The sequence below is a fragment of the Mesorhizobium sp. WSM4841 genome (genome assembly GCF_055811515.1).
Genome location: NZ_JBVVQC010000028.1, coordinates 1 through 95,652, shown reverse-complemented (window position 1 = coordinate 95,652; position 95,652 = coordinate 1). Strand labels below are relative to the sequence as shown.

The following is a 95,652-nucleotide window of genomic DNA, read 5'->3' as shown; positions in this document are numbered from 1 at the left end:
CGGTTGGGCCGGGGCTGGTTGGGCAGGCGCGGTGTCCTGGGCCATCAGTGGCGACAGCGACAAAGCCGACAGCCCGAATGCCAGGCCGAGGCTGGCGAGCGACGCGCGGCGGAACAATAAGGACATACGATTAACTCCAATAGGGGATAGCTAGAGCGGGATGGCTTCCAGACCAGCCAGATTGTGGCGGAATTTGGCACGGTCGTCAGGACGAGGGCGCCGTTGACATCGATTGAGCCCCCTCTTATCTGTCCAACGACTTTGCGTCCAGAACCGTTTTCCGGGCGCTTTTTGCGTTTGTCCGCGTTTCACGTGGATTTGATGGGGCCGCCGGCACCCGTCGCAACGACTTGGAATGCTATCGAAAGGACCATTGAATGGTCAGTTTTGGCGGTCTCGCCCGTAAGGTTTTCGGCTCCTCCAACGATCGCCGGGTCAAGTCGACCCGACCGCGCGTCGAAGCGATCAACGCCATGGAAAACGAGATGCGGGCGCTCTCCGACGCCGAGCTGACCGCCCGCACGGAAAAATTCCGCCAGGACGTGGCCAACGGCGCCAGCCTCGATGATCTCTTGGTGCCGGCCTTCGCCACCGTGCGCGAAGCGGCGCGCCGCGTGCTCGGCATGCGCCCGTTCGATGTGCAGCTGATCGGCGGCATGGTGCTGCACAATGGCGGCATCGCCGAAATGCGCACCGGCGAGGGCAAGACGCTGGTCGCCACGCTGCCCGTCTATCTCAACGCGCTCGCCGGCAAAGGCGTCCATGTCGTCACCGTCAACGACTATCTTGCCACGCGCGACTCCGAATGGATGGGCCGCGTCTATAAATTCCTCGGCCTTACCGTCGGCGTCATCGTCCATGGCCTGTCCGACGAGGAACGCCACGCCGCCTACGCCGCCGACGTAACCTACGCCACCAACAACGAGCTCGGCTTCGACTATCTGCGCGACAACATGAAATACGAGCGCAGTCAGATGGTGCAGCGCGGCCACAGCTACGCGATCGTCGACGAGGTCGATTCTATCCTGGTCGACGAGGCGCGCACGCCGCTGATCATTTCCGGTCCGCTCGAGGACCGCTCGGAAATGTACAACACCATCGATGCCTTCATGCTGAAGCTCGAGCCGGCCGACTACGAGATCGACGAGAAGCAGAAGACCTCGATCTTCACCGAGGAGGGCACCGAGAAGCTGGAAAACCTTTTGCGCGACGCCGACCTGCTCAAGGGCGAGTCGCTCTACGACGTCGAGAACGTCGCCATCGTCCACCACGTCAACAATGCGCTGAAGGCGCACCAGCTGTTCCAGAAGGACAAGGACTATATCGTGCGCAACGGCGAGATCGTCATCATCGACGAATTCACCGGCCGCATGATGCCGGGCCGCCGCTATTCGGAAGGCCTGCACCAGGCGCTCGAAGCCAAGGAGCATGTGGCGATCCAGCCGGAGAACCAGACGCTCGCCTCCGTCACCTTCCAGAACTATTTCCGCCTCTACAAGAAGCTTGCCGGCATGACCGGCACGGCGCTGACCGAGGCCGAGGAATTCGGCAACATCTACAATCTCGACGTCACCGAGATCCCGACCAATCTGCCGGTGATCCGCACTGACGAAGACGACGAGGTCTATCGGACCGTCGAGGAGAAATACAAGGCGATCGTCAAGGAGATCAAGGAAGCCCGCACCAAGGGCCAGCCGACCTTGGTCGGCACCACCTCGATCGAGAAATCCGAGTTGCTGGCCGCGCGCCTGCGCAAGGAAGGCTTCACCGATTTCGAGGTGCTGAACGCCCGTCACCACGAGCGTGAGGCGGCGATCGTCGCCCAGGCGGGAAAACCCGGCGCCATCACCATTGCCACCAACATGGCCGGCCGCGGCACTGACATCCAGCTCGGCGGCAATGCCGACATGCGCATCGCCGAGGAGCTTGGCGACATGCCGGCTGGTCCCGAGCGCGAAGCCAGGGAAAGGGAAATCCGCGACGACGTCGCCCGGTTGAAGGAAAAGGCGCTGGCCGCCGGCGGCCTCTACGTGCTCGCCACCGAGCGCCACGAGTCGCGCCGCATCGACAACCAGTTGCGCGGCCGCTCGGGCCGCCAGGGCGATCCCGGGCGGTCAAAGTTCTTCCTGTCGCTGCAGGACGATCTGATGCGCATCTTCGGCTCCGAGCGCATGGACGGCATGCTGCAGAAGCTCGGCCTCAAGGAAGACGAGGCGATCATCCACCCCTGGATCAACAAGGCGCTGGAAAAGGCGCAGAAGAAGGTCGAGGCGCGCAACTTCGACATCCGCAAGAACCTGCTGAAATATGACGACGTCTCGAACGACCAGCGCAAGGTGGTGTTCGAGCAGCGCCTTGAGCTGATGGACGGTGAAGGCCTGTCGGAGACCATTGCCGAAATGCGCGAGGGCGTCATCGACGAGATCGTCGCCAAGGCCATTCCCGAAAACGCCTATGCCGAGCAGTGGAACGTCGCCGGCCTCAAGGCCGAGGTCGCCGAATTCCTCAATCTCGACCTGCCGATCGAGGACTGGGTCAAGGAAGAGGGCATTGCCGAGGACGACATCCGCGAGCGCATCACCGAGGCCGCCGACGCCGCCGCGAGGGACCGCGCCGAGCGCTTCGGCCCCGATGTGATGACCTATGTCGAGCGCTCGGTGGTGCTGCAGACGCTCGACCATCTGTGGCGCGAGCACATCGTCAACCTCGACCATCTGCGCTCGGTCGTCGGCTTCCGCGGTTATGCCCAGCGTGACCCGCTGCAGGAATACAAGGGCGAGGCTTTCGAGCTGTTCCAGGCGATGCTCGGCAATCTGCGCCAGGCCGTCACCGCACAATTGATGCGCGTCGAGCTGGTCCGCCAGGCAGCCGAAGCGCCGCCGCCCGAGACGCCCGACATGTTCGGCAGCCATCTCGACGGCACCACCGGCGAGGACGATTTCGGCGAGACCGGACTTCTGGTCCGCCAGGAGGCCCACGCAACCGTCGCCCCCGAAAACCGCGATCCGCAAAACCCCGCCACCTGGGGCAAGGTCGGCCGCAACGAGGCCTGCCCGTGTGGGTCGGGGAAAAAGTACAAGCATTGCCACGGAGCGTTCGCGTAAGGCGCCGCTTTTCCTTCTCCCCGTTCACGGGGAGAAGGTGCTCGGAGGGCGGATGAGGGGCGGCGTTGACGTCGGCGATTAGCCAATCTCTCCACCTGTGGGGGAGATATCAGGCGACCAGAGGCGGCGCTGTCCCGCCGACACCGGAAATGGGCCTTCAGCTCTTATTTTCTTTCCATCAGCTGGCCTGTCGTTTCGTCGCGCTCTGCCGCGAACGGTGAACATGGCACAAAGCCATGGCGCCGCCCCTCATCCGCCTGCCGGCACCTTCTCCCCGTGAACGGGGCGAAGGAGAGCTCACCCAACCGTTTCTTAATGTGTTCTCGCTAGACCCAGACCCGAAAAAGAGGCGGAAAACGGAGAGTATTGGGTGCGCTTTTCCGCGGCGACGACAGCCGGGCGGTTCCTGCCGCAGCGCCTTGCGCTGCGCGTAAAGCCGCTGCTTGGCCGTATCGACGCCGTGCTGTTCACCGCCGACGAGCGCGGCGAAGCCGGCCGCATGTCGCTGATCGCCTTTTCCATCCGCATCGTCAGCGCCGTCATCGCCTTCGCCAGCCAGGTGCTGATGGCCCGCTGGATGGGCTCGTTCGAATACGGCATTTTCGTCCTCGTCTGGGTGACGATGGTCATCGTCGGCAATCTCGCCTGCCTCGGCTTCCACACCTCGGTCATCCGCTTCATTCCCGAATACCGCGAGCGCAACATGCTGGCCGAACTGCGCGGCATCGTGCTGACCAGCCGCCTGTTCGTGCTGGTTGCCTCGACCGCAATCGCCGGTCTCGGCGCGCTCGGCGTCTGGCTGCTGTCGCCGTTTATCGAAAACTACTATGTCGTGCCGTTCATCCTCGGCCTCATCTGCATGCCGATGATCGCCATGTCGGACCTGCTGCAGGGGCTGGCGCGGGCCAACTCATGGGCGCTGTTTGCGCTGGCGCCGACCTATCTGGTGCGGCCGGTGCTGATCCTGGCGCTCATGGCGCTGATGCTTGTGGTCGGCTTTGCGCCCGACGCCAGGACAGCGATCTTCGCCTCTATCGCCGCCGCCTATGCCACCACGCTCGGCCAACTCATCGGCATCACCACGCGCATCGACAAAAAAATCCCGGCCGGGCCGATGAAGGTGCATTTCGCGCAGTGGTTCGTGGTGTCGCTGCCGATCTTCCTGGTCGAAGGCTTCTTCTTCCTGCTCACCAATGCCGACGTGCTGATGGCCGGCGCCTACATGAGCCCCAACGACGTCGCCGTCTATTTCGCCACGGTGAAAACGCTGGCGCTGGTGCATTTCGTCTATTTCGCGGTCAAGGCAGGCGTCGCCCAGCGCTACGCGCAATTCACCCATGGCGAGCCGGAAAAACTCGCCGCCTTCGCCCGCGAAACGGTGTCGTGGACGTTCTGGCCGTCGCTGTTGATGGCGCTGCTGGTGCTGGTGCTGGGCGAGCCGATGCTGAGCTTGTTCGGCCCCGAATTCGTTGCCGGCTATCCGCTGTTGTTCCTGCTGGTCTTCGGCGTTGTCGCCCGCGCCGCCGTCGGCCCCTGCGAAAGCCTGCTCACCATGAGCGGCAACCAGAACATCTGCGCCGCCGTTTACGCCATGACGCTGGTCTTCAACATCGGCCTCAATTTGGTGCTGATCCCGCTTTTTGGCTTGTGGGGCGCGGCAATGGCCACCGCCTTCGCGATGATCTTCGAGGCCGGCGCGCTGTCGTTCACGGTCTGGCGCAGGCTCGGCATCGTCATGGCCATTTTCGCAGCCGCCGAAGGGGCCGCGTGATGGCCGCCATCCCGTTGCTCGAGGAAACCAGCGGCGGCCCGGCCGGCGCCATGGTGTCCGGCCTCGCAGGGCTGGCCCGCGAAGCCGATCCCGCCCATATCGAACTCTTGGCCAACGACCGGCCCGAGCGCAAGCTGGCGATCTACCCGGCTTCCGCCGGCTTCGACCTGGTCGAGGAACTCGACTATCTCTGCACCCGCACGATCGAGCCCAACGTCTTCTTCAACCCGCGCTTCCTGGCGCCCGCCATGCCGCGGCTGGAAGACCGCGAGGTGCGGCTGGCGGTCATCCGCGACGGCGACGAATACCGCAACCGGCTGCGCCTGCTGGTGCCGTTCTCGGTGGAGCGGCCGGCGATGCCGCTCGGTGTACGGGTCATGCGCACATGGTCGAGCCCGTTCGGCCCGATCGGCACGCCACTGGTCGACCGTGACGATCCCGTCGGCGTCATCGAGGATTTCTTCTCGATGCTGTCGCGGCCGCATCTCAAGCTGCCTAAAGTCTTCATGCTGCCCGACATCCGGCTCAACGGCCCGGTGGCCAGCCTGCTGGCCACCGTCGCCGAGACGCGTGGCCTGACGCTGGTCACCACCGGCAAGGCCGAACGCCCGATGCTCGAAAGCGAGATCGACGGCGATGACTATCTGAAGGCCTCGCTGCGCTCGCACCACTATCGTGAGTTCCGCCGCCTGAAGCGCCGCCTTGCCGACCTCGGCAGGCTGGAGCATCTGGTGGCGCGCGGACCGGAGAATATCCGCCATGCCATCGAACGCTTCCTGACGCTGGAAGCAGCAGGCTGGAAAGGCCGCGAGCGCACCGCCATGGCCATCGACCGCTACCGCGCCGCCTTCGCCCGCGAGGCCGTGCACCGGCTGGCCGAACAGGATCTGTGCCGCATCCATTCGCTGACGCTCGACGATCGCACCATCGCCAGCCTGATCGTCTTCGTCGAGGCCGGCGTCGCCTACACCTGGAAGACGGCCTATGACGAGACGCTCGCCGCCTATTCGCCGGGCACGCTGCTGATGATCGAGGTGACCAGGCAGCATCTCGACGACCCCAACATCATGATCACCGATTCCTGCGCCGTGCCCGACCATCCGGTGATGAGCCGGCTATGGACGGAGCGCAGGCCGATCGGCACGCTGGTCATCGGCCTGACGCCGGACGCCGACCGCCTCGCCCGCCAGGCGGCGTCGCAGCTTCACCTCTACCGCGAAACCCGCAACATGGCGCGCCTGCTGCGCAACCGGATGAAGAGCTTGCTGGGACGGCGGTAGCGTTGGCGGTCCTGCTAGGGACCTGGTTTGACAGGTCGGGCCAATAGCCGAAGCATCCCTCCACTTCGTCATCCCAGGGCGGAGCAAGGAGCGCAGCGAAGCGGAGCGCAGACCCTGGGATGACGAAGGCGCGGTGGGACTTAGCTAATCACCAGACGTTGGAGATTGGCAGATGGAGGCCGGTCGGCAGCGACCGTCGACAGCCCCCTTCAGGCTCAGTCGAAGACCAGAGCCTAGGTCGTGAGGATTAATTCTCACAAGCAGCGGAAAGGATTAGCATCGGCGATCGGCCGCGCAACCAGCATCATTGCCGCCTCGGTCCTGCACGGCAGAACGGCAGAACAAAAAACTGGGAGGAATGCATGACGAAAACCACTTACCTCAGGCGTCGCAGTATTCTCGCTTTGACCGGCCTCATCGGCGCCTGCCTGACTGCGGCCGCAGGTCAGGCCGCCGAGCCCGGCAAGGTCGAGATCGATGCCCTGAAACAATCGCTATCAAAGTACGAAGACTATAAGGCCGCCATTCGCGACCTCTATCTGTCGACGGTCGGATGCGTTTATTACAGCGGCGAAAAAGTGGCTGGAGCTATGGATTACCCGAAGGGCGCGATGGGCATTCATTTCGTCAACGTCGCGAGCGTCAGCCCGACACCAGATCCAGCGCGCCCCAATGTCCTTATCTATGAGCCGGTCGATGGCGGCTTGCGCCTGGTGGCCGTGGAATGGCTTGTTCCGCTGACGCCCGACACCAAGGAGCCGCCGAAACTCTTTGGACAGACGTTCCAGGGGCCGATGGAGGGGCATTATCCGCTTATTCCGGTGGAGTTCTACCATTACGATCTTCACGTCTGGCTGTTCAAGGACAACCCGCTTGGAATGTTCAGCCCGACGAACCCCGACGTGAAATGCGACAATTACGCGTTTCCGATGCCGGAGCAGCCGACCAAGATGGTGCCGGGGCCGATGTGATGGCGACCTGAGCTACGGAGCCCGATCTAATCAGGAAGGACCGGCCTGGGCCTGAATTATGGTTATCCCAGGATGTTCCTGGGATAACCCTCAACCGAGCTTTCAAGGCGTCTCGGGTGGAAAATGGTGCCCCTAGCCGGGATCGAACCAGCACTCCTTGCGGAACTCGATTTTGAGTCGAGCGCGTCTACCAATTCCGCCATAGGGGCTCAGGCCGGGCGGCCTGGATGGGCGCGGACTATACGGTTGGAGGCCTGTTCGTCAACTGGCCAATTCCCGACATGCGGCCTTCGCTCGGCCACGACCTTTCGATTTCGTGAAGCGGCGGCCATTGTGCGGCGCCAAAAATCTTTCTAGACAGGCAGCGCATTGAAGCGCGTCGCGTCTGGAGAGATTCATATGGCGCGCTTTTGGTCTTTGTTTTTATGCATTGTCATACCAAAACCGCTGCGCATTTTGGGTGAGTGCATCAGGAGTGCCAATGCTTCGCGGACTTTATGACTGGACCTTGTCGCTGGCGGCAAAGAAATCCGCCGAATGGTGGCTGGCCATCATCGCTTTCGTCGAAAGCTCGGTGTTCCTGGTGCCGGCCGACGTGCTGTATCTGCCGATGGCGCTGTCGCGGCCGGATCGCGCCTATCGCTACGCGCTGGTCGCCACTCTGGCTTCCGTTCTGGGCGGCATCGCCGGCTGGTACATCGGCCACTATGCCTACGACACGGTGGCGCGGCCGATCCTCGAATTCTACGGCAAATATGACGACTTCGAGACACTGCGCGTCTCGTCGGGCGTCGGCTTCATCATCCTGATGCTCATCACCTCCGGCCTCGCCCATCTGCCGCCGATCAAGGTGGTGACGATCCTGTCCGGCGTCATCGGCGTCAATCTCCTGCTGTTCATCGCGCTGGCGATCGTGGCGCGCGGCGCCCGCTTCCTGTTCCTGGCCTGGCTGCTGCGCCGCTATGGCGAACCGATCCGCGAGTTCATCGAAAAGCGCCTTGGCATGATCGCGGGCGCCGGCGCCGCTGCCCTGATTTCGCTCTATATCGTCGTCAAATACGCGTTTTAGAGCAAGGATATTCAAGTTGAACCATCCTTTGCTCTGACGGGAATGGACGGTAGATCAATGACAGCGACCGTGAATGCCGACACTGGACGCCAGCGCTTGCGAACGGCGGTGTTTCTCGCCGTCGCCATGGCCGCCACCGTCGGCTCGGCGCTGGCCTTCCAGCACCTCGGCGGCTACATCCCCTGCAAGCTCTGCCTGGAGCAACGCACCCCCTACTACATCGGCGTGCCGCTGATGCTGCTGGCGGCGCTTGCGTCGACACTGCGTGCCCCCGCATGGGTGACCCGCGGCCTGCTGGCCGTCGGCGGCCTGCTGATGGCCTACGGCGTCTATCTCGGCGTCTATCATTCCGGCGTCGAATGGGCGTGGTGGCCGGGGCCGACCGATTGTGCGGCGGCGGCAGGACCGGTGGATACCGGCGGCAAGGGCGTGCTCGACGCGCTCGACAGATTCGTCCCGCCCTCCTGCGACAAGGCCGCCGTGCGCATCCTCGGCCTGTCACTGGCCGGCTGGAACGCCATCGCCAGTTTTGTCCTGGCGGTCATCGCCTTCCGCGGCGCCTTTGCCCGCGACTGAGCTGCACAGCGCAGAGTTCGCCCAGAAATTCGTCAGGCCGGAGCGCATGACGTGGGTTTCGAGAACCGGAGCGGAGCGTACTTACAGTACGTGAGCACCGGAAGCGCAGAAAGCTGCGTCAGGCGACCGGCATGGCGGATTTCTGCCGAACTCTATGGTTCGAGTTCGACATCCCAGTACAGATAATCCATCCAGCTTTCATGCAAATGGTTGGGCGGGAACAGGCGGCCATTGTTGTGCAGGTCATGCACCGTCGGCTGATAGGGCTTCTGCAGCGGCCACATCTTGGCGTGAGCCGGCATCATGCCGCCCTTCCTCAGATTGCAGGGCGAGCAGGCGGCGACGACATTCTCCCACGTCGTCGCGCCGCCGCGATGCCGGGGAACGACATGGTCGAAGGTCAGATCCTCGGGTGTGCCGCAATACTGGCACTGGAAACGATCGCGCAGGAACACGTTGAAGCGGGTGAAGGCCGGATGCCGCGATGGCTTCACATAGGCCTTCAGGCTGACGACGCTCGGCAGCTTCATCGAGAAGGTCGGCGACGATACGGCGTGCTCATATTCGGCGACGATATTCACGCGCTCGAGGAACACCGCCTTGATGGCGTCCTGCCACGACCAGAGCGACAGGGGGTAATAGCTGAGCGGACGGTAATCCGCGTTCAGCACCAGTGCTGGAAGCCCATCCGGAGATACGGCAACCGTCACGTCATTGACCTCCTTGGCTCTCGAACCTGTCGGCGCGGATACTGTAAGCCCGACATGACAGGGATGTGAAGCGGCTTGTCGATCAAACGCAGCGCTAAAAATGCAGGATTTTCATGCTTTTTTGCGGATTCAGGCAGGAGGCGAGGCGTCCCTGCCCCGGGTTTCACGATAATAGGCCCAAAAAAGCCTTGATGCGACACCTCGCCACGGGCTCCATGATTCGGCGAGCTGGATCAGTGTTTTCTCGGGCGGACGCGGGTCGATGCCGAGCGCGTGGCCGACCGCGCTCTGCAGGGCAACGTCGCGTGCCGGGAAGACATCGGGGTGGCCGGCGGCGAACAAAAGATAGACTTCCGCCGTCCACGGGCCGATGCCCGACACCTTGGTCATCGCCGCGATCGCCTCAGTGGCGTCGAGCAAGCAGAGATGATCGAGGTCGAGGCCATCGACCACCGCCTGGGCGACGGCGATCAGGCCGCGCTGCTTCGGCCGCGACAGTCCGGCCTCGCGAAAAATGGCTTTGTCGGCGGCAAGAATGGCTTGCGGCGTCAGCGGATCGACGAGTTTTGTCAGCCGCCCGAAGATGGCGTCGGCGCTGGCGCGGGAAACCTGCTGCGAGACGATGATCGAGGCAAGGCTTCTGAACCCCGGCTCGGAAAGCCGAAGCGGCACCTCGCCGGCCATGCCGCGCACCTTTGCAAGACGCGGGTCGAGCAGGCAGAGCGCGTCGAGCCCTTGCGCGATGTCGTCGAGCGTGGCGATGCGTTGCATGCTTGCTTGTTCCCAGCGCAAAATAGCAATTCGTAATCAGGCGCAAAGTAGCAACTGGCGAAAGCGCCGCACAACCCGATTGCCGCTCAAGGATGACACTCCTGACATTCCGCTTCGCGCCGAGCCCAAATGGCGAACTGCATCTCGGCCATGCCTATTCGGCGTTGCTCAATCAAAAATTGGCGAGGGCAACCGGCGGGCGCCTGTTGCTGCGCATCGAGGACATCGACACGACGCGCTGCACGCCGGAATTCGAGGCCGGCATTTTACGCGACCTGAGATGGCTCGGGTTTGGCTGGGAAGAACCGGTGCGCCGTCAATCCGAGCATTTTTCGGACTATCAGGCGGTGCTCGACCGGCTGATCAGGGAAGAACTCGTCTACCCAGCCTTCATGAGCCGCGGCGAAATCCGCGCCTTCATTGCCGACAGCGAAAAGCGCGGCCGCGACTGGCCGCGCGACCCGGACGGGGTGCCGCTCTATCCCGCCGTCGACAAGGCATTGCCGATGAGGGAACGCCAGCGACGGATTGCCGAGAATGCGCCCTTCGCCTGGCGGCTGGACGTCGGCGCTGCGATGGCGCGCGCCGGCACAGACCTGTCATGGCTGGAATTTTCGGATGAGAGGCTTTCCGCGACACGCACGGTCCGTGCTCGGCCGCAGGACTGGGGCGACGTGATCGTGGCGCGCCGTGAAATCCCGACAAGCTATCATCTCGCCGTCGTCGTCGACGACGCGCTGCAAGGCATCAGCCATGTGGTGCGCGGCCAGGACCTCTATTCCGCCACCGGCGTGCAGCGCTTGCTCCAGGAGATCCTCGGCCTGCCGCAACCAAGCTACTTCCACCATCGTCTCGTCCTCGGCCCAGACGGGCGAAAGCTGTCGAAGAGTTTTGCGGATACCGGCCTTGCCGCCTTGCGCGGGGCTGGCGCGTCACCAGCCGATGTCAGGCGGCTGATCGGGATTTAGGGCCAAGCGCATAGTCGCTTCGTCATTCCCAGGGCGGAGCAAGGAGCGAAGCGACGCGGCGTCACGGCGGTGCAGAACCTTTAATGGCGGAAGCCGGACATCTCCCCCACTTGGGGGGAGATCGGCCGTACCACCGCCTTCGCGAACCGCCACTGTCGCAGGAGTGAGCGGTACGCCAAAGCTGCCGATCTCCCCCCTTGTGGGGGAGATGTCCGGCAGGACAGAGGGGGGCGCGAAGGATCACTACAGATGAGCATTTATCCTGAGCCGCTGCATTGTTCGGCTGATGTCACGGCATGGATCCAAGGGTCTGCGCCGCGTCGCTTCGCTCCTTGCTCCGCCCTAGGATGACGAAGGCGCGGGGGCTTACGGCTAATCGCCAGCGTCAGGGATGGCGGCTGGAGGCCGGCCGACAGCGACCGTCGACAGGGGCTCGGTCGAAGAACCAAATCCTCTGTGCAGAGGAACTGGATCATGTTTTGAACCTCCCTGCCCCAGAGCGCCTCCTTCAATTCGGGTGAGCCTATGGATCAACCGTTTGGTTTTGCTTGCCGGGTTGAACCGCATTAGAGCAGTCGCGACAGTCAACCCTCACCGACCACGCGGCAGCCTCCGGAAAATGCATAGCATCAAGCGGTTCATCCCCGCCTCTTTCGTCGTCCTGTGGGCGACCGGCTTCATTGGCGCGCGTTATGCCATGCCGTGGGCCGAGCCTTTCACCTTCCTGGCCGCGCGCTTCATTCTGGCCGCCGTCCTGTTGGCCGCCTTGATGGCAGCACTCGGTTCCAGGCGGGCGACCCGCGCGGAAGCGCTGCACGCGACCGGCGCCGGCATCCTGATGCATGGCGTCTATCTCGGCGGCGTGTTCTGGGCCATCCATCGAGGCATGCCGGCCGGGCTTTCGGCCTTGATCGTCGGGCTGCAGCCGCTGATCACGGCGGTGATGGCCGGCAGGTTTCTCGGCGAGGCCATCCTGCCGCGCCATTGGGCCGGTCTCGGCATCGGTCTGGTCGGTGTGGTCATTGTGCTCTGGCCGAAGCTCGGTGCGCTCGGCGGCGGCGTGACGGCCGAGACGCTGGCCGCCTCGCTTGTCTCGGTGCTCGGCATGAGCGCCGGCACAATCTGGCAGAAGCGCTTCGCCTCCGGCGGCGATCTCGTGGCGACCACCAAATGGCAATATGTCGGCGGCGCGTCGCTGATGCTTCTTGCCTCGCTCGCTTTCGAGACGCGAACGGTCGTCGTCAACGGCGAGCTGATCTTCGCCATGGCATGGCTGGTGCTGGTGCTGTCGATCGGCGCTATCTTCCTGTTGATGGTGATGATCCGCGACGGCGAGATGTCGAAGGTCGCTTCGCTGTTCTATCTGGTCCCGGCCGTCACCGCGGTCATCGCCTGGATATTGTTCGGCGAACAGTTGAACCTGGTCCAGATCGTCGGCATGGCGATCGCGACGCTCGGCGTCGGGCTGGCAACCGCTCAGCCGACCAAGAATCAGCCGACGCGGGCGCGTGCCTCCAGATAGCGGCTGATCGCGGCATTGAGCTCACCGCCGAGGATGAAGATCGCCGAGACGATATAGAGGAAGACGACCGCGACCATGATCGAGGCAAGGCCGGCATAGGTCGTCACATAGGACGAGAAACGGTCGAGATAGGCGGCGAAGATGGTGGACCCGATGAGCCAGGCAATCAGCGTGAAGATGATGCCCGGTATGATCGAGACGAAGCGGCGCTTGCCCGCAGGCAGCCAGTAATGCACCGCGAACAGCCCGCCGACGATAACGGCGGAGGCGATGATGTAACGCCACAGCGTGATCGTGCCCATATAGGGCTTTATCCATTCGAAATTGGCCTCGGCCAGCCGCCCCAGTAAGGGCGCGAAAACCACGAGCACGCTGATCACCAGAAAACCTGCCGTGGCGATCAGCACGAAGACGATGCTCTGCACCCGGCGATAGATGATGCCGCGCGTTTCGGAAACGCGGTAGGCGCGGTTGAGCGAGGTGCGCAGCGCCTCGATGCCGTTCGAGGCGAAGAAGGCGGCAAGCAGCACGCCATAGGTCAACAGGTCGGTGCGCTGGACGGTGAGCACGTTGAGCACTTCGCGCGCGATCGGCTTGGCGATTTGCTCGGGCCAGGTGTCGAAGACGAGATGCACGGCGGTGTCGGCAAAAGCCTGCGCGCCGAGAAAGCTGGCCAGTGTCGTGGCGAATATCAAAAACGGGAAAAGCGCCATCAGCGCCGTGATCGCCAGATGACTGGCCATCGCCCAGCCATCGTCTGCATCGAAATGGCCGAACGCGTCATAGAGCACGCGTTTGACGGCTACGATCTTCCGCAACACGAACCGCGTTCCCTTCGATTGTCTCGACGCCGCGAATATGGGAAGGGATTGCGGCAAATGGCAAGCCTAGGTCAAAGCACGCCTCCTCCTGGAGAAGAGTTGCGCACCATCATCGTCACCGGAGCTTCTTCCGGGATAGGCGCCTATTGCACCCGGGCGCTGAAGGCGGAAGGCTGGCGGGTGTTCGCGACGGCACGCAAGCCGGAGGATATCGCCGCCCTCGAGGCCGATGGTATCGAGGCTTTCTATCTGGATTATCGTGAACCTGGATCCATCGAGACGCTGGTGGCGTCGGTGCTGGAGCGGACGAGCGGACGGCTCGATGCCCTGTTCAACAACGGCGCTTATGCACAGCCCGGCGCCGTCGAGGACCTGCCGGTGGCAGCACTCAGGGAGCAATTCGAGGCGAATGTCTTCGGCTGGCATGACCTCACCCGCCGTGTCGTGCCGGTAATGCGGCGCCAGGGCCATGGCCGTCTCGTCCATTGCTCCTCGATCCTCGGCCTCGCGCCGCTGCCCTTTCGCGGCGCCTATTCGGCGTCGAAGCACGCGATCGAAGGGCTGATGCTGTGCATGCATCAGGAACTTCAGGGCAGCGGCATCCATGTCTCGCTGATCGAGCCGGGGCCGGTCACATCGAAGATCGCCAGCAACGGCCTTGTGTGGTTTCTCAGGAATATCGACCGTGAGAATTCCGTCCACCGCCGCGCCTACGAGGCGCAGCTGCAACGGCTGCAGGCCGGCGGCACCACGTCACGGCTGAAGCCTGGGCCGGAAGTGGTTCATACGGCCTTGCGCCATGCGCTTCTGTCGCGGCGCCCGCGTCCGCATTATGTGGTAACGGTGCCGGCCAGGATCGGCGTTATCTTCAAACGCATCCTGCCGGCATCAATGCTCTACCGCCTGCTTGCCAAACGCGCCTGAACGCAATCGACTGGAAACACACTATGGCAACCGTCTTCAATATCCTCGCTGTCCTCGTCATGGTCGCCGTGGTGATCGTGCTGATCCGCGGCCTCATCAACATGATGCGCGGCGGCTCCGGCATGACCTCCAACAAGCTGATGCAGACGCGCGTGCTGCTGCAGTTCGTGGCATTGGTGCTGATCATGCTGGCGGTGTATTTCACCCGCAAGTGACGAGGTGGCGAGTTCGGGAGGCAGAGCGTGGTCAAGCTCAACAAGATCTACACCCGCACCGGCGACGACGGCACCACCGGCCTCGGCACCGGTGAACGGCGGCTGAAGTCCGATCTGCGCATCGACGCCTATGGCACGATCGACGAAGCCAATGCCTGCATCGGCATGGCCCGCATCCACACCGCAGCAAAATATCCGGCGATCGATGCGATGCTCGGCCGCATCCAGAACGACCTTTTCGACCTCGGCGCCGATCTGGCCGTGCCGGATGACGGCAAGCCGCTCGGCTGTGAGCCGCTGCGCATCACCGCCGTGCAGACCGACCGTGTCGAAAAGGACATCGACCTGCTCAACAAGGATCTGCAACCGCTCAAATCCTTCGTGCTCAATGGCGGCACGCCGGCGGCGGCGGCCCTTCACCTCGCCCGCACGGTAGCACGGCGGGCAGAGCGCATCATGGTGGCTCTGACGCAGGATCCAGGCGAGCATGTCAACCGCGAGGCCATAAGATACATCAACCGCGTGTCGGACTTTCTGTTCGTCGCCGCACGCGCGGTCAATGACAATGGAAACGCCGACGTGCTATGGGTTCCCGGCAAGAACCGCTGAATCTGCCGAGGCGGGAGGGGGTCCGATGTTCATCCCGCTTTATGACACCAACCGGCTGCGCCACATCAAGCTGCAATATGTGACGATTGGCCTGATCGCGTTCAACACGCTCATCTACTTCGCCACCGCGCTTGGCGGCGAGCAGTTCACCAACGCCGCCGTGCTGGGCCTCGGCTTCATCCCGTCGGTCGTCCACGACAGCGTCGAACTGGCTCCGCAGTTTGTCGTCATCCCGGAGAGCCTGAGCTACGTCACCTATTCCTTCCTGCACGCCGATATTTTCCACCTCGGCGGCAACATGCTGTTCCTCTGGGTGTTCGGCGACAATGTCGAGGACGCGCTCGGTCATGTCCGCTTTCTCATCTTCTACCTGCTATGCGCCATCGCCGGCGCCTTCTTCCAAGGCCTGATCGCGTGGGACTCGCAGGTTCCGCTGATCGGCGCCTCAGGCGCCATCGCCGGCGTGGTCGCCGCCTATCTGATCCTCTACCCCAGGGTGAAGGTATGGGTGCTGGCCTTCGCCCGCATCCCGTTGCGCATCCCGGCCTTCATCCCGCTCATCCTGTGGATCCTGTTCCAGATCGTGATGTTCGCCGCCGGTGGCGAGGATCAGATTTCCTGGGCCTGCCATGTCGGCGGCATCATCGCCGGGGCCGTGCTGGTGCTCATCTTGCGCAATCGCGCCGTACCACTGCTTGCCGGTGCTGAGGAAGAGACCGCGCTGGTCGTCGGCCCGGCACCCGCTGCTGCAGAACCCACGGCAAGCGACCCGCTAGCGCAGCCGGCGCCGCGCTGGGGACGGGGAAGCGCCTCCAGTCCGGACTGAACCGATTTGAGTGCGTCGCGGATGATTTGGGCGCGCTCCGGATATTGACGTGCGGGGTCGCCGCAACTACGGAAGCTTTCCCACAATGCATGTCGCGCAAAAGTGTGCAGCGGTTTTGCGATAACGACATGCATAAAACAACAACCTAAAGCGCGTCGCGTGTGGCCGGTCAAACGCGACGCGCTTTAGGCGGTCGGAGACTAGAATTCCGTCCGGAATGTCGGCTTTCGACAACTCTGAAGAGGCGCACACTGCTATAGCGCGCCCGACTATCTTGAAAGAGGTGGCTATCGTGAAAGAGGTGACAGGCAAATGAAGATCCTTGTGCCCGTGAAGCGGGTTGTGGATGCGAATGTGAAGGTTCGTGTGAAGGCTGACGGTTCGGCGGTGGAACTCGCCAACGTCAAGATGGCGATGAACCCGTTCGACGAGATCGCGGTCGAAGAGGCGATCCGGCTGAAGGAGGCCGGCAAGGCGGAAGAGATCATCGTTGTCTCGATCGGGCCGCAGCAGGCGCAGGAGACCTTGCGCACCGCGCTCGCCATGGGTGCCGATCGCGCCATCCTGGTCAAGACCGACGAGCAGACGGAGCCGCTGGGTGTCGCCAAGGTGCTGAAGGGCGTGGTCGAGGCGGAAAAGCCCGGTCTTGTCATTCTCGGCAAGCAGGCGATCGACGACGATTCGAACCAGACCGGCCAGATGCTGGCCGCACTTCTGGGCTGGGCGCAAGGCACTTTTGCTTCCAAGGTGGTTATCGATGGCGACAAGGCCAAGGTGACGCGCGAGGTCGACGGCGGCCTGCAGACGGTGGAGCTGAAGATGCCGGCAATTGTAACCGCGGATCTTCGCCTCAACCAACCGCGCTATGCCTCGCTGCCCAACATCATGAAGGCCAAGAAGAAGCCGCTCGACGAGAAGAGCCCGGCCGACTACGGCGCCGACGTCAAGCCGCGGCTGAAGGTGATCAAGACCGAGGAGCCGGGCGGCCGCAAGGCGGGCGTCAAGGTCAAGAGCGTCGCCGAATTGATCGACAAGCTCAAGAACGAAGCCGGCGTGCTATAAGCGATCGGAAACGGAGACAAGAACATGACAATTCTTCTGATTGCCGAACACGACAATGCGACGCTTTCCGACCAGACCGCCAAGGCGCTTTCGGCGGCACTGCAGATCGGCTCGGACGTGCATGTGCTGGTCGCCGGCAAGGGCGCCAAGCCGGCAGCCGACGCCGCCGCCAAGCTCAAGGGCGTGAGCAAGGTGCTGCTCGCCGAAGCCGACGAACTCACCGAGCGCCTCGCCGAGCCGCTGGCGGCGCTCGTCGTCGGCATAGCCGGTGCCTATGACACGATCATCGCGCCGGCGACCTCATCAGGCAAGAATGTCGCGCCGCGCGTGGCAGCCCTGCTCGACATCGCGCAGGTGTCGGAGATCATCGAAGTGGTGTCATCAGACACCTTCAAGCGGCCGATCTATGCCGGCAATGCCATCCAGACGGTGCAGTCGAGCGACGCCAAGAAGGTCATCACCGTGCGCACCGCCTCATTTCAGGCCGCCCCCGAGGGCGGTTCCGCCCCGGTCGAGACGGTTCAGGCGGCGACCAATCCCGGCCTGTCGAGCTTCGTCGAGAACAAGCTTTCCGAGACCGACCGTCCGGAGCTGACATCGGCCAAGATCATCATCTCGGGCGGCCGCGCGCTGGGCTCCTCGGAGAAATTCCAGGAAGTCATCCTGCCGATCGCCGACAAGCTCGGTGCGGCCGTCGGCGCCTCGCGCGCCGCCGTCGATGCCGGCTATGCGCCGAACGACTGGCAGGTCGGCCAGACCGGCAAGGTGGTGGCACCCGATCTCTACATCGCCGTCGGCATCTCCGGTGCCATCCAGCATCTTGCCGGCATGAAGGATTCGAAGGTCATCGTCGCCATCAACAAGGACGAGGAGGCGCCGATCTTCCAGGTCGCCGACTACGGCCTCGTCGGCGACCTTTTCGTCATTCTGCCGGAACTGCAAAAGGCGCTTTGACGCCTTCTGCCAAAGCGTATTAAATTGTGAAGGGCGGGGTAGACGAAGTCGCCCCGCCCTTTTAGTTTGCACCGCACAAAAAGCAGGCCGCAAAGGCCTTTTGACGGGATCGGTGTAATGAACAAGATCGAGACGATCGGCATCATCGGCGCGGGCCAGATGGGCGGCGGCATCGCCCATGTGTCCGCGCTTGCGGGCTACAAGGTGCTGGTCTACGACATCTCACCCGACCGCATCGAAAAGGGCATCGCCACGATCAGCGGCAACATGGCCCGCCAGGTCGGCTCCGGCAAACTCGAGGAAAAACTGCGCAACGAGGCGATGGCGCGCATTTCGGCAGCGCCCACAATGGCCGACCTTGCCGGTGCCGATCTGGTGATCGAAGCGGCGACCGAGGACGAGACGGTCAAGCGCAAGATCTACGCCCAGCTCTGCCCGCAGCTCAATCCCGAAGCCATCCTGGCGACGAACACCTCGTCGATCTCGATCACCCGTCTCGCCGCGCAGACCGACAGGCCGGAGCGTTTCATCGGCATCCATTTCATGAATCCGGTTCCGGTGATGAAGCTGGTCGAACTGGTGCGCGGCATCGCCACCGAAGACCAGACCTTCGAAGCGGCAAAGGCCTATGTGAACCATCTCGACAAGACGATCACCGTCTCGGAGGATTTTCCGGCCTTCATCGTCAACCGCATCCTGCTGCCGATGATCAACGAGGCGATCTACACGCTCTATGAGGGGGTCGGCTCGGTCGACGCGATCGACACCGCCATGCGGCTCGGCGCCAACCATCCGATGGGACCGCTGCAGCTTGCCGATTTCATCGGCCTCGACACCTGCCTGTCGATCATGCAGGTGCTGCATGACGGCCTGTCGGATTCGAAATACCGCCCCTGCCCGCTGCTGGTGAAATATGTCGAGGCCGGCTGGCTCGGCCGCAAAACCGGACGCGGCTTCTACGACTATCGCGGCGAGCATCCCGTTCCGACGCGCTGACCGGCGATACGAGCCAACCGACATCGCGCGCGGTCGCGCTGACCATGCGGCTGTTCTGTCCTGTCGACACCTTCTTGGCCGCGGATCGAAGACCGCATCAGGCCGATCCTTGCCCGTTTGCTCGCGACCGCCGAAGCCCGATGGATTTGGCTTAGACCAGCCCGGCAGAGCGTTTCACGTCGAGCATTTTGCAGCCAAGTGGAATCACTTGGCGTCGCACAAATGCGGGTAAAACAAAGAGATAGAGCGGAATGCCGGTTCAATCCAAACGCATTCCGCTCTAGGGTCAAAACTCAATCAGCGGGCTGCCGCCAATGGCCGAGATGGGTGGTTTCCTGTCGTACGTCTCGTTCATTGGAACGCGCAACGAGCGCCATAATCAGACTTACGCGGCCATCGCTATGGAGGTCGCGTCTCGGACACGTTCCGGATTCCGGACCGTATGGTGCCACGGTAGGTCAGCACCCCAGAGATGAACTGTGTCGCGATAGCTCTGGCGTTATTCTCGACCATCACAGATGGATGAACTTCCGCTTGGAGATGCGGCGGAAGCATAGAATACCCGTCTCGACATAGGCCTCCAGTCTCGCCAGCAACCCATAACTAAATTCGAAATGGATGGGACAGGTGATCGTAGCCAAGTCCGCCGAGCCTAACCCAATCATGCTGATGATGACACGGACGCTGGTTAATCTGCCCTTCGATTCGCGATTGCTATGGTAGTAATAGCCTCTCAACGCCGGTGCCGTACGCTACTCGCTTACGCGTCGCTTTGCGGAATATCCTGAGGGAATCAGACATCAGTGTCGAACGAGATAGGTTTCCATCGTGCCGACGCCTCTCAGTTCCACAGTGCAGCGCGGTTCTAGCTCCCAAGAGGCGTGCAGAGCGCGTCTGGTTGCCTCCGAGATTTGCATGCGGTCGGCTACGCCCTGGGACTCGAGCCGGCTTGCGATGTTCACGGTTTCGCCCCAGACATCATAGACGAACCGATGTCGGCCGATCAGACCGGCGATCACCGGTCCGGTGTGTACGCCGATTCGGACGCGAAAACTATCGCTGCCCGACGCCAAGAGCCTCAACGAGTCCAGCATGGATTTTCCCAGCGCCACGGTCCTGTCGGCGTGATCGGCCGCCGGCTCCGGAAGACCACAAGCGGCCATATACGCGTCTCCGATTGTCTTGATCTTCTCCACGGAATGCTTCTCCGCCAGCGCGTCGAACATGCTGAACATCCGGTCGAGGCGCTTGATAAGGTCGGATGCCGGCAATTTCGCTGCGATAGGCGAGAATCCGACAATATCGGCAAAAAGGATGGTCACTTCCTCGAACCGGTCCGCAATGATCTCCTCGCCCCCTTGCAGCCGCGCAACGATTTGACCGGGCAGGACGGCATGTAGAAGCGAGTCGGCCCGCCGCTTTTCCGCCTCGATCCGCTGAAGATACTGGTGCTCGCGGTCGCGCCAACGCTTCTTCTCCAGACTGGAGTTGATCCGGGCGCGCAGCAGGACCGGATTGAACGGTTTAAGCAAGTAGTCGTCGGCTCCCGCCTCGATGCAGCGGACCACGGCGTCGACTTCGTTCAGCCCCGATATCATAATGACCGGGATGTGCCGCCACCGGCGCTCAGCTTTCAATCGCGAGAGCACCTCGATGCCGTTCATGTCCGGCATCAGTATGTCCAACAGAACAAGGTCGAATTCATATTCCGCAAGGCGGGTCAGCGCGGACAGGCCTGACTCGGCAGCGACTACCTGATGACCGTCGTGCAGCAAGCGGCGCGAGAGAAGATCGCGGTTACTGCCGATGTCGTCGACGACAAGTATTCTACCGTTGCGTCCTGAGAATGCATCGCGCTCCGTCTTGCCCAGCGCCCTTTCGAGCCCTGCTGCATCGATCTCTGCCTGATCCGTCGTCCACAGCCCTTCGTTGTCGCTGGCGCGCGATAGGCCGGCAATTGCATCGACATGCGCCAACAGCTCGGCCGCAGCCGCGAGCATCACCCTGACATCTTCGTCCAATGCGTGTTCGTGCAATTCTTCGGCTTCTTCAAGGATCATTTCGGAGTAGCCGATAATCGCGTTGAGTGGTGTTCGCAAATCGTGGCGCAGTTTCGCCTCGATCTCGCGCCCTGCATGGTCCGGATAGTCGGCTTTGCCATGGATCAAGCTGTCGATGAGGCTGTTCAATTGCCGGGCAGCGGCGCCGACCCTCTCAATATCTGGAGTGATGTGCACCAGACCGTGGTTCTGCACCTGTTCTAGCAGCAGTTCCTGAAATCCCGAGATTGCCCGTGCTGGTCCAGCAAGCGTCTGCGCCAGATGGGCGGCTATTGCGTGGCGTTGGAACTCGTTGGCAGTCATGTCTCCAATCCGCCGACTCGGCGGCTCACGGATTTGCGGCAAGCAATTGTTCGATTTTCTGGACAAGCCTCGGCAGGTCCACCGGCTTGCTGTCGTAGTCATCGCAGCCGGCCTCAAGCGCCAATTCCCGATCGCTGGTCATAGCATGCGCAGAAAGCGCGATTATAGGGATCCCCGAGGTGGCCGGATCAGCCTTGATCCGCCGTGTCGCCTCCCATCCGTCCATCACGGGCAGGCTCATATCCATAAGGATCAGATCCGGTCTTTCCGAAATGGTTAGTTCCACGCCGGATTGTCCGTTTTCCGCAATAAGCACTTCGAACCCACGCCGCGACAACCGCCGCGAGAGCATGTCGCGATTCATTTCGTTGTCTTCCACCAGAAGGATTCTCGTCATCTTCGGCCTCTTCTAACGATGGGTCAACGAACTGAGATGCCGGGCCAACCTACTCGGCCGCGGAAATCTGGCGTTCGAGCGCCTTGACCAATTGAGACCTGCTGTTCGCGCCCTTGGTCACAACGGCAACCGCCCTATCGCGGAGCCATTCGAGCTCGTTCATCGACAGATCTTTCGAGGTAACTACGACCACCGGAATGTTCTGCAGTTGGGGCGTCTGCTGCATCTCACTCAATGTCTGAAACCCGTCCATTTCGGGCATCAGCAGATCAAGCACCACCAGGCGCGGCAACAACCGTTTCATCAGGCCAAGGCCGCGCACGCCGTCGCTTGCCTCGTGAACCCGCCAATCCTTCTTGATCAGGATACGCCGAAGGAAATCGCGGGAGGCTTGGTCGTCATCAATTACAAGCACATCGCGGTTGCCACCGCCGCAAGCCTCAATTGTTTGAATCAGCTTCTCGGTGTCGATCGGCTTCGTCAGGTATTCAACCGCCCCGAGTGAGAGGCCGAGTTCGCGATCTGCAAGTATCGTCGCAAGGATCACAGGAATCTCGCAAAGCTCCCTATCGTTCTTAAGAGATCGCAGCACTGACCAGCCGTCCTGATGCGGCATGATGATGTCGAGAATGATCGCCGCGGGGCGATGCGCTCGAGCAGCGGCTATTCCTTCCTCGCCGCTTGCTGCTTCGAACGATGCCAGTCCCGCCTCCGCCAAGGCGCTGGCGATGACGGTTCGGGCGGCTGGTTCATCATCTATGATCAGAACCGCCTTGTCTCGTGGCGGCAACGGCACAGCTTCGGAGGGGTGTTGCTCGCTAGATTCTTTTTTGAACTCGGCTGGAATCTCCATTGTGAAGGTCGAGCCTTTTCCGAGTTCGCTCTCGACCTTTACAACGCCTCCGATCATTCGGCTAAAACTCCGGGTTATGCTGAGGCCAAGCCCCGTTCCGCCATAGTTGCGAGTGGTGGATGCGTCCGCCTGCGTGAAAGCGTCGAAGAGCCGTTCCTGCTGCTCCGGCGTCATCCCGATCCCGGTGTCGGACACTTTGAATATCAGCCAATCGCCCTTTGGTCGCCTGTCGCGACGCACCGAGAGTGTTACACGACCCCCTTCGGTAAACTTGGCGGCGTTGCTGAGCAGGTTAAACAGGTTCTGACGCAACTTCGTCTGGTCCGAATGCATTTTCCCGAGGTCGTCCTGGAGGTCCAGTACGAAACCGTTTCGGTTTTTCGCCATCAGAGGCGCGACTGTGGCCTGGACGTCGCGCATCAAATCGGCGACGTCGAACGTTTCCAAGAAAATTTCCATCTTGTTCGCCTCGATCTTCGACAAGTCGAGGATGTCGTTGATGAGCGCCAGGAGATGGCGACCAGCCGCGGCGATCTTCTCCAGTTCCGGAACGAATTCCACCATGTGCTGGTCGCTCGCATCTTCGATCAGCATCTCGCTGTAGCCAATAATCGCGTTCAGTGGCGTACGCAGTTCGTGGCTGACGGATGCGACGAAGCGGCTCTTGGCTTCATTCGTCGATTCAGCACGGCTCTTGGCGCGCTCGAGTTCGTCTTGTCTCTGTTTCAATTCCGTGATGTCGGTGTAAACGGCGACCGCGCCGCCGTCAGGCGTTTTTCGCCTGCTTACGCGAACCCATCTGTCGCCGAAGCGATCCTCACCGACGAAGCCCGCCGGGTCCTTGTGGATGTGTAACCGCTGGGCAATCCACTCCTCCGGCGACGCGCCCGCAAGGTCGACTTGCCCGCCCGCCAGGCGTTGCTCCAAGATTTCTTGGAAGCTTTGCCCAGGAAGAGAAGCTCGCGCATGGTCAGGGAAGAATTCGCAAAATTTGCTGTTGGCCAGGATGACCCTGTCCTGCGGATCGAATAGGACAAATCCGTCAGAAATTGCCTCAAGCGCCGCTGCGATCGTCCGTCTTTGCTGCTCCGCCTCGTCTTCCAGTCGTTTCTTTTCAATCGCGCCCGCGCGAAAAAGTCGAAGCGTCCGCGACATTGCGCCGAGTTCGTCGCCTCCCTCAATCGGTATTTCAATATCGTAGCGTCCTTGCGTCAGTTCGCCGATGACCCGGTTCAGCCGCCGTAACGGGCCAACGATCGAGCGAAGAACAAGTATTGTAAGAAGCGACCCAATCAGCAGCACGATGACCACCAGAATGGCAGCGGTAGTCGCGGTTTTCTGGGCTAGCCTTACAGCCTCGTTGCGAGCAGCTTCTGCCTCGGCGCTCACTTGCTCGACAAGTTTGTTAAGGGCGGCATCGACATTCGTGCTGTGGGTTCGCGCATCGGCCAGGAGAGCGTTTCCAATGATGCGGTTATCCTGAGTATAGCTGTCCGCCGCCTCTAGTGCCCTTTTGACGTAGTCATCGATCTCGACACGGATTTCCCTCACTGCATCGGGGGATGATTTCGAAAGGCCGTCCAGTTGGTCCAGCAGTCGCTCACGCGCCTGCTCGGCATTCCGCTGGGAGTTCATTAGCAAGCTGACCGACAAATCGGTGAGCCAGTATCGCAATTCGCCAAAGGTCACGTGCGCCGCAGCCGCAGTCGCCGCGAGATCGAACAATGCCTTAGTGTCTGCGGTGCGGTCGGCACTGCGATAAAGCGCCTGCGTGAGAAGGATGGAAGATACGATGAGACTAATGAGGCCGGCCGCTGTCAGTGCAGCTACGCGGGCCGCGATCGGCAGACTGGCAAGGCGACGTCCCAGGGATTTCGACGGCGCCGGTATGGCTTCCACCTCGTGGGGTGTCTGTTCCAGGACGCTCATTTGAACAAGACGATGCTGATTGCGCCCCCCAGATCGCCGGCTTTTCCGCCCTCCTTGGGATATCCAGTTATGTCGATCTCGCCCTTCGGCTCGCCGTGGCAGGAAAGGCACGACTCCGTATAGTATTCGGGCAGGAGCATTCGAAATGCCGGGCGTCCCTCCACCTCGGTCACATCCGTGTAGGCTTCGCCTTTTGCTCTCTTCGGATCTGAAAAGACGCTTACGATGATGCTGGCTTCCCAAGCGTCCGGAAGAGATTTGCGGTTGCGCACGAGTTGCTCGGGCGCAGTCACGCGCACCAGAGCTTCGTTGCCAACCTTGGCGGCGAATTTCTCATTCAACAGACGCGCGAAAACGGCCGGCACGAAGCCCTTGAACCCGATCCCAGCGCGGTTGATGTCATCTTGGCGCTCGTCCACCACCTCCCGCATAGCCCCAATCTGGGCCTCAAGCAGACGCCGGTCGCGATTGGTCAATTCGCCGGAAAACGGGTCCTGGCCGGTGTTTTTTGAGTAAACGGCGATGGCCTCGCTCGCAAACCGCTCGCTGTCGAGGTGCTTGTCGCCAAGTGCGGGATCGTTGATTAGTGTCTGATAGTTGGAGACAACGCTTCGCCCAGCGCGAAGCAATTCCGCAAGGCGGATTCCCATCGCGACATCTTCAGTATCTCCCGCTCCCATGGCAGCCGGCGCGAGGAACGCGCAACCGACAAGAGCAACGCCAATGCTTCTCCGCGTCAAGGTTGACAGGGCGAACATCTCCATCCCGTCGAAAGAAGCCAAAAAAAAAGTATAGCACAACGCAGGCCGATAGCGTAGCGACAAACGCCCATGCGCAAGTCCCTTTAAGGCCGCGACGGGCTATCCAAGCGTTGACGGCGGCGCGGGTCTGCTCCGTGATCTCGAACTGCACCGGGCGCCCCGTCTCCCTCTGAACGATCACCGCGATCGCGGACGCACCGGAGAGCGCGACATCGCCAACCGTCACGGTGACCAGGTCGCAACCTCGAAGCTTGCTGTCGATGGCGAGATTGAATAGTGCCAGATCCCGTTCTGCGCCTGACAACTGCAGTCGTGTTCGGATGCTCCAGACTTCGCGCGGCTTGAGGGGTGGCTTCTGACCAACAAGGTGGCCTCTATTCCAGCTGGACATGGTTCTTCTCCCATGCCGCCCTCCGCAGCCACAGCGCTCGACGCGAGCAGACAATCCTAGAACGAACATAGAGCCTCGCGCACGTTCGCTCGAGGGATTATAGGATTGTCAGACGCAGGCAGCAGCTTGGTCAATGGACGCGGTCGCGCCATGAACGGACGTTTAGCATACCCGTCCGCTACGGCCGTTTTTGGCCCATTGCTGTCGCCTGCTGGGCGGCTGCCGAACACTCCTATCGCCTTCTCGTGCGGAGCCACTGGCTATCTGCAACGTGCCTTGCATGTTAGCATTGGGAGTTTCGTCTGGGAGAGCCGGACGCAGGGAGCAACGGTCATGGGAGCTAGGGCCATCCGTTTTCTGGTCGGTTTAGCTGCTGGCTTCCTCGTATTGTCCCATCCAGTCGGTGCGCAGGAGGTGATTTATATCGTTCGGCACAGTGATCCGCCATCGACACTGAACCTGGATGAGATTCTCGACGAAACCCCGCTGTCGGAGTCCGGACGACAAAGGGCAAAGATGCTGGCTGAGCGACTAAAAGACGCCGGCGTTACCGCTATCTATGCCACGCAAGCCACGCGTACCGTTGAGACGGCAGAGCCACTCGCGAAAACCCGTGGACTTGAAATTCGTGTTCATTCGTATGAGGACAGCGACGGCTTGGTCCGTCTACTTCGCTCACAGAACGGCAGAGACAGGGTGCTTGTCGTTGGGCATTGGAGTACCATTCCAGAGATTCTCAAGGCGCTCGGATATCCTGAGAAAGTAAAGATCGAACGAAGTGCATATGACAATTTGTTCGTGGTCGTCCCGAAGGAAGAGGAGGCGCCGATCGTGCTGCACCTCCACTACTGACACTACTGAGAATTGAAGCTGAGCGTTTCAACCCATCAAGCGAGCGACCTAACGGGAGGTTGTGTCCCGGACTACAGCCCGCCCTTTCTCTTGCTCGCGGCTCGCTGATCGCCGGATGCCCATTGTCGGTCCGAAATTGCGAATGGTTCTGGCCGGGAAGTTGTTTCCCGGGACGAGATCGGCAGGCGTCACAAGGGCTCGATCCAATAGCGGCGAGGAAGCATCGTCGTTGCATCCGCGCCGCGTCTCGATACGCGCTGCGCTGGCTTTCACGTTTGGTGTCATCATCGCAGTGACCGCAGCCGCGCTCATCCTCGCATTGGAAAGCGGCCGCCAGAACACTATCGCTCTCGTCCGCGACCGCAGTGAGCGAATTATCGACACGATTGTGGAACGGACTCGATTGCACCTCGATCCAGCCCGCGACCAGTCCGAATTCCTGGCCAGGCTTTTCCGCGATGGCGATCTCGACCCGCAAGATGAAGCTGCCTCACTGGGCCAACTTCGGGCGGCACTCGCAGGTATTCCACAGGTCGCCGCGCTAGCCGTCATTCGCACCGATTTGAAGCAATTGCGCGCCGAACGCCATGGCGACGATGTCGTTTTGCGAAAGATTGACATGCAAACCGTGCCCGGCCTGGACGAAGCGTTCGAGATGGCGCGACGCGCAGGTCACCCTGTCTGGGAAGAGCTTCTGTGGAGTGAACGGTTGAACCAGCCTCTCGTCAACGTTCGTACCCCTCTGTGGCATGAGGGTTCCTTTCTCGGGATTTTATTAACCGCGGTTACGGTTTCGGAGCTGTCACGTTTTCTCGCCGAATCGCCCGCCGGGTCAGACGTCGGCGCGTTCATTCTTCTCGGCCGCAACCACGTCCTCGCTCATGCAGCACTTGCGCACAATCCTCAGCTGTTCAAGCGCGATAAACTCCTTCCGGAAGTGACCGAGATCGGGGATCCGGTGTTGGCCTCGATCTGGAGTCCAAATCCCGATTTGGGCGCAGCCGCCTTCGTAGGTTCTTCGAAAAGCCACGTCGTGACCGTTGATCGCGCCCCCTATGTCTTCATTTACCGCGACATCACAGGATACAGCGACCAGCCATGGGTGGTAGGCCGCTACCTGCCGCTCGACGAGATTGGCAGCGAAGTCCGCAGACTTGAACACGCGGCCTGGCTAGGGCTCGGGGCGGTCCTTGTGGCGGTCGCTGGCGCTTGGCTGGTCGGCTATGCGATTGGAAAGCCGATATTGCGTCTGGCACGCGCAACGTCTGCAATTCGTACGCTCGATCTCACTTCTGCCCGCCCGCTCGCTGGCAGTCATCTTCGCGAACTGGACGAGGCGATCCGAGCCTACAACGCGCTCATCGCGACCTTGCACTGGTTCGAGACCTATGTGCCGCGACGCCTAGTCAAGCAGCTGATGGCGCAGGGCGAACAGGCGTCAGCACTTGTAGAGCGGGAAGTCACGGTGCTGTTCACCGACATTGTCGACTTCACGAGCTTTGCCGAACGGCTATCGGCGTCCGATGCGGCGACGTTCCTCAATGACCATTTCCAGCAGCTTGCCGCCTGCGTTGAGGCGGAAGGTGGCACTATCGACAAGTACATTGGCGACTCGCTGATGGCATTTTGGGGGGCGCCAGAAATCCAGCTCGATCATTCCGCCCGGGCCTGTCGTGCAGCGATCGCGATCGCGGCGGCGATAGTTGGGGACAATCGGCGTCGACGCGGGCTTGGCCTGCCGCCCGTGCGAATCCGGATAGGCATCCACGCCGGCCCGGCGATGGTGGGAAATATCGGGGCTTCAGGGCGCATCAACTATACGCTGGTCGGAGATATCGTGAACACCGCGCAACGCATCGAGGATGTCGCCAAAAAAGGCATGGCCGACGAAGACGAAGCGGTCATTCTGGTCAGCGACGCCGTACTGCGATCTGCTGGACCCGAATGCTCGGCGCAGCCTGTCGGCGAGCATATATTGCGCGGCCGGCACGAGGCGACAAAGGTTTTCAGATTGGAGGCGAGTTGATTCCTGTGCAGACCTTCCGGCCCGACGCCGCGAAGGTCGCCTTCGGGTCGAACTAGGTCGTTCAGAATGAATGACTTTTGACGTTAGAGCATCACGGTCTCCGCTCGCGGGCCGTCGCTACCAGCGCACGAAAAGCCGCCCACCGAGCGCGCCGAGCGCGGCGAGGATGGCAATAGCGATCGTATACCAGGTGGCGACGAAAAGCGGCGAGTCGTCGAAGCAGTGTGCGGCATAGAAAGTTGCCGCCAGCCCACCGGCGAGCAGGCCCGCCACCGTTCCGGCAAGCACCGGCCGCGTCGGCGCGCCATAGCGCAGCACCGCTAGGAAGACGGCAAGCGGACCGATGCCGATCAGCGGAATAAATGTCAGGCAGATGACCAGATTGCTGCCGATCAGCCGCCTGCCCCAGTCGGCTGCAGGCACGGAAAGGAGCTCCAGAACCACCGCCACGGCCACCAGCAGTGGTGCGGCAATCATCCAGGCCGCCGTCCCGCCCGTCGATGCACCGGGAGTCGACAGCGCGCGGATCAAGGCGAAGGCGCTGACGGCCAGAGCCATCGTGAAGACAAACTTGGCGAGGAAGCGCATCGTATGCATGGCGGTGGAGATGTCGGTGCGTGGGCCGATCGCCAGCCAGAAAACCACCGCCGCGATCACCGTAGCCGCACCGGCTCCTATCCACCAGGCCGAGCCAAGCGGCATCGCCGTGCTGTGGGCATCGGCGTCGAGCGCCTTGATGAGATCGTCGGTCCTCATGTCATTCCCGCCCGAATTGTTTGGCCCCGAACCGTTTGGCAATGGCTGCGAGCCCACGATGCAGCGACACGCGCACCGCCGTCTCGCTGATGCCGAACCTCGCTGCCGTCTCGCCAATGGAACGGCCTTCGACCGACACCGACGAAACCACGGAACGTTGCGCCGGCGGCAGGCCGTCCAACGCCCGATTGATGTCGCGCTCGCTGACCGTCTCGGCCTCCGGTTCGGCGAAGGTCTCGGCGATCTCGTCGATCTCGATCTCGATGCGCCGCCCGCGCCGCCGAAAGGCGTCGATCAGCTTGAAACGCGCTATGGCGTAGACCCAGGGCAGCACAGCCAAATCCTGGCGCCAGGTATGCCGTTTCACATGAATGGCCAGCAAGGTTTCCTGCACGACATCCTCGGGATCGACCCCGCCCTGAACGATCTTGCGCCTGATAAAGCCTCGAACGAGAGCAGCCGTCCGGCGCAGAAAGTCGGCGTAAGCCTTTTCATCTCCCGCGATCGCGGCCCGCATCAGCCGGGAAAGCTCGGCTTCGTCCTTGCCGGTCACAAGAGTTCACTCCCGATATTCGCGCCTCGGCGCTGATTTGTTACGTGGCCGGCGAAATAATGTCCAAGCCAAAATATGGGAATATCACGAAGGTTTCACCTCCGGCGCCCGATTACGCAGCTCATCAATGTTGACTACACCGGTCAGGAATTGATAGGTGCAGCCGTGCTAAATCAAAGACCATCGAGATCGAGAGGGATGACGTCCATGAAATATGCTCTTTCCGCCCTTGCCGGTGCCACAGCACTTGCAATCAGCCTGGTCGCCGGCCCGGCGATGGCCCAGGACGGCGGCATCGTCGTCTACAATGCCCAGCACGAAAGCCTGACCAATGCCTGGGTTGAAGGTTTCACCAAGGAAACCGGCATCAAGGTCACCGTTCGCCACGGCGGGGACAGCGATTTCTCCAACCAGATCGTCGCCGAAGGCGCCGCCTCGCCTGCCGACGTGTTCCTGACTGAAAACTCGCCCGCCATGGTGCTGGTCGAGTCAGCCGGCCTGTTCGCGCCGGTCGATGCCGATACGCAGGCACAGGTTCCCAAGGAGTACCAGCCGGCCAGCGGCAAGTGGGTGGGCATCGCCGCGCGCAGCACCGTCTTTGTCTACGACAAGACCAAGCTGACCGCCGAGCAGTTGCCCAAGTCGCTGCTTGATCTCGCCGATCCGAGCTGGAAGGGACGCTGGGCCGCTTCGCCCTCCGGCGCCGATTTCCAGGCGATCGTCAGCGCCCTTGTGCAGCTCAAGGGTGAGGCCGCAACGGCCGACTGGCTGAAGGCAATGAAAGAGAACTTCACCGCCTACAAAGGCAACAGCACGGTGATGAAGGCGGTCAATGCCGGCGAGGTCGAAGGCGGCGTGATCTATCACTATTACTACTACGGCGACCAGGCCAAGACCGGCGAGAACAGCAAGAACGTCGGGCTCCACTATTTCAAGAACCAGGATCCGGGCGCGTTCGTCTCGGTTTCCGGCGGTGGCGTGCTGGCCTCCAGCAAGCACCCGAAGGAGGCCCAGGCCTTCCTGAAATGGGTAACCGGCAAGGGTGGTCAGGACGTGCTGAAGACCGGCAATTCCTTCGAATACGCCGTCGGCAAGGGCGCGGATTCGAATCCGGCGCTGGTGCCGCTGGCCGATCTGCAGGCGCCGAAGGTCGACGCGACGACGCTGAACTCCAAGAAGGTGACCGATCTGATGACGGCAGCCGGCTTGCTTTAGTCGGCGTTCGTCCTAAAAGGGCAACCGACTGCGCTCCTGCGGGAAATCGCTTTCCGCAGGAGCGCTCTGTTTTTCGAGGTGGCATTCGTCCATGACGACAAGCTGCGTTTTTGGCCATTTTTGCGGCCCTTCGACCGTTTCCGCCACCGGGCGGCAGCGGCGCGGCGTCTGAGCTGATGCAGTCTGCGGCCGACCTTGCACGTTCAGGCTTGCCGACCGGCATGGTCGCTGGGCAATGGACGCGCCGGTGGCCCATATCCTGGATTTCGCTAGCCGCCATCCTGGTCTCACTTTTCTCCCTGCTGCCGCTCGCCTTCATCATCTGGATTGCCGTGCAGACTGGCTGGGAAACTGTATCGGCACTGGTGTTCCGGCCGCGCGTCGGCGACCTGCTGGTCAACACCCTGCTTTTGGTGGTGCTGGCCGTACCGATCTGCATCGTGCTCTCGGTGGCGCTGGCCTGGCTGACCGAACGCAGCAGTCTTCCCGGCGCCCGCCTGTGGGCCTGGCTGTCGGTGGCGCCGCTCGCCATCCCCGCCTTCGTCCACAGCTACGCCTGGATAACCCTGGTGCCGGGACTGCACGGCCTGTGGGCCGGCGTTCTGGTCTCCGTTGTCGCCTATTTCCCGTTCCTCTATCTGCCGGTGGCGGCAGCTTTACGCCGGCTCGATCCTGCTCTCGAAGACGCCGCGGCAGCCGTCGGGCTCGGGCCGTGGCGCGTGTTCCGGCGAGTGGTGCTGCCGCAGCTCAGGCTCGCCATCTGCGGCGGCTCGCTGCTGGTCGGCCTGCATCTCCTGGCGGAATACGGCCTCTACGTGTTCATCCGCTTCGACACCTTCACCACGGCGATCGTCGACCAGTTCCAATCGACCTTCAACGGCCCCGCCGCCAATATGCTGGCTGCGGTGCTTGTGACATGCTGTTTCGTGCTGCTCGGGATCGAAGTGCTGGTGCGCGGCGAGGAGCGCTATGCCCGCGTCGGCTCGGGCGCTGCGCGGCAGCAGCAACGCACAAGGCTCGGCCGCGCCACGATCCCGTGCCTGCTGCTGCCGGTCGTCATCACCCTGCTGGCGCTGGGCGTGCCGTTCGTCACCATCAGCCGCTGGCTTGTGGCCGGCGGTGCCGATGTCTGGCGCCTCGATGAGATTGGCCTGGCGCTCGGCCAGACCCTGTTCCTGGCGCTCGCCGGCGCCCTGCTCGCCACGGTCGCCGCCATGCCGATGGCCTGGATCTCGATCCGCGCGCCTGGACCGCTGCAGCGTCTCCTGGAGGGTTGCAACTACATCGTCGGCTCGCTGCCCGGCGTCGTCGTGGCGCTGGCGCTGGTCACCATCACCGTGCGCATCGCTCTGCCGCTCTACCAGACCCTGTTCACGATCCTCGTTGCCTATGCGCTGATGTTCCTGCCGCGCGCCCTGATCAGCCTGCGGGCGTCGATCGCGCAGGCGCCGGTCGAGCTCGAACGCGCCGCCGCCAGTCTCGGCCGATCACCGCTCAAGGCGCTGTGGTCGACGACGATCCGCCTGTCGGCGCCGGGTGCCGCGGCAGGCATGGCGCTGGTGGCGCTCGGCATCATGAACGAATTGACCGCCACGCAGATGCTGGCGCCCAACGGCACCCGGACGCTGGCGATGGCGTTCTGGGCGCACAGCGGCGAGATCGACTATGCCTCCGCCGCACCTTACGCCCTTATCATGGTGGCGATGTCGCTGCCGCTGACCTGGCTGCTCTATGTCCAGTCGAAGCGGATGGCCGGACGATGAGCTTCCTCGAACTCACCGATGTGCACAAGCACTACGGCCCGGTGGCCGCACTGGCCGGCGTCGATCTCAGCGTGACCAGCGGCAGCCGCACCGCGATCGTCGGACCGTCCGGCTGCGGCAAGACGACCTTGCTGCGGCTGATCGCCGGCTTCGAGGCGCCGGACCAGGGCCGCATCGTGCTCGACGGCGAGGTGCTGGCCAATGGCGGCGCCGCCGTGCCCGCATATCGGCGGGGCATCGGCGTGGTGGCGCAGGACGGCGCCCTGTTCCCGCATCTGAGCATCGCCGCCAATATCGGCTTCGGCATGGAACGCCACGAGGACAAGCGCACCGAGCGCATCGTCGAGCTCGCCTATATCGTCGGGTTGGACAAGGCGATCCTGAAACGCCGGCCGCACGAGCTCTCCGGCGGCCAGCAGCAGCGTGTGGCGCTGGCCCGCGCCATGGCCATGAAGCCGCGGCTGATGCTTCTCGACGAACCGTTCTCGGCGCTCGACACCGGTCTGCGCGCCTCGATGCGCAAGGCTGTGGCCGAACTTCTGGAGACCGCAGGCATCACCACGATCCTGGTCACGCACGACCAGGCCGAGGCGCTGTCCTTTGCCAGCCAGGTCGCGGTGATGCGCGACGGCATATTTTCGCAGGTCGGCACGCCGCGCGAACTCTATCTCAAACCGAAGGACAGGATGGTCGCCGAATTCCTCGGCGATGCCATCATCCTGCCGGCAAAGATCGCGGACGGTTTCGCCAGCTCGCCGCTCGGCCGCATCGCTGTCGACAGCACCGAGCGGCGCGATATCGTCCGCATCATGCTGCGGCCGGAACAGGTGCTGCTGAAACGGACCTCGCGTGAAGGCATGTCGGGCACGCCGGACATGCTGTTCGGCGAAGTGACGGAGTCCGAATTCGCCGGCTCGATGTGCACCATCGCGGTACGGCTCTTGAACAGTCCCGATCCGCCGGACGCAGCCGCGATCGGCAACACGCCATTGATCCTGCGCAAGCCGGGCATGGACACGCCGGTGGTTGGCGAGATCGTCCGGCTGACGGTGTCGGGAAAGGCGCATGTATTTGCCTGAGCGGTCTTGCGTCTCGCGCAGTTCGCCAGTCAGGCCGACAGGCTGGCTTCAATCGACCCGCTTTCCAGCCTGATCGAACCAGTGCAGCTTTTCGGCCCTGGCCACGACGCGCAACTGGTCACCGGGCTTGGCGGTAGCTCGGCCTGAGACGCGCACGACGATACGGCTGCCGCCCGCCGTGCAGTGAAGAAAGCTTTCGGCACCGACCGGCTCGACTGCCTCGACCGTCGCCGGCAGGACGAGCGCACCGGGCATCGCCTCCGCGTTGAAGGTGACGTCGGCATCTTCGGGGCGAAACCCCAGCGTCACGGCTGGTGTTTCGGGGGCCGCAAAGTCGATCGCCGTGCCGTCGGCCAGCATCGGGCCTGAGGAACTTCCGGTCAGCGCCAGCAGATTCATCGGCGGCGCACCGATGAAGGAAGCGACGAAGATCGAGGCCGGCTTCTCGTAGATGTCGAGCGGTGCGCCCGTTTGCTCGACCAGTCCGGCGTTCATGACAACAAGGACGTCGGCCAGCGTCATCGCCTCGAGCTGGTCGTGGGTGACATAGACCGAGGTGACGCCGAGCGCGCGCTGCAAATTCTTGATCTCGACCCGCATCTGGCCGCGCAATTTGGCATCGAGATTGCTCAGCGGCTCGTCGAACAGGAAGACTTTCGGATTGCGCACGATGGCGCGGCCCATGGCGACACGCTGGCGCTGCCCGCCAGAAAGCTCGCGCGGCCGCCGGTCGAGCAACGCCGAGAGCTCCAGCACCTTGGCGGTCGAGCGCACCCTGCTGTCGATCTCGTCCTTCGGCGTGCCGCGATTGCGCAGGCCATAGGCCATGTTGTCATAGACCTTCATATGCGGGTAGAGCGCATAGTTCTGGAACACCATGGCGATGTCGCGCTCGGTCGGGCCGATAGCGTTGACCACCTTGCCGTCGATGGCGACCGTACCGGCAGAAATGGTCTCCAACCCGGCGATCATCCTCAGCAGGGTGGACTTGCCGCAGCCGGATGGACCGACCAGCACGCAAAGCTCCTTGTCGGGAATGGCGATGGAGACGCCCTTCACGGCTTCGACGCCGCCGGGATAGACCTTCTTCACGTCCTTCAGATCGACGGTCGCCATCGGCTTCTCACTTTTCGGATTCGACCAGGCCGCGCACGAACCAGCGTTGCATCAGCACGACCACCAGGATCGGCGGCACGATGGCCAGCATCGCCGTGACCATGACCAGGTGCCATTCGGTGTCGGCATCGGCGAAGGAAACCATCTTTCTCAGCGCGATGACGATGGTGTTCATATCGTTGCTGTTGGTGACGAGCAGCGGCCAGAGATACTGCGTCCAGCCATAGATGAAGAGGATCACGAACAGCGCCGCGATGTTGGTGCGCGACAGTGGCAAGAGGATATCGAAGAAGAAGCGCCATGGCCCGGCACCGTCGACACGCGCCGCCTCGACCAATTCGCCCGGTATGGTCATGAAGAACTGGCGGAACAGCAGCGTCGCGGTGGCCGAGGCGATCAGCGGGATGATCAGGCCGGCATAGGTGTCGATCATGCCGAGATCGACCATCACCTTGTAGGTCGGCAGGATGCGCACCTCCACGGGAAGCATCAAGGTGATGAAGATCAGCCAGAAGAAGGTCATGCGCAGCGGAAAGCGGAAGAACACGATCGCATAGGCCGACAGGATCGAGATGAAGATCTTTCCCACCGCAACGCCAAGCGCCATGATCGTGGTGTTGAGGAGCAGTTGGCCGACGCTGACGCCGCCGATGCGGCCAATGCCGCCGAACAGCGCCTCGCTGTAATTGTTCCATAGCTGGCCGCCGGGCAAGAGCGGCAGCGGCGGCCTGAGTATCGTTTGCAGCGTGTGTGTCGAGGCAACGAAGGTGTAGTAGATCGGAAAAGCCACGATCAATATGCCAAGGATGAGCACGGCATGGGCGATGAAGGTGCGGAGCGGGGATTGGCCGATCATCGCTGCCCTCAACCGTAATGGACCTTGCGTTCCACGTAGCGGAACTGGATGGCTGTGAGCGCAATGACGATGGCCATCAGGATGACCGACTGCGCCGCCGAGTCACCCAGGATCAGATTGACGAAGCCGTCATTGTAGACCTTGTAGACAAGCGTCTCGGTCGTCTTGCCCGGGCCGCCGCCGGTGACGGCATGAACGATGCCGAAAGTGTCGAACAGGGCATAGACCGTGTTGACGACCAGCAGGAAAAAGGTCGTCGGCGCGAGCAGCGGGAAGACGATGGTCCAGAAGCGCTTGGTCTCACCGGCGCCATCCATGGCCGCCGCCTCGATCAGCGTTTTCGGCACCGCCTGCAGGCCGGCGACGAAGAACAGGAAATTGTAGCTGATCTGTTTCCAGGCAGCCGCCGATACCAGCAGGATCATGGCGTGGGTGCCGTTGAGCAGCGGATCCCAGGCGATGCCGAGGCTTCTCAGCAAATAGGCCAACGAGCCGATCGAAGGATTGAACAGAAAAAGCCACAGCATGCCGGCAATCGCCGGCGCCACGGCATAAGGCCATATCAACAGTGTGCGGTAGGGGCCTTTGCCGCGCACTGCCTTCTCGGCCATGACCGCAAGCAAGAGGGCCACACCCATGGCAACGATCGCGGTCGCAAGCGAAAACACCACCGTGACCTTGATCGAGTTGAGGTAGGCCGGATCGGCCAGCACCTTGCGGAAATTGGCGAACCAGACGAACTTGGTCCTCAGCCCGAACGGGTCTTGCCTGAGCATCGACTGGTAAAGCGCCTGACCGGCCGGCCAGTAGAAGAAAACCAGTGTTATGGCGAGTTGTGGCGCCACCAGCAGGAAGGGCAGGATCTTGTTGGGAAAGACGATGCGTGGAGACAGGCTGATTTTCCCTCGCTATCCAGGGGTCGCCCACGCGAGCTCGCGTGGGCGATATTCCAATCGACCAACCGAGATAATCTCGTCAGTTCTCCAGCGCTTCCTTGATCGCGGCGTTGCCGCGCGTGACCGCATTGTCGAGCGCCTGCTGAGCGGTTTGCTGGCCGGCCAGCATCTTCTCGAACTCCTCGTTCTGGATATCGCGCACCTGCGGCAGATTCGGCAGGCGCACGCCCTTCGAATTGTCGGTCGGCGCCTTGCCCGTCATCTGCAGAACGGGTGTCTCGCGGCCGGGGTTCTTTTCATAGAAGCCTGATTTCTTGGTCGCCTCGTAGGCGGCGAGCGTCACCGGCAGGTATCCCGACTTCTGGTGCAGATATTCCTGCACATCGGTCTTGGACAAGTAGGCGAAGAAGGCCGCGACGCCCCTGTATTGCTCGTCGGACTTGTTGCCGAATACCCACAGGCTGGCACCGCCCGGCGTGGTGTTCTGCGGCGCGCCCTTGGCGTCGCTGTCGTAGGGAAGCTGGCCGATGCCATAGTTCATGCCGGATTTGACGATGTCGCCGAGACCGCCTGACGATTCGGTGAAGATGCCGCATTCGCCGGCAAGGAAGATCTGCTTGGCTTCGGAGGTGCGCCCGCCATATTTGAAGGTGCCATCCTTGGCGAGGTCTGCGAGCGCCTGGAAGTGGTTGACGAAGATCGGCGCATTGATCTTGAGTTCGACATCACCGCCGGCCAGACCGTTCTGCTGGGTGGCCCAGGACACATCATTCCACGCCGCGAAATTCTCCAGATGGATCCAGGTCAGCCAGGTCGAGGTATAGCCGCATGAGGCGGCGCCGCTCGTCTTGATCTTCTTGGCAGCTTCCCACACCTCGTTCCAGGTCTTGGGCGGGCTGTTCACGTCGAGGCCCGCTTTCTGGAAGATGTCCTTGTTGTAATAGAGGATCGGCGAGGAGGAGTTGTAGGGGAAGGACAGCATGGTGCCGTCCGGCTTCGAATAATAGCCGACGATGCCGGGCAGATACTGGCTCTTGTCGAAGGTCAACCCGGCACCGGTCATCACCTCGGTCACCGGCTTGATCGCACCCTCGGCCGCCATCATCACGCCGGTGCCGACATCGAACACCTGGAGAATATCGGGCGCCTGTCCGGCGCGGAAGGCGGCGATGCCGGCATTCAGCGTCTCGGGATAGGTGCCCTTGAACACCGGAACCAGCTCATAGTCGCTCTGACTGGCGTTGAAATCCTTTGAGATCTTGTCGACGACCTCGGCGTTGGCGCCGGTCATGGCGTGCCACCAGCTGATCTGCGTGACGGCGAAGGCGGAGGTGGTGGAAAGCAGGGTCATGGTGGCGGCGACACCGGCCGCGAAGCCGAAGAACTTCATGTTTCATCTCCCGTTTTGTCATTGGCGAAAGGGCACTCTCGCAAAGGCAATATGTGCCGCTCGTGACAATTGGACAACGGTTTTGTTGCGGATCGATGAACTCGATCTCGGCCTCAAAATGGTGCACGTTTCGAAATGAGAGCTGATGGAAAGCAATTTGCCAAGCCGGCTTACGGATCGAACAAGGCGACCGAGATCGGCACGATCGCCGGCGCCTAAAGCGCGTCGCGTTTGAATGGATTCCTGCGACGCGCTTTAGGTTCTTGTTTTGATGCATGTCGTTATCGCAAAACCGCTGCGCACCTTTGCGCGACATGCATTAGTCCGACTTGCCGAGCGCCGTCTCGACCAGCCGCTTGGCGTCCGGGCTCGACCATTCGGCCGGGCCGTTCATGTGAGCGATCAGGCAGCCTTCACCGTCGATCAGCATGGTCACCGGCAGGCCGAGCGCCAGGCCGCGTGTCTTGAGATCGTTGAACAGCGCCATCGTCGAATCGCGGTAGTAGCCGAGCGCCTCGACGCCGGTTTCCTCGAGGAACTTTTTTGGCTTGGTGTCGTCACCGGCATCGACATTGACCGCGACGACCTCGAAGGCGTCGCTGCCCATTTCTTTCTGCAGCGCGTCGAGCGCCGGCATTTCGGCGCGGCACGGCGCGCACCATGTCGCCCACAGATTGAGCAGCACCGTCTTGCCGGCATGGTCGGCGAGCGTCATCGGCTTGCCGCCAGGGTCGTTGAAGGCAAGGCTTTTCAGCGATTGCGGCGGATCGGCCGGCAAGAGTGCGGCAACCTGCCCGGTAGCAGCCGCCGCGACCGTCTTGGCGCGATCAGCCTTGGCGGCGCAGGCGGCATCGTCCTTGCTGTCGTCAACGGCGACTTGAGCGGGCGCGTTGTTGCCAGAACCGCTCTCGCTGACATATACCGCGACCGCGCCGGCCAGCACGCCCGCCACCAAAGCGGCGAGGATGAGGCGCGGGGCCGGGAAAAATCGATTGCCGTTTGCCATTTTCTAAAAACTGCTCCGGAGCACGGGTTATAGCGATGAGCGACAAGAAGGCCAGCAACCAGATGTGGGGCGGACGTTTTGCCTCGGGTCCGGCCGCGATCATGGAAGCCATCAACGCGTCGATCTCGTTCGACCGCAAGCTCTATGCGCAGGATATCAGAGGCTCGATCGCCCATAGCGAGATGCTGGCGCAAACGGGCATTATTTCGGCGGCCGATCAAGAAAAAATCGCTCACGGGCTGAACACGATCCTGGCAGAGATCGAAGCCGGCACGTTCGAGTTCTCGACCAGGCTGGAAGACATCCACATGAATGTCGAGGCTCGCCTTGCCGAGCTGATCGGGCCGGCCGCCGGCCGCCTGCACACCGCCCGTTCGCGCAACGACCAGGTGGCGGTCGACCTCAGGCTGTGGGTCAAGGACGAATGCTTTCGCGTCGCCGAGGCGCTGAAGGGCCTGATCACGGCGTTCCTGGAACGGGCCGAGGAGCATGTGGCAACGGTGATGCCTGGCTTCACCCACATGCAGGCGGCGCAGCCGGTGACCTTCGGCCACCACTGCATGGCCTATGTCGAGATGTTTTCGCGCGACCTGTTGCGCGTTCGCGATGCCATCGAACGGATGGACGAAAGCCCGCTCGGTGCGGCCGCCCTTGCCGGCACCAGCTTTCCGATCGACAGGCACCAGACGGCCAAGGCACTCGGCTTCCGCGAGCCGATGCGCAACTCCCTGGACAGCGTTTCGGACCGCGATTTCGCCCTCGAGTTTTTGGGGCTGGCGGCGATCTGCGCGACGCATCTGTCGCGGCTGGCCGAAGAGATCATCATCTGGTCGACGCCGCAATTCGGCTTCGTCAGGTTGTCCGACAGTTTCTCCACCGGCTCCTCGATCATGCCGCAGAAGAAGAACCCCGACGCTGCCGAGCTGGTGCGCGGCAAGACCGGCCGCGTCACCGGCCATCTTCTCGGCCTGCTGACGGTGATGAAGGGCATGCCGCTGACCTACGGCAAGGACATGCAGGAGGACAAGGAATCCGTGTTCGACGCCGCCGAGACGCTCGACCTGATGCTGGCGGCGATGACCGGCATGGTGCGCGACATGACGGTGAACGCCGCCGCCATGAAGAAGGCCGCCAGGTCAGGCTATTCGACCGCAACCGATCTTGCCGACTGGCTGGTACGCACGCTCGGCCTGCCGTTCCGTGAGGCGCACCATGTCACCGGCCGCGCAGTGGCGCTGGCCGAAGAGAAGAAGATCGGGCTCGACAGGCTGCCGCTGGAAGACTTGCAGTCCATTCACGCAGGGATCACGGCGGACGTGTTTTCCGTGCTTGCCGTGCAGAACTCGGTGAAGAGCCGCACAAGCTTCGGTGGCACCGCGCCGTCGGAAGTGAAGAAGCAGATCCGATACTGGAAAAAGCACATCGCCAAGGCGTGATGCTCGTGCGGCGAATCCGAAATTCGCATCACGTTGGAGCACCGCGGCGAGCGAGTTTCGGATTCAAAAGCCGCACGAGTTAATTAATGAATTCTAGTGTGGTTTTGGATTTGAAGCTCCTTAACGCGAATGCCATCAATGACAGGAACTTCAAATCCACCACACTAGGTGCAATGCCAGAAAAACTCGGCTAAAAGCGGCGGGCAAAAGTTTCGGACGGATGGATCGATGACCGCAAGCAGGATTTTGGTGACGCTCGCGCTGCTGGCGGCGCTGGCAACCGTAACGGCCTGCGGCAGGAAAGCCGGGCTCGAGACGCCCTATGAGGCGGCCGTGCAGGCGCGCAAGGACGCACAAAAGGCCGAGCAGCCCGTGCCGCCCGAGCCGGAAAAACCGGTCAAGGACAAGAAGTTCATTCTCGACCCGTTGATCTAGAGCCGATGAGATCGGCCGATCTCATCGTGCTCCAACTTCCGGAATCTCTGTTGTGAACCATTTCGACTACCGCGACGGCGTGCTGCATGCCGAGGACGTGGCGATATCAGATATCGCCACAAGCGTCGGCACACCGTTCTATTGTTATTCGACGGCGACGCTGACCAGGCATTTCCACGTGTTTGCGCAGGCCTTTGCCGGGCTCGACGCGCTGGTCTGCTATGCCATGAAGGCGAATTCCAACCAGGCGGTGCTGAAGATCCTGGCAAAACTCGGCGCCGGCGCCGACGTGGTCTCGGAAGGCGAACTGCGCCGCGCGCTGGCCGCCGGCATTCCGGCCAACAAGATCCTGTTTTCGGGCGTCGGCAAGACCGCGCGCGAAATGGATTTTGCGCTCTCGGCCGGCATTCTCTGTTTCAACGTCGAATCCGAGCCGGAACTGGAACTGCTGTCGACCCGCGCCACGGCCCTGGGCAAGGTGGCGTCGATCTCGCTGCGCATCAACCCGGATGTCGATGCCAAGACCCACAAGAAGATCTCCACCGGCAGGGCCGAGAACAAGTTCGGCATTCCCTGGCAGAAGGCGCGCCAGGTCTATGCCCGCGCGGCTGAACTGCCTGGCATCAAGGTCACCGGTATCGACACCCATATCGGCAGCCAGATCACCGAATTGCAGCCCTTCGACGACGCCTTCGCGCTGCTGGTGGAACTGGTCGGCGTGCTTCGTGCCGACGGGCACGCCATCGAGCATATCGATCTCGGCGGCGGCCTCGGCATTCCCTACCGCGTCGACAACAGCCCGCCTCCCTTGCCGGACGCTTATGCCCAGATCGTCAGGAAGCACGTCGCCAAGCTCGGGCTGAAGGTGATGTTCGAGCCGGGCCGGCTGATCGTCGGCAATGCCGGTGTCCTCGTCTCGCAAGTGATCTTCGTGAAGGAGGGCGACGCCAAGAACTTCCTGGTCGTCGACGCCGCGATGAACGATCTGATCCGGCCGACACTCTATGACGCCTTCCATGACATCAAGCCGGTGGTGCAGCAGCCGGCCGCGGCGCCGCGCATGACGGTCGACGTCGTCGGCCCGGTCTGCGAGACCGGCGATTATCTCGGCCTCGACCGCGACCTGCCGCGGCTCAAGGCCGGCGACCTGATCGCCGTCGCCACCGCCGGCGCCTATGGCGCGGTGCAGGCCGGCACTTACAACACCAGGCCGCTGGTGCCCGAAGTGCTGGTCGACGGCGACCGTTTCCATGTCGTGCGCCCGCGCCAGACCTATGACGAGCTGATCGGGCTGGATTCGCTGCCTGATTGGCTGAGGTAGACGCGTCGTCCCCTATCGCCGTTTAGTTGCGGTCGCGCGCGATCAAGCGACCTCGGCTTCCTTGGCGGCGTGTCGTTCGAGTTTGCCGAGATTTTCGATTTCGACAACGCAATGATCTTTGAAGATGCGACTGAAGATTATGGCGAGGAAAGGTTCGTAGGAATCGGCTTCATCGGCAACAAGATACACCAGATCGCTTAGGCACCGCGCAACGGAAATATCCGGGTCATTTCGCTCCGGCGCGCCACCAAAGAGGAGATCAGGAGCTATGTCGAATACATCGAAACCGGCTACTAAAAGTGGTGGCGCCCATGTCAGAGCGAAGCGGGCGCCCTCCCCCATCAGGAAGGCTACATTGATCGGTACAAGCGAGCCGTCAAAAGTAAGTTTATTGAAGCGGGCTAAGGCCGCTCTTGATGAAATGACGGCTGAAGAAGACGCCGCAATCACCGCCGCGGCTAGAACTGATCCTGACGCGCAACCAAACTTAGTAGCAAAGCACGGGAGCGCCTCGATCAGAGCACGCCAAGGTCGCAATATTGTTGAGGCTGGACCCTGACATCGTTGAGAGCTTCAAGAAAAGCGGGTCGGGCTGGCAGACGCGCATGAATGCGGCATTGCGCAAAGCTGCCGATCTCGACTGAGCACGGCGGCGGGGTGAGCGATCATTCCGCCGTCAGCGCTACCTCGACCGGCTACAGCCGGTGCTGAATCAGCGCCCTGGTCTCGGCGATCCTGCCCTCGTCGCGGCGATAGAATGTCCACTGCTTGATGCGTTTGCTGCGCAGAAGGCCCGCCTGGGTCAGCACCCGCATATGCTCGCTGAGCGTCGCCTGGGTGATGCCGAGCTTTTCGGCGATCAGCAGCGCGCAGACGCCGTCCTCGACCAGATCGCCATCGGCCTGCGGCGAAAAATGCACGCGCGGGTCCTTCAGCCAATCGAGGATTTGCAGCCTGCGCTCGTTGGCAATCGCCTTGAAGACATCAACCTCTTGCATTTAGCCATTTTGCTAAGTTACTAAGTGATGTCAACCTCGGGAGCAGACCATGCTGAACGGCAATATAATCACCCGCGAACGCATCGCCGCAATGGAGCCGCGCATCCGGCCATTCGTGCGCCACACGCCGGTGCTGCGCGTCGACATGGCCGATTTCGGCCGTCCGCCTCTTGCCGTCGACCTGAAGCTCGAATGTCTACAGCATTCCGGCTCGTTCAAGGCGCGCGGCGCGTTCACCAATCTTCTCGAACGGCCGGTTCCCGCGGCCGGCGTCGTCGCCGCATCCGGCGGCAATCATGGTGCCGCGGTCGCCTATGCCGCCATGCGGCTCGGCCACAAGGCGACGATCTTCGTTCCCGAAGTGAGTGCGCCGGCCAAGCTGGAACGCATCCGCGGCTACGGCGCCGAGCTGGTCGTCGGCGGCGCGCGCTATGCCGAGGCGCTGGCCGCCAGCGAAAGTTTCGCGGAAAAGTCCGGTGCGCTGCAGATCCACGCCTTCAACCAGGAGGAAACGCTTGTCGGGCAAGGCACGCTCGGCCTCGAGATCGAGGCTGACCGGCCGGAGCTCGACACGCTGCTGGTCGCCGTCGGTGGCGGCGGCCTGATCGGCGGCATCGCCGCCTGGTTTGCCGGCCGCATCAGGATCATCGCCGTCGAGCCCGAGGGTGCACCGACGCTCTATCGCGCCTTCGAGGCCGGCCAGCCCGTCGATGCGCCGACTGAGGGCATCGCCGCCGATTCGCTGGCGCCGAAGCGCGTCGGCGAAATGATGTTTCCAATCGCCGAGGCCTTCGTCGAGCGTTCCATATTGGTCAGCGACGACGAGATCATCGCCGCCCAGGCGGCGCTTTGGGACCGGGTGCGAATCATATCCGAGCCGGGCGGCGCAGCGGCGTTCGCAGCGCTCCTGTCCGGCCGCTACGCGCCGGCTGCGGGCGAGCGTGTCGCCGTGCTGGTCTGCGGTGCAAACGCCAATCCGGCTAAATTCTGACGATAATGGAGGCAGTATCGTTCACGTTTTCGGGAACCGCCTCGCCTTCGCCGTGTTTGTTGATATGCTTCGAGTGACGTGCATCTAAAACTTTGAGTCCTTCGCATCCGATTTTCGGGCCGGTGCGATAGATTTGTGAGGTTCGGGTTATCCCGCCCGAGCAGGAAGGGCCGATGACGCAACGACCCACCTTCACCAGCGATCGCAGCCTGGCCGGGCGCCTTGCCCTGAGCAGACTGGCGACGCGGGTCTCGATGACGGTCGAGCGTGGCTGGCCGTTGCTGCTTCCGCTGCTCATTGTCGCCAGCCTGTTCCTCAGCGCCTCGTGGCTCGGCCTCTTCCTTCTGCTGCCCGACGCGGCGCGCATGGGCCTCATGGCAGTGTTCGGCATCGCAGCCCTTGCCGCGCTCTATCCCCTACGTTTCTTCCGGGTGCCGACCAGCGCCGAGATCGACCGGCGCATCGAGGCGGCCAACCAGTTGCTGCACAGCCCGGTGCTGGTGCAGACCGACCGGCCGAGCGGCAGGGAAAGCATATTTTCGCAAGCGCTGTGGCGCGAGCACCAGAAACGCATGGCCGAAAAACTCGGCAACCTCGGTGGCGACCTGCCGCGCACCCGGGTGCCGGAGCGCGACCCGTGGGGGCTGCGCGCCGTGGCGGCGCTTTTGTTGGTCACCGCCTTTGCCTTCTCCTTCGGACCGTCGGGCGGCCGCATCGCAGACGGGTTCAGTGCCCACGCGGCGCGGGACGCCGTGCCGCCGCGCATCGACGCCTGGGTGACGCCGCCTGCCTACACCGGCAGGCCGCCGGTCTTCCTCACGTCCCCAGCCCTCGCCAACCCAGCCCTCGCCGACAATGGCAATCAGGCTGCGCCCACCTTCACTGTTCCGGAAGGCAGCGATGTGTCGCTGCGCGTCACCGGCGGTTCCGGCGAGGAAACGCTGAGCTACGCGGACGCCGACGGCAACGCCCGCACCATCGAGCCGGCCGGGCAGCAGGCCGACGCGGCCAAGCCGGCGGCGGCAACGCCCTCTACGGCAACGCCATCTACGGTGCGCCAGTTTACCGGAAAGCTGACCGCCAACGGCACGCTGACGCTGAACTCGGGCAGTGACGAACTCGGCAACTGGGCCTTCGCAGTGATCCCTGACAAGCCGCCGCAGATCCGCTTCGTCGGCGAGCCGAAACGCGCCGTCAACGGCTCCTTCGAACTCAACTACCAGATCGACGACGACTATGGCGCGGCCTCCGCCAAGGCGGATTTCGTATTGGCCGACCCGCCGGCGCCGAATGCGCATCCGCTCTATGGCCCGCCCGAAATGCCGCTGACGCTGCCGCGCCGCGGCGCCAAGGGGAATGCCGCCAAGACCACGAAGGACCTGACCGAGCATGTCTGGGCCGGCGGCAACATCAAGCTCAGGCTTGTCGCCACCGACGATGCCGGCCATACGGCAACCAGCGAAACCAAGACGCTGGTGATGCCGGAGCGGCCTTTCTCCAACCCGCTGGCGAGGGCCGTGATCGAGCAGCGCCGCGTGCTGGCGCTCGACGCCAACGCCAAGAGCCGCGTGCTCGACCTGATGGACGCGATCACGCTCAGGCCCGAAGACACGTTCGACAACATGGCGCACTACCTCGCCATCATGAGCGCTCGCACCCGGTTGAAGATGGCCGACAATGACGACAAGTTGCGCGACGAGGTCGCCTATCTGTGGGAGATCGCGCTCGGCATTGAGGAAGGCAATCTTTCGGAAGCCGAGAGGCGGCTGCGCCAGGCGCAGCAGGCGCTGCAGGACGCGATCAAGAACGGCGCCAGCGACGAGGAAATCGACAAGGCGATGAAGGAACTGCGCGAGGCGATGAACCAGTTCCTGCAGGAATTTGCCCAGCGCGCACAACAGAATCCAAACGCGCCGCAGATGCAGCAGAACGGCCAGGAACTGCGCCAGAGCGACATCGAACGCATGATGGACCAGATCGAAAACCTGGCGAAATCAGGCGACCGCGACAGCGCGCAGCAATTGCTTTCGCAACTGCAGGACATGATGAACAATCTGCAGGCCGGACGTCAGCAGCAGGGCGGCCAGCAGAACAGCGAAATGCGCCAGCAGATGGACAAGCTCGGCGAGATCATGCGGCGCCAGCAGGAGATGATGAACGAGACCTTCCGCTTGGACCAGATGCAGCGCGGCCAGCAACAGCGCGGGCAGAATCGCGATGAGCAGCTCGGCGAGAACGGTGAGCAGGGCCAAATGGGCGAACAGGGCGAGCAGCCCGGCCCAGGTGAAGACCGCGATCCGCTCGGCCGGCCGAAGCCGATGACGCCGCAGGAATTCGCCGACGCGCTGAAGCGGTTGCAGGAAGGCCAGGGCAAGCTGCAAGGCGACCTCGAGCAGCTGAGAAAAGGCCTCGAAGGCATGGGTCTCGAGCCCAATGAAGGGTTTGGCGAGGCCGGCAAATCCATGGGCAACGCCGAACAGGCGCTTGGCGACAGCGATGGCGACCAGGCCGTCGGTCACCAGGGCCGCGCGCTGGAAGCGTTGCGCAAGGGCGCCAAGGACATGATGAAGCAATTGCAGGCCATGCAGGGCGACGAGGGCGAAGGCGAGCGGGGCGGCCGCCAGCAGAACGCCGACCGCGATCCGCTCGGCCGGCCGCGCGCCACCGAAGGTCCCGATTTCGGCGATTCGGTGAAGGTGCCGGACGAGATCGATGTGCAGCGCGCCCGCCAGATCCTCGAAGCGATCCGCAAGCGGCTCGGCAACGCGCTCAGCCCCGACATCGAGCGCAGCTATCTGGAGCGGCTGCTGGAGCTGAAGTAAAGCTGCCCTCTATATCAGGAAGATCGGCGTGCACGGTCATGGCGGCCGACATCGCCGGGCTGCGCAATTAGGCGACATGCTCTCGAGCGGCGGACTATCACGTCGAACCGTGACGCCGCTCTATCTTTTTGTTTGAGCATCGGATTTTCCCAAACCGGTACCCACCCTCGGGTCAGGCCCGGGTCAGGCCCGAGGGCAGGCTTTTGGGTCCGATGCTCTAGTGGTCAAAATCCAACGCTTGGTACCCGACCCGAAATACCGCTCTCGACCCTTCTCTGCCCTTCCCTCAGAGAATTTGAACGGGAAGTCGTGACCCGTTGCAGCTTACGCGAAGCAATGAAGCTATGACCGCCCCCAGGGGCGGAAGCCAACGTTCACGATGGTGGTCATTGCAGGCGATAATTTCTCAATCCAATGACATTGTCGCTCGCAGCTTGTCGCCCTCTGCGGGACGTGGCCTATCACGCCGCAGCGAAGAACAGTTGCTGGCCCGGGGTCGAAGGTAAATCCTTGAAAATCCCGGGCCGTGCGTCGAAGACCGGCTTCAGCTCACCTTCTTGACCGGTGGCAGAACCCACGAGCCATCGATGATCGAAGGGGCGCTTTCATTCGGCCAGTAGAGCCGCATCATCAGGACGAACTTGTCCTTCGGAGCCGGCAGCCAGTTCGACTCTTTATCAGCGCCCGGGGACTCGTTCTGGATCAAGAGATCGACCGAGCCGTCAGCGTTCGCCTGCAGCGGTTGGCGGGCGCTGATGGAATAGCGATTGAGCGGGTTGTCGACGAAGAAATACTTCTCGTTGTACATAGTCAGCGACCAGAAGCCCGAGACCGGAGGCAGCTTCCCCTTCTTGAACTTCAGGACGTATTTCTCCGTGCCCGAATAGGCGCGGCTGATAAGGCCGCTGTGGGACTTCATCGAAGTCGGATACACGGCGTCTTGGGGACGATTTGCACCGAGCCCGATTGCCGTGACCAGGGCGCGCTGAATATAGTTCGTACCATAGATGCCCGTCTTGGTCGTGTAACCCCACCCGTTGATATCCTTCACGTCGCCGTCACTGAACTTGAAGTGCAGCATGATGCGATCGAAAGCGACCTGAGGGATACGCTTCGCAAACGACGGATCGAATTTGCTCTTGTCGAAATCCTGACCGGGCACAATGCCGATCTGGGCCATTTTCTCGACCATCGGCGCATCCGCCTCCGTTGGAGGATTGGTCTTCATCAGCTCACACAGGAGCGTGAAGTACTCGACAGCATCCATCGCATTGACCTGCTCACGAACAGCGGTCTTCATGTCGATCGACGAATCGACCTTGCCGGCCGGCGCAGTCCAGTCGGTGCCGTAGGCGCTCAGAGGAACGAGCTTCACCTCATCCTGCAGCTTATGCACTTCGGCATAGTCCTCCTTGGTGCCGGTGCAATAGATGCGACCCAGCAGCCAGACCAAACTGGTTGGCGACTTGTATTCCTTGACGCCGTCGGGGAGCTTGCCCTCCCAGCCGGGTCCGGTGATTGCGTAGGTTTGCGCGCCCGTCCCTGTCGTGCGTTTGCCAGGAACGTCGAACACTGTCGTCCAACCGTCAAGCATTGGGAACAGAGCGTAACGATCCGCCATATCCGGAAGGCTGACGACCCATGGCTCCTTCCCCACGTCCACGAATGCGGTGGTGTAAAGGGTGTCCGCATTGGGAGCGGTCACGTCGGTGAAACTAGCGTCCGGATACGCGCGAAGCTTGATGACGTGGCCCATTGGGCCCTTGGTGCCCTTGGGTTTCGCGACGTTGGTGACGACGCGGCGGGTCATCTCCATGGTGATCAGCGGGTAGCCATAGGTGTAGGCTTCGACCGCTAAGCCGAATTCGTCTGAACCCCCGATCAGATCTGCAACGAAACCTTCGGCATTGCCCGCCGTCGGTCTTAGCGACGTAGCGGCAAGCAGGCCTAAGCCGCCGAGCGAAACTGTGCGACGTGACACGTTCATTTCATCCTCCAGACTTTCCCAGGCCCAGTGATCTGTCCGACGACTGATAGTTGCTAAAAAGGCCTTCGAACTGCCCGCTCGGTTTTCAGGATCAATAGAGCACCGCCCGCCTGAACGATCGCCTTGCCACCCCAGCATACGATAGCGGCGTCAGCGGCATGCCGATGATGTCGATGAAGACCGACACCTCGGAGCCCTTGTCGGGCATCTCTCCGTCGACGAGTTGGACCGTATAAGTGAGGTCGCTGCCGTTCAGTTGTGGGTCCTTGAGGACGACCACGACCTGCCTGAGTTCCTCGCCCTCAATGATCGACAGGTCTGCGTTCGGCGGGTCGGACAGGAAGCTGTCCTTACCTGTGCTCCAGAACGGGACGAAGGCCGCCGTTTTCATATTGCCGGCGACGCGCTCCGGCCGATCCGTGAAGAACAGCGTCGAGGTCGCAATATCCACGAGCGTCAGCTTGTTCGTTGCCTTGTCGTAGGTCATCGCATCGGCGGTCTGGACGAACAGGAAGTCGGCAATGTCGTCGGCCGCCTCGGCAGGCCGCAACTTCAGCGACGCCGCTGTCGCGGCGAGAGCCGAGGCGGCTAGGAGAAGGTTTCGTCGGGTGGTCATTTTGCAATCCCCTCTTTGCCAAATTTGTCCACGAAATCCGATCCCCGCAGTGACGTTGGCGCTTTGCCTGACCTTTGGCAACGTAAATAACCGTATACTACATAGAAAAAACAAGACGCCCGGGATCAGGCTGAGGCAAGGTATCCGGCCCTCCTTAGTCAGTTAATGAAAAACTCGATATCTTTTGAACGAGCAAAATCGCATCGACATTTCTTTGATGAGCGTTCTTTCGCCAACGCCAGTACATTTTTCGGGAGCCAGGCACTTTCACGCTCGGCACCGTCCTTGTAGCCTCCCGCGTCGAAGATTGCTGCCGCGATTCGCGTGATAGTTCGAATCGTTCGGGGCGGTCGTTTTCTTGATCAACTGACAGAGTGATCTCGGCGCGCCAGACGTGCTTCTGGGGCGCATTGCGATCCTTGATCAGCGCTGCCAGGCGCTGGCGATCGGTCGGCGAAACGGTGAGGGATATTCCTGTACGCATGCCGACGACTCGCATGCGCACGCGACAAAGGGAATCCCAAGCTGGACTCTTATGTTAGGCGCATACCACTAGCGGTTGGTGAACGCCTCTCGGATCGCCTCTTGCATGCCGTCGATGGCCTCGCCGGAGGCGTTCGGATTGCGCCGCAGCACCACGTTCGAGGAATCAATGTCGCCGAACCCATCGGCTGCCGTAAGTTCGCGGCAGCCGGCCGGGATGTTGCTGCGCGAGATCGGCGCGATCGCCAGTCCGGAGGTGACAGCGAGCCGCAGGCCGCCATTGGTATCGCTGGTATAGGCGACACGATAGGCGAGACCGCGCTGTTCCAGCGACTTGATGGCGAAATCCTTGCACCAGCCGGCACGGTTGTAGAGTGCGATCGGCACCGGCCGCTCCTCATGCATGTGATGCAGCTCTGACGTCACCCACACGGTCGGGTCATGCATCAGCACCTCACCGCCGGACAGATCCTGCCATTCGAACACCACCGCCAGATCGAGCTCGCCGGCGGCGAGCGCCGCGATCTGCGCACCGGAATGCGCGTAGCGGACGGTGATGTCGACCTGAGGATGGCGCTTGGCAAAGGCGCCGAGCGCGCGCGACAGAATCGCGTGGCCATATTCCTCGGGAATGCCGATGCGCACCGGCCCGCCAAGCGGCGCCGCGACCATCGATGCCGCCGTCTCGTCCAGCAGCGATACGATCCGTCGGGCGTTGACGATGAGCTCGCCGCCGCGGCGCGTCAGCGCCACACCACGCGAGCCGCGCTCGAACAGGCTGTCGCCGACCACATCTTCGAGCTTCTTCATCTGCATCGAAACCGCCGATTGGGTACGGCCGGCCTGCTCCGCTGCCTTGGTGAAATTGCCGGTGTCGGCAACCGCGACGAAGGTGCGCAGCAGATCGCTGTCAAGCGTGGGCTTCATTTGTCCGCCATAAGAAAATCTGATTGCTGGTATCATTCCAATTCGTTTGCAACATGTCAAACGGCGGATAATAGTCGCTTCACCCATTGGATATGCGGCTGCGAAATCGGCCGCGGACCAATCTAGAGTCCTCACTCGTACCCGCTGCCCGAAACGGTGGCGGGTTCTTTTTGATGCATGTCGACCAAAAGTGCGCAGCGGTTTTGGGGCAACGACATGCATAAACCAAAAATTTCCAGGCCCAGCTCTCGGGCCGCACACGCAAGGAGCCGTCGAACGACATGCAGAACCGGATCGTTTTCGGCATGGCAAGCCTTTGCCTCGGCGTTCTGGTGTTCTCGCTCCAGGACCCGCTGATCAAGGCCGTATCGAGCACCTATCCGGTGACCGAGGTGATGGCGATCCGCTCGATCGTCGCCCTGCCCATTCTTCTCGTGCTTGTTCATGCCGATGTCGGGCTCAGCGCGATCTTTTCGAAGCGGTTTCGCATGCTGACGATGCGCGCCTTCATCCTGTTCACCTCCTACACGGTCTACTACCTGGCGATCGCCGCCCTGCCGCTTGCCGACGCGGTGGCGCTCTATTTCATGGCGCCGCTGTTCATCATGGCGCTTGCCGGCCCTTATCTCGGCGAACGGGTGGCGTGGCAGACACTCGTCACCGTCATGGTCGGAATGCTGGGCGTGCTGGTGATGCTGCGGCCCGGTGCCGGGCTGTTCGACTGGGCGGCGCTGCTGTCGCTGGCCTCGGCGGTTCTGTACGGTTTTTCGCAGTTGATGGCCCGCAAGATCGGTGACACCGAATCATCCACGGTCATGGCGTTCTATCAAAACGGCGTCTATCTCCTGGGCGCTGCAGCGGTCGCCGGGCTGTTCTGGCTGGCAGGAATAGCTCACCCCACGCATCCGAGCCTCGAATTCCTGGTCAGGCCATGGATCTGGCCGACGCCGATCGATTTTCTGACGATGGCCGCCTGCGGCTTCGTCGCTTCGGCCGGGATGATCCTGTTGTCGCAAGCCTACCGGCTGGCGCCCGCCAACAGCGTCGCCACCTTCGAATACACCGGCATCATCTGGTCGCCGCTGTGGGGTTTCCTGTTCTTTGCCGAAGTGCCGCGATCGACCACCGTCGTCGGCGCCGTCCTCATCATCGGCGCCGGTATGTTCGCGCTCCATGCCAGCCGGCGCCGGAGCAGCGGGCCGGCAATCGCGGCGACCTGCGATCCCGCCTGACCGCGATTAGGCTTGGGATTCTAATGCATGTCGCCCAAAAGTGCGCAGCGGTTTTGGGACGACGACATGCATAAAAACAAGAACTTAAAGCGTCGCATGAATCCCTTCAGACGCGACGCGCTTTAGGCAAAACAGGCGAGCGCCTGTTCGACACGCGCGCGGATTTCGGCCAGCGTGAACGGCTTCTGCACGACATCCACAATGACGCCGTTCAATTCCTCGGCGCGTTCGCGCTGGTCGGCATAGCCGGTCATCAGCAAGATCTTCATCGCCGGGAAAAGCGACGCCGCCGCCTTGGCCATTTGGATGCCGTCCATCTCCGGCATGCGGATATCGGAGACGATAAGGTCGTAGCCGCCACGTGCTGCGCGGATCAGGGCAAGCCCTTGCGCGCCGTCGGCGGCGATGTCGATCATATGCCCGGCGCGTTCGAGCGCGCGGGCGGCGAGGGTGCGGACGGATTCATCGTCCTCGACGATCAGGAGCTTTGCCATAGCGGAATGTTGCCGTGGAAAAGTTGACTTTTTCTGAACCGCAACCGCAGTCAGGGAGAAAATCCGGAGCGCGCCGCATCGAAGAATTGCATACAGCGATTTCAAGCCCAGCGCACGGATCGAGCACCAAGGTGTGTTGAGATTCAGGTCAGGCCGAGTCGAAAACAGGGGCTTCCGAGAACCGGAGCGGAGCGTACTTTTGGTACGTGAGCCCGCGCATGATTTCGAAATCGAATTTGATTTCGGAAGGTCATGCGCAAAATCAGAGTTCTACAGCGTCCTTTGCGCGCCCAAGAAGGCGCGCGGCGCTGTAGTAAGCGCAGGAAGCCGCTGTTTGCAGGCTGGCCTCACCTGAATATCAGCACACCCTAGGCGTCGCCCTTGACGACGCCTACAAACGGCAGTTCGCGAAAGGCGTGGGCGACATCCATGCCGTAGCCGACGACGAAATAGTCGGGGCAGTCGAAGCCGACATAGTCGGCGATGAGCGCGGTCTGGCGCCGCATGCGCTTGTCGAGCAGCACGGCGATGGCGCAGCTTTTGGCGCCACGCGACAGCATCAGGTCGCGGGTGAAGGACAGCGTCTTGCCGGATTCGAGGATGTCGTCGATCAACAGCACGTCGCGGCCGGCGACCTCATTGTCGATGTCGCGCAGCACCCTAACCTCGCCGCTGGTGGTGCCGGCGCCGTAGCTGGAGATGAAGATGAATTCGACCTCGGGCGACAGGCCGACATCGTGCATGGCGCGGATGAGATCGGCAGCGAAAATGAACGATCCTTTCAGCACCGAAATCACCAGAAGGTCCTGATAGTCGTGTCCGGCAATCTCCTTGGCGAGCTCCAAATTGCGGCGGGCAATCGCCGACGCCGAAAACAGAACCTCGATATCCTTGCCGCGCACGACTGGCATTGGCAGCCTTTCCAGAAATGATCGCCCTAGTTGGCGAAGGTGACCAAGACGGTCCTGACCCCGTTTCTAGGCATGTCGAGCCGGCTCGAAAAGCCAAATCTTTCGCCGGGCGCCAGCAAACGGTTGAATGTCTCCAGCGTATAGCGGGTTGTGCGCCTGTCATTGCCGGTGACCGGATTTCCAGCGGCGGCAACGGCGACGGACTGGCGCCGTCATTCGCGGCCTCGCCACCGACGAACAGGACAGGTTTCGGCCCGGACGCATCGACGCGCGACGTAACGCCTGAAATGGTGAGTGCAGCGCCCGCTTCCTGTGCCGCAAGAAGAAGCGGCGCCTGGCGCACCAGCGCGTGCCCGCCCGAGACCCAGAAGGCTGCAAACACGGCACTGAGGCCGGCGATCCAGAAGATCGGGCCGCCGCGCGCCCGCAGCCGTTCCATCGCGGCTTTCGGCTTGCGCAGCATGTCCATGCCTTCGAGCGATGGCGTGGCGATCACGCGCGAAAGCGGCGGTGAAGGGTCCATGCTGGCGGTGCGGCGCGGCAGCACCTCGTAGTCGGCATCGACGATGTCGTCGCCCGGATCACGCATGATGCGTTCCGGCGCGGCCGTGTCGGCCATGATTTCGCCGGAAACCGGGCGCGCGGTTCGATCCTCAGCCATCATGGCCCCAGCACTACGGAACTTGTTCGCTCTTCGTTTCTTTTGCGTAAACGGAAATGGTTAACGCTTCCCCATCGGTACCCCTGTGACGCGCCCAAAAAACCTCAGAATTAACCGCCGGTTAACCATGCCGGCCGATGGTCTTTTCTCAGAGAAGGCTGGCTCGTCGCCGCCGCAAGTTTCAGGTCGTCGAACGTGATCCGCTTCGAAAATGTCGGCCTCCGCTATGGCATGGGTCCGGAAATCCTCCGCGACATTTCCTTGCACATACCGGAGCGCTCCTTCCAGTTCCTGAGCGGCCCTTCGGGCGCCGGCAAGACGACGCTGCTGCGGCTTTTGTTCATGTCGCTCAAGCCGACGCGCGGACTGATCACCATCTTCGGCAAGGACCGCTCGCGCATCTCGCGCACCGAGCTGCCGCATCTGCGGCGGCGCATCGGCGTCGTGTTCCAGGACTTTCGCCTGCTCGACCACATGACGACCTACGAGAACGTGGCCTTACCGCTGCGCGTGCGCGGTCGCGAGGAGGCGAGCTACCGCACCGACGTGACCGAGCTCTTGAAATGGGTCGGCCTTGGCGAGCGTATGCATGTGCTGCCGCCGGTGCTGTCGGGTGGCGAGAAACAGCGTGCCGCAATTGCCAGGGCGCTGATCGAGCAGCCCGAGATCCTGCTTGCCGACGAGCCGACCGGCAATGTCGATCCGCCGCTGGCGCGGCGCCTGTTGCGGCTGTTCATCGAACTCAACCGACTGGGCACCGCGGTGGTGATCGCAACCCACGACCTCGGCCTGATGGAACAGGTCGACGCACGGCGCATGATCCTGGCCGGCGGAAGGCTGGATATCTATGACTGACCATTCCGTTCAGCATGTCGAAGACCAGCACGCCGTGAAGGCTGCGACGACGCAGCGCGTTCAGCGCAAGATGGCGCCGATCGTGCCGGCGCAAAACATCGCCGGCCGGGCTCTGGTCCTGGTCATCGCCATCATGACGTTCCTCTCCTGCCTGACCTTCGGCGCGGTGACGCTGGTGCGCGACACCGCCTCGGTCTGGGAGAACCAGATCTCACGCGAGGCGACGATCCAGATCAAGCCGGTAGACGGCCTCGACATGGAGGCAGCACTTGCCCAGGCCTCGCAGATCGCTGGCGAATTTCCTGGCGTGAAGAGCGCCAGGATCGTCGACCGCGATGCCACGGCGCGGCTACTGGAGCCGTGGCTCGGCTCGGGTCTCAACATCGACGACCTGCCGGTGCCGCGTCTGATCATCGTCACCATAGACGAGAACAACCCGCCCGACTTCGCCGCAATGCGCGCCGCGATCACGCCGAAACTGCCCAGTGCAGCGCTTGACGACCATCGCACCTGGGTCGACCGGCTGGTGGCTATGGCCCGCACCACGGTGACCATCGGCATCGCCGTGCTGGCGCTGATGCTGTCGGCAACCGTGCTGACCGTGGTGTTCGCGACGCGCGGCGCCATGGCCGGCAACGGCCACATCATCGAGGTGCTGCATTTCGTCGGCGCCGAAGCGCGCTTCATCGCGCGCGAATTCCGCCACCACTTTCTGGTCACCGGCATGAAGGGTGCAGCCGCCGGGGGTGCGGCGGCGGTGCTCGTCTTCATCGTCTTCTCATGGTGGTCGTCGCGCAACATGGCAACGCCTGAGGCAGATCAGGCGACCGCCTTGTTCGGCAATTTCGCCATCGGTTCGGCGGGCTATCTCGGCGTTGTCCTCATGGTGCTGGTCATCGGTGCGCTGACGGCGGCAACCTCCCATGCCACCGTCGTCACCTATCTCAGCGACATCGATGTCCGCCAATCGGACGCGGGGTGATCACGAATAGAGAATTAACGTAACGTAATGTGTGCTTTTTCACCTACTAAACGCCGCATTTCGGGGTTAACGATAAAGATGATGGACGCGCGCGACTCGACCGGAATGGCTGGACAGTTGCCCTTGGTGATTACGCGTTCCCGCGAGCGCGCCAAGCCTAGCCGATTGGCAGGCGCGTTGCGCATCTCCGCGTTCTTTCTGCTCGTGCTGGCAACGCTGTTTGCCGGCGGCTTCGGCTGGTTCGCCAACACCGTCAGCCGTCTCGCGACGCCTACCAATCCGGCAAAAGCCGATGCCATCATCGTGCTGACCGGCGGCCATTCACGTCTTGACGCCGCTATGGGTTTGCTGGCATCCGGCAAGGGCGAGCGGCTGCTGATCAGCGGCGTGCATCCTTCCGCCAGCCGCCGCCAGCTTCAGGTCGCGACCCGCGGCGACAAGAAATTGTTTTCCTGCTGCGTCGATATCGACCGCGCCGCGCTCGATACGATCGGCAATGCCGAGGAAAGTGCCAAGTGGGTGGAAGACCACGCCTATGGCACCGTGATCCTTGTCACCAACAACTATCACATGCCGCGCAGCCTGCTCGAAATGGGCCGGCTGCTGCGCAAAGCCAGGCTCGAGCCCTATCCAGTGGTCAACAGCAATCTCGGCAATGGCGGCTGGCTGACCAAGCCGAGGGCGCTGCGCGTGCTGTTCACCGAATACAACAAATATCTGCTGGCGCTGGCGCGCGGCATCGTGCCGGTAAAGCCAACGCCAACCGGCGTCGCGCTGGCCGAGGCTGCTGCGCCGAACTGAGCCGCTCTGGAACCGGCAGCGGCATCATTCCTTGACCGTGGCGCTTGAGGCGCCACGTAGGTGCTCGATCTCCTGTTCGAGACGTTCGATACGCTTGTCCCTCTCGGCCAGCGCCGCCGCCACATCGGCCGCTTCGAAACGTTGTGGAATGTGCTGCGGGCAATTGGAATCCCAGGCCGAAACCGTGAACAGGATGATTTGCTCTGGGCGCGCCTTATAACCTTCCGGCAACAGCTTCGCCATCAGTTCGGCGTCGTCCTCGACGACTCGCGCGCTGCCCCAGATCTTGATGCGCTGCCGGTGCGCATAGTCGATCAGGAACAGGAATGCGCGGGGATTGTCGTCCAGATTGCCCTGGGTGATGAATTGCCTGTTGCCGGAGAAATCCGTGAAGCCGATCATCCGCTCGTCGAGCACCTTGAGGAAGCCGGCCGGCCCGCCGCGATGCTGGATATAAGGCTGGCCCTCACCATTGGCCGTCGACAGGAAGACGCTGGTCTGCGCCTCGATAAAGGCGGCGAGATCGGGCGTGATATCGGCTTGCCAGCCGCCACGCTCCTCGACACGGGCATAGGCATCACGTGAGCCTTTGCGGGCCTGGATCGCCTTGACGGTTGGCGTAAAGGCGACATCGCTGGTGAAGACGTGAGCATTCATGGAAAGCCTCCTTCAAAGGCCGAGTTCCGTCAGAGAGGGATGGTCGTCCGGCCGGCGGCCAAGCGGCCAATGATATTTGCGGTCGGCCTCGAGGATCGGCAGGTCGTTGATGCTGGCGATGCGCAAGCGCATCAATCCAAGCTCATCGAACTCCCAGTTCTCGTTGCCGTGGCTGCGAAACCACGAGCCGCTGTGGTCGTGCCATTCATAAGCGAAACGCACGGCGATACGGTTGTCGCGGAACGCCCAGACCTCCTTGATGAGCCGGTAGTCGCGTTCGCGATCCCATTTGCGTGTGAGGAAGGTCTGGATGGCGTCGCGCCCTTGCAGGAACTCGGCCCGGTTGCGCCAGCGGCTGTCGATTGTGTAGGCAAGCGCGACCCGTGCCGGATCACGGGAGTTCCAGGCATCCTCCGCCATGCGTGCCTTTTGTGCGGCGGTCTCGGCGGTGAATGGCGGTAGCGGTGGGCGGCTTTCAGACATGGGAACTCCTTGCGATGGGCTAGAGCGGCGGACTTTCAAGTCGAACCGTACCGCCGCTCTATCTCTTTTGTTTGAGCATCGGATTTTCCAAAAAGCCGACACAGTGGTCGCTGAATTCAGGCTGCCTTGCGGGCAGAAACGACAGGAAAGTCGATCTCCGTCCTGGCAACCTCATTGACATAGTTGGTCCAGACATTGAGAGCGACATGCTGGACGATCTCGATGATCTGCGCATCGTCGTAGCCTGCGAGCCTGACGGCGCTGAGATCCTCGTCACCGATATGGCCGCGGTCGCGCGCAATCTTGGCGGCGAAACGCACCGCTGCGGCGGCCTTGGGGTCGTTGGACCCGCCGCCGCGATTGGCGACCATCTCGGCATCGTCAAGCTTGGCGAGGTTCTTGCCGAGATAGGTGTGGGCGGAAAGGCAGTAGCTGCAGCCATTGATCTCGGCGACCGCCAGAGCGATGCGCTCGCGCGTCGGCGCGGGCAGGCGGCCTTTGGCAAGCGCTCCGGACAGACTGAGATAGCCTTCAAGCGCAGCCGGGCTATTGGAAACAAGCCTGAAGAGGTTTGGCACGACGCCGAGTTGCTTCTCGACGGCATGTAACATCGGCTGCGACACAGCAGGCGCGGCCTCTATGGACGCGGGCGCAGGGATACGGGGCATCGGCATTCCTTCTCATTGATCAGCTTCGCCGCCAAAACATGGCCCCTTCCATCATTCGGATGTAGCTGTCATATTTGCAATTGATCCTTCCAATTTCCGGGAGAAGTATGGATCGCCTCGAGGCCATGTCGCTTTTCGTCGCCGCGGTGGAGGCCGGCAGCCTTTCGGCCGCCGGACGCCGTTTTAGCATCCCGCTTGCAACGGTCAGCCGCAAAGTCTCCGACCTGGAGCGGCATCTGAAGACGCGTCTCCTGAACCGCTCGACGCGGCAGCTGACGCTGACCGACGCGGGTCACGCCTACCTCGCTGCCTGCCATCGTATTCTCGACGAGGTCGGCGAGGCCGAGCGTGCCGCCGCCGGCGAATACAGCGCCCCGACGGGCGATCTGATCATCACCGCGCCGATCGTCTTTGGCCGCCTGCATGTGCTGCCGGTCGTCACCGGCTTCCTTGCCGCCTACCCCGACGTGGCTATCCGCCTGATGCTCGCCGACCGGATAACCCAGTTGACCGAGGAGCACATCGATCTCGCCGTCCGCATCGGCGAGCTTCCCGACTCGAGCCTGGTGGCCACCCGCATCGGCTCGATCCGGCGCGTTGTTTGCGCGAGCCCGGCCTATCTGGCCGAGCACGGCATGCCAAAGACGCCGAAAGACCTCGCGGCACACAGCTGCGTCACCTTCGAAGGGCTCACCGCTCCTGCCGCATGGACTTTTTCCACCGGCAAGAGCGACCTCACTGTTCCGATCCGCTCACGGCTTCGGGTCAACACCGCGGAAGCGGCGATCGATGCCGCGATTGCCGGCGCCGGGATGACGAGGGTGCTTTCCTACCAGATCACTGCTGCGGTGCGGTCCGGCACGCTCCGCACCGTGCTGGAGGCATTCGAGCCGCAGCCATGGTCGGTCAGTCTCGTGCATGCCGGCCAGGGTCTACTGCCGGTGAAACTGCGCGCGTTCCTCGATTTCGCCGCCCCACGCCTGAAGAAGCGGCTGGTGCAAGCGACGTGGCAGGCCTGACGAACGGATAGCGGGTTCATCAAGTCGGATCGATCTCGCATCGTTTCCTTTTTGCTCGCGCTTGGTGTAACCAACGCACACCTCCTCACCGGGCACTTCCCACATGCTCCTTATTCGCTCGCTGGCGTTCAACCTCGTCTTCTACGTCAATCTGATCGTCCAGATGGTCCTCTGGACCCCGTACTATTTTCTGTCGCCGCGCCACCGCGCCTGGTTTGTGCCGAAATTCTGGTCGCGCACCAGCATGTGGCTCTATGACAAGATCGCCGGCACCAAAAGCGAGATCACCGGCCAGGAAAACCTGCCCGAGGGTTCCTTCATCCTGGCGCCGAAGCACCAATCCTTCTGGGACGCGATCGCCTTCTTCCCCCTCCTGCAAGATCCGATCTACATCCTGAAGCGGGAACTGACCTGGATCCCGTTCTTCGGCTGGTACATTTTGAAAATGCGGATGATCCCGGTCGACCGCGGCAGCCGCTCGAAGGCGCTGAAAGCGGTGGTCGCCGCGACTAGGCAGGAGCTGGCGCGCAATCCCCGCCAGCTGATCATCTATCCCGAGGGCACGCGCCGGGCGCCGGGCGACGAGCCGGCCTATAAATACGGCATCGTCGAGCTCTATACCCAGCTTGGCATTCCCGTGGTGCCGGTCGCCCATGTTGCCGGCCTCTACTGGCCGCGCCGGAAATTCCTGCGCTATCCCGGCACGATCAAGGCGCGCTTCCTGCCGCCGATCCCGGCGGGGTTGGGCAAGGAGGAATTCATGGAACGGCTGATCGGCGAGACGGAAGCCGCCTGTGACCAGCTGCTCATCGAGGCGTCCCAGGCGCCAAACCCGCCGCCAATGCCGCCGACGGCGGTAAAGCGGCTGAGGGAACTTGGCTCCGATACCCCGGCCTGAACCATCTGCTTGGTCGGCAGTATCCCCTAGGGAATCACAGCCAGCGCCGTTGTCAAAACCAGTGTCGCCGCGAACGTCAGATTGATGATCCGTGAGGCCAGCGGTTTGCGCAGGAAGCGCGCAAACGCTGCTCCGGCGAGAAGCCACAGGACATGGATGGCGACGATCATCGAAGCGAGGACCGCCAGCTTGAGCCCTGCATCGAGCTCACCGGCGGACGACGTGCCGGCAAATACGGCGGCAATCGCCACATAGGCTTTCGGGTTGGCGACGGCCAGAAGAAACCCGCCGAGGAATGTGGGACGTGCCGCCCCGCCGGTACGCGCTGCCAGAGGCGGAGCCGTTGCTATCTTGAAGGCGAGGTAGAGGATGTAGGCTGCGGATGCCAGCGCCAGGAGCGGTGTAAGCTTCGGCACAGAGGCAAGGATGGCCGTAATGCCCGTCGCCACGACCAAAAGCACGGCGACCGTCCCAAGAATGATGCCCGAGGCGTAGCGGAGCGAATCGCGCAGACCGAAGGCGGCGCCAACGGCGGTGACGCTTATCGTCGCCGGCCCCGGACTACCCATCACGACCGCCGATGCCAGCACAAGTGCGAGCAATTGCTGCCATAGTTCCGGATGGGAAAAGACCAGTTCGGACATCTGTATACCAGTATCCAGGCGCGATGCGGGCAATGGTATGGCAGGACAGACCAGGGCGTCTTGAACGATCGTGCAGGGAGCCTTCCGGCGCAGGCCGCGCACGGTCCTTGGCTGCTGTTGATCAAGCCGCCGCTTCGCGCTGGCGTCTATGCGCTCGCGCTGTCGAGCTCAGCGATATCGTCCGGACTGAGCTTCAATGATGCGGCGCGGGCGAGGCTATCGACCTGGTCCAGCGTCGTGGCGCTGGCGATCGGCGCCGTTACGCCGGGCCGCGCGATCACCCAGGCGAGCGCCACTTCCGCCTGCTTGGCCGCGTGACGCGTCGACACGGCGTCGAGTGCTGCCAGGATGCGCATGCCGCGCCCGTTGAGATAGCCCTTCACGCCGTCGCCACGCGCGCTTTTGCCGAGATCGGCTTCGCTGCGGTATTTGCCGCTCAAAAACCCTTTGGCGAGGCTGAAATAGCCGATGACGCCGATATCCTCGGCCATGCACAGATCGCGCAGCGGCCCATCGAAGGAGGCGCGATCATAGAGATTGTATTCCGGCTGCAGCACCGCATAGCGCGGCAGGCCCCGCAGGCTTGCCACGTCGAGCGCGGCGCGCAACTGGCCGCCGTCGAGATTGGAAGCGCCGACATGGCGGATCTTGCCCTTGGCGAGCAGTTTTTGGTAGGCGCCGAGCGTTTCCTCGTAGGGGGTGGTCGAGTCCGGCCAGTGCGACAGATAGAGATCGACGACATCGGTCTGTAGCCGCTGCAGCGACGCATCGATGGCCTTTTCGATATAGGCGGCGGAGAGATCTTTCCTGCCCTGCCCCATATCCGACCCGACCTTGGTGATCACCACGACCTTGTCGCGATTGCCGCGGCTCTTCATCCATTTGCCGATGATGGTTTCGGATTCGCCGCCCTTGTTGCCGGGAACCCAGCGCGAGTAGGAATCGGCGGTGTCGATGGCGTTGAGACCGGCGCCGACGAAGCGGTCGAGCAGGTCGAAAGAGGTTTTCTCGTCGGCGGTCCAGCCGAAGACGTTGCCGCCCAGAACCAGCGGCGCGATGGACAGGTCGGTTTGACCGAGACGACGTTTCTGCAAGACTGATCTCCGTGGGGAATGGAAAGGAGCGGGCGAAAAGCCCTCGCTTACCTAGGTCTCACCGCGCCGAGGTCAAAGGCCTGGCCATTCTTTCCGACGGACCACTGCTTCACAAGGGCGCGATCCGGGGGCGCGATCCGCCGCGTTCGAGGTTCCAGCCGATGTCTACTGGCTCTGGCGCCGGTATTCACCAGGCGGCAGTCCGACCACGCGGTTGAAAAGTCGGCTGAATGAGGCCGTGTCCCGGTATCCGACCTGGTAACATATTTCCGAAATACCGAGTTTGGTGCTTTCAAGAAGTGTTTTCGCGGCCTCAAGGCGCCGGTCTTGGATCCATCGGCCGGGAGTGGTATGCAATTCATCGGAAAACCGGCGCGCAAGCGTTCGCGGCGACAGACCGAGTTGCGCACCAAGGAAGGCAAGGTCGAGCGCTCCGAGCTGTTTTCTGGACAAAGTTTCGAGCCGGCCGCGGAACGGCTCTTGCGAAGGCAGCAGATCGGTAAGCGGAAACTCGTAGGGTGTCTGGATCTGCCGCGACGGCGGCAGCACCAGCAATTTGCGAACCAGGCGCTCCTCCCTGGCGAAGCCAAGATCCCGCAGAAGCGCCTTGCCGAGCTCCAGGCCTGAAAAACCGCCGCCGCAAGTGTAGATCCGTCCGTCCCCGATCAGCACACGTGAAGCGTCCCAACGCACCTTCGGAAAGCGACGCTGGGCATCGGTCTTCAGCCACCAGGAGATCGTCGCGCGCTTTCGGTCGAGAAGACCGGCGTCTGCCAGGAAGTAACCAGCCCCGCAATGCGCGGCGATGATGGCGCCGTCTCGTTGCGCACTTGCGATAAGCGGCGCGGCGTGGCGGCTCTCTTCCTCCAGCGCGGCAACAAGCTCCGGGATTTGCATACCGGGCATGGCCAGCAGGACCAGCAGGTCCATACGCTGCGAGGGTTCGCGTCGGGTGTGAAAGGAAATGCCAGGCGTCGTCGTGGCGTCGGCCTGCCGTGCCACGAATTCGAAGGAAATCGCCGGCGCGCCGCGAATGGTATTCACCAACTCGAACATTTCGACAAGCGTCGCGGCGACGGCCGAATAGAAGGTCGACGGCAGCCAGATCACGGCGTGGACGGGACGACTGTCCAAGATGGCTCCTTTGAACAACTATGGCAAGTTTAGCACATAGATTGTCAAATCTGCCAATTCCGATTTTTGCCAGCGGCCTTAGGTTCCGCGACGCCGATGCAAACACCGGTGCCTGCGATCTGGCCGCGTCCAGATTGCATGGCCAGATCGCCCGTTATTGGAGACCACCATGAAAGCAGTTGTATTCGACGCAATCGGCTCGCCGCAGGACGTGCTCTATCTCGGCGACGTGCCCATGCCGCGAATCGGCGACGGTGAGGTGCTGCTCAGGATGGTCTCCGCCTCGATCAACCCTGGCGACTTTCTGTTCATCCAGAACCTCTATCCCGAACCGAAGAAGCCGCATTTCCCCCACCAGATCGCCGGAAATCATGGCGCCGGTATCGTTGAGGCCGTGGGTGCGAACGTCGCCTTGAAACCGGGCACGCTTGTCGCATTCAGCTACTACAACAGCTGGGCAGAATATGCGGCCGTCCCGGTCGCTTGGCTGATCCCGCTGCCCGCCGGCTATCCGGTCGAACGCGCCGGGCAGATGGTGAACCCCATCACCGCCTGGGACCTGCTGGCGGATTCCCGTGTGCAGCCTGGACAGTGGCTGGCCGTCACGGCCGGCTATTCATCGGTTTCGACGATGGTGATGCAGTTCGCCCAACGGCGCGGCATCAACGTGATTGCGCTCGTGCGACGATCGCGCGACAGGCTGGACCTGAAGCGGCTTGGTGCCACCGCCATCCTCGATCTGTCGGGTTTGAAGGTCGGCATCAGGGAAGCAGTCATGGACATGACCGACGGCGCCAAGCTGAACGGGATCATCGATAATGTCGGCGGACCCGTCACTGGCGAGTTGATCCGCACCCTGGCGATGGGCGGGCAGATGGTTATCAATGGCGGCATGAGCACCGAGCGTTTCGAACTGCACAATTTCGACGTGCTGCTGAGCGGCCTCGAGATCAGGGCAAATATCTACCGCTACTTCTTTTCGCCGCCTGTCGAAGCCGACCGGCCAGTGTTGCGCGAAATTGTCGACATCTTCGGCCAACCCGATTTCCATGTTCCTGTCGGCGGCATCCATCCGCTGGCGGAGTTCGAGCTCGCCGTGACAAACAGCCTGGATCGCGCCGATCTCGGAAAGCAGATTTTCAGGATGTAACCCGGACCATCATCCCGAACCGAAGGGTTGCGACGCAAAAAGTGGGAACCGGTTTTCGAGATCATGGTCAAACAACGAAAGAAGATCACGACCCGATCCGTTTCGCCACCTCTTCCAGCCAGTGGTCGCGGATGCCCAGCGCTTCGAGGTGCTCCAGCGTGCTGAGCACGTAGTCCTCGTTCCTTCCCGACTGGCCGACCGCACCGCGAACGACTGTCGCCGCATCGGTGGCATCGAGCGCGCCGGCATATTGCTCGTGGGCACGATCGACGACATAGGCGACCGCCGAGACCGTCTCGCCCCCATCCGTCTCGCCGTTCGTAGCGTCATTGTCGAGGCGAATGCTAAGCATGCGCTCGCGATAGACATTGGTGACCAACTCGCGCTCGCGCAGATAGGTGATGACCTCGTTGCGCAGATCGCCGGGGACGCGGAAAGCCAGCCCAATGCAGGAGCCGCCACGGTCGAGGCCGAGCACCAGGCCGGGCCGTTCGCGCGTGCCGCGATGCACGAAGGAGTAGACGCACAGCGAGCGGCGGTAGCCGTGGAGGCGCGCGCGCCGCGTCTCGACATGCGCAAATCCCGGCCGCCAGATCAGCGAACCGTAGCCAAAAACCCAAAAATCGCCCATATCGCCAAGCCTGGTTGCAGCACCGCACTGGAATCGGTGTTTTTTCAATCCGTCTCCGTCTACCTGATGTTGCCGGAAACGACAGTCCCCTGTGCAACACGCGCTAGCGAGAGCCGTAGCATGACGTCAAGTGACGAGCGTCCGCCGAATTTTCGCCGCCGCCTCTTCTGGCTTGGCGCTTTCATTCTTGTGCTGTTCGGCCTCTACAGCGCCGGCTGGTTCTACCTGGCGGACAAGGCCAAGAGCGAAGCCGACAAAGCGGTGGCCGAGCTCAACGGCAACGGCATCGAGGCCGACTGCGCCAATCTCACGGTCAGCGGCTATCCGCTGAGCTTCGCGGTTTCCTGCGACAGCCTGGCTTATCAGGACGACAACAGGAACGTCGCAGCCTCGCTCGGCAGCCTCAACGCCGTCACGCACATCACCCAGATCCTGTCGCCTGGCGCCGACCTGCGGGGGCCGCTCAGAACCTCCGTGCCGGGGATGGCGCCGCTGTGGATCGACTGGGATGATCTGCGAGCGAACGTCAAACTATCCTGGCCCCTGCCCCGGCGCGTTTCACTGGAGGCCGAGGGCCTGTCAGCCCAGACCGATCCGGCGGATGGCACAGACTCGGTCGAGTTGTTCAGCGCCGGGACAGCGGCCGGACAACTGCGTCCGAACGGCCAGGACATCGACTATTCCGGGAGTTTCACCAATCTCGAAATCGAACCGGATGCCATCGATGGCCGCGTGCTGCCGCCACTCGACGGCAGTGGCGACGTGACGCTGAAGAACGGCGTGGCGCTGATCAAGACACAAACAGAGAGCCTGCGCGGCCAGGCGATGGATATCGGCAAGCTCGATCTGTCGTCGGGGACCGCGCGCGTCACCGTTTCCGGACCGGTGTCGGTCGATGCCGACGGGCTGATCGACGCCGACCTGATGATCAAGCTCAGCGATCCGAAGGCGGTGGCGGCAATCCTCGGCAAGGCCATTCCCGAGCAGAAGAGCCAGATCAAAACCGGCTTTGCCGGGCTGGCGCTGCTTGGCAACGAACCGTCGATGCCCCTCAAGGTCGTCAAGGGCAAGGCCTCGCTGGGTTTTATCCCGCTGGGCAGGATCAAGCCGGTCGATTAGACCACGATTGCGAACCTCCAGTTCGGAGAAGATCATGATGAAACAGGAAGATAGATGAACAGCCCGGTGAAGCTCCTGAGTGTTGGCGCGCTGACGCTCGATACCATCCTTCGTGTCGACACGCTTCCGGCACGTCAGGGCAAGTTCATCGCGTCCGACGGCGTCCAGATCGCCTCGGGCATGGCTTCGAGCGCGGCCTGCGCCGCACGCCGCCTCGGCGCGGACGTATCGCTGTGGGCGAGCGCGGGGGACGACCCCGTCGGCGATCAGCTGGTCGCCGGGATCGGGGCCGAGCGCGTCGATTGCAGCTTTGTCCGGCGCGTCACCGGCGCGCGGTCGGCACTGTCGGCCATCTTGGTCGACACGCATGGCGAGCGCATCATCGTTCCTTTTTATGACAAGCTCGCCCAGGCCGACCCCGAGGCGCTACCCACCCAGGATCTCACCGCATTCGACGCCGTCCTGGTCGACGTGCGCTGGCCGGGCGCAGCAGCTCTGGCCATGGCGGCGGCGCGCGCAATCGGCCGTCCGGCCATACTGGACGCCGACACCGCGCCACGAGACGTGCTGGAACGGCTGTTTCCGCTGGCCTCGCACATCGTCGCGTCGGAGCCGGCGGCGTTCATCCTCTGCGGCGAGGAGCGAGGCCCGCCAGAGGCCTGTGAAGCGCTGGCCAGACGCACCGATGCGTTTGTCGCGGTGACCGGCGGCGCGGCGGGAAGCTGGTGGTTCGACCGCTCAGTGGGATCCGTGCGCCATGTCGCGGCGCCAAGGATCAAGGCAGTGGATACGCTTGCCGCCGGCGACGTGTTTCACGGCGCCTTTGCCGTCGGGCTGGCGGAGGCGATGCCGATCGAATGGACATTGCGCTTTGCCAGCGCCGCCGCTGCGCTCAAATGCCTGCGCTTCGGCGGCAGGCTGGGCGCGCCGGACAGGGCCGAGACACTGGCGATGATGGCGGCTCACTGGCCGGCCTGAGACAGCGGCGGGCTTTCAAATCGAATCGTACCGCTGCTCTATCTTTTTGTTTGAGCATCGGATTTTCCCAAAACCGGTGCCCCTTTTGGTCCGATGCCCTATCCCTTGGCCGGATGTTCCACCGCCTGCCGGCCAAAGTCCGGTACGTCGATGTCCTGGCCGGCCTCGATGATCGAGCGGCGGACGGCGCGGGTGCGGGTGAACAGGTCGAACAGTTTTTCGCCGTCGCCCCAGCGGATCGCCCGCTGCAGCGAGGCCAGATCTTCCGAGAACCGCGCCAGCATTTCGAGGATGGCATCCTTGTTGTGCAGGCAGACATCCCGCCACATAGTCGGGTCGGACGCGGCCAGGCGAGTGAAGTCGCGAAACCCGGAAGCCGAATATTTGATCACCTCCGACTTGGTCACCGACTCCAGATCGTCGGCGGTGCCGACGATGTTATAGGCGATGATGTGCGGCAGGTGCGAGACGATCGCCAGCGTCATGTCGTGATGCTGGGGATCCATCGTGTCGATGTTGGACCCGCAGCGCCGCCAGAATTCCGAGAGTTTTTCCAATGCGGCCGGATCGGTGCCGGGCAACGGCGTGAAGATGCACCAGCGGTTTTCGAACAGGTCGGCAAAGCCGGCGTCCGGACCCGATTTTTCGGTGCCGGCCAGCGGATGGCCGGGAATGAAATGCACGCCGGCAGGCACATGCGGCTGCATCTGCGCGATGACCGAGGCCTTGGTCGAGCCGACATCGGTGAGGATCGCGCCCGGCTTCAGCGCCGGTGCGATTTCCTCGGCGACCTCGCCCGAAGAGCCGACCGGCACCGAAACGATGACCAGGTCGGCATCGCGGACCGCCTCTTTCGCATCCATCGCGTAGGAGGAGCCGAGGCCGAGTTCCCTCGCCCGCGCCAGTGTCGCTTCGCTGCGCGTCGAGATGGCGACGTGGCCGGCAAGGCCTTCGCGATGGATTACGCGGGCCAGCGACGAGCCGATCAGGCCGATGCCGACCAGCGCGATCTTTTCGAACATCGGTGATGTCATTGTTTCAGCTTTTCGGGGTTCAGCTTTTCAGAAATGCCGCAAGGGCGGCGACAACGCCGCGATTGGCCTCTTCGGTGCCGATGCTCATGCGCAGTGCATTCGGGAAGCCATAGCCGGAAACGCGCCGCAATATATAGCCGCGCGCACAGAGGTAATCGTCCGCAGCCGCCGCCGAATGTTTTTTGTCCTCGGGAAAGTGGATGAGGACGAAATTGCCGACGCTCGGCGTCACCCGCAGTCCGAGCTTGGTCAACTCCTCGCTCACCCATCGCAGCCAAGTGTCGTTATGAGCCACGCTGCGCTCGACATGGGCGCGGTCGCGGATCGCGGCAATGCCGGCCTCGATCGCCGTCGCGTTGACGTTGAAGGGACCTCGCACGCGGTTGATCGCGTCGATGATATGCATCGGCGCGTACATCCAGCCGATCCGCGCACCGCCGAGGCCGAGCTTGGAGAAGGTGCGGGTCATAACCACGTTTTCCGCGCCAGCCACCAGCTCGACGCCGGCTTCATAATCATTGCGGCGGACATATTCGGCATAGGCTGCATCCAGCACCAGAAGCACGTTTCGAGGCAGGCTGGCATGCAGGCGGCGCACCTCCTGGAACGGCAAATAGGTGCCGGTCGGGTTGTTGGGATTGGCGAGGAAGATGATCCTGGTACGCGGCGTCACCGCAGCGAGGATCGCATCGACGTCGGCGCGCTCATTGGTTTCCTTGACCGACACCGGGACAGCACCTGCCGACTGGATGTAGATCTTGTAGACCATGAAGCCGTGTTCGGTGATCACAGCTTCATGGCCGGGCGCGAGATAGGTCTGCGCAAGCAGGCCGAGAATCTCGTCGGAACCATTGGAACAGACGATGTTCGCCGGGTTGAGGCCATGCACCTCAGCGATCGCCTCCCGCAGGCGCCTGGCGGTGCCGTCGGGATATATGTCGAGTTTGGCCGCGACGTCGCGCGCGGCTTCTATCGCCTTCGGCGAGGGGCCGAGCGGGTTCTCGTTCGACGACAATTTGTGGACCTTGGCAACGCCGGCCGGCGCCGTGCTTTTGCCCGGCACATAGGCTTCGATGTCCATGATCCCCGCGCGGGGCGTTGGACGTGCCTGATCCGATGCCTGGTTCATATTGCAAAAATCCGTCGAGAACGCTTCCACCTAGTGTGGTGGATTTGAAGTTCCTGCCATTTTGGTGGCAACAGCGCTCAGGAACTTCAAATCCAGCACACTAGAATTCATTGGTTGCTAGTGTGGCGAATCCGAAATTCGCCCACTGCGCTGCTCCAACGCGATGCGAATTTCGGATTCGCCACACTAGAAGCCGCAGCGGAAATACAAGCCGTGGCCTGGAATGTCGAGAGGCGGCGATCATGGGTGAGCGACTGGCGTGGGTGAACGACTGGCCGTTGACGCCGAGACGCTCCGGTCCTAGAAGAAAGGCGAAATCCCGTGGTGATTTGGCCGGTCGGCTTGCAGCCACGTTAAACAACTCGCTAAAGGGCCGTTTGCATCCTGTAACCGGCTTTGCGAAGGCGATGTCGGTTTTTTGTTGTCCGTAGCCGGCCGGACAGTCGCATCGACCCGAAAATCGGAATCGACTTTCGGAAAGCGCGATGGGTTAATGTAAGAGGATGCGATGGTCGCGCTGCGCACTAAAAGAACCAACAACGAGGCCGACGAGCCGTCGAGCCCGGTGTTGCGTTTCGGTGCCGACAAGCCGCTCAAGCTCGATGCCGGCACGCTGCTGTCACCGTTCCAGATCGCCTACAAGACTTACGGCACGCTCAACGACGCCCGCTCCAACGCCATCCTCGTCTGCCATGCACTGACCGGCGACCAGCATGTCGCCAGCACCAATCCAGTGACCGGCAAGCCGGGCTGGTGGGAAGTGCTGATCGGCGCCGGCAAGATCATCGACACCAGCCGCTTCTTCGTCATCTGCTCAAACGTCATCGGCGGCTGTCTCGGCTCGACCGGCCCCGCCTCGACCAATCCAGCCACCGGCAAGCCCTACGGGCTCGACCTGCCGATCATCACCATCCGCGACATGGTGCGGGCGCAGTTGATGCTGGTCGACCATTTCGGCATCGAAAAACTGTTCTCGGTGCTCGGCGGCTCGATGGGCGGCATGCAGGTGCTGCAATGGGCGTCGAGCTATCCGGAGCGCGTTTTCTCAGCACTGCCGATCGCCACTGGCGCGCGCCATTCCTCGCAGAACATCGCCTTCCATGAGGTCGGCCGGCAAGCGGTGATGGCCGATCCGGACTGGCATGGCGGCAAATATTTCGAGCAGGGCAAGCGCCCGGAAAAGGGACTGGCTGTGGCGCGCATGGCCGCTCACATCACTTATCTGTCGGAGGCGGCCCTGCACCGGAAGTTTGGCCGCAACCTGCAGGACCGTGAAGCGCTCACCTTCGGTTTCGACGCCGACTTCCAGATTGAGAGCTATCTGCGCCATCAGGGCATGACCTTCGTCGACCGCTTCGACGCCAACTCCTATCTCTACATGACCCGGGCGATGGACTATTTCGATCTCGCCGCCGATCATGGCGGCCGGCTGGCCGACGCCTTTGCCGGCACCAGAACCCGTTTCTGCCTGGTCTCCTTCACCAGCGACTGGCTGTTCCCGACCGAGGAGAGCCGCTCGGTCGTTCACGCGTTGAACGCGGCCGGCGCCTCGGTGTCCTTCGTCGAGATCGAGACCGATCGCGGCCACGACGCCTTCCTGCTCGACGAGCCGGAGCTGTTTGCTGCCATCAACGGCTTTATCGCCTCGGCGGCTCGCGCCAGGGGGCTCAGCGCATGATCCCTGAAGATTGCAGGCTTTCCGGACCGGCATCTTGCGCCATGCATCAGCGCATGACCCCGAAAAGTTGCAGACTTTTCGGACCGGGATCATGTGCCAGGCAGCGCATGGCCCCGAAAAGTTGCAGACTTTTCGGATCAAGGTCATGCGCCAAGCAAAAGCCACGATCATGAGTGTCAACCACGCCCAGCGCGTCGACCTCGAAGTCGTCGCCGATCTCATCCCGCCGCAGTCGCGGGTGCTGGACGTCGGCTCCGGTGATGGCCTGCTGCTCGAATTGCTGCAGGCAACGAAGCAGGTCGACGGCCGTGGGATGGAACTGTCGCAGCGCGGCGTCAACGAATGCGTGGCGCGCGGCCTGTCCGTCATCCAGGGCGACGCCGACAAGGACCTCAAATTCTATCCCGACAAGGGTTTTGATTTCGTCGTCCTGTCGCAGACCTTGCAGGCGACCCGCAACCCGAAGCTGGTGCTCGACGAGTTGCTTAGGATCGGCAAGCACGCCATCGTCTCCTTCCCCAATTTCGGCCACTGGCGGGTGCGCCTTTCGCTGTTCGTCGAAGGGCGGATGCCGGTGACCAAGGACCTGCCCTATTCCTGGTACGACACGCCCAACATCCATTTCTGCACCATCCGCGACTTCGTCAATCTCTGCGAAGAGCTCGGCGCAACGGTGGAAAAGGCAACCGCGCTCGACGCCAATGGCCAGAAAATCGGCCTGTCGATGCCTTGGTGGTTCTGGAATTTCTTTGGCCAGCAAGCGGTGTTCCTGCTGAAGCGATAACGGCCGTCGCATATGGCGCGCGGCCGGCAAGAGTCCGGAGACCATCTGCGACTGTTCGCCATTCATCGACCAAGTCTAGCTAGCGATCAAGCTCCGGAAAATACGGATCGGAGAAAAACTGGCGGCCGCGCTCGCCTTGCAAACAGTCGACCGGCGTTGCCGCATCGACCCGGAGTGTCGCGGGAGCGGCCCTGGGACCGGCAACACCGCTGACCTCCAGGACCAGCTTGCGGCGTATGGCGGTCACGAATTCGGAAGCGGCATAGACCGGCAGCACGAAGGAACCTGGCCCGCCGGTAACGCACTCGGCATAGTACCGGTCGAGATGGCTAAAGCTGGGCGACGGGCTGATCAGGATCGGCAGGCCGTTGACGACGATGTCCTTTGCCACCGCGGCGTCGCGTGTCGTGGTGACGGGCATCCCGGTATTGTTGGGGCCATCGCCTGAAATGTCGATGACGCTGCGCGTCGCGTCGAAAGCGGCTCCATCCAAAAGCTTGGCGCCGAAGGCGAGCGCACCGGAAATCGAGGTGCCGCGAAAGCTCCTGAACGGGCGCGCCTCGATCTTGTCGGCGAAAGCGTTAGCGCTCTCAGCATTGTCGATGACCTGCCAGGCAATGACCGCATCGTCGCGGACGGTGCCTGCCCATTCGAAATAGGCCAGCGCAATGCGGCCGGTCACGCCCGAACGCACCGCATTGATGAAGTCGGGATGGCGCAGCGCCTCGACATAGCCAGCGCGCTGCAGCGCGAATTCCTTTTCGTCCATCGAGTGCGAAATGTCGACCGCCAGCACCAGTTCGACGTCCACTGCAATGGCATCGGCGGGCGCGGCGAGTGGTGCTGCCTGAGCGCAGGCAAGGCAGGCAAGCAGGCTAATGCATGTCGCCCAAAAGTGCGCAGCGGCTTTGGGGTAACGACATGAATAGAAACAGAGGCTTAAAGCGTGTCGCATGAATGTCTTCACCGGGACGCGCTTTAAGCGCGTCAAGCATGGGTCCAACGCCGCAGGCTTTCGAACGATACCAGCCAATCTTTCGCTGCGATCACGGCGAAATAAAGCTTAGCGGCGTATAGCCGGCTACGTCTCTTGGTAGGCTGCGGCGACGGCCGGGGGTGGTTCGATCGCGCCGGCCCTGACACGGACTGGCTTGAGAGCCGGTCGCTCGATGTCTTTCACAATCGCCAATGAGCGTGGAAAGAATTCAATGTTCTGCTGGCCTCGGCCGATATTGAGGATTGCGGCGTCGGCCAGACGCGCCTCCAGCATCGACAGCACCCGCCTCAGCGTCGCGCCGTCGAACGTGTCCAAGGCCTCGTCGATGATCACCCATTTCGGCTGCCGCAAGACCAGCCGGGCAAAGGCAAGCAGGCGCTGCTCGTCATCGCTCAATTCGCGCTCCCAGCGCGCCGAGCGGTCGAGCGAGGACGACAGACGCCCGAGACCGACCTCGGCAAGCACCGCCGAGATCTCGGCGTCGCTAACCGCCGCATCGGCGTGGTCGAGCACTTCGCGCAGCGTGCCGAGCGGGAAATAGGGTTTTCGGGGAACGAAGGCGGGCACCTCTCCGGCCGGCATGCCGATCCGCCCGCTTCCCCACGGCCACAGACCGGCAATGGCGCGAAAGAACAGCGTCTTGCCGGCGCGCGGATCTCCGGTGATCATGACGCGCTCGCCGGCGCGGATTTCGAGATGGGGCTCGGCGAGCTTCGTACATCCATCCCGCGACGCGACCTCGAGGTTCTCGAATGTCAGCCTGCCATTCGGGTTTTCGCCGATCGTGATGCGTTCTTCGCTATCGTGCAGCACATCCGTTTCAACGAGCGCGATGCGGAAATCGGCGACGCGCATCAGCGTGGCGCGCCAATCGGCGATACCGCCGATATTGTTGATGAACCAGCGCAACGAGGCATGCACCTGGTTGAAGGCGCCGACTGCCATCATCAGCCCGCCGAAGCTGATATCGCCGGCAAAATAGACCGGCGAGGCGACGAGGATCGGCGCGACGACAGTGATCCAGCCATAGGTATCGGTCACCCAGGAAAGATTGATCTGGGCGCTGTAGATGCGCCGCATCGCGCCCAGCACCGTGCCGAGGTCGAGCTCGAGCCGTCGTCTCGCGTCGGCCTCGCCGTGCGCAAGCGCGATGGCATCGACATTCTCGTTGACGCGGACAACCGAGGAGCGCAGCTCCGCTTCACGCGTATAGCGGTCGCTGTTGAAGCGGATGAGCGGCCGTCCGACCAGCCAGCTCAGCCAGGAGGCCGTGCCGGCATAGAGGATCGCGGCCCACACCATGTAGCCCGGAATGGCCAGCGAATAGCCGCCGATATGGAAGACGAAGCCCGAAGACAGCGACCATAGGACGCCGACGAACGAAACAAGCAGAATGAACGATTGCAACAGCCCTATGCCGAGACCGGTGGAAAGATCGGAGAGATGCCCGGCATCCTGCTGCAGGCGCTGGTCAGGGTTGACGCCGATGGCGCCGGCGTTGGCGAGCCGGAAGGCGCGGGCCGGCCGCATCCATTCACCGATCAGATCGAGGGTCAACGCCTCGCGCAGCTTCAGCCGGATCGTCTGGTCGAGCCAGGTCTGGCCGACATTGAGCACCACAAGCCCGCCGGCGATGGCGGCAAAGACCAGAAGCTGGTGCAGGAAGCCCTGCATGTCGCGCCGAGCCAGCGCATCGTAGAAGGGCTCGTTCCAGCGATTGAGCAGAACCTGCCCAATCGAGGTTGCCACAATGACGGCGACTATGCCGACGCAGGCCCAGAGCAGGTGTTTGCGGATCGGCGAGGTCCCCAGCGCCAGCTTGATGGTCGCCAATTGGTCACGCAGGCTGCTGGTTTCGATCGACGCGGCAACCGGCTTGGCGCTGGCTTCGACATCCGGATAATCAGCCATTGGTGAAGTCCTTCAATTCGGAAGCGGTGCTGGAACCGATGAACATGTCGACTCAATCGGGTACCTAACCCGCCCTCGACAGATAGGTGAGAAAAACTGCGATTCCGATCACGAACATGTCATCGACGGCCCGGCAATGTTGCGTTCCCGGTCGGCGATATCCGGCCGAGCCTTGTGGCGCCATGCGGCGAGAAAACCGGCACGAAGACGCGGCGAGAGGCGCGCTGGACGACCGGCACGCCCTGATAGAGCCGCTTCTGCGCCTCGACCACGATGACGCCGGAAAAGATCGGCCAGAACCTGCGGCCGGCGCGCTCCAGCACATTGTGGAACTGCATCATGAAGCGTCGCCGCGATGGCGGGAAGAACAGGGCGTCGGACCAGGCCGCGGGCGTGAAGTTTGCTTCGCGCAGCAATTCGGTGAGCTGGCCGCGCGAAAACGGCCGGCCGCTGCCGAACGGCGTATGCTCGAAACGGGCCCAGACACCGCGCCGGTTGGGCACGACGATGACGACGCGGCCGGCGGGCGACAGCACCCGCCAGATTTCGTTCAGCGTCTCGCGCGGGTTCTCGGCATGTTCGAGTGAATGGACGAGCAGCATGCGGTCGATGGAGGCATCGACCAGCGGCAATTCCTCATCGAAGACCAGTGCGGTCGCGGTCGGCCCCGTAGCCGGCCAGACCACCGCGCCTTGCGTTGCCGGCATGAAGGCAAAGACGCGCTCGGCGTCGGTGCCGAACCGCTCCAGCCACGGCAAGGTGTAACCGAGGCCGACCAGCCGCTCATTGGGCACGACAGCCCATATCGAGGACAACGCCATGGTGATCGAGCGTTCGGCCAATCGCCCGAGCGTGGTCGAATAGAAGGAGCGAAGGTCGACGATATCGGAATGCATGCGCGGGACGGTATCTTCGATGCTGTCCAAGTTCAACAAAGGCGCCAAGTTCTACAAAGGCGGATGACATCCGCGGGCAAGCGCCCTATGTCTGCGGCGACTACTGCATCGGCCCGAAATCGGTTTCGATTTCGGAAAGCACGATGCAGCAGATAAAAGTGTTTAGAGCGTCCTTTGTGCGTCCAACTGGACGCACGGCGCGCTAGTGGAGAGAACGCCATGCCGGTTGAAATCGAACAGTTCATGTGCCGCAGCGACAATTTCGGTGTGCTGGTGCATGACCCGAAAAGCGGCCAGACCGCGATCATCGACGCGCCCGAGGAGGCGCCGATCCTGGTCGCGATCGAGCGTACCGGCTGGACGCCGACGATGATCCTGACCACCCATCACCATGTCGACCATGTCGAGGCCAATCTGGCGCTGAAGGAGCGCTTCAAGCTGCGCATTGTCGGACCGGAAGCGGAAAAGGCAAAAATCCCCGGCATCGACGAAACCGTCGAGCAAGGTTCGGTCATCCACCTCGGCGACGAGAGGATCGACGTGATCGCCACGCCCGGCCACACGGCAGGCCATGTCTCCTATCATCTGCCGGCATCGAAAGTGGCGTTCACCGCCGACACGCTGTTCGCGCTCGGCTGCGGCCGGCTGTTCGAGTGCAAGCCGCCGGTGATGTACGATTCGTTGAAAAAGCTCGCGGCACTTCCGGCCGAGACGGTCGTTTATTGCGGCCATGAATACACGCTCTCCAACGCCCGCTTCGCGCTGACCGTCGACCCGACCAATTCGGCATTGAAGGAGCGCGCTGCGAAAATCGAGGCGCTGCGCGCCGACGGCAAGCCAACGCTGCCGACCACGATCGGCGAGGAACTGTCGACCAATCCGTTCCTGCGCTGGCACGACCCGGCAATCCGCAAGCATCTCGGCATGGAGAAAGCCTCCGACGCCGAAGTGTTCGCCGAAATTCGCAAGCGCAAGGACAACTTCTGAACACCACGACGTGCTGGAAATCATGCCCAGTTCCCCCGAAATCATCGCAACGCTCGGCCTGAAACCGCATCCGGAAGGCGGCTGGTATGCCGAGACCTTCCGCGATGGCGCGGAGGGCGCGCGCGGCCATTCGACCGCGATCTATTTCCTTTTGGAGCAGGAGCAAGTGTCGGCCTGGCACCGCGTCAAGGACGCGGCCGAGGTCTGGCACTTTTACGCCGGCGCTTCGCTGGCGCTGTCGATGCACCGGGAAAACGGACCAGTGATCGAGCAGGTGCTCGGCACGGCATTGGCGGCGGGCGAGCGACCGCAGATCGTTGTGCCGGCAGGCTGGTGGCAATCGGCACGCAGCCTGGGCGAGTGGACGCTGGTCGGCTGCACCGTGGCGCCAGGCTTCGATTTCGCCGCCTTCGAACTGGCCGAATCGGGTTGGAGTCCTAACCCAGCAGGAAACCCATCGTGATCGCCAGCTGGGCGGCGTAGTACAGCATCCAGACCGCGTGGCGCGTCCAGGCGCGGTGCGGCGAGATGGCGCTCAGCAGGAACTTTTCCGAGGCGAGCAGCCCGTCGGACGCCATGAACAGCGCGGCGCCGCAGATGATCCAGAAATTGCTCAGGGTGAGGGCTGAAATCGCCATGGCGAGGATTGCCGCGATATAGACGCCGACCGGAAGGCGCAAGGCAGGGCCGACACGGCGCCAGAGCGCAAAAAGCATGGCGAGCGCGAACACGGCCATTGCCACAGCAATCGCCGCGCGCCACGGCTCGGCCGAGAGCAGCCCGACCCCGTCGCCGAAGCGCAGGAACAGCGCGATGTAAAGCCCATGCGCAACGAGAAAACTGGCCAGCCCGCCGAGAAAAGCCTTTTCACCCTCGCGTGACAGCAACGCGTCGCCGATGGCGCTGAGCGTCAGCGCCGCTACGAGCAGCCACGGACCGCCCTGCAGCGATGCCAGCACGCCAAGCATTGCCACGGCCAGCGTCTTGACCGCAGAACGCGCAAGCGTCGGCGGCATGTCGATGGTGAAGACGTAGATCACCGCCGCCACCAGCGAAAACAGCAGCGTCGCATTGGCGTTGGCGTCGATGCCGCCGGGAAACGGCATCACGCCTCTGCCTCGCTCGCAGCCCTCTTGCGCAAGAACAGCGATTTCGCCGCAAGGGCTGCCCCGCCGGTTATCAGCACGCAGGCGGCGAGTATCCGCAGAGACGGCTCGGCGAAACCGGCTGATATCAGCACCAGCGTCGACAGCAGCGGCGCGGCATAGCTCGCCGCGCCCAGCACCTGGATGTTGCCGCGCTTGACGCCGATATCCCAGGCGTAGAAGGCCGCGCCCACCGGCATCAGGCCGAGGCCGAGCACGGCCAGCCACTGGCCGGCGCCGACAGGCAGCACCGTCTGTTCCAGCATGAGATGGCAGACAAGCGAAAGCGCTGCCGTAGCCGCACAGAACCAGGTGACGATGCTGGTCGGCACCGACGGAAAGCGGCGCGACAACAGCGAATAGTACGACCACAGCACGGCGCAGACGCCGGCCATTGCATAGCCGAAGGCATAGCGTGCGTCGAAGGCAAGCCCGCCACCCTTGGTGACGATCAGGACAGTGCCGGCAAGGCCGAGCAGCGCGCCGACGACATGGTTCCAGGCCAGCCGCTCGCCCGGCATCAGCGCCGATCCGAGCACGATCAGCAGCGGCCACAGATAGGCGATGAGGCTCGCCTCCACCGCCGGCGCGTTGCGCAGCGCGGTGAAGTAGAAGAAGTGATAGCCGAACAGGCCGGCAATGCCGATCAGCCACACTTGCGGCGGTATCTTCTCGCTGCTGTCGGTGGCCGGCGTGAACAGCCGCGCGACGAGCCCGACGCCGGTGCCGATCGTGAAGGTGATCGCCGAAAGCAGGAACGGCGGCACCGCGCCGGAGGCGTCCGTAAGCAGCGCCAGCAGCGCCCACATGGCGATCGCCGAGAAGCCGATCAGTGTTGCGCGCCCCATGTCCGTCTCCGGCGGCGCGCGATCGCGCCTATTCTGTCGCTTCGAACCGCTCCGCGCTGACGGTGAGGGTGCCGATTTTCGTACCGACCGTGGCGTGGATCGGCGCATATACGCCGGTTTGGCCGACCGGTGCAAACGTCACCATGATGCGGCTGCGATCCTTCAGGTACTTCAAAGCTTTGCGGTTCTTGCGGTAACCCGCCACTGGCTCAAAACCCAGCCTGCAAGTGACGGTATCGCCCTCGTAGCCGCGCACCGAGGTCGAGCCTTTCGACTCGTAGGTCAGCGTCAGATTGGCACGCATCTCGCCGTCATAGAGTTTCACCGTGCGCCCGCAGACCTTGTCGAGGCTATCGGCATGGATGACGGTGGCGGCCATCGGATCAAGCACCGATGCGAGATGGCCGGCGCCCAGCGGTATCCAATTCTTGGGATTGCGCTTCTTCGGCGCAGGCACGACCTTCGTCGCGATAACGGCGCCATTGGCGAACTGGATATCGATCATCGACGCCTTCTCGCCCGACTTGTAGTCGGCGTGGAACGCTTGCGGCTGCAATTGCTTGCCCGAAATCTTGCCCTTTGACGAGATCGTGCCACGTGTGTCGTCGAAGATTGTGGCTAGGCCGGCGCTGGAGACGCTGCCGTCGATCGAATAGGTATCGCCTTCGTAACTGCTGGAAAAGGTTGCCTTTGCCACCGAGAGGCCGAGGATCGACACCGTATACTCGCCCTTGAAGGATTGTGGCGTGGCAGCAGACGCTGCCGTCGGCAGCGCGACGGCAAGCGAGGCAAGGAGAGCATGAGACGAACGAAGCATGGCGGGGATTGATCCTCGATTTTTCAGCGGAAGCGGACAACTCCGGCCTAGTATCTCCTTGTGCGACCGCTTATAGGCTGAATTCCGGCCTTTATGTGAAAGGCGTCGCCACACCCGCGCGCAAGCCGGAGCTTGACGCATCAGCGAAATGCAACTATGGAACGCCAACTTTTTCCATAAGGCCGCCTGACCGAAACCGCGCGCCACCCGGCGCGGGTCGAATGTTTGGCCAGACAGAGAACTGAAGGTTTAGAACCATGTCCCGCACCTGCGAACTCACTGCCAAGGCAGTCATGTCCGGCAACAATGTGAGCCACGCCAATAACAAGAGCAAGCGTCGCTTCCTGCCCAATCTCGTCAATGTGACGCTGATCTCGGAAGCGCTGAACCAGAATGTGCGCCTGCGCATTTCGGCCAACGCGCTGCGTTCGGTCGAGCACCGCGGCGGCCTTGATGCGTTCCTGGCCAAGGCCGACGCCAAGGAGTTGTCGCAGCGCGCGCGCCTGCTGAAGAAGCAGATCGCCAAGAAGCTTGCCGAACAGCCGGCCGCTTAATTTTTCAGGCAACCGCCTTCCAAGGAGTGTCGTCCGAACTCGGCATGACACCCCGCTGGTTCCATTACCCAGGATAAAAAAATGAGTTTTTTCTCCCGATATCTGCCCTTTGTTGCGGCCATGGCGCTTGTCGTGGTGGCGTCGAACATCCTCGTGCAGTTCCCGCTGCAAGGTGCGATCGGCGGCTTGTCGCTGGCCGACATTCTGACCTGGGGCGCCTTCACCTATCCGTTCTCCTTCCTGGTCACCGACCTTGCCAACCGCCGTTACGGTCCGGCCGTGGCGCGCCGGATCGTGTTTGTCGGCTTCACGGCGGCGGTGATCTGCTCGGTCGTCATCCCGCCCTTGCTGTTCCGCTACGGTCTGATCGAGTTCGAAACGGCCGCCGACCGGCTGGTGCGCATTGCGGCGGCTTCCGGCACCGCGTTCCTGATCGCGCAATTGCTCGACGTGACCGTGTTCAACCGGCTGCGCCGGCAGAGCTGGTGGCGGGCGCCGATCGTCGGCACGCTGGTCGGCTCGGTATTCGACACCGCCGTGTTCTTCACCGTCGCTTTTTCCGCGGCTTTCGCCTTCGCTGGCCCGAACGATGGCTTCGCGCTCGAAACAGCGCCGCTGATGGGCGTGCTGCCGGTCGAGGCCATGCGCTGGGTGTCATGGGCGTTCGGCGACCTCGGCGTGAAGCTGATCATCGCCGTGGTGGCGCTGATCCCCTACCGGCTGCTTGCCGCCCGCTGGAGCCAGCCGGCACTGGCGGCATAGAGCATGATCCCTGAAAGTGGGAACCGGTTTTTGCTATCGCTGACCTTCGGTTCGGAAAAGATCATGCTCACAGGTTCTCGAGCATGATCCCATGGGTCCAGCTCGATACCGCGCAAACGCCTGACGGCGACCACGAGCTTCGCCTGAAACAACGCGGCGCCGAATTCTCGATCATGCTCGGCTCGAACGAGCTGATGAACAGCCGCCTCAGCGGCTCCGAGGAAGCGCTGGCGAGGCTATCCTGCCAAAGGATTGCCGGCCGCCGGCAAGCCAAAATCCTGATCGGTGGGTTGGGCATGGGTTTCACGCTGCGTGCCGCTCTCGCCAAGCTTGGCGCCGATGCCGGTGTCGTTGTCGCCGAGTTGGTGCCCGCCGTCGTGGCGTGGGCGCGCGGCCCGATGGCCGCGGTGTTCGGTGGCTGTCTCGACGATCCACGCGTGACTGTTCGCGAAATGGATGTCGGGCAACTCATACGATCGGAAGCCTCGGCCTGGGATGCCATCCTGCTCGACGTCGACAACGGGCCGGACGGGATTGTCCACAAGGCCAACGATGCTCTCTACAGTATAGCCGGGCTGATCAGCGCGAGAGCAGCGCTCACGCCCGGCGGCGTGCTGGCGGTCTGGTCACAGGGACCCGACAGCGGTTTTACCCGCAGGCTCAAGCAGGCGGGCTTCGCGGTCGAGGAAGTCAAAGTCCGCGCCAATGGCAAGCGCGGCGCGCGCCACGTCATCTGGATCGCGACCAACGGACCCCAGCCTGCGGCAACCGGCGCGAAGCTGTAGACTTGTTATCGGCCGTCCCTTGCCGACCGCCTCTCAATCCTCGTGCAGCACAAATTCCAGGTAGAGATTGCGCTGCAGCATCGAGTGGTTGTCGTCGGAGATCAGCGACACCATCAGCGCGCCGTCGTCGCGGGTCCAGACGTCTAGCCCTTCCATGTTGTCGATCTGGTAGCTCATGTCGGCTTCCATCAGCACCGGCCCGTCGGCAACGGCGCCCTTCTCGACGCTCTCGCCATAGATGCGCCGCAGCCGGATCTTGACGCCGCGGGCCATCGAATAGCTGCGCTCCAAAAGCAAGAGGTCGCCGTCCGGCAGGAAGGCGCCGTCGGTGATATCGAAATCGCCGTTGCGCTTAACGGTGAAAACGCCTTTGTGCGGCCCTTCGATGACAGCCGCATAGATGTTGCCTGATTTGTCGAGGCTCTTTTCCGAGACAACGACCAGCCCGCCTTCGTGCTGCCCGTGAGGATTGGCGTGGGTGATGGTCTCCAAGCCGCGATTCCGGCGAAGCTCCCAGGCTGGAATCAGGAAATCCAATTGCTTGAACGGCGGCTTCATGTCGCCCGGTTCGATCTTGAACTGTGCAATGCGGTGATCGCGCTCGAAGCCGACTGTGGCAATGCCGTCCTTGACCGCGAGCCCTTCGGAGTCGACCTGCCATTTCTCGTCGATCAGCTGGCCCGCCTCGTCGGCCATTTGCTGCATACGGAAATTCCGGATGCCGGACGGGCGCTTGTCGGCATCATGGGTAACCGTGCCGAAGAACCAGAAACCGGTGTCGGCGACGCCGATAAAATCACTGCCGGGCTTGAGGAAGCGAAACGCCGACAGCGCGCCGAATTCGCGTGACGGTGAGGTCATTTCCAGCCCGCCGACGAATTCGAGCGAGCCGAATCGCTTATCGTCACGGCCGATGTGAAACCGGTCTATAGGCCGTGCCGAGATTTCGATCGGCTCGACCGAAGCGGTGCCGGCGGCGATGCAAGGCGACAGGGCGATGCCGGCAACGAACAGCGCTGTGGCGGCGAAAAGCGTCTGCCGAAAGCCGCCACGCGAAAAAATCATCCGGCGCGCCGCATGCCGCCGCGTCGCGTGTCCCGCGTACTTTCCTCGCCAAACAGCGAGGCCAGTTGCTCGGTCATGGCGCCGGCCAGTTCCTCGGCATCGACGATGGTGACGGCGCGCCTGTAATAGCGGGTAACGTCGTGGCCGATGCCGATGGCCAAAAGCTCGACCGGCGAGCGCGTCTCGATCAGTTCGATCACCGCGCGCAGATGCCGTTCGAGATAGTTGCCCGGATTGACCGACAGCGTCGAATCGTCGACCGGTGCGCCGTCTGAGATCATCATCAGGATCTTGCGCTGCTCCGGCCGGGCGATCAGGCGGTTGTGCGCCCACAGCAGCGCCTCGCCATCAATGTTTTCCTTGAGCAGGCCCTCACGCATCATCAGGCCGAGATTGCGGCGCGCCCGCCGCCACGGATGGTCGGCGGATTTGTAGATGATGTGGCGCAGATCGTTGAGCCGGCCGGGGTTCGGCGGCTTGCCTTCCTTCAGCCATTTCTCGCGTGCCTGCCCGCCCTTCCAGGCGCGGGTGGTGAAGCCGAGGATCTCGACCGAAACGCCGCAGCGTTCCAGCGTGCGCGCCAGAATGTCGGCGCAGGTGGCGGCGACCGTGATCGGCCGGCCGCGCATCGAGCCCGAATTGTCGAGCACCAGCGTCACCACCGTGTCGCGGAATTTGGTGTCACGTTCCTGCTTGAAGGACAGCGGCTGCATCGGGTCGATGACGACGCGCACCAGCCGCGCCGGATCGAGATAACCCTCTTCGAGGTCGAAATCCCAGGACCGGTTCTGCTGCGCCATCAGGCGGCGCTGCAGCCGGTTGGCCAGCCGGCCGACAACGCCCGACAGGTTGGCAAGCTGCTTGTCGAGGAAGGCGCGCAGCCGATCTAATTCCTCTTCCTCGCACAGGTCCTCCGCACCCACCGTTTCGTCGAAGGCGGTGGTGAAGATCTTGTAGTCGATCTCCTTCGACAGATTGGTGAAGGGATTGTCGTTGCGGCGCGCCTCGCCGGGTGTCTCGGCATCGGCGTCGTCATCATCGGACAGGTCGTCGGCGGTGGCATCGGATGCCTCCGTCTCGGCCGATTGCTCGTCGTCGGACGACGCCTCGGTATCGTCGGACTGCGACTGCTCGGAGCCGGAATCGTCCTCGCCGCCCTCCTCGCTCTGGTCCTCGCCTTGCGGCTGGTTTTCGTCATTGTCCTCGGAGTCTTCGGTCTCCTGGTCGTCGCCGAGTTCCTCGGCCATTTCCATGGAAGCCAGCATCTCGCGCACGACGCGGGCGAAAGCCTGCTGGTCGTCGAGCTTTGCCGACAGCCCGTCGAGATCGGCACTTGCCTTCTCCTCGACCCACGGGCGCCAGAGGTCGACCAGCCGCTCGCCGCTCTTCGGTACGGCGCGGCCGGTCAGCTTTTCGCGGACCATCAGGGCCAGCGCTTCCTCGATCGGCGCATCGGCCTTGTCCTTGACGTCGATGAGGTTGGCCCTGGCGTATTTGTCCTCGAGCATCGAGCCGATGTTGTCGGCGACGCCCTGCATGGCGCGGGAGCCGATCGCCTCGACGCGAGCCTGCTCGACCGCATCGTAAATGGCGCGGGCCTGTTTGCCCTCCGGCGCCAGCCTGGTGTGGATGCGCGTGTCGTGGCAGGCGCGCTTCAACGCCATGGAATCGCCTAGCCCGCGGGTGATGGCGATGTCGGCCTTGGACGCTTTCTTCGGCAGTTCAGGCAGCCGGGCGCGGCTGCCGGCGAGCGCCGGCCGATCCTTGGCGAAACCGACTTCGAGGTCCTTGTCGCCGGCAATCGCGCGCATGCAGACGGTGACGGCGCGCTTGAAGCTGTCGGCTTCAGAACCCGTCTTCGACTTGTTGCGCGTGTTGTCGCCCGGACCCGCCATCGATCATTCCTTGGAGCATGACCCCGAAAATCGGAATCGAGCCATGCTTAGCCCAGCACCACGTTCGCTGCGCTCTCCGGCAAATCCTGGCCGAACGCGCGCTGGTAGAACTCGGCGACCAGCGAGCGTTCCAGTTCGTCGCATTTGTTGAGGAAGGTCAGCCGGAACGCCATGCCGATATCGCCGAAGATCTCGGCATTCTCGGCCCAGGTGATGACCGTGCGCGGGCTCATGACGGTCGACAGGTCGCCATTGATGAAGGCCGAACGCGTCATGTCGGCGACGCGCACCATCTTGTTGACGATCTCCTTGCCCTTGCCGTCGCGATAGTGCTTGGCCTTGGCCAGCACGATATTCACCTCATTGTCGTGCGGCAGATAGTTCAGCGTGGTGACGATCGACCAGCGGTCCATCTGCGCCTGATTGATCTGCTGGGTGCCGTGATAAAGGCCGGTGGTGTCGCCGAGACCGACGGTGTTGGCGGTCGAGAACAGCCGGAACGCCGGATGCGGGCGGATGACCCGGCTCTGGTCGAGCAGCGTCAGCCGGCCGGACGATTCCAACACACGCTGGATGACGAACATCACGTCCGGACGGCCGGCATCGTACTCGTCGAAGCACAGCGCGACATTGTGCTGGTAGGCCCAGGGCAGGATGCCGTCGCGGAATTCGGTGATCTGCAGCCCTTCCTTGACGACGATGGCGTCCTTGCCGACGAGGTCGATGCGGCTGACATGGCTGTCGAGATTGACGCGCACCATAGGCCAGTTGAGGCGGGCGGCGACCTGCTCGATATGCGTCGACTTGCCGGTGCCGTGATAGCCCGACACCATGACGCGGCGGTTGTAGGCGAAGCCGGCGAGGATCGCCATCGTCGTGTTCTTGTCGAACAGGTAGTCCGGGTCGATGTCGGGCACGTGCTCGCTCGTCACCGAATAGGCCGGCACCACCATCTTGGACTCGAAGCCAAATTTCTCCTTCACCGGCACGGTGGTGTCGGGCAGGTTGGCGATGTCGCGATCGACCTTGTTCATCTTTATCAACGTCTCCACAGGCGAAACGCCTGATTTCGCCGGCAATCGATTTTGTCCGGGGGCGGTCTTAAAGCCTTTTCCAACCTTATGAAAGTTTGAAAACGACACGAACCGTAAGGTCGCTCAGCACAATCCTGCCTGCTTGAGCACGCGATAGGCCTGGAGCACATCGCGGAACCGGTCTTCCGAACCTCTGTCGCCGCCATTCGCATCGGGATGGTGGCGTTTCACCAGTTCCTTATAACGCGCCTTGATGTCCTTGCCAGTCGCCTTTGTATCAAGGCCAAGCGTTTCCAGCGCCTTGGCCTCAAGCGGCTTGGCCTTGCGCTCGCGGGCTTCGCGCGGATCCTTCGGACCTTTGAACAGGTCGAACGGATCGCGCATGCGGTTGTAGTAGCCGGCGCGGCCGGAACGCTGCTGGGCGAAATCGGGCGAGGAGCGCGTCGAGGCGCCGTTGACGCCCATCTTCCAGGTTGGCCGGTGGCCGGTCATCGCTTCCTTCTGAAAGCGGGCGATCTCGGTATCGGGGACACCGGAGAAATAATTGAAGCCCTTGTTGTACTCGCGCACATGATCGAAGCAGAACTGAAAATATTCGCCCTCCTTCATGCGTCCGACCGGCGCGCGATGGGTGCCAGCCTCCTTGCACCCGTCCCACTGGCAGATCGGCGAGCGCGACTTCAGCTCCGCATCCTTCTCCGGGCGGATGCGGATTTTCTCGAAATATTTGGGGTACGGTTTCATCTCACCCATTTATGGGCTGTTCGCCGGTGCGAAACAAGAATTGACATTTTCGCGATGATCGCCCTAACCGCTGAATCGCGGCATAAAGCGGGCGATCGGCGAATTTTGTCGCGGCGGCGGCACCGCGCGTCCTTCCGGACGCGCAAAGGGCGCCGATTTTCGGGGGTCATGCGCCCGCCATATGTGGTGAAGGGAAGTACGAATGTCCATACAGTCGACGATGGAAGGCAAGTTGAAGAAGGCGTTCTCGCCGGAGCGGCTGGTCATCATCAACGAAAGCCATCTGCATGCAGGCCATCACCATCAGGACTCCGACCATCACGGCACCTATGACGGTACCGGCGAGACGCATTTCCGCGTCCGCATCGTCTCCTCGGCCTTTGCCGGCATGAGCCGCATCGAGCGCCACCGCGCAGTCAACGCATTGCTGGCCGACGAGTTGAAGGCTGGTGTCCACGCGCTGGCGATCGAGCCGGCCGCGCCGGACGAAAAGACCAGGTGGTAGGCATTAGAGCAATTCCAGGAAAAGTGTGAAACGGTTTTCCCGGGAAAAGCGCATAGCGCTTTCCCTAGGGAGTTGCGCAAAAACAAAGAGATAGAGCGGTTCGGCGTTTCCGTGAAACGATGAACCGCTCTATCCGAGCGCTGCCTTCAGGAAAATCATCACCGCACCGGTCAAGGCGTCGCCTTCGTCGCCGAAATCGCGATTGATCGACATGTGCGAATAGGCGCTGCCGTCGAACAGTCTCACCTCCGTTCCGGCCGCCCGCAGGCGCTCGGCGAAGGCCCGTGAGGCTGCCGCACGACCCGCTGCGCGCGAATAGGCGATGAAGGTCGGCGGATGTTTGCGGCTCCCGACATGGGTGGCAGGCGACAGCGCGCGCCACTGCGCGGGGTCGGGAAATGCCCGGGCATAGGCCGGTGTCATGCCGCCGCTCCTCGCAAGCGCCTCCAGGTCATAGGCCCTGGTGTCGTTCAGGACCAGCGCCGCGACGTCGGGCAGACCGCCGCGCAGCCCGGTCAGTGCGGCGAGATGGCAGCCGGCCGAATGCCCCATGACCGCTATCCGGTTCGGATCGCCGCCGTATCTGGCGATGTTGGCGCGCACGTAGCGATATGCCTGCTCGACATCGTCGGCCTGGGTGGCGACATCGGCCTTAGGCAGCAACCGGTAGTCGATGGAGACGAAGCAGAAGCCATTGTCGAGCAGGAAGGCCGGCTTGACGTTGACGTTGGTGCGATTGCCGGCCCGCCAGGCACCGCCATGGATGAAAAGCACCACAGGCAGGGAGCTTGCGCCATCGCGCCAGTAGACGTCGAGCAGGGCCGGTCCGTAGTCGAAGGTTTGCGGAGACGGCGAGCGCCGGCGCGATGCCGCCGAAGCGCTGGCCGGCAACAAAGCCATCGACATCAAAAGCAGGGTTCGCCGATCGATCACCGTCATCTCCAGACAGCCCAGTCGAAAGTGCACGCCGGCGCGGCGAGCGTCCAGTCAAGGATTGGTTAGCCGGGACAGAACCTACCAGAAGTAATGCATGTCGCCCAAAAGCATGCGCTCGGGCCTGACCCGAGGGTGCGCAGCGGTTTTGGGACAACGACATGCATAAAAACAAGAATTTAAAGCGCGTTGCGTGAATCTTTTCAGACGCCACGCGCTTTAAATGTCGCCGGCCGGCCTGATCCTCAGCCTTGCGATCCGGTTCTTGTCGCGCTTCATGACGACGAAGCGCTTGCCGTGAAAGGTGAAAGCCTGCTTCTCGTCCGGAATCAATTGCGTCTCGTGGATAACGAGACCGGCAATGGTGGTGGCTTCTTCGTCCGGCAGGTTCCAGTCGAGCGCCCGGTTCAGGTCGCGGATCGACACAGTGCCGTCGACGACAACGGAGCCGTCGGCTTCCTGCTTGACGCCCTGCATGTCGATATCGTGCTCGTCGGCGATTTCGCCGACGATCTCCTCGATGATGTCCTCCAGCGTCACCAACCCCTCGACCTCGCCATACTCGTCGACGACGATGGCGAAATGCGCCTTGCGGCGCAGAAAGGCGTTGAGCTGTTCCTGCAGCGTCGTGGTGTCGGGCACGAACCACGGTTTTGTCGCGATCTTCATCACGTCGATCTGGGAAAAGTCGTTGCCGACATCGTTCAGCGCGCGCAGCAGGTCCTTGGCGTGCAGCACGCCGACGATGTTGTCGAGCGAGCCCTTCCACAACGGCAGGCGGGTATGCGGGCTCTGCAGGATCTCGCGCACCACCGCTTCCGGCGGATTGTCGGCATTGACCGACCGCATGTTGGTGCGATGGACCATGACATCGGACACTTCGAGCTCATCGAGATCGGACAGGCGACCGATGCGGGCGCGATCCTCGCGCACCACCTGGCCGCCGCGCCGAAAATCGTCGACGGCGCCGCGCGCTTCATCATGGTTCGAATGCTGCGGCTCGATGCGCCGCAATTGATAGCCGAAGGCGGCGAGCAGGCGCGCGCGAAAAGCGAAGGCGAGCAGGCCGAGCCCGGCCAGGACGCCAGCGACGATCCAGCCGGCCGCGTTCATCCCGGGCTGCCTTTCGGCTGACCCGGATGGTTCTCCCTCAGAAACGACAGCACTTCCGACGCCGGCACATCCCTGGCGATGAAGGCCTGGCCGATGCCGCGCGTCAGGATGAAGGTCAGCGCGCCGCGCGACACCTTCTTGTCCTGGGTGATGAAGGCGAGCAGCGCCTCGGCATCAGGCAGTTCACCCGGAATATCGGCCATGCGCCAAGGCAGGCCAACCGCGCGAAGATGCGCCTCGACGCGCGCCGCGTCGTCGGGACTTGCCAGATTGAGGCGTGACGAAAAGCGATAAGCCAGCGCCATGCCGATGGCGACCCCCTCGCCGTGGACGAGCCGGGCGCTGTCATATCGGGTAGCGGCCTCGAGCGCATGGCCAAACGTGTGGCCGAGATTGAGCAGCGCGCGGTCGCCGGTCTCGAACTCGTCGCGGGCGACGACATCGGCCTTGGCGCGGCAAGCTTCGGCGATGGCCTCGGCTCGCTCCGGGCCGCCGGCAAACACTTTGCCCCAGTTTTGCTCCAGCCAGGCGAAGAAGTCGGGGCGGTCGATGAGCCCGTATTTGGCGAGTTCGGCGTAACCGGCGCGAAATTCCCGGATCGGCAGCGTGTCGAGCACTTCGGTATCGGCCAGCACCAGTTTCGGCTGGTGGAAGACGCCGACGAGGTTCTTGCCGCGCGCACTGTTGATGCCGGTCTTGCCGCCGACGGAAGAGTCGACCTGCGCCAGCAGCGAAGTCGGGATCTGCACGAAATTCATGCCGCGGCGCACGATGCCGGCGGCAAAGCCGGCCAGATCGCCGATGACACCGCCGCCGAGCGCGATGACGACATCGCCGCGCTCAAGCCTGGCTGACAGCACGCCGTCCACCACCTCTTCGAGATGCACGAAACTCTTGGTTTTTTCCCCAGCCGGCAGCGTGATGACGGCAGGCTGGATCCCGCCCTTTTCGAGGCCGGCCTTTAACGTCTCGAGGTGGGCGGCGGCGACGTTGACGTCGGTGACCACGGCGGCGCGCGTGCCGGGCAGGCGGCGCGAAATCTCGCTGCCGGCGCGCAAAAGCAGGCCGGAGCCGATCAATATGTCATAGGCACGATCGCTGAGCCCGACTTCGACGGTGACTGTCGCATTGCTGCTCACGAGCGCACCTCGCCTGTCGCGGCTGCAACGCCGAAATGCCCGCAAAGCGCGTTCACCACCTCGGCCGCAATGACCTCCTTGCGATCGTCGCGAGTCGGCACGGTGACATCTGCGGCTGCGTAAACCGGATAGCGCTCGGCCATCAACCGCTCGATCACGGCGCGGGGATCGGCGCTTTTCAGGAGCGGCCGGTTCTGCTTCTTGGAAACGCGGTCCATCAAGAGGTCGATCTCGGCCTTCAGCCATACCGACACGCCATGGCCGGCAATGGCCTCCCGCGTCTGCGCGCTCATGAAGGCGCCGCCGCCCGTCGACAGCACCTGCGGCCCGTGTTCCAGCACGCGCAGGATGACGCGCTGCTCCAGCGCCCGGAACTCGGTCTCGCCATAGCGTTCGAACAATTCCGGGACGCTCATGCGCGACACGCTTTCGATCTCCTGATCGCTGTCGATGAAAGGCAGTCCCAGGATCGCCGCCACCTTGCGGCCGATCGCCGTCTTGCCGGCGCCCATAAGGCCGACAAAGACGATGGAGCGGTTACCCAGCCGGCCGAGCAGCGCGGCATGGCTCTCATCAGGAGGATTTGCTGGTAGCGCGTTCATGACACCATGATGTTTCCAGGCAGGTTCCGCAAAACTGTCCCACGGTCTTGCGACAAGAACCTGCGACAACCAAAGAATCCAAGCAGGCATTCGTGGGCCAGCCCATGAATGCCTGCAAGGCCCTCTTTGCCGGCGTATCGACAACAAAAGCCTGATTGCGTCAAGCGTGGCGCGGCCGCGCGTCATCGGAGCTTCGCCCTTGAATTGGCCGGATTGGCGTCTCATAAGGGCACAGGGTTTGGAAACGCAGAACAAGCAGACGGGCGAAAATTGATGCCGACACTGTTTCGCTTTGTCGTGACGCTCACGATTCTGGCCGGCATTGTCTATGGCGCGATGTTCGCTCTGGCGATGTTCGTCGAGCCGAGAAAGGCCGAGATGAGCATACGCATTCCTCCCGAAAAGCTGAACCCCCGGAAAAACTGAATCAAGAAAACTGAATCTGGAAAACTGACCCGAGAAATGAACAGCGCGGTCCGCATCGAAGCCTTTCTGGAAATGATGAGCGCCGAGCGCGGCGCTGCCGAAAACACGCTTTCCAGCTATCGCCGCGACCTCGAAGACGCTTCGGCCGAGATCGGCGGCGGGCTCGCGGGTGCCGCCGCCGCCGATATCCGCGGCTATCTCGACGAGATCGCCGCACGCGGTTTTGCCGCCACCTCGCAGGCACGCAAACTGTCGGCGATCCGCCAGTTCTTCAAGTTCCTCTATGCTGAAGGCCTGCGCCGCGACGACCCGACCGGAACCCTGGACAGTCCGAAGAAAGGCCGGCCGCTGCCGAAGACGATGAGCGAGGCCGACACCGGCAGGCTGATCGACCGTGCGGCGCAAGAAGCAGCTGACGCCTCGCTGAACGATGGCGACAGGCTGGCGGCGTTGCGCCTGCATGCGCTGGTCGAGGTGCTCTACGCCACCGGCCTGCGCGTTTCCGAACTGGTCGGCCTGCCGGTGACGGTGGCGCTGCGCGACGATCGTTTCTTCATGGTGCGCGGCAAGGGTGACAAGGAACGCATGGTGCCGCTGTCGGCAAAGGCGCGCATGGCGATGCGGGCCTGGCTCGCTGCCCGGGCAACGGTGCCGGCTTTCGCAGATAGCCCTTTCCTGTTTCCGGCAGCAAGCGACAGCGGCTATCTCTCCAGGCAGGTCTTCGCCCGCGACCTGAAGGGCCTTGCCGCGCGCGCCGGCATCGCCTCGGCGAAAATATCGCCGCATGTGCTGCGCCATGCTTTCGCCAGCCATCTGCTGCAGAACGGTGCCGATCTCAGGGCCGTGCAGCAGTTGCTTGGCCATGCCGATATTTCAACGACGCAGATTTACACGCACGTGCTGGAGGAGCGGCTGGTGCGGCTGGTCAACGATCATCATCCGCTTGCCGACTAGACGTCATATCGCTATGTGAGGACGACGTTCCACCGCCCGGAGCCTTTATTTCCCAGGTTCCGTCAGTCATTGCCTCCCGGCTTATCGGTCCGCTCAACAATGTACAATTACCTCGATTTCGAAAAGCCGGTTGCCGATCTCGAAGGCAAGATTGTCGAGCTGAAGAAGCTCGCCGAGAATGGCGAGGCGGTCGATGTCGGCGATGAGATCAGCCGTCTCGAGAAACGCGTGCGCGACGCATTGCGCGACACTTATAGGGCGCTGACCCCGTGGCAGAAGGTGCAGGTGGCGCGCCATCCGGACAGGCCGCATTGCGTCGACTACATCAAGGGCCTGTTCAACGATTTCACGCCGCTTGCCGGCGACCGCAATTTCGGCGAGGACCAGGCGATCGTCGGGGGCTTCGCCCGCTTCCGCGGCGAGCCGGTGGCGATCATCGGCCAGGAAAAGGGTTCGGACACGGCCAGCCGGCTGAGGCATAATTTCGGCTCGGTGCGGCCGGAGGGCTACCGCAAGGCGGTGCGGCTGATGGAACTCGCAGACCGCTTCAATATCCCGTTGCTGACGCTGGTCGACACGGCCGGCGCCTACCCCGGCGTCAATGCCGAGGAGCGCGGCCAGGCGGAAGCCATCGCCCGCTCGACCTCGGCCTGTCTCGGCCTGAAGGTGCCGTCGATCTCGGTGGTCATCGGCGAAGGCGGCTCGGGCGGCGCCATCGCTATCGCTACCGCCAACCGCGTCTACATGCTCGAGCACGCCATCTATTCGGTGATCTCGCCGGAGGGCGCCGCCTCGATCCTGTGGCGCGACACCACCCGCTCGAAGGATGCGGCGACCAATATGAAGATCACCGCCCAGGATCTGCTGGAGCTGAAGATCATCGACGCCATCATTCCCGAACCGCTCGGCGGCGCCCATCGTGGCCCGGAGACGGTGATTGCCGCCACCGGCGATCTCATCGCCAAATCGATGAAGGAATTCTCGGGCGCCAACACCGATTTTCGTGAGCAGCGCCGCGAGAAGTACCTGGCCATGGGGCGAAACCTCTAGACCATGATCCCAAACCGAAGGTCAGCGTAGCAAGAAGTGGGTACCGGTTTTCGGAAAAGATCATGGTCAAACAAGAAGATCCAGGCCGTCCGATTTCTATCGGACGGACCGCCAGACTGTTTCGGCGCTGCAATGTGGCGAGATTGAGCGTTTCCGCCACAAAAATGCCGCTGCACTCGTTTCAATCAGATTGCCGTAAGGCCCGGCGCTTGCGGTAAGGAATTTTCAAGGTTAACGGGATTAGGGTTGGGCCTGACGGCGCTGATGCCTGCGGCCGAAAGAAAAGACATAGCCATGTTTGCCAAGCTTGCCCGCACCGGACTTGTGATTGCCGCGTTAGGCGTCGCCGGCTGCACCGATTCTTCGATGAAGGATTTTGCCCCCCAGGCCAACAAGCCGCTGCCCGACAAGATCCTGGCCAGCATGAAGGCCAAGGGCATGACCCGCACCTCGCCGGTGATGGCCCGCATCTTCAAGGAAGAGGGCAAGCTCGAAATCTGGAAGGCCAAGACCAACGGCCGCTATGACCTGGTCGCCAGCTACGACATCTGCAAATGGTCGGGCAAGCTGGGTCCCAAATACACCGAAGGCGACCGCCAGGCGCCGGAGGGCTTCTATACGGTCCGTCCGGCGCAGATGAATCCGCGGTCGAGCTATCACCTTGCCTTCAACATCGGCTATCCCAACGTCTACGATCGCGCCAATGGCCGCACCGGTTCCCATCTGATGGTCCATGGCGCCTGCTCGTCGTCGGGCTGCTATTCGATGACCGACGCGCAGATCGAGCAGATCTACGCCTTCGGCCGCGATGCCTTCCAGGGCGGGCAGACCGAGTTCCAGATCCAGGCTTTTCCGTTCCGCATGACCGCCGCCAACATGGCGCGTTATCGCAAAGACCCGAACTACGAATTCTGGAAGATGCTGAAGGTCGGCTACGACAATTTCGAGATCACCAAAGTGCCGCCGAAGGTCGATGTCTGCGAGAAGCGCTATGTCTTCAACCAGGTCGCGGCTGACGGCGCGACCTTCGATCCGGCCGGCGCCTGCCCCGCGACGACGCAGCCGGATTCGCTGAAGAGCGCCTTCAATGCCTATCAGAGCACCTACGAAGCGGCCTTCAACGGCGCGGTCAAGGCCAGCGTGCCGGCGCCCAAGCCGACCATCGCCGGCATCAAGGAAGCCAGCATCGTCTCCGAGTGGTCGAAGAAGCGCGCCCGTGGCGAACGCGTGCCGATCGATCCGCCGTCGTTCAACGCTGACGGCTCGGTGACCGAGACGGCGCGCATGGGCCGCATCGATTCGCCGGCGGGCCGCAAGATGGCCGCGCTCGACGCGGAAAAAGCCGCCAAGCAGAAGGCCGAGGAGCAAAGGCTTGCGGCGATAGAGGCAGCCAAGGCCGAGAAAGAGGCGGCCAAGGCTCAGGCTCTGGCCGAGAAGGAAGCTGCCAAGACCGCCGCAGAAATGCCTGTCGTCACCGCCACCGTAGCGCCATCGCAGGCCGCCCCGGCAGTCGAAACGCAGGCTGCGGACGCCGAAAGCACGGCGACAAGGTTGAAGAAGAAGCTGCTCGGCATGTTCGGCGGCTGAGGTTCATGTTTGAACAAGAAGATGGGGGCCAGGAAGACAGGCCCTCAACCAGCCCCGCCGCCGTCTACGACCTCAAAGGCCTGAACTGCCCGTTGCCCGTGCTCAAGGCAAAAAAGCGGTTGGCCACAATGCAGCCGGGCAGCCGCCTGTGGCTCGAAACCACTGACCCCCTCGCCGTCATCGACATTCCCGCCTTCTGCGCCGAGAGCGGTCATCGATTGATCGAAACGGCAGCGATGTCAGGCGGCCATCGCTTCCTCGTCGAGCGCGGCGGCGGCTGAGTCTCGACCTAGCTCGTTCTGGCGAAAGCGGCTGAGCGGGATACCCCCTTGAGGCAGGGCAACCGCGTTTGTATTCTTGCGAAGGTGGACCCCCACCCTAACCCTCCCCACAAGGGGGAGGGAACGCTGCCGCGCGCCTTTAACTTCCCCTTTGGCGCCGAAAGGCAGGCAATTTGCCGAGGTCAGCGCCAACGGAAGTCTCCCTCCCCCTTGTGGGGA

The 95,652-nt window shown here is 62.6% G+C and carries 93 protein-coding genes, 1 tRNA gene, 2 pseudogenes and 1 riboswitch; of the genes and pseudogenes, 49 read left to right on the top strand and 47 right to left on the bottom strand.

Annotation, left to right across the window (positions count from 1 at the left end; all coding sequences use genetic code 11):
• Positions 1-377 precede the first annotated feature (377 nt).
• From secA to AC0L14_RS26430, 4 genes are all read left to right on the top strand, one after another.
• A complete protein-coding gene (secA, locus tag AC0L14_RS26445) occupies positions 378-3,104 on the top strand; it encodes a preprotein translocase subunit SecA (protein ID WP_473529463.1) in 2,727 nt (908 codons plus the stop codon).
• 370 nt (positions 3,105-3,474) lie between these two features.
• Complete coding sequence (locus AC0L14_RS26440; RefSeq protein WP_473529464.1) at positions 3,475-4,875, top strand: lipopolysaccharide biosynthesis protein; 1,401 nt, start codon at positions 3,475-3,477, stop codon at positions 4,873-4,875.
• Complete coding sequence (locus AC0L14_RS26435; protein WP_473751241.1) at positions 4,875-6,155, top strand: GNAT family N-acetyltransferase; 1,281 nt, start codon at positions 4,875-4,877, stop codon at positions 6,153-6,155. The genes AC0L14_RS26440 and AC0L14_RS26435 overlap by 1 nt, the downstream gene beginning before the upstream one ends.
• Positions 6,156-6,517: 362 nt before the next feature.
• Positions 6,518-7,126, top strand: a complete 609-nt coding sequence (locus AC0L14_RS26430; RefSeq protein WP_123149178.1) for a hypothetical protein — start codon at positions 6,518-6,520, stop codon at positions 7,124-7,126.
• Positions 7,127-7,250: 124 nt separating this feature from the next.
• Here the strand turns inward: AC0L14_RS26430 and AC0L14_RS26425 are convergent.
• A tRNA-Leu gene (locus AC0L14_RS26425) sits at positions 7,251-7,335 on the bottom strand.
• Between the two features lie 272 nt (positions 7,336-7,607).
• Here AC0L14_RS26425 and AC0L14_RS26420 point away from each other — a divergent pair.
• Both AC0L14_RS26420 and AC0L14_RS26415 read left to right on the top strand, forming a co-directional pair.
• A complete protein-coding gene (locus AC0L14_RS26420) occupies positions 7,608-8,195 on the top strand; it encodes a YqaA family protein (RefSeq protein WP_123149180.1) in 588 nt (195 codons plus the stop codon).
• A gap of 57 nt (positions 8,196-8,252) precedes the next feature.
• Complete coding sequence (locus tag AC0L14_RS26415; protein WP_123149181.1) at positions 8,253-8,771, top strand: disulfide bond formation protein B; 519 nt, start codon at positions 8,253-8,255, stop codon at positions 8,769-8,771.
• A 152-nt stretch (positions 8,772-8,923) separates the two neighbouring features.
• Here AC0L14_RS26415 and AC0L14_RS26410 read toward each other — a convergent pair whose 3' ends face one another.
• Together AC0L14_RS26410 and AC0L14_RS26405 are read right to left on the bottom strand one after the other, a co-directional pair.
• On the bottom strand, positions 8,924-9,481 hold the full coding sequence (locus AC0L14_RS26410) for an HNH endonuclease (protein ID WP_029348574.1): 558 nt from the start codon (positions 9,479-9,481) through the stop codon (positions 8,924-8,926).
• A gap of 129 nt (positions 9,482-9,610) precedes the next feature.
• Entirely contained in the window at positions 9,611-10,252 is a 642-nt protein-coding gene (locus AC0L14_RS26405) for a DNA-3-methyladenine glycosylase family protein (protein WP_473636955.1), read from the bottom strand.
• A gap of 92 nt (positions 10,253-10,344) precedes the next feature.
• Between AC0L14_RS26405 and gluQRS the strand changes: the two genes are divergently transcribed.
• Complete coding sequence (gene gluQRS, locus AC0L14_RS26400) at positions 10,345-11,220, top strand: tRNA glutamyl-Q(34) synthetase GluQRS (RefSeq protein WP_473751240.1); 876 nt, start codon at positions 10,345-10,347, stop codon at positions 11,218-11,220.
• 619 nt (positions 11,221-11,839) lie between these two features.
• Positions 11,840-12,742 (top strand): DMT family transporter, encoded by a 903-nt coding sequence (locus AC0L14_RS26395; protein WP_473751239.1) that lies wholly within the window; start codon positions 11,840-11,842, stop codon positions 12,740-12,742.
• Here AC0L14_RS26395 and AC0L14_RS26390 read toward each other — a convergent pair.
• The gene (locus AC0L14_RS26390; protein WP_095493464.1) at positions 12,712-13,563 is read right to left on the bottom strand and encodes a YihY/virulence factor BrkB family protein; all 852 of its coding nucleotides are present in this window, start codon (positions 13,561-13,563) and stop codon (positions 12,712-12,714) included. The genes AC0L14_RS26395 and AC0L14_RS26390 overlap by 31 nt on opposite strands.
• A 57-nt stretch (positions 13,564-13,620) precedes the next feature.
• Between AC0L14_RS26390 and AC0L14_RS26385 the strand changes: the two genes are divergently transcribed.
• From AC0L14_RS26385 to AC0L14_RS26355, 7 genes are all read left to right on the top strand, one after another.
• Positions 13,621-14,487, top strand: a complete 867-nt coding sequence (locus tag AC0L14_RS26385; RefSeq protein ID WP_473751238.1) for an SDR family oxidoreductase — start codon at positions 13,621-13,623, stop codon at positions 14,485-14,487.
• Positions 14,488-14,510: 23 nt separating this feature from the next.
• On the top strand, positions 14,511-14,702 hold the full coding sequence (locus AC0L14_RS26380; RefSeq protein WP_023797244.1) for a twin transmembrane helix small protein: 192 nt from the start codon (positions 14,511-14,513) through the stop codon (positions 14,700-14,702).
• 27 nt (positions 14,703-14,729) lie between these two features.
• Positions 14,730-15,311: a cob(I)yrinic acid a,c-diamide adenosyltransferase gene (locus tag AC0L14_RS26375; protein WP_473751237.1), complete on the top strand. Its 582-nt coding sequence runs from the start codon at positions 14,730-14,732 to the stop codon at positions 15,309-15,311.
• A gap of 25 nt (positions 15,312-15,336) precedes the next feature.
• Positions 15,337-16,137, top strand: a complete 801-nt coding sequence (locus AC0L14_RS26370; RefSeq protein WP_473751236.1) for a rhomboid family intramembrane serine protease — start codon at positions 15,337-15,339, stop codon at positions 16,135-16,137.
• A 312-nt stretch (positions 16,138-16,449) separates the two neighbouring features.
• Complete coding sequence (locus AC0L14_RS26365; protein ID WP_127248531.1) at positions 16,450-17,199, top strand: electron transfer flavoprotein subunit beta/FixA family protein; 750 nt, start codon at positions 16,450-16,452, stop codon at positions 17,197-17,199.
• Positions 17,200-17,223: 24 nt separating this feature from the next.
• Positions 17,224-18,153, top strand: coding sequence for an electron transfer flavoprotein subunit alpha/FixB family protein (locus AC0L14_RS26360; protein WP_473751235.1), 930 nt, complete (start codon positions 17,224-17,226; stop codon positions 18,151-18,153).
• 117 nt (positions 18,154-18,270) lie between these two features.
• On the top strand, positions 18,271-19,149 hold the full coding sequence (locus AC0L14_RS26355) for a 3-hydroxybutyryl-CoA dehydrogenase (protein ID WP_292192597.1): 879 nt from the start codon (positions 18,271-18,273) through the stop codon (positions 19,147-19,149).
• Between the two features lie 800 nt (positions 19,150-19,949).
• On the opposite strand, the gene AC0L14_RS26350 is transcribed toward AC0L14_RS26355, so the two are convergent.
• From AC0L14_RS26350 to AC0L14_RS26330, 5 genes and pseudogenes are all read right to left on the bottom strand, one after another.
• Positions 19,950-21,512, bottom strand: a complete 1,563-nt coding sequence (locus AC0L14_RS26350) for an adenylate/guanylate cyclase domain-containing protein (protein ID WP_473751234.1) — start codon at positions 21,510-21,512, stop codon at positions 19,950-19,952.
• 25 nt (positions 21,513-21,537) lie between these two features.
• On the bottom strand, positions 21,538-21,909 hold the full coding sequence (locus tag AC0L14_RS26345) for a response regulator (RefSeq protein ID WP_031255744.1): 372 nt from the start codon (positions 21,907-21,909) through the stop codon (positions 21,538-21,540).
• A 49-nt stretch (positions 21,910-21,958) separates the two neighbouring features.
• A complete protein-coding gene (locus AC0L14_RS26340; RefSeq protein ID WP_473751233.1) occupies positions 21,959-24,691 on the bottom strand; it encodes a hybrid sensor histidine kinase/response regulator in 2,733 nt (910 codons plus the stop codon).
• Positions 24,688-25,449, bottom strand: coding sequence for a Tll0287-like domain-containing protein (locus tag AC0L14_RS26335; RefSeq protein ID WP_473529477.1), 762 nt, complete (start codon positions 25,447-25,449; stop codon positions 24,688-24,690). The genes AC0L14_RS26340 and AC0L14_RS26335 overlap by 4 nt, the downstream gene beginning before the upstream one ends.
• Before the next feature lie 88 nt (positions 25,450-25,537).
• Positions 25,538-25,843, bottom strand: a pseudogene (locus tag AC0L14_RS26330) (site-specific integrase); the annotation flags it as partial.
• Positions 25,844-26,176: 333 nt separating this feature from the next.
• Between AC0L14_RS26330 and AC0L14_RS26325 the strand changes: the two are divergent.
• Both AC0L14_RS26325 and AC0L14_RS26320 read left to right on the top strand, forming a co-directional pair.
• A complete protein-coding gene (locus AC0L14_RS26325; RefSeq protein ID WP_473751232.1) occupies positions 26,177-26,695 on the top strand; it encodes a SixA phosphatase family protein in 519 nt (172 codons plus the stop codon).
• Positions 26,696-26,987: 292 nt separating this feature from the next.
• The gene (locus tag AC0L14_RS26320; protein WP_473751231.1) at positions 26,988-28,721 is read left to right on the top strand and encodes an adenylate/guanylate cyclase domain-containing protein; all 1,734 of its coding nucleotides are present in this window, start codon (positions 26,988-26,990) and stop codon (positions 28,719-28,721) included.
• 117 nt (positions 28,722-28,838) lie between these two features.
• Here AC0L14_RS26320 and AC0L14_RS26315 read toward each other — a convergent pair whose 3' ends face one another.
• Together AC0L14_RS26315 and AC0L14_RS26310 are read right to left on the bottom strand one after the other, a co-directional pair.
• Entirely contained in the window at positions 28,839-29,477 is a 639-nt protein-coding gene (locus AC0L14_RS26315; RefSeq protein ID WP_473751230.1) for an NrsF family protein, read from the bottom strand.
• A 1-nt stretch (position 29,478) separates the two neighbouring features.
• Entirely contained in the window at positions 29,479-30,030 is a 552-nt protein-coding gene (locus tag AC0L14_RS26310) for a sigma-70 family RNA polymerase sigma factor (RefSeq protein WP_473529482.1), read from the bottom strand.
• A gap of 207 nt (positions 30,031-30,237) precedes the next feature.
• On the opposite strand from AC0L14_RS26310, the gene AC0L14_RS26305 reads away from it, so the two are divergent.
• The 3 genes from AC0L14_RS26305 (at position 30,238) to AC0L14_RS26295 (ending at position 34,087) form a co-directional block, all read left to right on the top strand.
• Positions 30,238-31,245, top strand: a complete 1,008-nt coding sequence (locus AC0L14_RS26305) for an iron ABC transporter substrate-binding protein (protein ID WP_473529483.1) — start codon at positions 30,238-30,240, stop codon at positions 31,243-31,245.
• Positions 31,246-31,421: 176 nt separating this feature from the next.
• Complete coding sequence (locus AC0L14_RS26300) at positions 31,422-33,008, top strand: ABC transporter permease (protein WP_473751229.1); 1,587 nt, start codon at positions 31,422-31,424, stop codon at positions 33,006-33,008.
• Positions 33,005-34,087 carry an ABC transporter ATP-binding protein gene (locus AC0L14_RS26295; RefSeq protein ID WP_473529485.1) on the top strand — a complete coding sequence of 361 codons (1,083 nt, stop codon included), beginning with the start codon at positions 33,005-33,007 and terminating at the stop codon, positions 34,085-34,087. Before AC0L14_RS26300 ends, AC0L14_RS26295 begins: the two co-directional genes overlap by 4 nt.
• A gap of 48 nt (positions 34,088-34,135) precedes the next feature.
• Here the strand turns inward: AC0L14_RS26295 and AC0L14_RS26290 are convergent, their stop codons facing one another.
• From AC0L14_RS26290 to tlpA, 5 genes are all read right to left on the bottom strand, one after another.
• The gene (locus tag AC0L14_RS26290; protein WP_473751227.1) at positions 34,136-35,203 is read right to left on the bottom strand and encodes a sn-glycerol-3-phosphate import ATP-binding protein UgpC; all 1,068 of its coding nucleotides are present in this window, start codon (positions 35,201-35,203) and stop codon (positions 34,136-34,138) included.
• 7 nt (positions 35,204-35,210) lie between these two features.
• On the bottom strand, positions 35,211-36,059 hold the full coding sequence (gene ugpE / locus AC0L14_RS26285; protein WP_473529487.1) for a sn-glycerol-3-phosphate ABC transporter permease UgpE: 849 nt from the start codon (positions 36,057-36,059) through the stop codon (positions 35,211-35,213).
• Positions 36,060-36,067: 8 nt separating this feature from the next.
• Positions 36,068-36,952 carry a sn-glycerol-3-phosphate ABC transporter permease UgpA gene (gene ugpA, locus AC0L14_RS26280; protein ID WP_473529491.1) on the bottom strand — a complete coding sequence of 295 codons (885 nt, stop codon included), beginning with the start codon at positions 36,950-36,952 and terminating at the stop codon, positions 36,068-36,070.
• An 82-nt stretch (positions 36,953-37,034) separates the two neighbouring features.
• On the bottom strand, positions 37,035-38,345 hold the full coding sequence (ugpB, locus tag AC0L14_RS26275; RefSeq protein WP_473751226.1) for a sn-glycerol-3-phosphate ABC transporter substrate-binding protein UgpB: 1,311 nt from the start codon (positions 38,343-38,345) through the stop codon (positions 37,035-37,037).
• 319 nt (positions 38,346-38,664) lie between these two features.
• Positions 38,665-39,351: a thiol:disulfide interchange protein TlpA gene (gene tlpA, locus AC0L14_RS26270; protein WP_473751225.1), complete on the bottom strand. Its 687-nt coding sequence runs from the start codon at positions 39,349-39,351 to the stop codon at positions 38,665-38,667.
• A 35-nt stretch (positions 39,352-39,386) separates the two neighbouring features.
• Between tlpA and argH the strand changes: the two genes are divergently transcribed.
• The 3 genes from argH to lysA all read left to right on the top strand — a co-directional run bounded on the left by argH (position 39,387) and on the right by lysA (position 42,543).
• On the top strand, positions 39,387-40,787 hold the full coding sequence (gene argH, locus AC0L14_RS26265; RefSeq protein WP_473751224.1) for an argininosuccinate lyase: 1,401 nt from the start codon (positions 39,387-39,389) through the stop codon (positions 40,785-40,787).
• Between the two features lie 228 nt (positions 40,788-41,015).
• Entirely contained in the window at positions 41,016-41,222 is a 207-nt protein-coding gene (locus AC0L14_RS26260; protein WP_095493413.1) for a lipoprotein, read from the top strand.
• 52 nt (positions 41,223-41,274) lie between these two features.
• Entirely contained in the window at positions 41,275-42,543 is a 1,269-nt protein-coding gene (lysA, locus tag AC0L14_RS26255; RefSeq protein WP_473751223.1) for a diaminopimelate decarboxylase, read from the top strand.
• 42 nt (positions 42,544-42,585) lie between these two features.
• On the opposite strand, the gene AC0L14_RS26250 is transcribed toward lysA, so the two are convergent.
• On the bottom strand, positions 42,586-42,993 hold the full coding sequence (locus AC0L14_RS26250) for a hypothetical protein (RefSeq protein ID WP_473751222.1): 408 nt from the start codon (positions 42,991-42,993) through the stop codon (positions 42,586-42,588).
• An 89-nt stretch (positions 42,994-43,082) separates the two neighbouring features.
• On the opposite strand from AC0L14_RS26250, the gene AC0L14_RS26245 reads away from it, so the two are divergent.
• The gene (locus AC0L14_RS26245) at positions 43,083-43,187 is read left to right on the top strand and encodes a BrnA antitoxin family protein (RefSeq protein WP_473751221.1); all 105 of its coding nucleotides are present in this window, start codon (positions 43,083-43,085) and stop codon (positions 43,185-43,187) included.
• A gap of 51 nt (positions 43,188-43,238) precedes the next feature.
• On the opposite strand, the gene AC0L14_RS26240 is transcribed toward AC0L14_RS26245, so the two are convergent.
• Positions 43,239-43,541 carry an ArsR/SmtB family transcription factor gene (locus AC0L14_RS26240; protein WP_192365059.1) on the bottom strand — a complete coding sequence of 101 codons (303 nt, stop codon included), beginning with the start codon at positions 43,539-43,541 and terminating at the stop codon, positions 43,239-43,241.
• Between the two features lie 49 nt (positions 43,542-43,590).
• Here AC0L14_RS26240 and AC0L14_RS26235 point away from each other — a divergent pair, with 49 nt between their 5' ends.
• Positions 43,591-44,532 (top strand): threonine/serine dehydratase, encoded by a 942-nt coding sequence (locus tag AC0L14_RS26235; RefSeq protein ID WP_473751220.1) that lies wholly within the window; start codon positions 43,591-43,593, stop codon positions 44,530-44,532.
• A gap of 173 nt (positions 44,533-44,705) precedes the next feature.
• Positions 44,706-47,354 carry a TIGR02302 family protein gene (locus AC0L14_RS26230; RefSeq protein ID WP_473529016.1) on the top strand — a complete coding sequence of 883 codons (2,649 nt, stop codon included), beginning with the start codon at positions 44,706-44,708 and terminating at the stop codon, positions 47,352-47,354.
• A 544-nt stretch (positions 47,355-47,898) separates the two neighbouring features.
• On the opposite strand, the gene AC0L14_RS26225 is transcribed toward AC0L14_RS26230, so the two are convergent.
• The 4 genes and pseudogenes from AC0L14_RS26225 to AC0L14_RS26210 form a co-directional block, all read right to left on the bottom strand.
• Entirely contained in the window at positions 47,899-49,341 is a 1,443-nt protein-coding gene (locus AC0L14_RS26225) for a DUF1254 domain-containing protein (protein ID WP_473751219.1), read from the bottom strand.
• A 91-nt stretch (positions 49,342-49,432) separates the two neighbouring features.
• The gene (locus AC0L14_RS26220; RefSeq protein ID WP_473751218.1) at positions 49,433-49,957 is read right to left on the bottom strand and encodes a hypothetical protein; all 525 of its coding nucleotides are present in this window, start codon (positions 49,955-49,957) and stop codon (positions 49,433-49,435) included.
• A 370-nt stretch (positions 49,958-50,327) separates the two neighbouring features.
• Positions 50,328-50,441: pseudogene (locus AC0L14_RS26215) on the bottom strand (IS630 family transposase); the annotation flags it as partial.
• Positions 50,442-50,509: 68 nt separating this feature from the next.
• Positions 50,510-51,367 carry a LysR family transcriptional regulator gene (locus AC0L14_RS26210; protein WP_473751217.1) on the bottom strand — a complete coding sequence of 286 codons (858 nt, stop codon included), beginning with the start codon at positions 51,365-51,367 and terminating at the stop codon, positions 50,510-50,512.
• Positions 51,368-51,648: 281 nt separating this feature from the next.
• Here AC0L14_RS26210 and AC0L14_RS26205 point away from each other — a divergent pair, with 281 nt between their 5' ends.
• Positions 51,649-52,599, top strand: a complete 951-nt coding sequence (locus tag AC0L14_RS26205) for a DMT family transporter (RefSeq protein ID WP_473751216.1) — start codon at positions 51,649-51,651, stop codon at positions 52,597-52,599.
• A gap of 122 nt (positions 52,600-52,721) precedes the next feature.
• Here AC0L14_RS26205 and AC0L14_RS26200 read toward each other — a convergent pair whose 3' ends face one another.
• Together AC0L14_RS26200 and hpt are read right to left on the bottom strand one after the other, a co-directional pair.
• Positions 52,722-53,093 (bottom strand): response regulator, encoded by a 372-nt coding sequence (locus AC0L14_RS26200; RefSeq protein WP_473636932.1) that lies wholly within the window; start codon positions 53,091-53,093, stop codon positions 52,722-52,724.
• A gap of 368 nt (positions 53,094-53,461) precedes the next feature.
• Positions 53,462-54,004 carry a hypoxanthine phosphoribosyltransferase gene (gene hpt, locus AC0L14_RS26195; RefSeq protein WP_123148635.1) on the bottom strand — a complete coding sequence of 181 codons (543 nt, stop codon included), beginning with the start codon at positions 54,002-54,004 and terminating at the stop codon, positions 53,462-53,464.
• A gap of 17 nt (positions 54,005-54,021) precedes the next feature.
• Between hpt and AC0L14_RS26190 the strand changes: the two genes are divergently transcribed.
• The 4 genes from AC0L14_RS26190 (at position 54,022) to AC0L14_RS26175 (ending at position 57,303) form a co-directional block, all read left to right on the top strand.
• The gene (locus tag AC0L14_RS26190; RefSeq protein WP_473751215.1) at positions 54,022-54,558 is read left to right on the top strand and encodes a hypothetical protein; all 537 of its coding nucleotides are present in this window, start codon (positions 54,022-54,024) and stop codon (positions 54,556-54,558) included.
• 302 nt (positions 54,559-54,860) lie between these two features.
• Positions 54,861-55,520, top strand: a complete 660-nt coding sequence (ftsE, locus tag AC0L14_RS26185) for a cell division ATP-binding protein FtsE (RefSeq protein WP_010911739.1) — start codon at positions 54,861-54,863, stop codon at positions 55,518-55,520.
• Positions 55,513-56,502 (top strand): cell division protein FtsX, encoded by a 990-nt coding sequence (locus tag AC0L14_RS26180; RefSeq protein WP_473751214.1) that lies wholly within the window; start codon positions 55,513-55,515, stop codon positions 56,500-56,502. The genes ftsE and AC0L14_RS26180 overlap by 8 nt, the downstream gene beginning before the upstream one ends.
• Positions 56,503-56,580: 78 nt before the next feature.
• Positions 56,581-57,303 carry a YdcF family protein gene (locus tag AC0L14_RS26175; RefSeq protein WP_473751213.1) on the top strand — a complete coding sequence of 241 codons (723 nt, stop codon included), beginning with the start codon at positions 56,581-56,583 and terminating at the stop codon, positions 57,301-57,303.
• A gap of 24 nt (positions 57,304-57,327) precedes the next feature.
• On the opposite strand, the gene AC0L14_RS26170 is transcribed toward AC0L14_RS26175, so the two are convergent.
• From AC0L14_RS26170 to AC0L14_RS26160, 3 genes are all read right to left on the bottom strand, one after another.
• Positions 57,328-57,960: a pyridoxamine 5'-phosphate oxidase family protein gene (locus AC0L14_RS26170; protein ID WP_473751212.1), complete on the bottom strand. Its 633-nt coding sequence runs from the start codon at positions 57,958-57,960 to the stop codon at positions 57,328-57,330.
• 12 nt (positions 57,961-57,972) lie between these two features.
• Positions 57,973-58,443 (bottom strand): nuclear transport factor 2 family protein, encoded by a 471-nt coding sequence (locus AC0L14_RS26165; protein WP_473488121.1) that lies wholly within the window; start codon positions 58,441-58,443, stop codon positions 57,973-57,975.
• Between the two features lie 116 nt (positions 58,444-58,559).
• On the bottom strand, positions 58,560-59,111 hold the full coding sequence (locus AC0L14_RS26160) for a carboxymuconolactone decarboxylase family protein (protein ID WP_473751211.1): 552 nt from the start codon (positions 59,109-59,111) through the stop codon (positions 58,560-58,562).
• Positions 59,112-59,218: 107 nt separating this feature from the next.
• On the opposite strand from AC0L14_RS26160, the gene AC0L14_RS26155 reads away from it, so the two are divergent.
• Both AC0L14_RS26155 and AC0L14_RS26150 read left to right on the top strand, forming a co-directional pair.
• Positions 59,219-60,130: a LysR family transcriptional regulator gene (locus AC0L14_RS26155; RefSeq protein ID WP_123148629.1), complete on the top strand. Its 912-nt coding sequence runs from the start codon at positions 59,219-59,221 to the stop codon at positions 60,128-60,130.
• Between the two features lie 103 nt (positions 60,131-60,233).
• The gene (locus AC0L14_RS26150) at positions 60,234-61,028 is read left to right on the top strand and encodes a lysophospholipid acyltransferase family protein (protein ID WP_473488119.1); all 795 of its coding nucleotides are present in this window, start codon (positions 60,234-60,236) and stop codon (positions 61,026-61,028) included.
• A gap of 26 nt (positions 61,029-61,054) precedes the next feature.
• Here AC0L14_RS26150 and AC0L14_RS26145 read toward each other — a convergent pair whose 3' ends face one another.
• The 3 genes from AC0L14_RS26145 to AC0L14_RS26135 all read right to left on the bottom strand — a co-directional run bounded on the left by AC0L14_RS26145 (position 61,055) and on the right by AC0L14_RS26135 (position 63,900).
• Positions 61,055-61,672, bottom strand: a complete 618-nt coding sequence (locus tag AC0L14_RS26145; RefSeq protein WP_473636926.1) for a LysE family translocator — start codon at positions 61,670-61,672, stop codon at positions 61,055-61,057.
• Between the two features lie 146 nt (positions 61,673-61,818).
• Complete coding sequence (locus AC0L14_RS26140) at positions 61,819-62,766, bottom strand: aldo/keto reductase (RefSeq protein WP_473751210.1); 948 nt, start codon at positions 62,764-62,766, stop codon at positions 61,819-61,821.
• A 165-nt stretch (positions 62,767-62,931) separates the two neighbouring features.
• A complete protein-coding gene (locus tag AC0L14_RS26135; RefSeq protein WP_473636924.1) occupies positions 62,932-63,900 on the bottom strand; it encodes a GlxA family transcriptional regulator in 969 nt (322 codons plus the stop codon).
• Positions 63,901-64,069: 169 nt separating this feature from the next.
• Between AC0L14_RS26135 and AC0L14_RS26130 the strand changes: the two genes are divergently transcribed.
• Entirely contained in the window at positions 64,070-65,050 is a 981-nt protein-coding gene (locus AC0L14_RS26130) for a quinone oxidoreductase family protein (protein ID WP_473529026.1), read from the top strand.
• 85 nt (positions 65,051-65,135) lie between these two features.
• Here the strand turns inward: AC0L14_RS26130 and AC0L14_RS26125 are convergent, their stop codons facing one another.
• Complete coding sequence (locus tag AC0L14_RS26125) at positions 65,136-65,681, bottom strand: gamma-glutamylcyclotransferase (RefSeq protein WP_473751243.1); 546 nt, start codon at positions 65,679-65,681, stop codon at positions 65,136-65,138.
• Positions 65,682-65,801: 120 nt separating this feature from the next.
• On the opposite strand from AC0L14_RS26125, the gene AC0L14_RS26120 reads away from it, so the two are divergent.
• Positions 65,802-66,800 carry a DUF2125 domain-containing protein gene (locus tag AC0L14_RS26120; protein ID WP_473751209.1) on the top strand — a complete coding sequence of 333 codons (999 nt, stop codon included), beginning with the start codon at positions 65,802-65,804 and terminating at the stop codon, positions 66,798-66,800.
• A 54-nt stretch (positions 66,801-66,854) separates the two neighbouring features.
• A complete protein-coding gene (locus AC0L14_RS26115; RefSeq protein ID WP_473751208.1) occupies positions 66,855-67,778 on the top strand; it encodes a sugar kinase in 924 nt (307 codons plus the stop codon).
• Between the two features lie 98 nt (positions 67,779-67,876).
• On the opposite strand, the gene AC0L14_RS26110 is transcribed toward AC0L14_RS26115, so the two are convergent.
• Positions 67,877-68,812: a prephenate/arogenate dehydrogenase family protein gene (locus AC0L14_RS26110; protein WP_473636921.1), complete on the bottom strand. Its 936-nt coding sequence runs from the start codon at positions 68,810-68,812 to the stop codon at positions 67,877-67,879.
• A 19-nt stretch (positions 68,813-68,831) separates the two neighbouring features.
• Positions 68,832-69,941 (bottom strand): histidinol-phosphate transaminase, encoded by a 1,110-nt coding sequence (hisC, locus tag AC0L14_RS26105; RefSeq protein WP_473636920.1) that lies wholly within the window; start codon positions 69,939-69,941, stop codon positions 68,832-68,834.
• Positions 69,942-70,252: 311 nt separating this feature from the next.
• Positions 70,253-70,330, top strand: a riboswitch (SAM riboswitch).
• A gap of 119 nt (positions 70,331-70,449) precedes the next feature.
• On the opposite strand from hisC, the gene metX reads away from it, so the two are divergent.
• Both metX and metW read left to right on the top strand, forming a co-directional pair.
• The gene (metX, locus tag AC0L14_RS26100) at positions 70,450-71,619 is read left to right on the top strand and encodes a homoserine O-acetyltransferase MetX (protein ID WP_473751207.1); all 1,170 of its coding nucleotides are present in this window, start codon (positions 70,450-70,452) and stop codon (positions 71,617-71,619) included.
• A 169-nt stretch (positions 71,620-71,788) separates the two neighbouring features.
• Positions 71,789-72,403 carry a methionine biosynthesis protein MetW gene (gene metW, locus AC0L14_RS26095; RefSeq protein WP_023797197.1) on the top strand — a complete coding sequence of 205 codons (615 nt, stop codon included), beginning with the start codon at positions 71,789-71,791 and terminating at the stop codon, positions 72,401-72,403.
• A gap of 79 nt (positions 72,404-72,482) precedes the next feature.
• Here metW and AC0L14_RS26090 read toward each other — a convergent pair whose 3' ends face one another.
• The 3 genes from AC0L14_RS26090 to AC0L14_RS26080 form a co-directional block, all read right to left on the bottom strand.
• On the bottom strand, positions 72,483-73,283 hold the full coding sequence (locus AC0L14_RS26090) for a DUF1194 domain-containing protein (RefSeq protein WP_425294106.1): 801 nt from the start codon (positions 73,281-73,283) through the stop codon (positions 72,483-72,485).
• Positions 73,284-73,484: 201 nt separating this feature from the next.
• Positions 73,485-75,311 carry an ABC transporter ATP-binding protein/permease gene (locus AC0L14_RS26085; RefSeq protein WP_473751206.1) on the bottom strand — a complete coding sequence of 609 codons (1,827 nt, stop codon included), beginning with the start codon at positions 75,309-75,311 and terminating at the stop codon, positions 73,485-73,487.
• Positions 75,312-75,430: 119 nt separating this feature from the next.
• Positions 75,431-76,207 (bottom strand): class I SAM-dependent methyltransferase, encoded by a 777-nt coding sequence (locus tag AC0L14_RS26080; RefSeq protein WP_473488135.1) that lies wholly within the window; start codon positions 76,205-76,207, stop codon positions 75,431-75,433.
• A gap of 219 nt (positions 76,208-76,426) precedes the next feature.
• On the opposite strand from AC0L14_RS26080, the gene gloB reads away from it, so the two are divergent.
• Together gloB and AC0L14_RS26070 are read left to right on the top strand one after the other, a co-directional pair.
• Entirely contained in the window at positions 76,427-77,194 is a 768-nt protein-coding gene (gloB, locus tag AC0L14_RS26075) for a hydroxyacylglutathione hydrolase (RefSeq protein WP_473636917.1), read from the top strand.
• Positions 77,195-77,216: 22 nt separating this feature from the next.
• Positions 77,217-77,657, top strand: coding sequence for a cupin domain-containing protein (locus AC0L14_RS26070; protein ID WP_473751205.1), 441 nt, complete (start codon positions 77,217-77,219; stop codon positions 77,655-77,657).
• Here the strand turns inward: AC0L14_RS26070 and AC0L14_RS26065 are convergent.
• Genes AC0L14_RS26065 through AC0L14_RS26055 form a run of 3 tightly spaced genes read right to left on the bottom strand, consistent with a single transcriptional unit; the run spans position 77,632 to position 80,004 of the window.
• Positions 77,632-78,300: a lysoplasmalogenase gene (locus AC0L14_RS26065; protein WP_473488107.1), complete on the bottom strand. Its 669-nt coding sequence runs from the start codon at positions 78,298-78,300 to the stop codon at positions 77,632-77,634. The two genes, AC0L14_RS26070 and AC0L14_RS26065, sit on opposite strands and share 26 nt — an antisense overlap.
• Positions 78,300-79,187: an aromatic amino acid exporter YddG gene (yddG, locus tag AC0L14_RS26060; protein WP_473488106.1), complete on the bottom strand. Its 888-nt coding sequence runs from the start codon at positions 79,185-79,187 to the stop codon at positions 78,300-78,302. Before yddG ends, AC0L14_RS26065 begins: the two co-directional genes overlap by 1 nt.
• Before the next feature lie 28 nt (positions 79,188-79,215).
• A complete protein-coding gene (locus tag AC0L14_RS26055; protein WP_473488105.1) occupies positions 79,216-80,004 on the bottom strand; it encodes a DUF3108 domain-containing protein in 789 nt (262 codons plus the stop codon).
• Between the two features lie 257 nt (positions 80,005-80,261).
• Here AC0L14_RS26055 and rpmB point away from each other — a divergent pair, with 257 nt between their 5' ends.
• From rpmB to AC0L14_RS26040, 3 genes are all read left to right on the top strand, one after another.
• Entirely contained in the window at positions 80,262-80,558 is a 297-nt protein-coding gene (gene rpmB / locus AC0L14_RS26050) for a 50S ribosomal protein L28 (RefSeq protein WP_023797188.1), read from the top strand.
• Positions 80,559-80,639: 81 nt separating this feature from the next.
• Positions 80,640-81,320, top strand: a complete 681-nt coding sequence (locus tag AC0L14_RS26045; RefSeq protein ID WP_473751204.1) for a queuosine precursor transporter — start codon at positions 80,640-80,642, stop codon at positions 81,318-81,320.
• Between the two features lie 83 nt (positions 81,321-81,403).
• Positions 81,404-82,105, top strand: a complete 702-nt coding sequence (locus tag AC0L14_RS26040; RefSeq protein ID WP_473751203.1) for a spermidine synthase — start codon at positions 81,404-81,406, stop codon at positions 82,103-82,105.
• A 33-nt stretch (positions 82,106-82,138) separates the two neighbouring features.
• Here AC0L14_RS26040 and AC0L14_RS26035 read toward each other — a convergent pair whose 3' ends face one another.
• The 4 genes from AC0L14_RS26035 to AC0L14_RS26020 form a co-directional block, all read right to left on the bottom strand.
• The gene (locus AC0L14_RS26035) at positions 82,139-83,170 is read right to left on the bottom strand and encodes an esterase-like activity of phytase family protein (protein ID WP_473751202.1); all 1,032 of its coding nucleotides are present in this window, start codon (positions 83,168-83,170) and stop codon (positions 82,139-82,141) included.
• Positions 83,167-85,065, bottom strand: coding sequence for a cobaltochelatase subunit CobT (cobT, locus tag AC0L14_RS26030; RefSeq protein ID WP_473636912.1), 1,899 nt, complete (start codon positions 85,063-85,065; stop codon positions 83,167-83,169). Before cobT ends, AC0L14_RS26035 begins: the two co-directional genes overlap by 4 nt.
• 47 nt (positions 85,066-85,112) lie before the next feature.
• Positions 85,113-86,099 carry a cobaltochelatase subunit CobS gene (gene cobS / locus AC0L14_RS26025; protein ID WP_258121816.1) on the bottom strand — a complete coding sequence of 329 codons (987 nt, stop codon included), beginning with the start codon at positions 86,097-86,099 and terminating at the stop codon, positions 85,113-85,115.
• A 123-nt stretch (positions 86,100-86,222) separates the two neighbouring features.
• Complete coding sequence (locus AC0L14_RS26020) at positions 86,223-86,852, bottom strand: J domain-containing protein (RefSeq protein WP_036262308.1); 630 nt, start codon at positions 86,850-86,852, stop codon at positions 86,223-86,225.
• 193 nt (positions 86,853-87,045) lie between these two features.
• Here AC0L14_RS26020 and AC0L14_RS26015 point away from each other — a divergent pair, with 193 nt between their 5' ends.
• Positions 87,046-87,348 (top strand): BolA family protein, encoded by a 303-nt coding sequence (locus AC0L14_RS26015; RefSeq protein ID WP_077372975.1) that lies wholly within the window; start codon positions 87,046-87,048, stop codon positions 87,346-87,348.
• Between the two features lie 129 nt (positions 87,349-87,477).
• On the opposite strand, the gene AC0L14_RS26010 is transcribed toward AC0L14_RS26015, so the two are convergent.
• From AC0L14_RS26010 to AC0L14_RS25995, 4 genes are all read right to left on the bottom strand, one after another.
• Positions 87,478-88,281 carry an alpha/beta hydrolase gene (locus AC0L14_RS26010; protein WP_473751201.1) on the bottom strand — a complete coding sequence of 268 codons (804 nt, stop codon included), beginning with the start codon at positions 88,279-88,281 and terminating at the stop codon, positions 87,478-87,480.
• A 219-nt stretch (positions 88,282-88,500) separates the two neighbouring features.
• Positions 88,501-89,394, bottom strand: a complete 894-nt coding sequence (locus AC0L14_RS26005) for an HlyC/CorC family transporter (RefSeq protein WP_473751200.1) — start codon at positions 89,392-89,394, stop codon at positions 88,501-88,503.
• Positions 89,391-90,533, bottom strand: a complete 1,143-nt coding sequence (gene aroB, locus AC0L14_RS26000) for a 3-dehydroquinate synthase (protein ID WP_473751199.1) — start codon at positions 90,531-90,533, stop codon at positions 89,391-89,393. The genes AC0L14_RS26005 and aroB overlap by 4 nt, the downstream gene beginning before the upstream one ends.
• Positions 90,530-91,135 carry a shikimate kinase gene (locus AC0L14_RS25995; RefSeq protein WP_473751198.1) on the bottom strand — a complete coding sequence of 202 codons (606 nt, stop codon included), beginning with the start codon at positions 91,133-91,135 and terminating at the stop codon, positions 90,530-90,532. Before AC0L14_RS25995 ends, aroB begins: the two co-directional genes overlap by 4 nt.
• Before the next feature lie 273 nt (positions 91,136-91,408).
• Here AC0L14_RS25995 and AC0L14_RS25990 point away from each other — a divergent pair, with 273 nt between their 5' ends.
• From AC0L14_RS25990 to AC0L14_RS25970, 5 genes are all read left to right on the top strand, one after another.
• Complete coding sequence (locus AC0L14_RS25990) at positions 91,409-91,561, top strand: histidine kinase (protein ID WP_473751242.1); 153 nt, start codon at positions 91,409-91,411, stop codon at positions 91,559-91,561.
• 36 nt (positions 91,562-91,597) lie between these two features.
• On the top strand, positions 91,598-92,515 hold the full coding sequence (locus tag AC0L14_RS25985; protein WP_473751197.1) for a site-specific tyrosine recombinase XerD: 918 nt from the start codon (positions 91,598-91,600) through the stop codon (positions 92,513-92,515).
• Between the two features lie 99 nt (positions 92,516-92,614).
• Positions 92,615-93,565, top strand: a complete 951-nt coding sequence (locus tag AC0L14_RS25980; RefSeq protein WP_473636907.1) for an acetyl-CoA carboxylase carboxyltransferase subunit alpha — start codon at positions 92,615-92,617, stop codon at positions 93,563-93,565.
• Between the two features lie 294 nt (positions 93,566-93,859).
• Complete coding sequence (locus tag AC0L14_RS25975; protein WP_473751196.1) at positions 93,860-95,152, top strand: L,D-transpeptidase family protein; 1,293 nt, start codon at positions 93,860-93,862, stop codon at positions 95,150-95,152.
• Positions 95,153-95,157: 5 nt separating this feature from the next.
• Complete coding sequence (locus AC0L14_RS25970) at positions 95,158-95,433, top strand: sulfurtransferase TusA family protein (protein ID WP_473751195.1); 276 nt, start codon at positions 95,158-95,160, stop codon at positions 95,431-95,433.
• Positions 95,434-95,652 lie beyond the last annotated feature (219 nt).

Bases quoted from the DNA above. Each gene is read 5' to 3' on its own strand.
- secA (WP_473529463.1), top strand. From the start codon at position 378: ATGGTCAGTTTTGGCGGTCTCGCCCGTAAGGTTTTCGGCTCCTCCAAC.
- AC0L14_RS26435 (WP_473751241.1), top strand. From the start codon at position 4,875: ATGGCCGCCATCCCGTTGCTCGAGGAAACCAGCGGCGGCCCGGCCGGC.
- AC0L14_RS26430 (WP_123149178.1), top strand. From the start codon at position 6,518: ATGACGAAAACCACTTACCTCAGGCGTCGCAGTATTCTCGCTTTGACC.
- AC0L14_RS26420 (WP_123149180.1), top strand. From the start codon at position 7,608: ATGCTTCGCGGACTTTATGACTGGACCTTGTCGCTGGCGGCAAAGAAA.
- AC0L14_RS26415 (WP_123149181.1), top strand. From the start codon at position 8,253: ATGACAGCGACCGTGAATGCCGACACTGGACGCCAGCGCTTGCGAACG.
- AC0L14_RS26405 (WP_473636955.1), bottom strand. From the start codon at position 10,252: ATGCAACGCATCGCCACGCTCGACGACATCGCGCAAGGGCTCGACGCG.
- gluQRS (WP_473751240.1), top strand. From the start codon at position 10,345: ATGACACTCCTGACATTCCGCTTCGCGCCGAGCCCAAATGGCGAACTG.
- AC0L14_RS26395 (WP_473751239.1), top strand. From the start codon at position 11,840: ATGCATAGCATCAAGCGGTTCATCCCCGCCTCTTTCGTCGTCCTGTGG.
- AC0L14_RS26385 (WP_473751238.1), top strand. From the start codon at position 13,621: ATGGCAAGCCTAGGTCAAAGCACGCCTCCTCCTGGAGAAGAGTTGCGC.
- AC0L14_RS26380 (WP_023797244.1), top strand. From the start codon at position 14,511: ATGGCAACCGTCTTCAATATCCTCGCTGTCCTCGTCATGGTCGCCGTG.
- AC0L14_RS26370 (WP_473751236.1), top strand. From the start codon at position 15,337: ATGTTCATCCCGCTTTATGACACCAACCGGCTGCGCCACATCAAGCTG.
- AC0L14_RS26365 (WP_127248531.1), top strand. From the start codon at position 16,450: ATGAAGATCCTTGTGCCCGTGAAGCGGGTTGTGGATGCGAATGTGAAG.
- AC0L14_RS26360 (WP_473751235.1), top strand. From the start codon at position 17,224: ATGACAATTCTTCTGATTGCCGAACACGACAATGCGACGCTTTCCGAC.
- AC0L14_RS26355 (WP_292192597.1), top strand. From the start codon at position 18,271: ATGAACAAGATCGAGACGATCGGCATCATCGGCGCGGGCCAGATGGGC.
- AC0L14_RS26350 (WP_473751234.1), bottom strand. From the start codon at position 21,512: ATGACTGCCAACGAGTTCCAACGCCACGCAATAGCCGCCCATCTGGCG.
- AC0L14_RS26345 (WP_031255744.1), bottom strand. From the start codon at position 21,909: ATGACGAGAATCCTTCTGGTGGAAGACAACGAAATGAATCGCGACATG.
- AC0L14_RS26340 (WP_473751233.1), bottom strand. From the start codon at position 24,691: ATGAGCGTCCTGGAACAGACACCCCACGAGGTGGAAGCCATACCGGCG.
- AC0L14_RS26335 (WP_473529477.1), bottom strand. From the start codon at position 25,449: ATGTTCGCCCTGTCAACCTTGACGCGGAGAAGCATTGGCGTTGCTCTT.
- AC0L14_RS26325 (WP_473751232.1), top strand. From the start codon at position 26,177: ATGGGAGCTAGGGCCATCCGTTTTCTGGTCGGTTTAGCTGCTGGCTTC.
- AC0L14_RS26315 (WP_473751230.1), bottom strand. From the start codon at position 29,477: ATGAGGACCGACGATCTCATCAAGGCGCTCGACGCCGATGCCCACAGC.
- AC0L14_RS26305 (WP_473529483.1), top strand. From the start codon at position 30,238: ATGAAATATGCTCTTTCCGCCCTTGCCGGTGCCACAGCACTTGCAATC.
- AC0L14_RS26300 (WP_473751229.1), top strand. From the start codon at position 31,422: ATGCAGTCTGCGGCCGACCTTGCACGTTCAGGCTTGCCGACCGGCATG.
- AC0L14_RS26295 (WP_473529485.1), top strand. From the start codon at position 33,005: ATGAGCTTCCTCGAACTCACCGATGTGCACAAGCACTACGGCCCGGTG.
- AC0L14_RS26290 (WP_473751227.1), bottom strand. From the start codon at position 35,203: ATGGCGACCGTCGATCTGAAGGACGTGAAGAAGGTCTATCCCGGCGGC.
- ugpE (WP_473529487.1), bottom strand. From the start codon at position 36,059: ATGATCGGCCAATCCCCGCTCCGCACCTTCATCGCCCATGCCGTGCTC.
- ugpB (WP_473751226.1), bottom strand. From the start codon at position 38,345: ATGAAGTTCTTCGGCTTCGCGGCCGGTGTCGCCGCCACCATGACCCTG.
- tlpA (WP_473751225.1), bottom strand. From the start codon at position 39,351: ATGGCAAACGGCAATCGATTTTTCCCGGCCCCGCGCCTCATCCTCGCC.
- argH (WP_473751224.1), top strand. From the start codon at position 39,387: ATGAGCGACAAGAAGGCCAGCAACCAGATGTGGGGCGGACGTTTTGCC.
- AC0L14_RS26260 (WP_095493413.1), top strand. From the start codon at position 41,016: ATGACCGCAAGCAGGATTTTGGTGACGCTCGCGCTGCTGGCGGCGCTG.
- AC0L14_RS26240 (WP_192365059.1), bottom strand. From the start codon at position 43,541: ATGCAAGAGGTTGATGTCTTCAAGGCGATTGCCAACGAGCGCAGGCTG.
- AC0L14_RS26235 (WP_473751220.1), top strand. From the start codon at position 43,591: ATGCTGAACGGCAATATAATCACCCGCGAACGCATCGCCGCAATGGAG.
- AC0L14_RS26230 (WP_473529016.1), top strand. From the start codon at position 44,706: ATGACGCAACGACCCACCTTCACCAGCGATCGCAGCCTGGCCGGGCGC.
- AC0L14_RS26225 (WP_473751219.1), bottom strand. From the start codon at position 49,341: ATGAACGTGTCACGTCGCACAGTTTCGCTCGGCGGCTTAGGCCTGCTT.
- AC0L14_RS26220 (WP_473751218.1), bottom strand. From the start codon at position 49,957: ATGACCACCCGACGAAACCTTCTCCTAGCCGCCTCGGCTCTCGCCGCG.
- AC0L14_RS26210 (WP_473751217.1), bottom strand. From the start codon at position 51,367: ATGAAGCCCACGCTTGACAGCGATCTGCTGCGCACCTTCGTCGCGGTT.
- AC0L14_RS26205 (WP_473751216.1), top strand. From the start codon at position 51,649: ATGCAGAACCGGATCGTTTTCGGCATGGCAAGCCTTTGCCTCGGCGTT.
- AC0L14_RS26200 (WP_473636932.1), bottom strand. From the start codon at position 53,093: ATGGCAAAGCTCCTGATCGTCGAGGACGATGAATCCGTCCGCACCCTC.
- hpt (WP_123148635.1), bottom strand. From the start codon at position 54,004: ATGCCAGTCGTGCGCGGCAAGGATATCGAGGTTCTGTTTTCGGCGTCG.
- AC0L14_RS26190 (WP_473751215.1), top strand. From the start codon at position 54,022: ATGATCGCCCTAGTTGGCGAAGGTGACCAAGACGGTCCTGACCCCGTT.
- AC0L14_RS26180 (WP_473751214.1), top strand. From the start codon at position 55,513: ATGACTGACCATTCCGTTCAGCATGTCGAAGACCAGCACGCCGTGAAG.
- AC0L14_RS26175 (WP_473751213.1), top strand. From the start codon at position 56,581: ATGATGGACGCGCGCGACTCGACCGGAATGGCTGGACAGTTGCCCTTG.
- AC0L14_RS26170 (WP_473751212.1), bottom strand. From the start codon at position 57,960: ATGAATGCTCACGTCTTCACCAGCGATGTCGCCTTTACGCCAACCGTC.
- AC0L14_RS26165 (WP_473488121.1), bottom strand. From the start codon at position 58,443: ATGTCTGAAAGCCGCCCACCGCTACCGCCATTCACCGCCGAGACCGCC.
- AC0L14_RS26160 (WP_473751211.1), bottom strand. From the start codon at position 59,111: ATGCCCCGTATCCCTGCGCCCGCGTCCATAGAGGCCGCGCCTGCTGTG.
- AC0L14_RS26155 (WP_123148629.1), top strand. From the start codon at position 59,219: ATGGATCGCCTCGAGGCCATGTCGCTTTTCGTCGCCGCGGTGGAGGCC.
- AC0L14_RS26150 (WP_473488119.1), top strand. From the start codon at position 60,234: ATGCTCCTTATTCGCTCGCTGGCGTTCAACCTCGTCTTCTACGTCAAT.
- AC0L14_RS26145 (WP_473636926.1), bottom strand. From the start codon at position 61,672: ATGTCCGAACTGGTCTTTTCCCATCCGGAACTATGGCAGCAATTGCTC.
- AC0L14_RS26130 (WP_473529026.1), top strand. From the start codon at position 64,070: ATGAAAGCAGTTGTATTCGACGCAATCGGCTCGCCGCAGGACGTGCTC.
- AC0L14_RS26125 (WP_473751243.1), bottom strand. From the start codon at position 65,681: ATGGGCGATTTTTGGGTTTTTGGCTACGGTTCGCTGATCTGGCGGCCG.
- AC0L14_RS26120 (WP_473751209.1), top strand. From the start codon at position 65,802: ATGACGTCAAGTGACGAGCGTCCGCCGAATTTTCGCCGCCGCCTCTTC.
- AC0L14_RS26115 (WP_473751208.1), top strand. From the start codon at position 66,855: ATGAACAGCCCGGTGAAGCTCCTGAGTGTTGGCGCGCTGACGCTCGAT.
- AC0L14_RS26110 (WP_473636921.1), bottom strand. From the start codon at position 68,812: ATGACATCACCGATGTTCGAAAAGATCGCGCTGGTCGGCATCGGCCTG.
- hisC (WP_473636920.1), bottom strand. From the start codon at position 69,941: ATGAACCAGGCATCGGATCAGGCACGTCCAACGCCCCGCGCGGGGATC.
- metX (WP_473751207.1), top strand. From the start codon at position 70,450: ATGGTCGCGCTGCGCACTAAAAGAACCAACAACGAGGCCGACGAGCCG.
- metW (WP_023797197.1), top strand. From the start codon at position 71,789: ATGAGTGTCAACCACGCCCAGCGCGTCGACCTCGAAGTCGTCGCCGAT.
- AC0L14_RS26085 (WP_473751206.1), bottom strand. From the start codon at position 75,311: ATGGCTGATTATCCGGATGTCGAAGCCAGCGCCAAGCCGGTTGCCGCG.
- AC0L14_RS26080 (WP_473488135.1), bottom strand. From the start codon at position 76,207: ATGCATTCCGATATCGTCGACCTTCGCTCCTTCTATTCGACCACGCTC.
- gloB (WP_473636917.1), top strand. From the start codon at position 76,427: ATGCCGGTTGAAATCGAACAGTTCATGTGCCGCAGCGACAATTTCGGT.
- AC0L14_RS26070 (WP_473751205.1), top strand. From the start codon at position 77,217: ATGCCCAGTTCCCCCGAAATCATCGCAACGCTCGGCCTGAAACCGCAT.
- AC0L14_RS26065 (WP_473488107.1), bottom strand. From the start codon at position 78,300: ATGCCGTTTCCCGGCGGCATCGACGCCAACGCCAATGCGACGCTGCTG.
- yddG (WP_473488106.1), bottom strand. From the start codon at position 79,187: ATGGGGCGCGCAACACTGATCGGCTTCTCGGCGATCGCCATGTGGGCG.
- AC0L14_RS26055 (WP_473488105.1), bottom strand. From the start codon at position 80,004: ATGCTTCGTTCGTCTCATGCTCTCCTTGCCTCGCTTGCCGTCGCGCTG.
- rpmB (WP_023797188.1), top strand. From the start codon at position 80,262: ATGTCCCGCACCTGCGAACTCACTGCCAAGGCAGTCATGTCCGGCAAC.
- AC0L14_RS26045 (WP_473751204.1), top strand. From the start codon at position 80,640: ATGAGTTTTTTCTCCCGATATCTGCCCTTTGTTGCGGCCATGGCGCTT.
- AC0L14_RS26040 (WP_473751203.1), top strand. From the start codon at position 81,404: ATGATCCCATGGGTCCAGCTCGATACCGCGCAAACGCCTGACGGCGAC.
- AC0L14_RS26035 (WP_473751202.1), bottom strand. From the start codon at position 83,170: ATGATTTTTTCGCGTGGCGGCTTTCGGCAGACGCTTTTCGCCGCCACA.
- cobT (WP_473636912.1), bottom strand. From the start codon at position 85,065: ATGGCGGGTCCGGGCGACAACACGCGCAACAAGTCGAAGACGGGTTCT.
- cobS (WP_258121816.1), bottom strand. From the start codon at position 86,099: ATGAACAAGGTCGATCGCGACATCGCCAACCTGCCCGACACCACCGTG.
- AC0L14_RS26020 (WP_036262308.1), bottom strand. From the start codon at position 86,852: ATGGGTGAGATGAAACCGTACCCCAAATATTTCGAGAAAATCCGCATC.
- AC0L14_RS26015 (WP_077372975.1), top strand. From the start codon at position 87,046: ATGTCCATACAGTCGACGATGGAAGGCAAGTTGAAGAAGGCGTTCTCG.
- AC0L14_RS26005 (WP_473751200.1), bottom strand. From the start codon at position 89,394: ATGAACGCGGCCGGCTGGATCGTCGCTGGCGTCCTGGCCGGGCTCGGC.
- AC0L14_RS25995 (WP_473751198.1), bottom strand. From the start codon at position 91,135: ATGAACGCGCTACCAGCAAATCCTCCTGATGAGAGCCATGCCGCGCTG.
- AC0L14_RS25990 (WP_473751242.1), top strand. From the start codon at position 91,409: ATGCCGACACTGTTTCGCTTTGTCGTGACGCTCACGATTCTGGCCGGC.
- AC0L14_RS25985 (WP_473751197.1), top strand. From the start codon at position 91,598: ATGAACAGCGCGGTCCGCATCGAAGCCTTTCTGGAAATGATGAGCGCC.
- AC0L14_RS25980 (WP_473636907.1), top strand. From the start codon at position 92,615: ATGTACAATTACCTCGATTTCGAAAAGCCGGTTGCCGATCTCGAAGGC.
- AC0L14_RS25975 (WP_473751196.1), top strand. From the start codon at position 93,860: ATGTTTGCCAAGCTTGCCCGCACCGGACTTGTGATTGCCGCGTTAGGC.
- AC0L14_RS25970 (WP_473751195.1), top strand. From the start codon at position 95,158: ATGTTTGAACAAGAAGATGGGGGCCAGGAAGACAGGCCCTCAACCAGC.